86 protein-coding genes and 1 pseudogene are annotated in these 89,410 nt (G+C 58.8%); 54 read left to right on the forward strand and 33 right to left on the reverse strand.

Annotated elements, in window-relative coordinates; translation table 11 throughout:
* Window positions 1–69: 69 nt before the first annotated feature.
* From ACH2ED_RS00075 to recO, 5 genes are all read left to right on the forward strand, one after another.
* Complete coding sequence (locus ACH2ED_RS00075) at window positions 70–1,443, forward strand: hypothetical protein (protein WP_395088018.1); 1,374 nt, start codon at window positions 70–72, stop codon at window positions 1,441–1,443.
* Between the two features lie 68 nt (window positions 1,444–1,511).
* The gene (locus ACH2ED_RS00080; protein ID WP_395088020.1) at window positions 1,512–1,949 is read left to right on the forward strand and encodes an SWIM zinc finger family protein; all 438 of its coding nucleotides are present in this window, start codon (window positions 1,512–1,514) and stop codon (window positions 1,947–1,949) included.
* 32 nt (window positions 1,950–1,981) lie between these two features.
* Entirely contained in the window at window positions 1,982–3,739 is a 1,758-nt protein-coding gene (locus tag ACH2ED_RS00085) for a phosphoenolpyruvate carboxykinase (GTP) (protein WP_395088022.1), read from the forward strand.
* Window positions 3,740–3,745: 6 nt separating this feature from the next.
* Window positions 3,746–4,735: a hypothetical protein gene (locus tag ACH2ED_RS00090; RefSeq protein WP_395088024.1), complete on the forward strand. Its 990-nt coding sequence runs from the start codon at window positions 3,746–3,748 to the stop codon at window positions 4,733–4,735.
* 36 nt (window positions 4,736–4,771) lie between these two features.
* Entirely contained in the window at window positions 4,772–5,533 is a 762-nt protein-coding gene (gene recO / locus ACH2ED_RS00095) for a DNA repair protein RecO (protein WP_395088026.1), read from the forward strand.
* 8 nt (window positions 5,534–5,541) lie between these two features.
* Here recO and ACH2ED_RS00100 read toward each other — a convergent pair whose 3' ends face one another.
* Genes ACH2ED_RS00100 through ACH2ED_RS00110 form a run of 3 tightly spaced genes read right to left on the reverse strand, consistent with a single transcriptional unit; the run spans window position 5,542 to window position 8,733 of the window.
* The gene (locus tag ACH2ED_RS00100) at window positions 5,542–6,786 is read right to left on the reverse strand and encodes a hypothetical protein (RefSeq protein ID WP_395088027.1); all 1,245 of its coding nucleotides are present in this window, start codon (window positions 6,784–6,786) and stop codon (window positions 5,542–5,544) included.
* Window positions 6,787–6,808: 22 nt separating this feature from the next.
* On the reverse strand, window positions 6,809–7,798 hold the full coding sequence (locus tag ACH2ED_RS00105) for a sialidase family protein (protein ID WP_395088029.1): 990 nt from the start codon (window positions 7,796–7,798) through the stop codon (window positions 6,809–6,811).
* Between the two features lie 41 nt (window positions 7,799–7,839).
* Window positions 7,840–8,733: a quinate 5-dehydrogenase gene (locus ACH2ED_RS00110; RefSeq protein ID WP_395088031.1), complete on the reverse strand. Its 894-nt coding sequence runs from the start codon at window positions 8,731–8,733 to the stop codon at window positions 7,840–7,842.
* A gap of 65 nt (window positions 8,734–8,798) precedes the next feature.
* Here ACH2ED_RS00110 and ACH2ED_RS00115 point away from each other — a divergent pair, with 65 nt between their 5' ends.
* The 8 genes from ACH2ED_RS00115 (at window position 8,799) to ACH2ED_RS00150 (ending at window position 13,316) form a co-directional block, all read left to right on the forward strand.
* The gene (locus ACH2ED_RS00115) at window positions 8,799–9,026 is read left to right on the forward strand and encodes a hypothetical protein (RefSeq protein WP_395088032.1); all 228 of its coding nucleotides are present in this window, start codon (window positions 8,799–8,801) and stop codon (window positions 9,024–9,026) included.
* Window positions 9,027–9,087: 61 nt separating this feature from the next.
* A complete protein-coding gene (locus ACH2ED_RS00120; protein ID WP_395088034.1) occupies window positions 9,088–9,390 on the forward strand; it encodes a Dabb family protein in 303 nt (100 codons plus the stop codon).
* The gene (locus ACH2ED_RS00125) at window positions 9,380–10,033 is read left to right on the forward strand and encodes a metallophosphoesterase (protein WP_395088036.1); all 654 of its coding nucleotides are present in this window, start codon (window positions 9,380–9,382) and stop codon (window positions 10,031–10,033) included. The genes ACH2ED_RS00120 and ACH2ED_RS00125 overlap by 11 nt, the downstream gene beginning before the upstream one ends.
* 22 nt (window positions 10,034–10,055) lie before the next feature.
* The gene (gene sucC, locus ACH2ED_RS00130) at window positions 10,056–11,207 is read left to right on the forward strand and encodes an ADP-forming succinate--CoA ligase subunit beta (protein ID WP_394795124.1); all 1,152 of its coding nucleotides are present in this window, start codon (window positions 10,056–10,058) and stop codon (window positions 11,205–11,207) included.
* Window positions 11,208–11,262: 55 nt separating this feature from the next.
* The gene (locus tag ACH2ED_RS00135) at window positions 11,263–11,463 is read left to right on the forward strand and encodes a hypothetical protein (RefSeq protein WP_395088038.1); all 201 of its coding nucleotides are present in this window, start codon (window positions 11,263–11,265) and stop codon (window positions 11,461–11,463) included.
* A gap of 7 nt (window positions 11,464–11,470) precedes the next feature.
* Window positions 11,471–12,361 carry a succinate--CoA ligase subunit alpha gene (sucD, locus tag ACH2ED_RS00140; RefSeq protein ID WP_395088040.1) on the forward strand — a complete coding sequence of 297 codons (891 nt, stop codon included), beginning with the start codon at window positions 11,471–11,473 and terminating at the stop codon, window positions 12,359–12,361.
* 130 nt (window positions 12,362–12,491) lie between these two features.
* Window positions 12,492–13,070, forward strand: coding sequence for a Uma2 family endonuclease (locus tag ACH2ED_RS00145; protein ID WP_395088041.1), 579 nt, complete (start codon window positions 12,492–12,494; stop codon window positions 13,068–13,070).
* Between the two features lie 48 nt (window positions 13,071–13,118).
* Window positions 13,119–13,316 carry a helix-turn-helix domain-containing protein gene (locus ACH2ED_RS00150; protein WP_395088043.1) on the forward strand — a complete coding sequence of 66 codons (198 nt, stop codon included), beginning with the start codon at window positions 13,119–13,121 and terminating at the stop codon, window positions 13,314–13,316.
* A gap of 5 nt (window positions 13,317–13,321) precedes the next feature.
* Here ACH2ED_RS00150 and ACH2ED_RS00155 read toward each other — a convergent pair whose 3' ends face one another.
* Window positions 13,322–14,773, reverse strand: coding sequence for a DUF1501 domain-containing protein (locus ACH2ED_RS00155; RefSeq protein WP_395088045.1), 1,452 nt, complete (start codon window positions 14,771–14,773; stop codon window positions 13,322–13,324).
* 84 nt (window positions 14,774–14,857) lie between these two features.
* On the opposite strand from ACH2ED_RS00155, the gene ACH2ED_RS00160 reads away from it, so the two are divergent.
* Both ACH2ED_RS00160 and der read left to right on the forward strand, forming a co-directional pair.
* Window positions 14,858–15,748, forward strand: a complete 891-nt coding sequence (locus ACH2ED_RS00160; protein WP_395088047.1) for a hypothetical protein — start codon at window positions 14,858–14,860, stop codon at window positions 15,746–15,748.
* A gap of 73 nt (window positions 15,749–15,821) precedes the next feature.
* Window positions 15,822–17,174, forward strand: a complete 1,353-nt coding sequence (der, locus tag ACH2ED_RS00165) for a ribosome biogenesis GTPase Der (RefSeq protein ID WP_395088049.1) — start codon at window positions 15,822–15,824, stop codon at window positions 17,172–17,174.
* 61 nt (window positions 17,175–17,235) lie between these two features.
* On the opposite strand, the gene ACH2ED_RS00170 is transcribed toward der, so the two are convergent.
* The gene (locus tag ACH2ED_RS00170; RefSeq protein ID WP_395088051.1) at window positions 17,236–18,624 is read right to left on the reverse strand and encodes an inorganic phosphate transporter; all 1,389 of its coding nucleotides are present in this window, start codon (window positions 18,622–18,624) and stop codon (window positions 17,236–17,238) included.
* A 183-nt stretch (window positions 18,625–18,807) separates the two neighbouring features.
* On the opposite strand from ACH2ED_RS00170, the gene ACH2ED_RS00175 reads away from it, so the two are divergent.
* The 5 genes from ACH2ED_RS00175 to pstB all read left to right on the forward strand — a co-directional run bounded on the left by ACH2ED_RS00175 (window position 18,808) and on the right by pstB (window position 23,841).
* The gene (locus tag ACH2ED_RS00175; protein ID WP_395088053.1) at window positions 18,808–20,064 is read left to right on the forward strand and encodes a porin; all 1,257 of its coding nucleotides are present in this window, start codon (window positions 18,808–18,810) and stop codon (window positions 20,062–20,064) included.
* An 86-nt stretch (window positions 20,065–20,150) separates the two neighbouring features.
* The gene (pstS, locus tag ACH2ED_RS00180) at window positions 20,151–21,137 is read left to right on the forward strand and encodes a phosphate ABC transporter substrate-binding protein PstS (protein WP_395088055.1); all 987 of its coding nucleotides are present in this window, start codon (window positions 20,151–20,153) and stop codon (window positions 21,135–21,137) included.
* A gap of 6 nt (window positions 21,138–21,143) precedes the next feature.
* Window positions 21,144–22,133, forward strand: coding sequence for a phosphate ABC transporter permease subunit PstC (gene pstC, locus ACH2ED_RS00185; protein ID WP_395088057.1), 990 nt, complete (start codon window positions 21,144–21,146; stop codon window positions 22,131–22,133).
* The gene (gene pstA / locus ACH2ED_RS00190) at window positions 22,130–22,993 is read left to right on the forward strand and encodes a phosphate ABC transporter permease PstA (protein ID WP_395088059.1); all 864 of its coding nucleotides are present in this window, start codon (window positions 22,130–22,132) and stop codon (window positions 22,991–22,993) included. The genes pstC and pstA overlap by 4 nt, the downstream gene beginning before the upstream one ends.
* Window positions 22,994–23,085: 92 nt before the next feature.
* A complete protein-coding gene (gene pstB / locus ACH2ED_RS00195) occupies window positions 23,086–23,841 on the forward strand; it encodes a phosphate ABC transporter ATP-binding protein PstB (protein ID WP_395088163.1) in 756 nt (251 codons plus the stop codon).
* A gap of 907 nt (window positions 23,842–24,748) precedes the next feature.
* On the opposite strand, the gene ACH2ED_RS00200 is transcribed toward pstB, so the two are convergent.
* Window positions 24,749–25,090, reverse strand: coding sequence for an RNA-binding protein (locus tag ACH2ED_RS00200; protein WP_309697925.1), 342 nt, complete (start codon window positions 25,088–25,090; stop codon window positions 24,749–24,751).
* 237 nt (window positions 25,091–25,327) lie between these two features.
* Here ACH2ED_RS00200 and ACH2ED_RS00205 point away from each other — a divergent pair, with 237 nt between their 5' ends.
* Together ACH2ED_RS00205 and ACH2ED_RS00210 are read left to right on the forward strand one after the other, a co-directional pair.
* Window positions 25,328–26,122, forward strand: a complete 795-nt coding sequence (locus ACH2ED_RS00205) for a prepilin-type N-terminal cleavage/methylation domain-containing protein (RefSeq protein ID WP_395088061.1) — start codon at window positions 25,328–25,330, stop codon at window positions 26,120–26,122.
* Window positions 26,119–26,343: a hypothetical protein gene (locus tag ACH2ED_RS00210; protein ID WP_395088063.1), complete on the forward strand. Its 225-nt coding sequence runs from the start codon at window positions 26,119–26,121 to the stop codon at window positions 26,341–26,343. Before ACH2ED_RS00205 ends, ACH2ED_RS00210 begins: the two co-directional genes overlap by 4 nt.
* A 26-nt stretch (window positions 26,344–26,369) precedes the next feature.
* Here ACH2ED_RS00210 and ACH2ED_RS00215 read toward each other — a convergent pair whose 3' ends face one another.
* Window positions 26,370–27,629, reverse strand: coding sequence for an MFS transporter (locus ACH2ED_RS00215; RefSeq protein ID WP_395088064.1), 1,260 nt, complete (start codon window positions 27,627–27,629; stop codon window positions 26,370–26,372).
* A 37-nt stretch (window positions 27,630–27,666) separates the two neighbouring features.
* Here ACH2ED_RS00215 and ACH2ED_RS00220 point away from each other — a divergent pair, with 37 nt between their 5' ends.
* Window positions 27,667–28,344, forward strand: coding sequence for a riboflavin synthase (locus ACH2ED_RS00220; RefSeq protein ID WP_395088066.1), 678 nt, complete (start codon window positions 27,667–27,669; stop codon window positions 28,342–28,344).
* Window positions 28,338–29,558, forward strand: coding sequence for a bifunctional 3,4-dihydroxy-2-butanone-4-phosphate synthase/GTP cyclohydrolase II (locus ACH2ED_RS00225; protein WP_395088067.1), 1,221 nt, complete (start codon window positions 28,338–28,340; stop codon window positions 29,556–29,558). Before ACH2ED_RS00220 ends, ACH2ED_RS00225 begins: the two co-directional genes overlap by 7 nt.
* Here the strand turns inward: ACH2ED_RS00225 and ACH2ED_RS00230 are convergent.
* Window positions 29,555–30,286 carry a hypothetical protein gene (locus ACH2ED_RS00230; RefSeq protein ID WP_395088069.1) on the reverse strand — a complete coding sequence of 244 codons (732 nt, stop codon included), beginning with the start codon at window positions 30,284–30,286 and terminating at the stop codon, window positions 29,555–29,557. The genes ACH2ED_RS00225 and ACH2ED_RS00230 overlap by 4 nt on opposite strands.
* A 363-nt stretch (window positions 30,287–30,649) precedes the next feature.
* On the opposite strand from ACH2ED_RS00230, the gene ACH2ED_RS00235 reads away from it, so the two are divergent.
* From ACH2ED_RS00235 to ACH2ED_RS00275, 9 genes are all read left to right on the forward strand, one after another.
* Window positions 30,650–31,129 carry a hypothetical protein gene (locus tag ACH2ED_RS00235; RefSeq protein WP_395088071.1) on the forward strand — a complete coding sequence of 160 codons (480 nt, stop codon included), beginning with the start codon at window positions 30,650–30,652 and terminating at the stop codon, window positions 31,127–31,129.
* A 28-nt stretch (window positions 31,130–31,157) separates the two neighbouring features.
* A complete protein-coding gene (gene rlmN, locus ACH2ED_RS00240; protein ID WP_395088073.1) occupies window positions 31,158–32,258 on the forward strand; it encodes a 23S rRNA (adenine(2503)-C(2))-methyltransferase RlmN in 1,101 nt (366 codons plus the stop codon).
* The gene (locus tag ACH2ED_RS00245) at window positions 32,255–33,946 is read left to right on the forward strand and encodes a hypothetical protein (protein WP_395088075.1); all 1,692 of its coding nucleotides are present in this window, start codon (window positions 32,255–32,257) and stop codon (window positions 33,944–33,946) included. Before rlmN ends, ACH2ED_RS00245 begins: the two co-directional genes overlap by 4 nt.
* A gap of 69 nt (window positions 33,947–34,015) precedes the next feature.
* Window positions 34,016–35,311 carry a DUF1501 domain-containing protein gene (locus ACH2ED_RS00250; RefSeq protein ID WP_395088077.1) on the forward strand — a complete coding sequence of 432 codons (1,296 nt, stop codon included), beginning with the start codon at window positions 34,016–34,018 and terminating at the stop codon, window positions 35,309–35,311.
* Window positions 35,311–36,921, forward strand: a complete 1,611-nt coding sequence (locus ACH2ED_RS00255) for a hypothetical protein (protein ID WP_395088079.1) — start codon at window positions 35,311–35,313, stop codon at window positions 36,919–36,921. Before ACH2ED_RS00250 ends, ACH2ED_RS00255 begins: the two co-directional genes overlap by 1 nt.
* A 2-nt stretch (window positions 36,922–36,923) precedes the next feature.
* Window positions 36,924–37,607, forward strand: a complete 684-nt coding sequence (locus ACH2ED_RS00260; RefSeq protein WP_395088081.1) for a hypothetical protein — start codon at window positions 36,924–36,926, stop codon at window positions 37,605–37,607.
* Complete coding sequence (locus ACH2ED_RS00265) at window positions 37,604–38,308, forward strand: hypothetical protein (RefSeq protein ID WP_395088082.1); 705 nt, start codon at window positions 37,604–37,606, stop codon at window positions 38,306–38,308. The genes ACH2ED_RS00260 and ACH2ED_RS00265 overlap by 4 nt, the downstream gene beginning before the upstream one ends.
* 9 nt (window positions 38,309–38,317) lie before the next feature.
* Entirely contained in the window at window positions 38,318–38,929 is a 612-nt protein-coding gene (locus ACH2ED_RS00270; RefSeq protein WP_395088084.1) for a hypothetical protein, read from the forward strand.
* A 62-nt stretch (window positions 38,930–38,991) separates the two neighbouring features.
* Window positions 38,992–39,663: a hypothetical protein gene (locus tag ACH2ED_RS00275; RefSeq protein ID WP_395088085.1), complete on the forward strand. Its 672-nt coding sequence runs from the start codon at window positions 38,992–38,994 to the stop codon at window positions 39,661–39,663.
* Here the strand turns inward: ACH2ED_RS00275 and ACH2ED_RS00280 are convergent.
* The gene (locus ACH2ED_RS00280) at window positions 39,660–39,911 is read right to left on the reverse strand and encodes a hypothetical protein (protein ID WP_395088087.1); all 252 of its coding nucleotides are present in this window, start codon (window positions 39,909–39,911) and stop codon (window positions 39,660–39,662) included. The two genes, ACH2ED_RS00275 and ACH2ED_RS00280, sit on opposite strands and share 4 nt — an antisense overlap.
* Before the next feature lie 70 nt (window positions 39,912–39,981).
* On the opposite strand from ACH2ED_RS00280, the gene ACH2ED_RS00285 reads away from it, so the two are divergent.
* The 3 genes from ACH2ED_RS00285 to ACH2ED_RS00295 all read left to right on the forward strand — a co-directional run bounded on the left by ACH2ED_RS00285 (window position 39,982) and on the right by ACH2ED_RS00295 (window position 43,843).
* Window positions 39,982–40,560: a zeta toxin family protein gene (locus ACH2ED_RS00285; RefSeq protein WP_395088089.1), complete on the forward strand. Its 579-nt coding sequence runs from the start codon at window positions 39,982–39,984 to the stop codon at window positions 40,558–40,560.
* Window positions 40,523–40,759, forward strand: a complete 237-nt coding sequence (locus tag ACH2ED_RS00290) for a hypothetical protein (protein ID WP_395088091.1) — start codon at window positions 40,523–40,525, stop codon at window positions 40,757–40,759. Before ACH2ED_RS00285 ends, ACH2ED_RS00290 begins: the two co-directional genes overlap by 38 nt.
* A gap of 114 nt (window positions 40,760–40,873) precedes the next feature.
* Complete coding sequence (locus ACH2ED_RS00295; RefSeq protein ID WP_395088093.1) at window positions 40,874–43,843, forward strand: proline dehydrogenase family protein; 2,970 nt, start codon at window positions 40,874–40,876, stop codon at window positions 43,841–43,843.
* A 216-nt stretch (window positions 43,844–44,059) separates the two neighbouring features.
* On the opposite strand, the pseudogene ACH2ED_RS00300 reads toward ACH2ED_RS00295, so the two are convergent.
* The 5 genes and pseudogenes from ACH2ED_RS00300 to ACH2ED_RS00320 all read right to left on the reverse strand — a co-directional run bounded on the left by ACH2ED_RS00300 (window position 44,060) and on the right by ACH2ED_RS00320 (window position 48,533).
* Window positions 44,060–44,480 (reverse strand): annotated as a pseudogene (locus ACH2ED_RS00300) (TMEM175 family protein).
* A 190-nt stretch (window positions 44,481–44,670) separates the two neighbouring features.
* Window positions 44,671–44,937 (reverse strand): hypothetical protein, encoded by a 267-nt coding sequence (locus tag ACH2ED_RS00305; RefSeq protein WP_395088095.1) that lies wholly within the window; start codon window positions 44,935–44,937, stop codon window positions 44,671–44,673.
* Between the two features lie 26 nt (window positions 44,938–44,963).
* The gene (locus tag ACH2ED_RS00310) at window positions 44,964–47,345 is read right to left on the reverse strand and encodes an endonuclease MutS2 (RefSeq protein ID WP_395088097.1); all 2,382 of its coding nucleotides are present in this window, start codon (window positions 47,343–47,345) and stop codon (window positions 44,964–44,966) included.
* A 177-nt stretch (window positions 47,346–47,522) separates the two neighbouring features.
* Window positions 47,523–47,666: a hypothetical protein gene (locus tag ACH2ED_RS00315; protein ID WP_395088099.1), complete on the reverse strand. Its 144-nt coding sequence runs from the start codon at window positions 47,664–47,666 to the stop codon at window positions 47,523–47,525.
* A gap of 39 nt (window positions 47,667–47,705) precedes the next feature.
* A complete protein-coding gene (locus ACH2ED_RS00320; RefSeq protein ID WP_395088100.1) occupies window positions 47,706–48,533 on the reverse strand; it encodes a DUF899 family protein in 828 nt (275 codons plus the stop codon).
* 101 nt (window positions 48,534–48,634) lie between these two features.
* On the opposite strand from ACH2ED_RS00320, the gene ACH2ED_RS00325 reads away from it, so the two are divergent.
* Window positions 48,635–49,519, forward strand: coding sequence for a pectinesterase family protein (locus ACH2ED_RS00325; RefSeq protein ID WP_395088102.1), 885 nt, complete (start codon window positions 48,635–48,637; stop codon window positions 49,517–49,519).
* Window positions 49,520–49,521: 2 nt separating this feature from the next.
* Here ACH2ED_RS00325 and ACH2ED_RS00330 read toward each other — a convergent pair whose 3' ends face one another.
* Window positions 49,522–50,142, reverse strand: a complete 621-nt coding sequence (locus ACH2ED_RS00330) for a hypothetical protein (protein ID WP_395088104.1) — start codon at window positions 50,140–50,142, stop codon at window positions 49,522–49,524.
* Between the two features lie 141 nt (window positions 50,143–50,283).
* On the opposite strand from ACH2ED_RS00330, the gene ACH2ED_RS00335 reads away from it, so the two are divergent.
* Window positions 50,284–52,818: a sugar phosphate nucleotidyltransferase gene (locus ACH2ED_RS00335; RefSeq protein ID WP_395088106.1), complete on the forward strand. Its 2,535-nt coding sequence runs from the start codon at window positions 50,284–50,286 to the stop codon at window positions 52,816–52,818.
* Window positions 52,819–53,007: 189 nt separating this feature from the next.
* Here the strand turns inward: ACH2ED_RS00335 and ychF are convergent, their stop codons facing one another.
* The gene (ychF, locus tag ACH2ED_RS00340) at window positions 53,008–54,123 is read right to left on the reverse strand and encodes a redox-regulated ATPase YchF (RefSeq protein ID WP_395088108.1); all 1,116 of its coding nucleotides are present in this window, start codon (window positions 54,121–54,123) and stop codon (window positions 53,008–53,010) included.
* A gap of 28 nt (window positions 54,124–54,151) precedes the next feature.
* The gene (locus ACH2ED_RS00345; protein ID WP_395088109.1) at window positions 54,152–55,285 is read right to left on the reverse strand and encodes an aspartyl protease family protein; all 1,134 of its coding nucleotides are present in this window, start codon (window positions 55,283–55,285) and stop codon (window positions 54,152–54,154) included.
* Between the two features lie 118 nt (window positions 55,286–55,403).
* Between ACH2ED_RS00345 and ACH2ED_RS00350 the strand changes: the two genes are divergently transcribed.
* Both ACH2ED_RS00350 and ACH2ED_RS00355 read left to right on the forward strand, forming a co-directional pair.
* A complete protein-coding gene (locus ACH2ED_RS00350) occupies window positions 55,404–56,225 on the forward strand; it encodes a phytanoyl-CoA dioxygenase family protein (RefSeq protein WP_395088111.1) in 822 nt (273 codons plus the stop codon).
* Window positions 56,226–56,511: 286 nt separating this feature from the next.
* Window positions 56,512–56,664, forward strand: a complete 153-nt coding sequence (locus ACH2ED_RS00355; protein ID WP_395088167.1) for a hypothetical protein — start codon at window positions 56,512–56,514, stop codon at window positions 56,662–56,664.
* On the opposite strand, the gene ACH2ED_RS00360 is transcribed toward ACH2ED_RS00355, so the two are convergent.
* Window positions 56,645–58,039 carry a DUF1501 domain-containing protein gene (locus tag ACH2ED_RS00360; RefSeq protein ID WP_395088113.1) on the reverse strand — a complete coding sequence of 465 codons (1,395 nt, stop codon included), beginning with the start codon at window positions 58,037–58,039 and terminating at the stop codon, window positions 56,645–56,647. The two genes, ACH2ED_RS00355 and ACH2ED_RS00360, sit on opposite strands and share 20 nt — an antisense overlap.
* 40 nt (window positions 58,040–58,079) lie before the next feature.
* On the opposite strand from ACH2ED_RS00360, the gene ACH2ED_RS00365 reads away from it, so the two are divergent.
* From ACH2ED_RS00365 to ybeY, 4 genes are all read left to right on the forward strand, one after another.
* Window positions 58,080–59,888 (forward strand): DUF1549 and DUF1553 domain-containing protein, encoded by a 1,809-nt coding sequence (locus tag ACH2ED_RS00365; RefSeq protein WP_395088115.1) that lies wholly within the window; start codon window positions 58,080–58,082, stop codon window positions 59,886–59,888.
* A 91-nt stretch (window positions 59,889–59,979) separates the two neighbouring features.
* Window positions 59,980–60,171, forward strand: a complete 192-nt coding sequence (gene rpsU / locus ACH2ED_RS00370) for a 30S ribosomal protein S21 (RefSeq protein ID WP_309695514.1) — start codon at window positions 59,980–59,982, stop codon at window positions 60,169–60,171.
* 57 nt (window positions 60,172–60,228) lie between these two features.
* Window positions 60,229–62,532 carry an HD family phosphohydrolase gene (locus tag ACH2ED_RS00375; RefSeq protein ID WP_395088117.1) on the forward strand — a complete coding sequence of 768 codons (2,304 nt, stop codon included), beginning with the start codon at window positions 60,229–60,231 and terminating at the stop codon, window positions 62,530–62,532.
* Window position 62,533: 1 nt separating this feature from the next.
* Window positions 62,534–62,857, forward strand: coding sequence for an rRNA maturation RNase YbeY (gene ybeY, locus ACH2ED_RS00380; protein ID WP_395088119.1), 324 nt, complete (start codon window positions 62,534–62,536; stop codon window positions 62,855–62,857).
* A 19-nt stretch (window positions 62,858–62,876) separates the two neighbouring features.
* Here the strand turns inward: ybeY and ACH2ED_RS00385 are convergent, their stop codons facing one another.
* Both ACH2ED_RS00385 and ACH2ED_RS00390 read right to left on the reverse strand, forming a co-directional pair.
* The gene (locus ACH2ED_RS00385; RefSeq protein WP_395088121.1) at window positions 62,877–63,695 is read right to left on the reverse strand and encodes a type II secretion system protein; all 819 of its coding nucleotides are present in this window, start codon (window positions 63,693–63,695) and stop codon (window positions 62,877–62,879) included.
* Window positions 63,696–63,787: 92 nt separating this feature from the next.
* Window positions 63,788–64,609 (reverse strand): DUF1559 domain-containing protein, encoded by an 822-nt coding sequence (locus ACH2ED_RS00390; RefSeq protein ID WP_395088123.1) that lies wholly within the window; start codon window positions 64,607–64,609, stop codon window positions 63,788–63,790.
* A gap of 143 nt (window positions 64,610–64,752) precedes the next feature.
* Between ACH2ED_RS00390 and ACH2ED_RS00395 the strand changes: the two genes are divergently transcribed.
* Genes ACH2ED_RS00395 through ACH2ED_RS00405 form a run of 3 tightly spaced genes read left to right on the forward strand, consistent with a single transcriptional unit; the run spans window position 64,753 to window position 67,690 of the window.
* Complete coding sequence (locus ACH2ED_RS00395; RefSeq protein WP_395088125.1) at window positions 64,753–65,511, forward strand: DUF1559 domain-containing protein; 759 nt, start codon at window positions 64,753–64,755, stop codon at window positions 65,509–65,511.
* Entirely contained in the window at window positions 65,512–66,942 is a 1,431-nt protein-coding gene (locus ACH2ED_RS00400) for an amidohydrolase family protein (RefSeq protein WP_395088127.1), read from the forward strand. It abuts the gene before it with no gap.
* Window positions 66,905–67,690: a CPBP family intramembrane glutamic endopeptidase gene (locus tag ACH2ED_RS00405; RefSeq protein WP_395088129.1), complete on the forward strand. Its 786-nt coding sequence runs from the start codon at window positions 66,905–66,907 to the stop codon at window positions 67,688–67,690. The genes ACH2ED_RS00400 and ACH2ED_RS00405 overlap by 38 nt, the downstream gene beginning before the upstream one ends.
* A gap of 42 nt (window positions 67,691–67,732) precedes the next feature.
* On the opposite strand, the gene ACH2ED_RS00410 is transcribed toward ACH2ED_RS00405, so the two are convergent.
* From ACH2ED_RS00410 to ACH2ED_RS00430, 5 genes are all read right to left on the reverse strand, one after another.
* A complete protein-coding gene (locus ACH2ED_RS00410; protein WP_395088131.1) occupies window positions 67,733–68,617 on the reverse strand; it encodes a hypothetical protein in 885 nt (294 codons plus the stop codon).
* Window positions 68,604–69,494, reverse strand: a complete 891-nt coding sequence (locus ACH2ED_RS00415) for a hypothetical protein (protein ID WP_395088133.1) — start codon at window positions 69,492–69,494, stop codon at window positions 68,604–68,606. The genes ACH2ED_RS00410 and ACH2ED_RS00415 overlap by 14 nt, the downstream gene beginning before the upstream one ends.
* Window positions 69,495–69,499: 5 nt before the next feature.
* A complete protein-coding gene (selD, locus tag ACH2ED_RS00420) occupies window positions 69,500–70,585 on the reverse strand; it encodes a selenide, water dikinase SelD (RefSeq protein WP_395088134.1) in 1,086 nt (361 codons plus the stop codon).
* A gap of 67 nt (window positions 70,586–70,652) precedes the next feature.
* Window positions 70,653–72,425, reverse strand: a complete 1,773-nt coding sequence (locus ACH2ED_RS00425; protein ID WP_395088136.1) for an ABC transporter permease subunit — start codon at window positions 72,423–72,425, stop codon at window positions 70,653–70,655.
* 40 nt (window positions 72,426–72,465) lie between these two features.
* The gene (locus ACH2ED_RS00430; protein WP_395088137.1) at window positions 72,466–72,861 is read right to left on the reverse strand and encodes a hypothetical protein; all 396 of its coding nucleotides are present in this window, start codon (window positions 72,859–72,861) and stop codon (window positions 72,466–72,468) included.
* Window positions 72,862–72,913: 52 nt separating this feature from the next.
* On the opposite strand from ACH2ED_RS00430, the gene ACH2ED_RS00435 reads away from it, so the two are divergent.
* Window positions 72,914–73,117, forward strand: coding sequence for a hypothetical protein (locus ACH2ED_RS00435; protein ID WP_395088139.1), 204 nt, complete (start codon window positions 72,914–72,916; stop codon window positions 73,115–73,117).
* Between the two features lie 12 nt (window positions 73,118–73,129).
* Here the strand turns inward: ACH2ED_RS00435 and ACH2ED_RS00440 are convergent, their stop codons facing one another.
* The 4 genes from ACH2ED_RS00440 to ACH2ED_RS00455 all read right to left on the reverse strand — a co-directional run bounded on the left by ACH2ED_RS00440 (window position 73,130) and on the right by ACH2ED_RS00455 (window position 79,626).
* Window positions 73,130–75,709 carry a glycosyl hydrolase gene (locus ACH2ED_RS00440; protein ID WP_395088141.1) on the reverse strand — a complete coding sequence of 860 codons (2,580 nt, stop codon included), beginning with the start codon at window positions 75,707–75,709 and terminating at the stop codon, window positions 73,130–73,132.
* A gap of 50 nt (window positions 75,710–75,759) precedes the next feature.
* Window positions 75,760–77,472, reverse strand: coding sequence for an alpha/beta hydrolase-fold protein (locus ACH2ED_RS00445; RefSeq protein WP_395088142.1), 1,713 nt, complete (start codon window positions 77,470–77,472; stop codon window positions 75,760–75,762).
* Window positions 77,473–77,534: 62 nt separating this feature from the next.
* Window positions 77,535–78,203: a carbohydrate binding domain-containing protein gene (locus ACH2ED_RS00450; RefSeq protein WP_395088144.1), complete on the reverse strand. Its 669-nt coding sequence runs from the start codon at window positions 78,201–78,203 to the stop codon at window positions 77,535–77,537.
* 34 nt (window positions 78,204–78,237) lie between these two features.
* Window positions 78,238–79,626, reverse strand: coding sequence for a hypothetical protein (locus ACH2ED_RS00455; RefSeq protein WP_395088146.1), 1,389 nt, complete (start codon window positions 79,624–79,626; stop codon window positions 78,238–78,240).
* 71 nt (window positions 79,627–79,697) lie between these two features.
* Between ACH2ED_RS00455 and ACH2ED_RS00460 the strand changes: the two genes are divergently transcribed.
* The 3 genes from ACH2ED_RS00460 (at window position 79,698) to ACH2ED_RS00470 (ending at window position 83,414) form a co-directional block, all read left to right on the forward strand.
* Entirely contained in the window at window positions 79,698–80,957 is a 1,260-nt protein-coding gene (locus tag ACH2ED_RS00460) for an aminopeptidase P N-terminal domain-containing protein (RefSeq protein ID WP_395088147.1), read from the forward strand.
* Window positions 80,958–81,192: 235 nt separating this feature from the next.
* Window positions 81,193–82,509, forward strand: a complete 1,317-nt coding sequence (locus ACH2ED_RS00465; protein ID WP_395088149.1) for an RNA-guided endonuclease TnpB family protein — start codon at window positions 81,193–81,195, stop codon at window positions 82,507–82,509.
* Between the two features lie 182 nt (window positions 82,510–82,691).
* A complete protein-coding gene (locus tag ACH2ED_RS00470) occupies window positions 82,692–83,414 on the forward strand; it encodes a hypothetical protein (protein ID WP_395088151.1) in 723 nt (240 codons plus the stop codon).
* 2 nt (window positions 83,415–83,416) lie between these two features.
* Here the strand turns inward: ACH2ED_RS00470 and ACH2ED_RS00475 are convergent, their stop codons facing one another.
* Window positions 83,417–83,749, reverse strand: coding sequence for a hypothetical protein (locus ACH2ED_RS00475; protein ID WP_395088152.1), 333 nt, complete (start codon window positions 83,747–83,749; stop codon window positions 83,417–83,419).
* 21 nt (window positions 83,750–83,770) lie between these two features.
* Window positions 83,771–84,274 carry a Uma2 family endonuclease gene (locus ACH2ED_RS00480; protein WP_395088154.1) on the reverse strand — a complete coding sequence of 168 codons (504 nt, stop codon included), beginning with the start codon at window positions 84,272–84,274 and terminating at the stop codon, window positions 83,771–83,773.
* A 117-nt stretch (window positions 84,275–84,391) separates the two neighbouring features.
* Here ACH2ED_RS00480 and ACH2ED_RS00485 point away from each other — a divergent pair, with 117 nt between their 5' ends.
* From ACH2ED_RS00485 to ACH2ED_RS00495, 3 genes are read left to right on the forward strand one after another with little or no spacing between them, the layout of a single operon-like run.
* The gene (locus ACH2ED_RS00485) at window positions 84,392–84,736 is read left to right on the forward strand and encodes a histidine triad nucleotide-binding protein (RefSeq protein WP_395088156.1); all 345 of its coding nucleotides are present in this window, start codon (window positions 84,392–84,394) and stop codon (window positions 84,734–84,736) included.
* A gap of 42 nt (window positions 84,737–84,778) precedes the next feature.
* Window positions 84,779–85,042 carry a hypothetical protein gene (locus ACH2ED_RS00490; RefSeq protein WP_395088158.1) on the forward strand — a complete coding sequence of 88 codons (264 nt, stop codon included), beginning with the start codon at window positions 84,779–84,781 and terminating at the stop codon, window positions 85,040–85,042.
* 31 nt (window positions 85,043–85,073) lie between these two features.
* Window positions 85,074–85,796 carry an inositol monophosphatase family protein gene (locus ACH2ED_RS00495; RefSeq protein WP_395088165.1) on the forward strand — a complete coding sequence of 241 codons (723 nt, stop codon included), beginning with the start codon at window positions 85,074–85,076 and terminating at the stop codon, window positions 85,794–85,796.
* A 25-nt stretch (window positions 85,797–85,821) separates the two neighbouring features.
* On the opposite strand, the gene ACH2ED_RS00500 is transcribed toward ACH2ED_RS00495, so the two are convergent.
* Window positions 85,822–88,893, reverse strand: coding sequence for a DUF1553 domain-containing protein (locus tag ACH2ED_RS00500; protein WP_395088159.1), 3,072 nt, complete (start codon window positions 88,891–88,893; stop codon window positions 85,822–85,824).
* A gap of 9 nt (window positions 88,894–88,902) precedes the next feature.
* On the reverse strand, window positions 88,903–89,256 hold the full coding sequence (locus tag ACH2ED_RS00505) for a hypothetical protein (protein WP_395088161.1): 354 nt from the start codon (window positions 89,254–89,256) through the stop codon (window positions 88,903–88,905).
* Window positions 89,257–89,410: the final 154 nt, after the last annotated feature.

Raw genomic sequence — 89,410 nt, forward strand, 5'->3', positions numbered from 1 at the left:
TTACAGCCTTCAATCTGGCTCGTTATTTCAACCTCGTCTTAGGACGTGATCTGGCTGAGGTCGCTCGATATGCCGTCTGAGAAATTAGCACACCCCGTATTACTCATTAATAGTCGGCTCAGCGGCCTTGCAAAATGGCAGACCGAACGCCACCTGAGAGCCTGCCCGCACTGCCAGAAAACGGTCACGGAGCTGACGGGTCTTAGCCAGAGTTTGCTCACTTTGACCACAGACGTTCCCCGTCTCGCACTGGCACAGAACTTTCCGCATCAGCAGAGCCAGAGTGTGATGCCTCCTCGGAAGCCCTACCTCCTTATCGCGCCACTGCTGGGAATGGTTCTTGGGTTGCTGCTCACTCTAAGCTTGAAAATTGCTTCGGGAGCGCACGCAATCGCCGTGGGTGCGACAACAGGGCTGGTTCTGGGCAGTTTTGTCGGGTTGTTCCTCTGGCTCCTAAAACGGGTGCGCTTCACCGTCCTCCTTCCCTTGCTCACCAGCCTACTGGGCCTGTTGAGCGTCCCTCTCTGGATACAGCCCCGTCCGAGCACAACAGCCACTATCGAGCTAGTCCACCCACAAAATGCTTACGCGCTTCTCGATCACGAGACGGTCGGGGCTTTGGTAGAGTTTCTGAGGCCAACGGGAACAGCCAGAGCATTCTCAAACCCCCAGTACACAGGCTGGAGCCTCTCTCCCACGCAGGAAATAACGCACTTTACTCTCACGGGTTATGGCACCGATCCTTCGCAGCAGATTCAACGACTCCAGCAGTGGATAACGACACTGCAAGAAACCCCGCTCCTCGCGAAGGCCGGATGGGCGCTTCGTGTTATCAAGCCCCCCCACGAGAAAATTCTAAAGCCCAGTCGCAATCAAGTACTCTACAATTGCTGCTTGGCGTTTCTCCTCGGCCTAATTTTTGGGCTTGTAATCCTCTTACTGTTATGGCTCGGCAACGTTCTACCAGGGGGGCGAGCCGGGTGCGTCGTTGCGGGAACGTTGATTGGTTTCTTGCCGAGCCTTTCTCCCCAACTGCGCTTCTCCGCCCGGTCGGGCATCCGGCCCACCTTGAGCGCCACGGCATCGTTTCGGATTACCGCTTTGCCAAACCAGCCCACACTAAATTCAACCCAGAGGGTTAATCTTCTCTCCTGCCTAGGGCTACACAGTACTAGACGCATTCAAGACTATACGGACAAGGAAACGGTTACACTCACCCTCGAAGGCTCGGATGCGGCGCTGCTTAGGCAAGAGTTCAAAAATGTCAGTAAGTCCAAGCTAATGCTGGTTCTTGGCCAGCACATTGAGCAAGTAGGGGCAATACAAATCAAGGCATCCACCACGCGACCTTGGAACTTTGTAGCATCTTGGCAGTACCCACTTCAAAGCACTTTTTGGGGACTCATGGCGGGGCTATTTATGGCCTTCACCCGTCGGCGCTAAGTTTCCGGATTGGCATTGCGCGGCAGAGTCTCTGGGCAGAGAATTTTGGAGAGAAGAGAGATCACACAATGCCCACTGTCGCTGTTTTTCAAGATGGACTGCTCGCCCGCCGTCGCCCCGAATTGCTAGAGTCTAAGGAGGCGGAGAAGATGGCGTCGGCGATGAATCGCTTGCCGACGATTTTAGAAGCCTGGGTGCAGACCGTGCCCCGTAGTCGCCGTAAGCTGGTGTGCTGGCTCCCAAGCAGCGAACGGGCACATACCGCAATGGAGAATGCCTTGCTGGCCATGGAGCAGAAAAAAGCGCGGGGCGAAGGCGTGGGATTTATCTGGTCACAGACTGTTTTTGGCCCGGAGGTACGCGCCTGCTACAATCCGAAAAGTGGTCGAGCCTATCTGGTGACCCATGAAGGCGGCCAGCGCTACCGCTGCCAGTGCCCTCGGTTCCAGAGCGCCGGGATCTGTAAACATAGCTGCGCGGCAAAAATCCGACAAATGGCGGATTGATTAGGACTGTCTTAATATGCTAAGATAGGGGTATGGAAACATCCCTGACATCCCACGCCGGGCTTCTTGCCTGGGTGGAGGAGAGCACCCGTCTTTGCAAACCGGAGCGGGTTCACTGGTGCGACGGTTCGCAAGAGGAGGCGCAGTGGTTGATCTCCACGATGGTGGCCGCCAAAGATCTTATTCCCTTCAACCACGACGAGTGGCCCCATTGCTATCTACACCGCTCGAATCCCAACGATGTGGCGCGCGTGGAAGACCGGACTTTTATCTGCTCAACAATGCGTGAGGATGCTGGCCCGACCAACCACTGGATGGCTCCGGACGAAGCGAAGAAGCTTCTCTACGGGATCTTCGACGGTTGCATGGCGGGCAGAACGCTCTATGTGGTGCCCTACCAGATGGGGCCGGTGGGATCGCCGTTCTCCAAAGTGGGTGTCGAGATCACCGACAGCGCCTATGTCGCACTCTCGATGCGCATCATGACACGGATGGGCACTGTGGCGCTAGAAACACTGGGCACCGATGGGGCGTTTGTGCCGGGTCTGCACAGCACCGCCGAGCTTGATCCCGAGAAGCGCTATATCTGCCACTTCCCCGAGGAACGCTTAATTCTCTCGATCAACTCGGGCTACGGTGGCAATGCACTGCTGGGCAAAAAATGCTTTGCTCTACGGATCGCCTCCGCCATGGCGCGCGACGAAGGCTGGCTCGCGGAGCACATGCTGATCCTAGAGCTCGAAGATCCGCAAGGAGAAAAACTCTATTTCACCGGCGCGTTTCCGTCGGCGTGTGGCAAGACAAATCTCGCGATGCTGGAGTCTATCCTGCCGGGCTGGACGGTTCGCACGGTCGGCGATGATATTGCGTGGCTACGCATCGGCGAGGATGGGCGGCTCTGGGCGGTGAACCCGGAGGCGGGCTTCTTTGGGGTGGCGCCCGGCACGAGCGAGAAAACCAACCCATCGGCGATGGAGACCATCCGCTCCAACACGCTCTTTACCAATGTCGCCCGCACCGATGGAGGCCGCCCGTGGTGGGAGGGAATCGGCCAGGCATCCAAGTGGATGACCGACTGGCGCGGCAACCACCGCCCCGGCCAGGACTTAGAGGGTGGCAAGTTCGCCCAGCCCAACTCGCGCTTCACGGCACCCGCGAAACAGTGCCCAACAATCTCGCCAAACTGGGAAGATCCGCAGGGCGTGCCGATTAGCGGGATTCTGTTTGGGGGCCGCCGCAACGACACCATGCCGCTCGTGCTGGAGGCAAACTCCTGGCAGCACGGTGTGTTTCTCGGGGCAACGATGGCAAGCCAGACCACGGCGGCGGCAGGTGGCGCTCAGGGCGTCTTGCGGCGCGACCCGATGGCGATGCTTCCCTTCTGTGGCTACCACATGGGCGACTACTTCGCACACTGGCTGGAGATGGGAAAAAATATCCCGAATCCTCCCAAAATATTTCATGTGAACTGGTTCCAGAAAGACGAAAACGGGACGTTTCTGTGGCCCGGCTACGGCGAGAACCTGCGCCCCCTGCTCTGGATGCGCGAGCGGATTCTAGGCGAAGGCAAAGCCGTCGTGACTCCCATCGGCACCGTGCCCACCCCCGAGGGCCTCAACCTTGAGGGCCTCCCTCTCGCCGACGGTGTGATGGAGCAGCTTCTCACCGTGGATCACGACCTCTGGACTGCCGAGTGCGACGCGATCGCCACCCACTTCGAGACATTTGGCGACAAGCTCCCCCATGCCCTAGCCGATGAGCTAGAGGCGCTACGAAAACGCGTGGGGTAGTCCGTCATGTCGAGCAAGCGGTGGTTGCTTGAGCTAGGCTGCGTCGTGGGGATCCTCTCCCTCGCCGCGGCCCTGCTCTTCCCAAAATATTACGACGCCGTGGTCGTTCCGCATAGCCGCTTGCCCCCGATCCCCCCAGCGAAAGGCACTCCTCTCTACTCCCTCAAGGATATCGGGGAAGGCTATGATGGCTGGCTTGATGCACACGGCAACGTCACGGTGAAGACATTTCGGCGACTTGCATGGCACGAGGGAGGTGCCACCGTCCTTGAAGTCGGTCAGGGGAAGGCAGAACACTGGGAAGTAACCTGGCGCGGCAAGACCTACGATCTGGGCAACCGAACGCAACAAGACCTCCACAATCCCGTGGTCAATGCCAAAGGACAGCTTGCCTTTACCGTTTTCGGGCGGCCCCTTCTCTGGTTTGAGGGCAAGTGGACATCCCTGCTCCCCGGCGATCAACGAGGCACCGTCACGGGGCTCAACGCACAAGGACAGGCAGTGGGCGTTGTCGAACGACAAGCCTATCTCTGGAATGGCACGACAGGAAAGCCACTGCTCAACCACCCCTCTACGGCTGTGGCGATCAACGAGCGTGGCGATATTATCGGGGCTCTCGGGGAAAAAAGCGCAACAGGCTACCTATGGCAAAAAGGCAACTTCAGGGAGTTTGGCAACCCCATCTATGCCGGAGAAATCGCGTACCTAAGCCCCGTCGCGCTCAATGAACTAGCGGAGGTCGTGGGCAATGCGGGGCTGCTTCCCCCAACGGACAACAAACACCAAAGCACCGCGCCTTGGAGCTCGCCGTTTGTTTGGCAACAGGGACGAACCACGCTTCTGGATGGGCGTATCGCGCAACAAGGCAAGTGGGTCCCTGACGAAGCGCTTGGAATCAATGACCGTGGCGAGATTCTTATCCGCAGTCATGAGCAGGGAAAAACCTATCCCTCTCATCTGCTCATCCTGACTCCACGGGATGGGATAGCTCCCTAAAAGCGGCTCAGTCCTGGGACACGGTACACTCAGACCGTGCCGACCTATAAAACCGTTGCCCTCGTGCTCCGCCGCATCCCGCTGGGAGAGAAAGACAAGATCCTCACGCTCTTCTCGCGGGATATGGGCAAGCTACGGGCGGTGGCAAAAGGGGCGCGCAAGCCCACTTCTAAGCTCTCGGGGGCGAGTGAGCCGCTCTTGCTCTTACGGGCATCGCTGGCGGAGGGCAGCAGTCTCGACGTGCTCTCCGAGGCCGAAGTGCGCGAGGCGTTCCCCAAGCTCAAGTCGGACTACGGACGTTTTTTGCGCGCCACCTATGCCTGCGAGCTTTTAGAAAAAGTGATGGAGGAGCGCGACCCACACCCGGAGAGCTTTGACTTGCTGCTCTCGACGCTCTATATTCTCCAGCATGCCGTCCAGCCCGACACCGCGCTCCATGCCTACGAGCTACAGCTTTTAGCACAAATCGGCTACGAGCCTCAGCTTGGCGCCTGCATCCGTTGCGACAACCCCTTTGACACGGACTACCCGCCCGTCGGCTTCTCGCCCTCGCGTGGCGGAGCACTCTGCATCCCCTGCACGGAGTTTCTCCGCGGCGAGGCAATGCCCTGCAACGCCACCACCATCTTGCTGCTAGAGCGCCTCACGCTCCTCACCGATGCCAAAGTCCTTGCCTTGTTAGAGCTTCCCCCCGAGGCACTCGCGGAGATCAACCGACTGCTCCGCGCCCACCTGCGCTACCGGATTGAACGTGAGATAAAGTCCCTCGGAATGCTCGATGCCCACCGGCTGAGCTAGGGAAGGGGTCATTTCGCTGCACGAGTGGGTGCCGGACTTGTCTTCACCAGTTCCAGGCACTTCTCGATGAGAATCTCTCCGGTCAGCTCACCGAGCGATGTTCGGGAGACGTACTCATAACGGGCGAAGCTGTGGAAGTCCACTTTTGTTAAGATATAGCCAAAGGCATCGTTGGTGAGGCCGAAAAGTAGGTTGTGAGCCCCGCGCATCTTGCGCTTCAGGTAGAAGCTGATATTAGGAAGTGCCTCGCCCGGAATGGTGAGGATCTGCGCATCGCCGAGATTTACCAGGTTTACCCGAGACTTTATCGTGTGCTCTTTGCCGTGAGGGTAGTGCAGAGGGGAGTTGGTCACCACGTGCCACAGCTCTGGAGACTCCACGGGAAATGTCACCAGTACGCTCCGGCAAAATAGAGCCGCTTTTGTTTGCACAGGGGCTTTTGCAACAATTCGCAACGCCTCATCGGCCATCGTCTGCCCGATTCTAAGGCACTCCTCCCATGTCCTGGCATCTTCCCAGTAGCCTTTCTGGGGATCCTTAGGCCGATCCAAAAGACGATTATCCGCAGTGACCATGCCACCCTGGGCACCATTCATAAAAAGAGCCATTCCGCCCGCCTGCGCCTCCAGGTGTTCACAGAGCGGGCCACAAAGATCGGGGCTCAGGATCCCCACATCATTGCCCAGCACTTCCGGGTGAATCGCGTAGTTGACGAGTGTCGCGACTGTCTTGCCCTCGGGGGTGAGCGCCTGAATCACGGACATACGACGGTCGTAGAGATCGGGCGCGTAGTAGTTATAGGCGATCTTGCCCTGCGCCTCACCTGTACCGATACGAAGCCGCGCGGGCTGTGCAGCGTCTATCGCGTCGTTGATCGCCTCCGCCGTGAGCACACAAACACGCTCCATAAAGGCGAGATCGCCAGTATGACCGCCCTTGCCGTCTGGAAATCCGTAGCAATCGGGCGCACTGTGGGTGTGCGTCGAGCCGATGAGAATGTTCTCGGCGGCGATACGTGGGACGCGGGCACGTACTCTATCGGCCAGAACCCCAGGAAATCCGAGCAGATCGAGCCCGACAACAACAAGCTTGGTGTTGCCTCGCTGAACGTAGAGTGCCCGTGCCATGAGCTCGCCGCGCTTCTCCCGTGTTGGACGTGTTGGCCCCATCCCACCCGAGACCGGCAGGAGCGGACTTGGCGTGATAATGCGCTTCCCCGCGCCCGCAAACAAACTGTCGTTGTTGTTTTGCATGATTTATTTCTTTAATTTCTCTCTACCAGGACAAAAAGGCAATGCCTGTAGCAGTCAGTTTAAAACGCTTCGCACGCACATGGCTCTCCGCGCCTTCCGTGTAATAAACCACCAGTACCGTGCCATCTCTAAGTTCCAGCGTTGAGGGATAGGCACCAATCACGTTATCTATCTCAGACGGCCCCTCCCAAGTCCTAGCATCGTCGCGGCTGACGTGCAGCGCGGTCTGAGGAAGGCGGTGGGTCAGCAGAATCTCGCCCGTTTTCAGGCGTGTGAAGTGGGGAGCATGGCCCTTGAACCCACTATCGCACGCGGGGCCCCAGCTCTTGCCGTTGTCGTGGCTCGTGGCAAAATGCAGGTTGACCTTGCTGGAGCGCAGCGCCGCCAGAAGTATGCCGTCTTTGAGACGAATCACATCGGTCTCGGCATCGAGTGGAATATGCTGTCCCTCACCAATAGAGATGGGAGCGCTCCAGGTGCGCCCAGAGTCCGTCGAGCGGATCACGCCACCGAACTCTTTGCCCGCACCACCGAAGTAGTAGATACCCAGTACGCAAGTTTTGTCGGGGAGCTGACGCACCGGGGCGGAGCAGTACCAGCCCGTGGGTGCGATAATCTGCGCGGTTTTGTCCCAGGTCTTCCCCCCATCCACAGAACGAATGAGCTGAGTCCCGATACCATCATAGGGCCTGCCCCCCGTGCCCGGCTTGAGTGAGAAAAACGAGCAGACCAGCGAGCCATCCCGAAGCTGAGCGACATGCGGGTCGCGGTTGTCAAGGGCATCGTCAAAAATCGTGGTCGGCGCACTCCACGTCTTGCCTTCGTCCCGGCTCCGCACCGCGCAGAGACGTCCGCCCTGCGCCCACCCCTTACTCATATCGGGCAGCGAGACATGGCCATAGCCGGTGTAGAACACGCCGTATAAATCGCCGTTCTTCAGCCGACAGACATCAGGAAATGCCTGGTAAGGCCCGGCCTCCCCGCCGCGAGAAATTATTTGAAAATCCATCATTGCTTTTCTCCCTGTCCCTGCCGCCGGTTTCCATGGGGCGGTCACAAATTGATGATATTGGGCTTCCAGTCGAGTTTTTTGAGCATTGCCAGATACTCCTCGGGCAGCATCTCTTTGCCACCATTGATGGCAACCAGCATCGCCTCCATCACATTGGTGCCAAACGAGCGGCCCTCAAAGATCGGTGTGGTGGTAATCAGCTGCACCACCCCCCGCTCTTTCAGCTCCTTCTGGTTTTCCTCGGTCGTTGTGTTGGTGAGCACGATCTTGCCCTTCAGATCCTCGGGCATGTGGCGGCGGATGTAGAGAAAGTCGCCCGCAATCACATCCGCCCAGGCGTACCACTTGCCCCACTTGGGGACGATATGGTTTTGCTTCTCCCCCGTGGGGTAGAGCACAGAGAGCGGCAGGTGCACCACAATCGGCAGCAGCATCCGCGCGACCCGTTTAAATGCCTTGGGGTTAGTGATACCGATGGGCAGATCCAGGCCGAACATTAAATCTCCGAAACAGACTTGGCCGCCACAGTCAATCAGCGCCTCGCTCATCCCGAAACGATCGACAGCGGAGACAATCAGGGTTTTCTTGTTCTTGAAATCCACGACGCCATTGCTCTGAAGCCACTGCACGGCAGCGCGCTCCAGCGTATTTTTCAGGCCCGAACCATCGAGCACCGGGGTCTTCTTTGCCCCGGCGAGCAACTTTCTGGAAACCGCAAACTCGTAGCGCTTGCCCTCGCTCCAGAGATACCGATCCATTCCCCCAAAGCCTATTGCGTCCACCGTGCCATCCAGCTCTGCCAGGCGCTCGACGAACTTTTTCTCGTCGCCATCCACGCCCTGGCGGCTAATCTCAAAAGTCTCGCCGAAAAACTCCGCAGTCACGGTCTTATCGCGCTTTGACGAGCCAAGAGAGAGGGAAATCACACGTTTCATGGGGACACTATACCAAAGGTTTTTTGGTACACTGCATCCATGATGAATATTTCCCCCTTACCCTGATGCCCAGTAAGGAAGCTATCGCACTCAAAGCCGTCATCTTATATTTCTGGGCGACGCGGTGCGGCACCTGCCTTGCGTCGTTTCCGCACCTGAAGACCGTCTGGGGAGACCAAGTACGAAGCCTGGCGTTTGAAAAAGAGGGCAAGATCCTCACAGTGATCGTCGGCAACGATGGCCCCACCGACCACCGGCTCGAAGACGCATTGAGGGCGGCGGGAATCGAGTAGAGTTTCTCGATAGCCCGCCCTCGTTCATCGGGGTGGGCTACGGGACGATATAATACGAACCATGTTCTTTCACGCTGTTTATTTTTATCCTCGCGAAGCTGCTCAGCCCGGCGATGCCGAAGCGCTGGCGGCGGGATGTCGTACGCTGGCGGGGATTCCTGGCCTGACTTTTTTCTCTGTCGGACACACAGCGGGGACGCCGCGCGAGGTGGTGGACAACGACTACGCCGTTGCGCTCCTCACCGCCTTTGCGGACGTGGCGGGGCATGATCTCTACCAGGATCACCCGGTTCACCTAGCCTTTATCGCCGCCAACAAGCACCTCTGGAGTGGCGTTAAAGTCTACGACGCGATTGTCGAATAGCGCGTTTCCCAGAGTCTTCGCACTCGCCGACACGCATCTTGGCTTCGGGGTGAATAAGACCATGCACCGCTTCGGGGCGGAGTGGTGGCATCACCCTGAGAAAATCCTCAAACGCGCCTGGCAGACCCTCAGCGACGATGACATTCTCCTGATCCCGGGCGATCTCTCGTGGGCCACAAAGCCGCGCCAAGCGACGCTCGATCTGGAGTTTCTCACCAAGCTTCCCGGCATAAAAATCTGCATCAAGGGCAACCACGACTACTGGTGGGAGTCTGACAAGCGCCTGAAGTTCCCCGGGCTACTGGATCCGCCCCAGCGCTTTGGCGACATCGGCATCGCCGGAACCCGTGGCTGGGATCTCAGCGACGACAGGATTCTGGCACGCGAGCGCAAGCGCCTGGAGAAAAACCTCGCCGCTATCGCTGACGCGCCCGTGAAGATTGCGATGCTCCACTACCCGCCCCAGCCCTTTCTGGACATTCTCAGTGCCGCCGACGTGCAAGTCTGTGTCTACGGGCATGTGCACCTGCGCTCATTCCCGGAGGACGAAGCCCTGGTCTGCCAAGGCGAGGTGCTAGAGGACGTGCGCTGCTACTGCGTCGCCTGTGACCGGATCGCCTTCACCCCACTGCGCTTGCTCTAACATCGGGTACAATACCTCCGCTATGAAGATGCAGGAATATCAGGCTAAAGCGCTCCTGGCTCAATTTGGAGTCCCTACGCCCAAGGGAATCGTCTGTACGACCCAAGACGAGGTTAAAGCTGCCGCCGAGTCACTGGGCGGTGGTGCAGTGGTTAAAGCTCAGGTGCTCGCGGGCGGACGGGGCAAGGCGGGCGCAGTAAAGGTGGCCAAAACCGCCGAGGCGTGTGCGGAGTTCGCCGGTTCGATCCTGGGGAAAAAGCTCTATTTTGAGCAAGCCAAGGAAGAGCTAGCGATCACGACGCTCTTAGTGGAGGAGCTACTCCCAATCGCCAAAGAGTACTACCTCGGTGTGGTTGTGGATCGGGACTCTCAGCGCAATGTGCTGATCCTCAGCTCCCAGGGGGGGATGGATATCGAGGAAGTGGCCCACTCCCACCCTGATGCCATTGGCCGCCATCCCGTGGATCCCGCGATCGGCGTTAAAGATTTTCACATCCGCGAGCTGGCCCGCAAAGGCGGCATCCCGGACTCAGAGCTCTCCAAGCTCGCCCCGTTTATCAAGAATCTCTACCAGGCGTGTTTGAAGTCCGATGCCACTCTGGCCGAGATCAACCCGCTGGTCGTGCTCGCCGACGGTAACTTTATCGCGGGCGATGCGAAGATAGACATTGACGACAACACGCTCTACCGACATCCTGAGCTTGCTGCGCACGGCGAGGACTCCGACGAGCTGAATCACTTTGAGAAAGAAGCACGGCGGCGTGGGATCAATAACTACGTTCACTTAGGCGGCAATGTCGGCATTATCTGCAACGGCGCCGGGCTTGTGATGGGCACGATGGACGAAGTCAAGCGCGCGGGCGGTCAGCCCGCCAACTTCTTAGATATCGGGGGCGGCGCAAAAGCCGAGCTGGTGCGTAGTTCTCTGGAGCTGATCCTGCTCGATAAAGACGTGAAGGCGATTCTGATCAATATCTTTGGCGGAATCACCCGCGGCGACGAGGTGGCGAAGGGCATTATCGAGGCCACCAGCACCATGGACATCAAAGTCCCGCTGGTCGTGCGCCTTGCCGGAACCAACTCCGAGGAGGGCCTCGCGCTCCTCAAGGACGCTAACCTAGTCCCTGCGGCCACCATGCAAGAAGCCGCACAGAAAGTTGTCGCGCTGCTCTAACAGCCCGCCCCCCATCCCCCGTCCAACGGGGGGGATTAAAGGAATAAGAACTACCATGGCCTGGGAATATAAAATTATCACCTCCGCAGAAGATACGGACGACGAGACAATGCTCAACGAGCTGGGCGCGGATAACTGGGAGCTTCTCTCGGTGCAGATCAGCGAAGTGACCTATGCAGAAGAGAACAGTGAGAATGAAGAGGGCGACGAGTACGTCGAGGAAGTCGCGACCTACTACCTGAAGCGACAGAAATAAACGAAAAATGGCGATTCTGATTGATGAAACAACGAAGGTTGTTGTCTCCGGCATCACGGGTCGGGAGGGAACCTTTCACAGCGGGCAGATGCTCGCCTACGGCACGCAGGTCGTCGCAGGGGTAACCCCCGGCAAGGGCGGTCAGACCTGGACCAGCGACGATGGCAAGTACACCGTTCCGGTCTTCAACACGGTCGCGGAAGCGGTCGAGAAGACGGGTGCCAACGCACACTTTGTTGTCGTGCCCCCCAAGTTCGCCGCCGACTCGATCATCGAGGGCGCGGACGCGGGCTGTGCGCTGATCGTCTGCATCACCGATGGCCTGAGCCAGCAGGACATGATCACGGCCACCGACTACGTCAAGCGCGTCAAGAAGACCCGACTGATCGGCACGAACTGTCCGGGCTTGCTCTCGGTAGGCAAGGCGAAGATCGGGATCATTCCCCAGAACATCTTCCTCGAAGGCCCCGTCGGGCTGGTCTCGCGCTCGGGTACCCTCACCTACGAGATCGTGGACATACTGACGCGCGCCGGTCTCGGCCAGACAACGGCCGTCGGTATCGGTGGCGACCCGATTCTCGGGATGCGCTTCGCCGATGTACTGGAGCTCTTTGAGAATGACCCCGAGACCAAAGCCGTCGTGATGGTCGGAGAGATCGGCGGCGCGGACGAAGAGGCCGGTGCGGAGGTCATCAAGCGCATGACCAAGCCCGTGGTCGGTTTTATCGGGGGCCGCAGCGCCCCTCCTGGCAAGCGAATGGGCCACGCGGGAGCCATTGTCTCGGCCACCAGCGGCAGTGCGGACAGCAAGATCGCCGCGCTCAACGCCGCCGGAGCCCCCGTCGCCGACACCACCGCCGACATTCCAGGGCTGGTGAAGAAGGCGCTGGGGTTGTAGTCGCCCAATAGAATTGGGCGTCAGCAATGGCGCTTCGCGCCGCAAAGCCCGTGCCGGGCTCCTGATAGGGAGGATGGCACGGGCTTTTTTGTGCTTGAGGCCGACGGAGACTCAGTGGTAAAATAGCGCTATGTCCACCCTGACTGCTCCTGCACCATCGCCCTCTCCGCGCCGTAAGCGCTGGAGTCGTGACGAGTACCATCGTCTCGCGGAGCAGGGCTGGCTCGGCACGTTGCGCTGGGAGCTGATTCAGGGAGAGATCGTCGAAGTCATGCCACAAAACCCATCCCATTCCACCGGCATCATGCGCCTTCTGCTCGCCCTTGTCCCGATTTTCGGGCTAGAGTTCGTCCGTGCACAGCTCCCCATCGTTCTTGGCCCAGAGAATGAACCAGAGCCCGATGTCACTGTCACCGTAGGCACGGTCGCCAACTACGCTAACCAACAACCTGGTTCAGAAGATATTCGCCTTCTCATAGAAGCGTCGTCTACAACACTCCGCGATGACCTCACCTTGAAAGCCGCGCTCTACGCTCAGTCAGGAATCCAAGAATACTGGGTACTTGATCTAGAGAATCGTCGGCTTCATGTTCACCGCAATCCAACCTCGTCGGGGTGGGGAGCGATCCAGAACCTCGGTGAGACTGAGCAAATTACTCCCCTCTCCGCACCGCAAGCAAGCATCTCTATCGCGCAACTTTTGAGCTAATTCGACGCAATAAAAGAGAAAACCACGTTAGGAAAAGCGGTGTGAATTATGCAAATTATTGAAGTTGATAAACTCTCAGCGGCGAATGAGTATATGACAAGAGAGCAAGCAACAAACTACCTGCAATATACGCAATCAACAATCAATGCCTACATTCGCTCTGGTCGGCTCAAAGCCTATCGGATAATCGGGAAACGCAAACTCTACGTCCACTACGCCGACCTCCACAAGTTGTTCGGCGCATAGCCTGACTACGCTAACAAATCCTTCACGACGTGCCCGTGTACGTCGGTGAGGCGAAAGTCTCGGCCTTGGTAGCGGTAGCTGAGGCGCGTGTGGTCAAAACCGAGTTGGTGCAGGATCGTCGCCTGGAGATCGTGGACATGGACGACACCGGGGGTGAAGTGGTCTTTGCTGGGGGTGAGCGGGTTGCCCTGCGCGTCGGCGATATTGTAGCCGTAGTCGTCGGTGCGGCCGTACGTGAAGCCGGGCTTGACCCCGCCGCCTGCCATCCAGAGCGAAAAACTACGCGGGTGGTGATCACGGCCATAGTCGTTCTTGGCGAGCTTGCCCTGCGAGTAGCTCGTGCGCCCAAACTCCCCGCCCCAGATGACGAGTGTGTCGTCGAGCATCCCGCGCCGCTTGAGGTCGAGAACGAGAGCGGCGGAGGCTTTGTCGGTGAGTTTTGCCTGACCGCGCATCGCACCAGGCAGGCCACCGTGATGATCCCAGCCCTGGTGATAGAGCTGGATAAAACGCACGCCTTTTTCGGCTAATCGCCGTGCGAGCAGGCAGTTGGCCGCAAACGTGCCCGGCTTGCGCGCATCCTCGCCGTAGAGTTGGAAAGTCTCGTCTGGTTCTGTGGACGTGTCAGTGACTTCGGGGACACTGGTCTGCATCCGGTAGGCCAGCTCGTACTGCGCCATGCGGCTCTCAATCGCGGGGTCGAGCGTGGCTTGCGTTTGCAGCTTGCTGAGCTGCCCGAGCGTATCTAAGAGCGCACGGCGGCTTTGATTCGACACGCCCTCGGGGTTGGTGAGGTAGAGCACGGGGTTCTTCCCGGCGCGGAACTGCGTCCCTTGGTAGCGTGCATCCAGAAAGCCACTGCCCCAGAGGCGCGAGTAGAGCGGCTGGTCGCCCTGGTTCGCCGTGACCAACACCACAAAGCTCGGCAGGTTCTCGTTCATGGAGCCCAGGCCGTAGCTCACCCACGCACCCAGGCAGGGCCGGCCCGCGATCTGACTTCCCGTCTGGAAAAACGTAATCGCCGGGTCATGGTTGATAGCTTCCGTCCACATCGAGCGCACCAGGCACATCTCATCGGCGATCTTGGCGGTCTCGGGCATGACTTCGGAGAGCTCCATCCCGCACCTGCCCGCCTTCACAAAATTAAACGCGGATCCAGCCAGTGGCAGCTCTGCCTGGTTGGCACTCATTCCCGTCAGGCGCTGGCCACGCCGCACAAAGTCCGGAAGGGGCTGCCCATGTTTTTCTCTCAGTAGTGGCTTGTTATCAAATAAATCCTGCGCAGCCGGTCCGCCACTTTGAAATAAATAGATCACGCGCTTTGCTTTGGGGGCAAGGGCGTGGACTCCCCCACTACTGAGAGCGAGAGGGGCCTCCAGGCTTCCCAGCCCCAGTGCGCCCAGCCCGAGGGTGGAGTTCTTGAGAAAATGCCGCCGCGTCACTGCCAGGTGATCCATGTGCCTATTGTACCAACGAAAAAACTATTTTCCGCATTTTATAAGATTCGGGGGTTCTCAACCGTTCTATGGCCGGAGAAACCAATGAACCTAAATCGTATCAACTACATCGCTCTTGCCCTGACCGGCGGCCTCGTCTTTTCCCTGCCCGCAACGGCCCAGACAACGACTCTCTTTACCGATGACTTCAACCGCGCCAGCCTCACGACGGGCGCACCGACAACCTACCTGACAAGTGTCACCGCGGGCGACGGCGGTGCGAGCCTCGTCTCCAGCCAGTTTTTGCGACTGACCAACGATGCCACGGCGGCGGCGAATGCCAGTGGGCGGGTCTTTGTCACGGGAGAGACGGCTAGCTTCAGCGGATTTCAAAGCGTACTCAGTACAAACTCCGGCGAGGTGAGCTGGTGCTTCAATGCCAAGAGTAACCGGGCGAGTGATCCAGGAGGTTTTGGGGCAGGAACCTACAGCCTTGCTGTGGTGATTGGGGCAACGGGCAGCGACCTGATGAGTGCCAGTGGTTATGCAATCGCCTACGGCAACCCGGGCAGCCCCGACCCGATCCGACTTGTGCGCTTTTCGGGTGGCCTGGATGCCGACACCAACCTGACCACGCTGATCTCCAGCGGTGCGGCAGATCTGGCAGGTTTTGCGGACTACTTCAGTGTCAAGGTAAGCTACACTGCCAGCAGCAATGAGTGGCGCTTGTTTGTCCGCGATGACGGAGCGAGTGCGTGGAGCGACCCAACGACTGTCGCGACCCAGATCGGGAGCGCTCTGGCCGACACGACCTTTACCAGTACGCCGCTCACCCACTTTGGCTATGCCTGGAACTACAACAGTGCCGCCAGCCAGAGCGCCCAGTTCGATAACTTCACCGTGTCCCGTCTCTCGGGAGCCAGCGCACCGGAGCCCTCAGCACTTGCCCTGCTCCTGCCCGGTTTAGCACTGATGGGGAGACGGCGGCGGGCGTGATATACTGGCAGGATGGGCCGCCGTGGCGTTTTGCCAGGCGGCCCAAATTCTGTCTGAAAGGAGGCGGTTCCTTATGTCAAAGCCTATCGTCGCCATCGTTGGCCGCCCCAACGTCGGCAAGTCTACTCTCTTTAATCGTCTCACCGGCAAGCGAATTGCCATTGTGGAGGACACCCCAGGAATCACACGCGATCGGCTCTATGCTGAGGGCGAGTGGAACGGGCGCAACTACACCCTCATTGATACCGGGGGAATCAGCATGGACGAAGACGATCCCATGCAGGCGCAGGTGCGTATCCAAGCCGAGATCGCGATGGAAGAGGCAGACGTCATTTTGATGCTCTGTGATGCCGCTCAGGGAGTCACGCCCAACGATCAAGAGCTCGCCAACGAGCTACGGGGTGCCGTGGACGTGCCACTCTTCGTGGTGGTCAATAAGTCTGATAATCCGAACCGCGATCAAGAGGCGATGGAGTTCTATAGCCTTGGCCTCGGAGAGATCTACCCGGTATCCGCGATCTCCAGCCGTGGTGTTGGGGATCTGCTAGACCAAGTGGTTGCCGCATTTCCGCCCGAGCAACCCGAAGACGACGACACGGAGACGATCAAGATCGCGCTTGTCGGGCGACCTAACGTGGGCAAATCGTCTATGGTCAATGCGATTCTAGGGGAAGAGCGCACCATTGTCTCCCCCATTGCCGGAACCACGCGCGATGCCATTGATACCTACTTCGAGTTCGAGGGCAAGCGCCTTCTGCTCATTGACACCGCGGGTATTCGGCGCTCGGGCAAGATCCAGGGCACGGTTGAGTACTACTCCGTGCTCCGCGCCCAGCGTGCAGTCGAGCGCTGCGATGTTGCCATTACCGTGATTGATAGTATCGAGGGGCTTCTTGATGGCGATAAACGCGTCTTAGGCATGGCCCATGAGGACGGGAAAGCCAGCGTCATTTGTGTCAATAAGTGGGATGTCGGGCGCAAAGGTATCCTCGAAGAAAACACAGGCAAGAATCCCATGAGAATCTTTACCCAGAAGCTGCGCGATGAGCTGCCTTTTGCTCCCTATGCCCCCGTGGCGTACTGTTCAGCGCTGAAATCTACGGGAATCGGTGCCTTTTTGGAGACGGCGATCTCCGCCGCCAACAACCATGCGATGCGCATTCCCACGGGGGAGCTCAACCGGCTTGTTCGCGACGCGGTGGACTCTCGTCCCTACAACACCAAGGGCCGCTCGCTGAAAGTCAAGTACGCCACGATGGCCGCCGTCAAGCCGCCCACCATCGTGCTGTTCGTCAATGACCCGGAGCTGATGCACTTCTCGTACCAGCGCTACTTAGAGAATCAGATCCGCAAGACCTATAGCCTGGAAGGCACGCCGATCAAGATCATCTGCCGCAAGGCTGGTAAAGATCGCGACGACGAGTAAGCACTCCCCAAAAAAAGCCCCCCGTCGAGGTTGCTCAACGGGGGGCTTTTTTGATTGGAATCTAGTGGATATACCGGCCAGCGGTGAGCCAGAAGAGAACTCCCGAAATGAGCATGGTCACGGGGAGAGTGAGCACCCAGGCGATCAGGATATTTCGGATTGTCTTCGCCTGAATCCCGGATCGGTTTGCGACCATCGTTCCCGCAATCCCCGACGAAAGAATATGCGTCGTCGAGACAGGGGTAGCAAGCCGATCCGCGGCCATGATTGTGAGCATCGCTGTCAGTTCCGCGGCGGCTCCCTGGCCATAGTTCAGGTGGGCCTTACCGATTTTCTCTCCAACCGTCACGACGATGCGCTTCCAGCCAAACATTGTCCCAATTCCTAGTGCAATGGCAACCGCAACGGTTACCCAAGGGGTCACAAACTCAACCGTGGCTTTGATTTCTTTTTGTCCCTTATCAAGCAGCTCTTTATCATCGGTGCTGAGTCCCTTGGTCTTGGCGACTTTCTTGAGTGCGGAGGCGGCCTTCAGGACTTCTTTACGCAGCTCGGCTTGGCTGGCCAGCGGTAGCTCGGTGAGAGTGGTACGGTTGGTAAGAAGTTCCTGAATTTTGTGGAGGCGCTTGTCGGCCTCGGCAGCTTTTTCGTCCTTGGCAAGTTCCGGGCGCTCAACGAGAGTCTCGACCTGTTGAACCACGCTGAGCGTGCTGGCGATCTTCTCAGCGTTAAAGTTCGGGCTGACCGTGAACTGGTTAGGCATCAGTGCGATCAGAACCAACATCATCAGCCCGATGCCTTTCTGGCCATCGTTAGAACCATGCGCATAGCTAACTCCTGTGCAAGTTCCAATCAGAAGCAAGCGAACTGGCCAGGGAGGCGGAGCGTGGTCGTCCATGTTCTCTGGAGACTGGAACAGCTCAGGGCGCTTGATGAGCAGTTTCATTCCCAGAAAGATCAGGGCGGCCACGCAGAAGCCAATCAGCGGGGCGACGGCTAGCCCTTTGAGGGTATCGTAGAATTTTTCGAGGTTGACATCTTTATGAGCAAGTATTCCCCAAGTAATCCCGACGCCCGTGATCGAGCCAATCAGCGTGTGCGAGCTTGAGGCGGGCAGACCCACAAACCAAGTCGCCAGGTTCCAGAGAACGGCAGTGATCAAAATCGAGAGGAGCATCCAGATCCCCATCGCGCCACTTGCCCCCACCAACATATCTGTGGGAATCAGCCCGACGATCTTAAAGGCGACGCCCGCACCGGCACCGAGGACACTTATCACACCCAGAAAGTTGACCATACCCGACCAGAGCACGGCAACGGTCGGCTTGAGGGAGCGCGTGTAGATCACGGTCGCGACAGCATTGGCGGTGTCATGAAACCCATTGACAAACTCAAAGCCCAACGCGATCACCAGGCAGAGCACCAGCAGGCTGATTGTTGTAAAGTCCATAGCTACTTCTATGATCGCACTCTCTCCGTAGTAAAATATTAAGCGTTTGTTAAATATTGACTTAATCTCTCTGATTTGATTAAGAAATCAGTACTTAATCCTTGCTTAACAGAAACAGCTTTACCTCACCTTAAACTAGCACTCAGAATGAAACACACTTTTAATCTCCTGGCAACATCTCTTATGATTCTTACCTTAGTTCCTCTCGTCTTTGCCCAAGTCCCTACGGCCAAGACTCCTCAAACACAGACGCCCACTGTTGATCAGCAGAAAGCACTTGAGGCCCTCGCCAAGTTTAAGGTCAGTGGCTATCTACAGCTTCGCTACGATGCGTTGATCGGGGATGCCTCACTCTTTAAGAATCAAGGCGGCGGCGGAACAGGGTCACGTCCTACCACCGGGGCTCCCCATGTTGGCGGAACCTCGCAGGGCTTTGTCTTGCGACGAGGACGCTTCAAACTAGACGGCGTCTTAAACCCTAAAGATGCCTTCGCTTTTCAGTTTGATTTTGGTACGGCTGGGCCACTTCACCTGCGCGATATGTACGTAGATATTAAGAGTGGCCTGCCTCATCACTGGCAGCTTCGCGTCGGTCAGTTCCCGCCGCAGTTCACCTACATTCTGCCCTCGACTAGCCGTGTTCGTGAAGCCCCTGAGCGAGCACTGGGTTTCTCAGATAGCAGCAATGCCAACTTCATCTTTAAGGACACTATCTCTGCGACCGGGGGAGCCGTTACTCCTGGCACCGTCCTTCCGTTTCTCCTAAACCAGGACCGCGATCAGGGGGCGATGTTCACCTACAAAGCCAAGCGAGCTACGAGTTACTTTGGACTCTTTAACGGCGAGGGCCGCGATAATGCGGGTCAGCGCCCGATCAATGGGAATCTCACGTTCATGGGGCGGGTTGAGCAGCGCATCCCCACTGAGAAAGGCGATGTTTTTGTAGGCGGCTCTCGCTACGATGGGCAGTGGCCCGCACGTGCCACGGCTCCCGTGGGCACGACGGTCGCGGATTTTAAGAACGCCGCACGCCGCATGACGGCTCTTGAAGCCCGTTGGGTTGGCAAGAACGGCACCGAGCTACGCTACGAGCGCCTTGATGGCCGCTACGATGTCACGCCTGACCGCTCGCTCTATCTGGGCAACAATAAAGTCCATGCCTGGTACGCTACTGTCCGCCAACCTATCGCGGCACATACCATCGCATCCCTAACCTACGATGTCTTTGACCCGACCAGCCAGACCGTGGCGGGCCTGACTCCGGAAGAGTACCGGCGCAAAACCATCCAAGGGGGTATCTTGCATCAGCTCGCTCCCGGAACCCGCCTGCGCCTCTGGTATGTCCAAGGCCTCACCCCCTACGATCCGTCGGCAGCGGTAGGCACAGCGGCACGAAAGAAGCTGGGCCAGGTCATCGGTGAGATCCAGGTCGAGTACTAAAGGCAAACTTCTTAAACAAAGCTTAATCGCGTATTAAAGGCGACTTAAATTAAGCCCCCTGAAAAACACCTATGATACATCTAGCTATGCGAAACTTTAAATTTTCACTCACACTTCTGCCGCTTGCATTGGCGGCAACTGCACAGGCCCAAGTATCTGGAGCAGGCGCAACTTTCCCTGAGCTTCTCTACAATAACTGGGCGAAAGAGTACAAAGCCTCCGGTGGAGTCGCCGTAAACTACCAGGGAATCGGCTCGGGAGGTGGCATCAAGGCTATCACCGCAAAGACTGTTGATTTTGGTGCCTCGGATAGTCCGATGAACGCCGAGGAGCGTCAGGGAGCACCGAAAATCCTGCACCTTCCCATGTGCGCGGGTGCCGTTGTGGTTGCCTACAATGCACCGGGAGTTCCCAATGGCCTTAAACTGACAGGGGCCGTTATCGCGGATATCTTTCTACACAAAATCATCACCTGGAACGATGGGCGTATCGCGGGGTTAAACCCGAGCATTAAGCTTCCTGCAAGCCGAATTGTTACCGTAAGCCGCTCCGATAGCTCGGGTACCACGGCGATCTTCACTAACTATTTAGCAAAAGTTAGCCCCGTTTTCAAGACAGGAATCGGTGAAGGAAAGTCCGTCAACTGGACTAAAGGGGGCCTGGCAGGGAAAGGTAACCCCGGTGTCGCGGCATTTATTAAGCAGACTCCAGGGGCGATTGGCTATATCGAACTCGCTTTTGCGGATAAGAATGCCATCACTTATGCTCATGTGCAGAATCTGCAGAAGAACTTCTCCGCGCCCACGCTAGCAAGTACTTCTGCAGCGGTGGCTGGGGTAAAGCTTCCTGCCGATTTTTGCGCCATGGCAACCAATACGAGCGATCCCAATGGCTATCCCATCACAGGCTTCACCTGGATTTTGCTCTACCCAGATGCCAAGCCAGAAGTCAAGAGATTTCTTCACTGGTGTCTGACCACAGGCCAGAAATCGGCAGCAAAGTACGACTATGCCCCACTTCCCGCAGGTGTTCAGAGCCGCGTCCTCAATGCTCTGAAGAAAATCGGAGGCTAGGGCCTCGTGGCCCTGATCTTCTCAAGTGGCTCGAAAGGCACGATGCACTCACCCAGCATACAAAACATCCGTAGCAATAGCCGTCGGGGAGACAAGATCTACCTGGGAGTGCTGGGCTTTGCGGCGCTAGTGCTCTTTGTGCTGATTGTCGGGATTGCTGCAACGCTGGCTTGGCAGTCCCGACTGAGCCTTCAGGCGACGGGCTTGAAGTTCGTCACGCTCTCCGTGTGGGACGATGCGGCGGGTGTCTATGGCATCTGGCCGTTTCTGTTTGGGACGCTCTACTCCTCGCTGCTTGCCTTACTTCTGGCGGTTCCCATCAGCCTCGGTGCGGCGATCTTTCTGGCCGAGCTCTGCCCCAAGTGGCTACGCACCCCGATTACATTTCTCATCGAGCTACTCGCCGCCATTCCCTCAGTGGTCTACGGCCTCTGGGGAATCTTTGTCCTTACCCCGTTTCTGCGCGACAAGCTCATGACACCGCTTGCGGGAAAGAATATTCCGCTTCTCTCAGGCGCGGGCTACGGGCCTTCGATGCTCACCGCAGGGGTGATCCTGGCAATCATGATCCTGCCTTTTATTACCGCAGTGAGTCGCGATATTCTCCAGGCGATCCCCAAAGCCCAGCGCGAAGCGTCCTATGGGCTGGGAGGAACCAAGTGGGAGACGATCTCCAAAGTCGTACTGCCCTACTCGCGCTCGGGAATTATCGGAGCTGTGATGCTCGGTCTGGGCCGAGCGTTTGGGGAGACCATGGCCGTCACCATGGTAATTGGCAATCAACCCGCCCAAACCGACTCGGGGATTAGTTTTAATCTCTTTGAGCCGGGATACACGATGTCCAGTGCGCTTGCTAATAAATTCAATGAAGCACAGCCAGGACTCAGCACCTCAGCGCTGATCGAGATCGGCCTCGTGCTCTTTCTTGTCGCGGTATTTATCAATACGCTTGCCCGTATTCTCGTGCGCTACACCGGAAAGAGCGTGAACAAATGAGCCTCTACGCCACCGATAGCCGGGTAAAACTGCGCCGTGCCCAGAGCCTTCTCATGCTCTCGCTCTGTAGTCTCGCGGCGCTGATGGGCATTATGGTATTGGGGCTTGTGCTCTACTTTCTCGCCCTGCGCGGGCTCAGCCATCTTAACCTCAAGCTCTTCACCGTAGCGTCGGGCGATGGCGATGGCTTTGCGCAGAGCATTCGTGGGACACTACAAATTTTGGGAGTCGCCTGCGCCATTGCGGTGCCCGTTGGCATCCTGGGCGGCATCTACCAGCAGGAATCCAAAGGCACGTTCGCCAGCACAGTTCGTTTTCTCACCGATGTACTCAACGGCATTCCCTCGATTGTGATCGGTATCTTTGTCTATGCCGCGCTGGTGCTGCCCATCTCGCAGGCCTCTCCGGGCAAGGGCTATAGCGGCTGGGCAGGTGGTGTCGCGCTGGCGATCATGATGCTCCCGCTGATCATGCGCACTACTGAGGAGATGCTACGCTTAGTCCCAAGTGCCCTCTCCGAAGCCTCACTCGGCTTGGGGGCAACGCGCTGGCGGACAATGCTCTCGGTGGTGCTTCCGGCGGCTAGGGGCGGTATTCTCACCGGAATCCTGCTTGCCGTCGCGCGCGTGGCGGGTGAGACCGCGCCGCTCATCTTTACCATCTTAGGCAATGAGTTTATGGGGAAGATGGACGGCCAGGTGGACGCGCTTCCTCTGCGCCTCTTTAAGTACGCCACGGATGTGGACGAGAAACACAACAAGATCGCTTGGGCTGCTGCACTAACACTGATCTTGATGGTGCTCTTGATGAGTATTGTCGCTCGCCTCGCGACTCGAAGCCGGATGCAGGAAGATAAATAAAGATGAATTTTAACGTAACAAATAGTAAAGACGAAGAGATTTTCCCAAGTGTTATCGCCTCGATTGATTCTCACGATCTGCCGGATGCTCCTATGGATATCTGTATCGCCGCGCAGAACATTGACTTTCACTACGGCAGCTTTCAGGCACTAAAGGGGATCACACTTCCCATCGCCCGCAAGAGTGTCACGGCGTTTATCGGACCGTCTGGCTGCGGCAAGTCCACGTTTCTACGGACGATCAACCGCATGAATGATCTCATTGATGGCACGCGCCTCACGGGCAAACTGACTTTAGATGGTGAGGATCTCTACGACCCACGCGTGGATGTGGTGCTCCTGCGCAAGAAAGTCGGGATGGTCTTCCAGAAGCCCAACCCGTTTCCGATGAGTATCTACGACAATGTTGCGTATGGCCCAAGGATTCACGGCATACGCAGCCGTAAAGATCTAGAAGGACTGGTAGAGAAATGCCTGCACCAGTCGGCGCTCTGGGACGAAGTGAAGGACAAGCTCAAGCAGTCCGCGCTCGCTCTCTCTGGTGGCCAGCAGCAGCGCCTCTGTATCGCCCGTGCACTCGCGGTGTCTCCCGAAGTCTTGCTGATGGACGAGCCCTGCTCCGCGCTCGATCCTAATTCCACACACCGCATTGAGCTACTCATCAACGAGCTGCGCAAAGACTACACCATTGTGATTGTTACGCACAACATGCAGCAGGCCGCCCGCGTCTCCGAGTACGCGGGATTCTTCCTCAAAGGCGAGCTCAAAGAGTTTACGACAACCCAAAAGATCTTCAGCACCCCGAGCCAGAAAGAGACCGACGACTACATCAATGGTCGTTTTGGTTAGGTGTTCCTATTGGGCTAGGTGCCATCATCGGTGAAACGAAACTCTTCAAAGTAGACCTCACCCGATTTGACCAGTTCTCGAAAGTGCCGCTGATTTTCCGAGAGCTGGCAGGGTTAGGTTCACCCTCCTACTATAACGTTTCGCGGGGGGCGAGTGGTACTCAAATAGGCTCCCCAAACGGTAAAGGGAAGTGTGTAGTTGCCTTCATCGGAAAGTTTATGGATCAGGATCTCGGAGGCCTCTTCGGCATCCGGGGAGTACCATGGGCGCAACGTCCCGAGGCGAGTAGAGGTATCTGGCTTGACAGAAGTCAGAGGGGTGGTGAGCATACCCGTGCGCACTTCAACCCCATGCCGTGCCTCAAGATAGGAGCGGAAGAGATGAAACTCTTCTTCACGGAAAAGCTCATTAACAAGCCGCTCAGCACGCGTACAAGCAATTTCGGTGAGCCCACGATAGCCTAAAATAAGCTTTGTGTAGTCTCCGATTGGTTCGGTACGCTCTGGGATAAACCAATGGAAAGTGATCTTCCCCCGCCCTGGGCCAACCAGGGCGGGTAAGACACTATACGGAAGGTAAAGCTTACGGTCCGATGCACTCGTTCCCGTAGCCGCACCAGGTGGAATTGGAACGGGAGCTGGCATAGTAAACCGGAACTACCGGCGACCTTTCCGTGCGCTCTTGTAGCGCGATGTCCCCTTATCACGGCGTGGCGCAGGGCCACCTTCCGTGGAAGGAGTTTGTGGACGAGAAAGCTGTGACATCAAATCGACTGCCTTCCCACAACGGGAGCAGAAATAGGCGTTGCGACTGATTGCCGACGGCGGAATGCTTGAGCGAAAATCACAAGCCGGACAGACGACTATAATTTCACGTCGCCCACCCAGGAAGGGTGGGTTACTCAAAACTAGTACCGCCCGCCGCGCCCACCACCGCCACCACCGCCGTAACCACCACCGCCGCCGCCACCAGAGCGACCGCCACCGCCACCGCCACCGCTTCGCTCTTCACGAGGACGCGCTTCGTTGACGGTCAGGTTGCGACCACCAAGGGAGTAACCATTGAAACGAGAAATAGCATCGCGTGCCTCAGCATCGTTAGGCATTTCGACAAAGGCAAAGCCCTTGCTCTCATTGGTGAAACGATCCTGAACGACATGAGCGTCGCTGACGGCACCTGCCTGCTCGAAGAGGGAACGCAGGCTATCGCCGGTGGCACTATAGGGGAGCCCCCCCACAAAAATACGCATAACACAGTCTCCTGTTGACCCTGGGAAAAATCGTGCAGCACGGGAGCGAACAGAAGAGCAGAGGGAGCAAGAAGCAGACGATCCACTTGAGCTGTCAGTTCAGATACCAGTGAGAGTAGGTCACCTCCCACTTGGAGCACAGTACCGAGTGTATCAGACAAATTTATTTGCTGCCACACAAGGAATTAGATAGCATTGTGTAGAACTAGCCCTCAACCTTGTTTTGGAGGAACGTTTATGCAACGACCGCATCGTCCCCGAGGGTTTACCCTCATTGAACTTCTAGTGGTTATCGCGATCATCGCGATTCTGGCCGCCATTCTCTTCCCTGTTTTTGCACGTGCACGGGAACAAGCTCGCAAGACAACCTGCCTGTCTAACCTAAAGCAGATCGGTACATCCATGATGATGTATGTCCAAGACTACGACGAAACCTATCCCTGGCTCATGATGGATGGGCGTAATAACAACCGTACCACCGGTCTCAGTCAGAATATGATCAATGTTGCCTCGCCTGCGCTAAACGGGGTTCGCGGACTGTTCCTAGAATACACTCTACAGCCCTACGTCAAGAACCTGGGGCTCTTTGGTTGCCCCACTTTGCGTCCCACGATTCCGGCGCTCGATGGCAGTGGCCTCCCGATGCATACCATGGGCTCGTATGCCTATTCCTACGGTGGAATCGGTGCAACTCCCTCTCCCGGCGGCGGAACTCCTCTGGAGCTCTTCCTGCGCCTCGTCGGCCCGTCTCTGGGAGCTCCCTACAACGATAACAACCCACAAAACCACTTCATTGCCGGACAGTCCATGGCAGTGGTGGGCCAGCCAGCCAAGACCATCATGGCCTTCTGCGACTCCTACGGGGCCCATGCCGCTGTCAGAGATGCCCAGGTGATTCCCGCATCGTTTGGAGGAACGGGTGAAAACGCCGTGGGAGCGACGGTGGGAGTCTTTGCGGATGGACACGCGCTCTTTAAGAACGGAAAGTTCCTGGACCTCGTGCGCATCGTCATGGAGCCTCTGAATCAATGAAACAGTCGCTCCCGACCGGTGTTATTATTGGCGTAATCGCTCTGCTCGTGATCGGGCTGGGCCTGCTGATCTGGAAACAGACCCAGAGTACGGTCGAGCGTGATTCCCAGGGAAATCTTGTCACCGGCATTGATATCAGTAAGATAAAGAGTCCCGCTGAGATCAAGGCGGATATGGACAAGATGGTTCGGGACGAGAAAGCGGCCAAGGGCACTCGCTAAAACCAACACTTGCCCGCCGAGGGATTTTAATCCCCGGCGGGTTTTGGTTCCTCGGGACGCAGGCTCTCCAGCGAGCCAAGCCCTCGAAGGGAGGGCCACTTCGCCGCCACCCCACTCACGACCAGAACGGTTCCAATCCCACCCAGTACCACAGAGGTCACCGCTCCTAGCCAGCGAGCGACGTAGCCCGACTCTGCCGCGCCCAGCTCGTTGGAGATCCCGATAAACACGGAGTTTACCGCCGAGACGCGCCCCTGCATCTCTCTTGGTGTCTTGGCCTGCACCAGGGTATGACGCACCACCACACTGATATTGTCCGTGGCACCGGTGAGAGCCAAGGCAAGTAGCGAGAGATAGAAGTTCGTCGAGAGACCAAAGACAACGGTCGCTATCCCGAAGCCCGCCACAGCCCACAAAAGCGCGACACCAGCGCGCTTTAGTGGGGCACGGTAGGCAATAGTAAGTCCCACGATCAGGGCTCCTACCGCCGGAGCCGCCCGGAGCCAGCCCAGCCCCGCCGGACCAACATGGAGAATATCACGGGCATAGACCGGCAGTAGTGCCGTCGCACCACCAAAGAGCACCGCGAGCATATCCAGTGTCAGCGCCGCAAGAATCAGTGGCTGCCCGCGCACAAACGCCGCGCCCGCCGCGAGCCGGTGCACGATACCTTCTGCCGCCCCCCGGGTGATGAACAGCGGCGTGGGTCGCAGAAAAATCACGCAGAACCAGAATAGCCCCAGAGAGACCGCCGCGATGATATAACTCGGCCACGCGACATGAAACAGCGCCAGAAGTGCGCCCCCCACTGCCGGTCCCCCCAGCGAGGCAAGCTGCCAGCGTGATGTGTTCCAGGCAATGGCATTGGAGAGGGTTTCCTGGGAGACAAGCTGAGGCAAGAGGGCTGCGCGGGCGGGGTTCGCGACAGCCTGAAAGAGTGACTCCACTAGGAGCAATGCGTAAAGGCTCCAGATCGGGGCGCTCTTATAGGAAAGCCAGGCCAGCCCCAGCATACAGAGAAAAACAAACGGCAGTGTCCAGAGAAGAATCCGTCGCCGGTCTTTTCGGTCGGCCAGATCGCCTGCGGGGAGCGCGAGCGCCACGATAGGAATCGCCTGGAGCAGCCCCAGAAAGCCGAGCGCACCAGGGTCGTGGGTGCGCTCGTACAGCTCCCAGCCAAGCGCGACCGAGAAGATCTGCCCTCCAAACGCCGAGGCCAGCCCGCCCAAAGCAAAGAGACGGTAGTTTGCGGAGCGGAGGGCGGCGTAGGGATCACGGGGCATCATCACCCGAGTATACCGGTCAGCGCGGTACAATAAGACCATGTTCACAGGAATCGTTGAGGCAGTTGGGAAAATAGTGACGCTGGACTCAGGGCGTGACTCGGTGCGGCTAAGCGTATCGGCGGCGCGCATTGCTGAGGACGTGGCAATCGGCGACTCGGTGGCGGTAAACGGGGTTTGTCTGACGGTAGTTGAGATCGCTGCACCGCAGCTCACGTTTGAGGCGGTCTACGAGACACTGCGCCGGACGACACTGGGCCAGCGCCGTGTGGGCGATCCGGTAAACCTGGAGCGTGCCCTACAGACGAATGGGCGCTTCGGAGGGCATATTGTGCAAGGCCATATTGATGGTACCGGGCGCATCGCCTCGATCCGGCCCGTTGGGGATTCCTGGTTCGTTTATGTCGAGGCTTCGCAAGATCTACTGCGCTATGTTGTCACTAAAGGCAGTGTCTGTGTGGATGGCATCTCCCTTACGGTAATGGACGCCGATGACAAGGCATTCTCCCTCTCGATCATCCCCCATACTTGGGAGAACACCACGCTGAAAGACCGACGTGCAGGCGACTCGGTCAATATCGAGACCGATATTATTGGTAAGTACGTCGAGAAACTCATGGGCGGCTGGGCACCCGGCGGCGGGCGTGGCGTCACCCTAGACTTACTTGCTCGCAGCGGCTATATCGAGCCCGAGCCGGAGGCATCACGCCGATGGTAGAGCCTGAGTTCCACTTTGATCGGATAGAGGATGCCATTGAGGATCTGCGCGCCGGTAAGCTGATCATCTTGGTGGACGATGAAGACCGCGAGAACGAAGGAGACTTCGTGATGGCGGCACAGTTTGTGACGCCCGAGATCATCACCCTCATGAACCGCCGCGCCAGTGGGATTATTACGGTTCCAATGAGAGCGGAGCGTTTAGAGGAGCTAAGTATCCCGCCACAAGTGCAGGACAACACGGAGGCCATGCGCACCGCGTTCCATGTGGCTGTAGATGCCCGTGACGGCACCACAAGCGGCTCTAGCGCTCAGGACCGGGTGCGGACGATCCAGAAGCTCGCCGACCCGACCTCCGTTCCCGCTGATTTCAACCGCCCGGGCCATGTCAGCCCGCTCATGGCGCGCAACGGGGGAGTTCTGAAGCGCCCAGGTCATACGGAGGCAACAGTGGATCTCATGCGTCTGGCGGGGCTTCAGCCCGTGGGGGTGATCTGCGAGATCATGGGCGATGATGGCGAGATGCTGCGTCTGCCTGGTTTAGCAGCACTCGCCAGGGAGTTGAGGCTAAAGCTCTGCACGATTGCGGACTTGATCCGCTACCGCCGCCGCACCGAAAAACTCGTCAAGAAGCTTGCGGTTGCACAGCTTCCCACCCGGTTTGGGACATTTGCCGCTCACGCCTACATTAGCGAGGTGGATAACAACGAGTACTTAGCGCTGGTTCTGGGAGAGATCACCCCCAACGAGCCGGTTCTGTGCCGCATTCATAGCTCGTGTGTTACGGGGGATCTGCTGGGTTCGCTGCGCTGCGACTGTGGCGATCAGCTCCAGCTCGCGATGGAGAAAATCGCTGCCGAGGGCCGGGGGGTGCTGCTCTATATCGAGCAGGAGGGCCGTGGGATCGGGCTCGTCAATAAGATGCGCGCCTATGCCCTCCAAGATCAAGGCGCGGACACGCTCGATGCCAATACCATGCTGGGCTTCAAAGTGGACTCCCGTGACTACGGGATCGGGGCACAGATTCTCGTGGATCTGGGGCTACGCAAGCTGCGCCTCATGACCAACAACCCCGGAAAGCGCGATGGCCTCCAGGGCTTTGATCTCAATGTCACCGAGCGTGTCCCCTTGCCCATCACGGCAAATCCGCACAACGCTCGCTATTTAGAGACCAAACGCACCCGCATGGGCCACGACCTTCCCCCCGCTCCCTAGCGACGGCGGCGGTGCAGCGCGATGCCTCCCAGCAAAACAAACACTAAGCTGGCAGGCTCAGGGATTAATGCAAAGGGAGCTGGGTTTGACGCAAAGGTGCCTGTGCCATCCGCAGTAAAACTATTGATGTAGCTGTTACCATTCCTCGAAAAATCAGGTGTTGCCGCACTAAATGTCAAGGAATAGTCACGGCGCGTCGTGTTATCAAAGTGGACGAAGTCCGAGCTCATGGTTACCAAGTCACCAAGAACGCCGTTCTGTGAACCAGATAAACTGGGGTTGGTAGACCCATCATCACCTGACAAACGTCCCCCAAGACGCCCTGCATTTCCACCAGAGTTCGCCACCATTCTCAGTAATTCACTTTTACCATTCACCGGCGTATTCGCAGTAAAGACCATTGTGATATTAGTCATGGACTGACGTAGCGTCCCGCCTCCTAGATCCTCACCTGGGGCTCCGACGGAGGAGGTCAGTGTCATCGTAGCCGGGATGACAGTGGCGAAGCCAATGCCATTATATTCATTGTTCACCTGGTAGTAAAAGTTAATTGCCTGAGGGGCTGTCAGGTTGAATGTACTTAAGCTCCCCGCATTTGTAAAAGTATAGGGCCGAGTTCCGCCCGCTTGAGTGAAGTTCGCAAAAGTGGTGAGTTGCGCCTGAGCGGCAGTGGTGAGAAGAGCCATCACGGCTCCCAGAGTCAAATTCTTAACAATAACACGATTCATCTATAAAGACCTCCCGAAACTAATGCACATCACTTGATTCTTGCCAGCGGTGACTTTGCGGAATACGGCCTGATTATCGGCCCTTGAAATAGGAAACTGGAGATTGTTTTCCCCTGGTAACACGACCAGCCTCGGGCACACTAGGTCATGCGCATCACTTCCAAGGCGGGCCGCGCCCTTGTTTTGCTTAGGCACGATGGGAAGTCGTATGTACTGTTTGATCTCCAGACGCGCCCAACTAAACCGGCCAATCGCAACGATAAAACACTGAGCCTTAATGTAAAAGCTCACAACTTGGAACATTGCGTCGGGGTGAAACGTTCAGGAAGTATGCTGGCTGGAAATTTAAATCACTCGCTATCCGTGTTGATTCCCTGCGGGGGCGCACTGGCGATTGCGCTGCTGGGGGGACTCTCCCTGCTCTACCACTCGCGTTTTCGCTGGACAAGGAACCTCATGGTGCTCGGGCTGGGGCGGCAGGGCACCGGTGTCTATCGAGGGCGTGCCATTCAGGTCACGCGTCAGAGTAGCGCGGTGACGATCACGATCCGGATTCGCAACCCCGCCCGGCTCTACGATGAGCTGAGTAGCGAAGGAGTCGTGCCTGGCCTTCCCTGGATCAGCGAGATCGCCGCCATGCAGCTCAACACCCTTGCCTTCGCCCGCCGTGTCTGGGATCGGTGGCATATCCAGCTCAAGGGGGAGACTCTCCAGATCTCCTGCGCCACGGTTCGCCCCGAGCGCCTGCGCTTTCTACTCGATCTGGCGTGCGACTTAGCGGAAGGCATAGATCGGTTTGGCGAGGCACGCCCCGTGCTTCGTCTGCGGCGGCGTGCGGTCTAGAAGCCCAGACGTGATATAAAACCCTATCATGATGCAGACACTGGTAGGCCATACAAGCGCCGAACTGACGGAACTTCTCACTTTAAAAGGCCTTCCCGGCTACCGAGGCAAGCAGCTTGGCAAGGGACTGTACACGCGATTCTTACGCGATTTCGAGGGTTTCACCGATCTTCCCAAAGCCCTGCGCGAGCAGCTTGCCCAGGAATTCACCCTCGCCCCCTGCACGGAGCGTAGCATTCAGAGCGCACCCGACGGTACGGAAAAGTATCTTCTGAACCTCCCCGATGACGAAGTGATCGAGGCTGTTTATCTGCCCTACGACGAGCGGACATCGGTGTGTGTGTCGTCGCAAGTGGGCTGCCCGATGGCCTGCTCGTTTTGTGCTACGGGTACGGAGGGTTTGGCGCGCAATCTAACGGCAGGCGAGATCGTAGACCAGCTTTTGTTTATGCAGGCTAAACACCCCGAGCAGCGCATCTCCCACCTGGTGCTCATGGGCATGGGGGAGCCGCTCCTGAACCTACCCAACGTCCTCAAGGCACTGCGCCTGATCCACGACGAGGTCGGCCTTTCCTACCGCAATATCACGGTCTCCACGATTGGCGTCGTCCCCGCGATGGAGAAACTCGCGGCGGAAAACCTGCCCATTACGCTGGCTGTCTCGCTGCATGCTCCCAATAACGCCCTGCGCTCCGAGCTCGTGCCCCTCAACGAGAAGTACCCCATCAGCCGTCTTCTGGAGGCGTGTCGAGACTATGTGGAGGCCACGAGCCGCCGCATCACGTTCGAGTATGTCTTGATGGCGGGGATCAACGACACGGAAAAAGAAGCCCATGAGCTGGGTGTGCTGCTGCGCCGCCAGCCGCTCTGCGCCGTGAACACGATTCCCTACAACACTACCGATGTCGCTGCCCGCTACCAGCGCCCTACCCCGGAGGCCGCCCGGCTCTTCCGTGAGATCGTCGCCTCGTACGGGGTGAACATTACCCAGCGCTACGAAAAAGGCCACCGAATTGCCGCCGCCTGTGGACAGCTCAAGCGCTCCACTCTGAAGCTCGGCTCAACCATGCGTCCGCTGCCCCTCTTATCCGAAGTCCCGACGGAGGCAGTGCCGGAGCCCGCGGCGTGACCACAGATGAGTGGCGGGAAAAGCTCGCTGCTCTGCCCTCCAAAGAGATTCACCGCCTGCTCAAGAACGAGCCCGATGTCACGGCCAAGATTAGCACGGGGTTTCGTCCGGGTGCGGAGACGCTCAAGAATCCCATCGTCTTGAAGCGCCTCGCCGAGGCTCTGCCAAACAACCCAAAGCTCGCCGAGGCTCTTGAGGGCCTCGAACCCACCCCGGCTCCGCTCGCTCCTCGCTCTGCCGATCTTTCCTTGCCGCTGCCGCAACGCCCAGAGGGCACCCAGGTGGCCGCGAGCGGTGCGGGTGGCCGGGTCGGTTCAGACGAAAAGCTCCACATGAAGCTCAAAGAACTGCGAGCAGCTTTAAAAGACAAAGACACGCAGCTAGCCCAGCAAGCCGTCCGGCTAGCACAGCTAGAGAAAGAGCATGCTGCGACACTAGCCGAGCGAGACTCAGAGCGCCTGGCACGCGAAGCGGTCGCCGCCAAGCTTGAGCGCGAGCGCCGCCGAAAAGCACCCGATCCCGTCCCCGTCGCACCTTCCCGATCTGCCCCCCCTCTAACCGTCGCGCGCGCCCTGGGAGCGCCCCAAGGGGAGCAGGCAGGGTGGGTTCCCGAGGCCCTCACGCGCCTCCTCCTACGCGGCCACGATGTCACCGTCCTAGCCCTCAGCCACGAGCTTCTCACCGATGAGACACTTCCCGTGGCGGCACGCGCGGGAATCCAAGGAGTCTACGCTTTCACACTGGAGAGCCTCGGTGCCCCCGAAGCCCCGGAGCAGTGCCGCGCTGCCACCGACGCGTTTCTGAGTGCGGGACAGCTTCTCGAAGCCGGAGAAGCCCTGCGACGTTCCCTCACAAAGAACACACCGAGTGCCGCAGAGCGTGCCCTGCTCCAGCGGCTTCTGGCGCTCGCGGAGCGGCGGGGCGAGCTGGAAACGCTGGGACAGTGGGTTGCCAGCCAACGAAATACGCACCCTAGCGCTTTCGCCTGCCTCGGTAAAGCGCTAGAGAGTGCCGGCAAGAAATATGCCGGACTCCTGCCCACGGCCAGCAAAGCAAAGCTCGCGCCCGATGCAATGGTCGCACTTCCCACCTCGGCAAAGAGCGTGGCCAGTGTCACGGCGCGGCAACTCGTGACAGCGGTAGATGCGGGCGACGGCGCACGGATCACAAAAGCGCGTGCAGGAATCGCCGCACTGCGCACGGGTAATCCGAGCCTCGCCGAGGCGCTACTAGAGGCAATCGGGGCTCTCTCCGCTCCGGCGCTCATCACACTAACAGCGTTACGGCTCCGGCCCGTAATCGTGGACGCGTCTAATGTGGCACGGCACATCGCCGACCCGCTGGCGGCGCTCGTGGCGAAAAAACAAACGGCCTCGCTCGCGCAGCTTCTCCAGCTCCGTGAGTTTCTCCTGAGCCACGGGTTCTTTCCTGTACTTTGCATCGCCGATGCCAATCTGCGACATCTGGTGAGCGAGAAAGCGCTTTATGTCTCGCTGGTCGAGCGGCATATTATCCGTGAGACGCTCCCGGGAACCAGTGCCGACGAGCTGCTTCTGACCGAGGCCCACGCCCACAATGCGCCGCTGATCACCAACGATCGCCTAGCCGACTGGGGCAAGCAGGCGGAAGGCATCGAGCGGCTGGGCTTCACCGTTCATAAAAACGGTATCTGCCTTCTACCCTCGTGAGTTTGCACTTTGTGAGTTTGCACTTTGCGGTACAATCAGCTCAGACTGCGCTGCAAGGAAGACGCCATCATGGGTTGCTGGAAACAACATAGCCGTCGCGATTTCGTGAGAGTCGGCTCACTAGGGATGCTGGGGCTCTCGCTGGGGCTCTCCGATCTCTTTCGGTTAGAGAAAGCCTACGCGGCGGCTCCCAAAGCCAAGCACGTGATTCTGGTATGGCTCGACGGTGGCCCGCCGCAGCACGAGACTTTTGATCCCAAACCAAACGCGCCCTTGGGGATAAAAACGGAGATTGGGGCAATTAAAACCAATGTGCCCGGCCTGGAGATCTCCGAGCTGATGCCCCAGCTCGCCAAGCAGATGGACAAAGTGACACTGCTACGAACGCTGGCGCACGGCGAGGGTGCCCACGAGCGCGCCTGTCACTTACTGCTCACCGGCTGGACTCCCAACCCGTCGCTGGTCTACCCGGCCTTGGGCTCCGTGGTGGGAAAAGAGCTGGGCGGCGTGGGGCCGATGCCACCGTATGTCTCGATTCCCGGCAATAACTTCGCCTTTGGCTACGGGCAGTCCGGCTACTTAGAGGCGGCGTTCGGGCCATTCTCCGTGGGCGGCGATCCCAACGAGACAAACTTCTCCGTGCGCGATGTTGCGCTCCCAGGTGGCATAACCTTAGAGCGCCTTGAGGGACGACGCTCCCTGCTTGAGGCCGTGGATGGTGCGTTTCGGCGCTTCGAGAACACGCCCGAGAGCCACAGCCGCGATGAGTTCTACCACCGCGCCTACGACATGATCTCGTCGCCCGCCGCCAAGAAAGCCTTTGCCCTTCAGGAGGAGCCCAAGGAAGTGAGGGATCGCTACGGGCGTCATAGCATCGGGCAGGGCTGCCTCTTGGCGCGGCGGCTCGTGCAGGCGGGCGTGCGCTTCGTCACGGTCAGCCACGGCGGCTGGGACACGCACTCGGACCACGTGAAAGCCTGCAAGGGCTGGCTGGTTCCGCCTCTGGATCAAGGGCTCTCCGCACTGATCGAGGATCTGCACAAGACCGGCCTGCTCTCCGAGACTCTCGTGATCTGCATGGGAGAGTTCGGGCGGACGCCGCAGGTGAACGCGCTGGCGGGCCGCGACCACTGGCCGCAGACAGGCTGTGCGCTCTTCGCGGGTGCGGGTGTCCCCGGTGGGCAGGTGATCGGAAAGACCGATGACAAAGGCGGCGAGCCCAAAGAGCGCCCTGTCCATCCCAACGAGATCGCGGCGACGATCTTCGCCAAGCTCGGCATAGATGGTGAGAAAATCTACGACACACCCCAAGGCCGCCCGACGCGACTTTTGGACACGGGAGTGCCCCTCAAGGAACTCGGCTAATGCGGTGGTGCGCAGGGCTGCTAGCGACACTCCTTTCCCTGCCTGCCTTCGCCGCGCCCCGTGTGCTGGCGCTCTACCCCACGGGTGGTCAGCGCGGGCAGACCGTGAGCGTGACACTCTCTGGCGAGGCGCTCAAAGAGGTCAGTGGAGCCTGGGTGGCATCGCCGGGGCTTACCGTCACACTCCAGCCAGGCGGCGACGGGGCAACCCGCACGGCGCAGATCGCAATCGCACCCGATGCCGCGCCAGGCGTCTATGAGCTGCGCTTTCTGGATGCGACGGGGCTCTCTAACGTGCGCTATTTCCAGGTGGGGACGCTGCCCGAGGCGCTGGAGAAAGAGCCCAACGACGAAACCATGCCGCAGGCCGTCACGTTACCGCTCACGATCAATGGACGTATCTCACAGAACCCGGATCGGGACAGCTTCAAGTTCGCGGCAAAGGCGGGCGAAAAACTCGTCTGTGAGGTGAGTGGTCTGCGCGTGCTTGGCTCCGTCGGTGACTCCTGGCTGAAGGGCTACCTGGAGATTCGCGAGAGCAGCGGAAAGCTCGTGGCCGCCTCGGAGGGCACGAGTGATGATTACTACCGCTGGGACCCGCTGATTATCTTCACGCCCGAGAAAGACGGTGAGTACACCGCGACATTTCGCGATCTCAACTGGCGCGGCGATGTGCGCTCGGTTTATCGGCTCAGCCTTGGCGCGGTTCCCCACGCCACCGGAATCTTCCCGCTCGGTGGTCAGCGCGGCACCCGTGTGCTTGTCGCGGCGACGGGAGCGAATTTGAGTGCTCCTCAGATGATCGCGCTGCCCCTAGACGCCCCCGAGACGCAGCAGCTCACAGTAGGCACTGCGCTGAACGCCCGCCCGTTTCAGGCGAGCAACTGGCCCGAGGTGCTCGCTAAAGAGAGCTGCGACAGCCTCACTTCTGCCCAGAGTGTCCCTTGGCCCTGCGTGGTGAACGGTAAGTTCCGCGCGGGCAAGACCGACTTCTTCACGTTCAAGATCGAGCAGAAGCTCTATGCACCACTTGAAGTGTTCTCCCGACGTCTCGGCACTCCCGCCGACCCCGAGCTCGCGCTCTACGATGCCAAGGGAACCCTGCTCCAGGCCGACGACGACGGACGCGGCCAGGACGGCTGGATTCCGCGCGTTCTGGAACCCGGCCAGTACACGATTGCCGTCCGTGATCTGCATGGCCGGGGCGGCGATGCCTTCGGCTATCGTCTGCACCTCACGCCTGCCGTTCTCACCCTCGTTGCCACCGTCACGCCGGACACCAGCGCCCTCGCCCGTGGCAAGAGCCTCCCTCTCAGTATCAAGATCACCCGCGACCACTGGGACGACGACGTGAGCGTGACTCTCGCCCCCACGCCTGGCCTCAGCGCCGACACGCTCACGATCCCCAAGGGCAAGACCGAGGGCACCCTCACCGTCAAAGTCACCCCCGACGCCCCCCTCGGCCCCGTTCGTCTCTCTTTAATCGCTGCTGCCAAGCCCAATAACACCCCGCTGCGCACCGTCGCCCGAGGCCAGGAGACCTACAATATCCAGGGAACCGCCTTCCCCCGCGACACCCTCGGCCCCGTCCTGCTCCTGACCGAGAAGTAACCATGCCTCTCCAACAGCGCGCACCCGAAGAAGCCCTGGAGACAATCCACCGCTCCGTCCAGCCCCGAGCCCACCACCTGAAAACGATCCAAATACCCTGGAAGAGACTGGGAAAGTTCGGGGGCCGATTGACTCTCTTTTTGCTGACACTGCTGTTTCTGTCTGGCTTCTTTAATGGCAATCCGCCCACAGCGTTTATGTTCCTAGCAGGAGTCGCATTGATCTTGTGGCTCGCCTTCGCTTTCCTCGTTCCTCTCGTCTTTGTTTGCACCCTAGTTTTCAATCTGCCACGGGAGCGCGCCATTGCACAAACAACGGAGGCACTGAGCCCGATTCTCGGACTCTGCTGCCTGACAGAATCCATCCCCCCACTCCTTGATTTTCTCGTCTGGTTGGAACCGTCGGCGCCACCAGAACGCCTGCGCTCCCTTCATGCGGCGCTGGTGCGGATCTTGCCACGTGTTGGAGAGGATCAGTTACAGCAGATCCTGACTCCTGAGCGGCGACAGGCCCTACGGCTGGTCTGTGATCGGCTTGAGAACACGGAGCTCGCGACAGTGGCACTACTCGTTCTCGGCAGTGTTCAAGATAAGGCCACGGTTCCCCTCGCCCAGCGCCTCCGCAAAAGCCCGCTCACCTCCGATGCCGCCGAGGCTTTTTTAGACGCCATGCAGGCTACACGATGATGCAGCAGCGCACACAAGATCAGGAGCGCCTCTGGAAGCAGCTCCTTGAGCCGCAACAGACAAGCCTGAACCATGACGCACAGCTCCAAGCGCTGGGGTCGGAAGAGGCTGTCCGACTCCTCTACAATGCCGTCGCCCCTCGGCGAGAGGAGCTTCACCCTCCTACTACCACAAGCCTTGGCGTTCTGGGAATCATTCCGATGCTACTCCAGCTAGTTCCAAGTAAAGCTCTTCAGGTGATATTCATGGCACTTTTCCTGCTGAGCTTTCTTGGCACTCTCGTTTTTTTTCTCGTCGAATGCCAGAAGCGGCGGCGGCGCTCAGAGCGTCTCCTCAACACCCTCGGGGCTCTTGCGCCTAACTGCCGCAGCACCACACTGGTTCCAGAACTAATGGACTTTCTTCATTGGCTGGAGAACACGCCTGACTCCCTACCGAAAAGCGCTCTCCAACAAGCACTGGCACGGCTTCTGATTCGTGTCAGCGAGAACGAGCTAGAGGCGCTACTCACGAAGGAGCGACGGCAATTCCTACGCGCACTCTGCCGCCGCTCAAGTACACCGTCAACACTGGTTACGGCAGCTCTGCTGGTGCTGGGTTCGGTGAAGGATAGGGAAACCCTGCCCCTTGTGCACCGGCTCGTACAGAAGCGCCCTGATCTAGAAGACGCCGCTGAGGCGTTTTTAGACGCAGTGCGCTAAAATAAGCCAATGATCTCGACACAGGAAGAGTGCGTGGACTTTGTGAACACCGTCGGGCTGTGCGCCTGGAGTGCGGGAACGCCCCTGCCTTCCGTGGCGGAGCAGACACCATGGGGGGATCAGACGATGCTGCACACCTGGTTCTGGAAAGACGATCTGCATATCGCGAAGCGCCTCTACTACGGCCAGCTCTGGGGCGCGGGCACTCCCATCTTTGTCTCGCTCCGCCTCTTGCCCACTCTCATCGCCGCGCAAGGCGACTGTGATCCACGCGATCTCTACGAGAAAAACCGGCTGACGCGGGTGGCGCTCTCACTCTACGAACATATCGAGCGCCACGGCCCGACACCCAAGAAGGAGCTTCCCTACCCGCCTCACACCAGCCAGACTCCACCGCTCGTGCAGCTTCAGCAGCACTTTCTAATCACCAAAGTGGGGCTAACCGGGCGGACACGGGGAACCTACGGCTACCTCTGGGGCACGTGCGAGAGCTTCTTCCCCGAGGCATTCAAGGCGGCCAGCAAGCTTGCCGTCAGCGACGCGCGCCAGGCGCTTGCAGCGCATCTGGGCATGCCCGAAGCACGCGCGGGAAAGCTCCTGCGCTGGCAGGCAGTGGGCTAGCCATGCTCAACCAGCAAAACACCTCAAAAGTATATCCAGCGATAAAAGAGAAGCTCAGGCCCGTGCACCTCCCCCCGCCCGAGATTACTAAAGCTCTCGCGGGCCTGAGCGCGGACACCGCCGCGACCTACCTGTGTCGGTGCGCCATGGAAGAGGACTTCACTCGGCGCGGGCGCGAGAAAGTGACACTGATCTGGCTGGCAATGGGCCTGCTGGTCTGGACGGCGCTCAATGTCTCTTGGGGATCGGTTAGCACCATGGGCTGGCCGTTATTTCTGGTCGGCCCCCTCTTGATCAGCCTTGCAGTCTGGCTCACACAGCGGCGGTTTGGCCCCCTGCGCGACAATGCGCTCACGGGGTTAACACAGGTAATCTTAGAGGTGCATGAGCGTGAGACTCTGGAGCCTCTGTGCGAGGCCACGGCACTGCTCAACGGAGGAAAGCGTCTCTGGGAAGTGGAGATTGAGGCCGCACTGCGCACAACCATCGCCCGACTACTGACCCGGCTCTCAGCGGACGATGCAGCACTCCTCACAAATCCGGTTCGGGAGTTTTTACTGACCGCCATCACGGATAACCGCCACACGGAGCTGACGGTCGCCGCTCTCTTGACACTGGGCTCAGCGAGAGACGAGATTGCGCTCCCCCACGCCGAAATCCTACGCGCGAGCCTGATTGAGAATGTCCGGGAAGCGGCACTGGAGTACATTCAAGAGCTACAGGGCAGTTCCTAACGACAGATCAACACGAGTCCCTCGTCGTCGAGGTCTTCGAGCAGACGACCCGCCGCAAACGTGGCAAACTGGGGGCCGATCTCCCACTGGTAGCGTGCGATACGGTCACACTCCAACTGCATCAACATGCTTGCCCGCTCGCCACCCACAGCAGCTCCAACCAGGACACGCGTTCGCGCACCAAGCTGAGCGACCAGATCCACCGGGTCACCCGTCAGAAAAATTCCATCCTCTGTTACGACTCTCATCACACTATTAGTCGGCACCTCACTAATAATTCTTCAGATCCCCTTCGAACTATCCAGTACAATACGTAGTATGCCGCGACTGATCATTTTAGCGGGACCGAACGGGTCGGGGAAATCAACAATTGCACGGACATTTTTACCGGGGGGCATGCCCTATCTCAATGCGGATGAGATCGCCAAGGAGCTGCGTAAGTCTGACTCTCAGGGGGTGGAAGTGCGTGCGGGGCGCTTGCTCCTGGAGCACCTCGATGCGCTCGCAAACGAGGGGCAGGACTTTGCGCTAGAGACGACCCTCTCAGGGCGTGCACTGGCGGTGCGCGTTTCCCAACTGCGGGAGCGCGGCTACCAGGTACACCTCTATTTCCTCTATCTACCCAGCCCGGATATGGCCGTCGCCCGTGTCCGGCAGCGCGTCCGCACGGGAGGGCACTCGATTCCCGAACCCACGATCCGGCGGCGCTGGGAGAGTGGTCTGCGCTGTTTCTACGATCTCTACCAGCCGCTGGCCGATGAGTGGCTGGTGCTGGATAATTCAACCATCGAGGAACCGGACGTCATTGCGTACGGCACAACGCCACAACCTAAAGCGTGGCAGCAGATGAGAGCAAACTATGTCGAGCGACGAGTCAAAACCCAAGAAGCCCTTTGAGCTAAGCCATCTTCCGGTTGTCTTAAAAGCATTCAAAGCGGGCGTTGAGGCAGCCCTTGCGGAGCATAAACGCCACGATCAGTCCGTGGTGGTCTGGCGCGACGGCAAAGTGGTCGAGGTTCCTCCTGAGGAGATCCCCGACTTTCACGAAGAAAAACACGAAGAAAAACAAGATAAAGAAACAGAGAAAAAGGCGTAAGAGAGCAAAAGAGATGCAGACGCCCCTCCAGCCTATCTACGAGAAGATTATTCAGAGCTTTGCCCCCTGCCCTGAAAATTAAGACAGTCTGAATTCATGTGGTAGAATGCCCTCATGAGTACGACTAGTGGGGTTGAGCTAGCAACACTGTCCCGGGGAAAGCGCCTGCTCTCGGAGGTGCGACGTCAAGAGAAAAAAGGCAGTTTTACGGAGATTTTCTACAGCAGGCTGATGGCGCTCTCTACGCGCGACGAGAAGCTAAAGATCGAGCTGTTTCGCTTTGTGGATGCGCTCCCCGCGCTAAAATCGCCCGAGTCGGTAGCGCGGCACTTGTTGGAGTACTTGGTCCGTCCCGATGTCTCACTGCCGCCGGGCGGGGCACAGCTTCTGATGGGGCTCGCCAGTACGGGGCCCTCACGCTCGCTCCTGCACTTTGCCTCGCACACGGGGGCAAGACTCATGGCCGGGCGCTTCATCGCAGGGCGTGACGGGGTTGAGGCAGTCAAAGAGATCGAGCGCCTACGCCGCGTCCCAATGACCTTCACGATGGACTTGCTTGGTGAGGCCGTGACCAGCGAGGTTGAGGCACTGGCCTACCAGAAGAAGTATCTGGATCTGATTGAGGATCTTGCCCGCCTCTCGCAGGCGTGGCCGGGGATTGATCAGCTTGAAAAGGCTAGCTACGGCCCCCTTCCCAAAGTCAATGTCTCGGTCAAGCTCAGCTCACTCTACTCGCGCTTCGATCCGATGGCCGCCGATGCCACTGTCAAAGCCGTCAAAGAGCGCCTCCACCCGATTCTCTCGGCGGCAAAAAATCACGGGCTCTTTGTGAACTTCGATATGGAGCAGCACGACTTCTGCACGGTCACCAATCGCATCTTCCGTGAAATCTTCACCCAGCCCGAGTTCGCCGACTGGGCCGATGTGGGAATTGTGGTGCAGGCGTATCTCAAGCGCGCGGAGGCCGATCTCATCGAGCTGCGCAACTGGGTGATAGCGCGTGGTGTTCCGGTGCACGTGCGCCTCGTAAAGGGCGCGTACTGGGACTTTGAGACCATTATCGCCGCTCAGCGCCATCATCCCGTGCCCGTCTGGGAGAAAAAAACTCTCACCGATGCGTGCTTTGAGCGCTGCACGGAGTTTCTTTTAGACAACTGGCAGCACCTGCGGCCTGCGATTGCGAGTCACAACGTGCGCTCTTCCTCAAAAGCCCAAGCGCTCGCCGAGGCAAAAGGTGTCCCGCCGCGCACGGTTGAGTACCAGGTGCTCTTTGGGATGGGTGAGCCGATAGGCCGTGCCCTCGCCGCACAAGGTGAGCGCGTCCGAACCTATGTCCCCTTTGGCGAGCTGCTCCCCGGCATGGCCTATCTTGTGCGGCGACTCCTAGAGAACTCGTCCAACGATAGCTTCATTCGCAAGTCCGGCGACCAGAGTGCCGATGATGCGCTTTTGGCGGAGCCCAACTCCAGCGCCCTCCCGCCCCCCGCCGAGCGGGGGAGTGATGCGGTTTTTGTTAACAACCCCGAAGTAGACTTTGCGATCCCCGAGAACCAAGAAAAAATGCAAGACGCGTTAGATCAGATTCAGAGTGCCCTAGGCTTTACCGTTCCTATTGTGATTAATGGCAAGCGGGAAGAAAGTGCAAAAGTTATTGAGCGGCGCGACCCGTCGGCGACGGCAGTGATTGTCTCGAAGGCGCATTTTGCCAGCGTCGCTCAGGCGGACGCCGCACTTGCGGCTGCCAGCGCGGCGTTCCCGAGCTGGCGCGACACCAGCACAAAAGAGCGGGCGGAGCTGCTACGCCGCACTGCGGAGCAGTTTGAAAAACGCCGCTTTGAGATCTCCGCCTGGATGGTGCGCGAAGTGGGCAAACCCTGGCGCGAGGCCGACGGCGATGTGGCGGAGGCGATTGATTTTTGCAACTTCTACGCTGCTGAGATGGAAAGACTCTCGGAGCCGCGCAAGCGCAATCTTCCCGGCGAGTGGAATGAGTATTTCTACGATGCCCGGGGCCCGGCGGTAATTATCGCGCCCTGGAACTTCCCTCTGGCCATTCTCTGTGGCATGGCCGTGGCCGCGATTGTGGCGGGGAACCCGGTTATTCTTAAGCCCAGCGAGCAGGCCTGCCGTGTGGGCTACTTTCTGCAAGAGGCACTCGAAGCCGCAGGCTGCCCGGCGGGTGTGAGTAACTTCCTGCCCGGCGACGGCGAAGAGATCGGACCGACTCTGGTGAACGACCCGCGCGTGGCGGTGATCGCGTTCACCGGAAGCAAAGCCGTCGGGCTGAGCATTATTCGTAGCGCCTCAGAAGTGCGAGCCGGGCAGCGCGAGATCAAGCGCGTGATCGCGGAGCTGGGCGGCAAGAACGCGATTATTGTGGATGAGGATGCCGACCTCGACGAGGCCGTTGCCGGTGCGCTGGCGTCGGTGGCGGGTTTTGCCGGACAAAAATGCTCGGCGTGCTCCCGGATTATCGTGATCGGAGATGCCTACGAGCCGTTCTGCCACCGGCTTGGCGAGGCGATGGCGAGCCTGATCGTCGGTAACGCCGCCGATCCCGCGACCAATGTGCCGCCGGTAGTGGATGCGGACTCACAGGCCCGGATCGAGCGCTACATCGAGATTGGAAAGCAAGAGGGCACGCTAATCGGCCAGAAAGCCGTTCCTCCGGAGCTTATTGGCACCGGCTACTACGTCGCGCCCAGTGCGTTTATAGACTGTCCCGCCGATGGTAAGCTCTGCCAGGAGGAAGTCTTCGGCCCCGTGGTGGCTATTCTCAAGGCCGCCACGCTCGACGAAGCCCTCGCCATTGCCGATGGCACCATCTATGCGCTCACCGGCGGACTCTACTCGCGCTCCCCGAAGAACATCGAACGCGTCCGTCGGGAGTTTCGTGTGGGCAATCTCTACATCAATCGCAAGATCACCGGCGCGGTCGTGGATCGGCAGCCGTTTGGCGGTGCACGGATGTCGGGGGTTGGCAGTAAGGCAGGCGGGCCAGACTACCTCCAGCAGTTCCTTGTCCCCCGCACCATCACCGAGTCGGTGATGCGCCGTGGGTTCGCCCCCACCGAGGAAGGTTAGCTAACGCGAGGAGCGCTCTGTTGCCGGAAGGAAGCAGAGCGTCAGCCCAATCAGAACGAGATCAACGACGAGCGCTAAGCTGTTCCGAAAAGAGAAAGTTGGTGGTGTTATCGTTTGCATCGAATTAGATTGAATCATGGTACTGCGTTCTTGTATGCAAGTTCAGTGCCATCCGTTTCCATTTTATTCTTGGCTACAGTGCGGCTGATTTTCAGACTAAGAACCCACTGTTTTTTCGATGCGACGATCCGGGATGAGCCACATCACCGCCACAGCGTAGATCACCACCGAGATAATCCCCTTGATGTCTTTGCCAATTGCCTTCGCTAGGTGTGAATCGTTGCCCTGCGCCACGGGCCGCGCTGCAAAGTGGTTCTCCCCCATCCAGCCCGTCGCAAACGAGACCAGTGAGAGCCAGAAGAGCAAGTGGAGATTGGCCCAGAGCACACGCCCGTCTACGTGCCGCGTTGCTTGCAGCAGATGATGGTGGTTGTTTCAGTAGATTCCCAGAAACACAAAGCTCAGCGCATAGCTGAGAAACTTGTCTTTGAGTGCAAAAAGCGTCGCCCAGTCCGCCCCGTGCGGCACTTTCAGCTCCAGCACCATCACTAAACGCTTCCAGTCGGCCCTTGGTCATGGGGAGAGTTTACCGCACAGAGTCCTCATACCGTCCCAAGGAAGCGCTGTGACATGCCGGTCTTCGGCATAGTGCTCATCGCTAGAGAAGCATGATCTTGCTAAGCTCCGCTTGGACGAGTTTTAACCAGAAGGAACGCTCGACATGAAAGGAGATTACTTGACAGACTCGTTCAGCGTACCAACAAGCCTCATCCTGCACTGCCCACGTAACCTGCTACCGGGGAACCAATACGAAGTGTATAAAAACGTCCTTGTGGATGCCGTTGACGCAACTTAAAAAGAGTTTCGCTATGCTTATCGCCCACTTCCCAGTCCTTTGAAAAGATGTCAATGCTAAGGTACTTGCCATTAGACTGTGGCTCTAGCAGGCTCTGAATCTGTTCCGCATAGATTTGTTGCCCTCTTTGACTCACTTCCGTAGCGGTGAGCGATTTGGTTTCAAGTGTCGTGCTCATGGTGAGGCTATTCTACCGGAAAATCCCTACTGCCTCAACGTCAGCTCGGTGGCACCCGCGCCGCCGAAGTCGGGGTGGGCCAGGGCGACGGATTGCACACGGTTGTCGGTTTTGAGGGTCTCCCAGATGGCTTTTCGGAGTGCGCCCGTGCCCTTGCCGTGAACAATACGCACGTTGAGCAGCCCGGCGGCGTAGGCATCATCGAGCCATTTATCCACCCGGGGCAGAGCGGCGTTGGCGCGCAGCCCAATCACGGTGAGCTCGTGGGAAACGTCCATGGCCTTGCTCATCGCGAGTGCGCTGGCATTACTGGTGCTCTTGATCTCTGGCGTGGTTACGGCGGCGATCTCGGTGCCATTGAGTGTGCGAAGGGCGGAGAGAGGAACGGTGACTCGCATCGCCCCGACCTGAACCTGCACTTCTTTGCCAACGGAGTCGGCCAAGACGTTGCCGATAGCGTTGCCCAGTGAGGTCACACGGACACGCTCACCGCGTTTCAGAACCGTCGGGATCGGGGCCTCATCGAAGGGAAGCGGATCTTTCTCGTAGCCGATCTCCCCGATCAGCTCGTCGGTGGTGTCCTTCATTTTCTTGCGCGTGGACTGGGTTTTCCGGCCCTCTTTTCCCATCCGCCGCAGCTCCCCGATCAGATTATCCATCTTCTCGGTCTTCTGGCGGATCACGGCGCGGGCCTCTTCAGTGGCGCGCTCTTTGGCCTCACGGCGCAGGCTCTCTAAGTCGCGGAGGCGCTCCTCGTACTTGAGCTTCATCACATCGAGCTCTTTACGAAGCTTCTGGGCGTTCTGGCGCTCGTTATCGGCGCTGCGCTTGGCACTCTCTAGGCGAGACATAATCGTGGCGGCATCGGCACCCGCACGCGATTGGTTCTCGATTGCCGCGTCCACCACACGCGGCGGCATCCCGAGGCGTCGGGCGATGTGAAATGCATTCGACGAGCCCGGGACGCCCTGTAAGATACGATACGTGGGCCGGAGGGTCTCTAAATCAAACTCCACGGCGGCGTTGTCTATTCCATCACGGCTGTAGGCAAACTCTTTAAGCTCGCCGTAGTGTGTGGTGGCGATCACCCGTGCATTGTGCGCCAGTAAGTCGCCCAGAATCGCCTTGGCAAGTGCAGCCCCCTCGCCGGGATCGGTTCCAGACCCCACTTCATCCAGTAGAACCAGCGCTTGTGTCCCCAGTGACTTTAAGATCGTGACAATATTGCGAATGTGTGCGGAGAAAGTTGAGAGGCTATGCGTGATAGACTGCTCATCACCAATATCGGCAAAGATTTGAGTGAAGTGTGCGAGCTCGGCGTGGCTAGCGGGAACGTGTAGCCCCGACTGCGCCATGAGCGTGAACAAACCAACGGTTTTGAGCGTGACGGTTTTACCACCCGTGTTGGGCCCGGTAATCAAGAGCGCTTTCGTGTGCTCATCACCCAGATGGACATTGATCGGGACGGCGATTTCGGGATCAAGCAGAGGGTGGCGGGCCTCTTCGAGCACGACTCTGCCCACCTGATTGAGCTTCGGAGCAACACACTGAAAGTCATCGGCGAGCTTCGCTTTTGCGCTCGCGAGATCCAGCCCCGCGACGATCTCCACGGAGCTGTGGAGCTTGTCCCCAAGGCGCTTGACGCTCTCGGTGAGCTTTTGAAGGACTTTCTCGATCTCACGTTGCTCCAGCGCTTCGAGCTGCCGCAGCTCATTATTGAGTTCCACCACGATCAACGGCTCGATAAATACCGTCGCGCCCGTGCCAGATTGGTCGTGGACGATGCCGGGAACATGGCGCTTGAACTCGGATTTCACGGGAAGGCAGCGTCGGCCATCGCGCAGAACTACGGTCGGGTCCATGAGCATCCCACGCGTCACCGAGGAGTTGAGCACGGCATTGAGCTTCTCCTCGACGCGTCTGTGGGTCACGCGCACTTTTGCCCGCGCCGATGCCAGCGCGGGCGATGCGGAGTCTAAGACATCGCCGCTTCTTCCAATACACAGCTCGATCTGCGCCAGAAGCGGGGGGAACTCCTGAATCCCCTGCGCTCGGTCCGAGAGTAGCGGTGCTTTCTCGGCGTGGCGCACTAAAAAGTTCTTGAGTTTGGTCGCTCCCATTAGTGTAGAGACGAGCGTGAGAAACTCATGGGGCGTAAGACTCTGCCCCACATCGGCGTGGGCGAGCGAGCGGCGGATATCGTGAATACCACCCAGAGGAAACGGCCCGTGCGCCTCAGTGACTTTGCGCGCCTCGGTGGTCTCTTGCTGCCACTCTAAAATAAACGCAAACAGCGGCGTCGGGGCCAGCTCCCGCGCCCGCTCGCCGCCCAGCGAACACGCCGTCCGCTCTGCCAGAAGCTTTCGCACCGCGTCAAACTCTAAAACCCGTAGGGAATGGTCATCCATAACAAACTCGTATCGCTCCAGTGAGTGGTGCCGCTAAAGAGGCTCTAGGTTAACGACTTCAAAATGGCGCTCTTTGTCTTCCCAGAGGCCGCGTGCTAGGTAGAGTTCGTACTCTTCCACGGCTCCATCGGCAAGGCGAAAGCGATCCTGCCCGATCAAGCTGGTGGAGGGTGAGCATCAAAATGTGGGGTGCAGCTCTTCGTAGAGACGATCTGCTTTGTAAGTATCCAGGCTCGGGGCGAGGGCAGGCGTGAGTAGGATCATGGCATTATTGTATCGTTTATCTCCTTTGTTGTGAACGGAAGCGCTATTTGTCGTCACAGACGCGCTATTTTTCCTGCCTGCAACCTCAAACAGAGCCTAGTGGCAGGGGCGCTCGCTGGCCGCAGCAGTGCTCCCGAGTTCGTCGTTGGTGCTGCCAAGGTCATCGCTACGACCGGCAGTGAGGCGGGACCACTGCGGCGTCGGACGACCCTCCTTACCGGATAGAGGCGCACTCCCATCCTCCATGAGCCGGTACGAGTTGCTGTGGGGGCCGTAGATTACCGGCCAGCCCTCGGGCGAGTCCTCCCAATGTTCCTGTCGGCCATAGACAGTCATGTCGAGCATCCCGAAGCTGCCGTTCATCACCTCGCACCCCCGGGCAGTCGTCCAGTACGTCTCAAACACGCGCTCCCCCTCACGCAGGTAGCACACCTTCATACCGAAATGGCGCCCAGCGATCAGGCGCTCCTGAGACTCCTCGGGCACGGAGTACCACGGCATATCCCAGTCCATGAACGCACGGTAGCGGTTGCTCTCATTAAAAGGCCCCTCGCAGAAGACAGCGTAGGTGACATCACGCGCGTGCAGGTACGCCAGCTCCCGTACCTGGCCGGAGTTGAAGGTGCAGCCTTCGCACTGCTTGGCGGCGGGTTGGTTCGTGTGCCACATGTGGTACGACGCGAACAGCTGGGAGCGGCCCTCGAACGCGTCGAGCAGTGACAGGGTGCCCGTCGCTCCTACGAGCAGTGTGGTGGGATCTACCTCGACCATCGGGAGCCGACGGCGCGTGGCGGCGATAGCATCTCCCTCACGGGTATGGGCCTTCTCTCGGATTCGTAGCGGGGCGAGCTGGGCGTTCCAGGTCTCCCGATCAACAATAACGGGCGTTGCATTAAAGGGGGAAATGATTTGTGTTTTAGACATGTTGGTTCCTTGTTTTGAGGGTACTCAGACCAATGTTTTATACCCGGAAAAATGAAGAGTCCTGACTTGCAGAGGCGGGGTACGGTGGGCATAATGGCCGCATGCCAAAGACATGGATCGTAGCCGCCGAGGGAAAGGCGGATTTTAAGACAGTGCAGGCGGCGCTGGAGGCAGTGCCCGAGGGAAACGCGGAGCCGATACTGATTCGGATTCGCCCTGGCATTTATAAAGAGCTTCTGACGCTACACAAGAGCAAGCGCCATGTTACGCTTCGGGGCGAGTCGGCGGAGAAGACAATTCTCACGTTTGACCGGAGCGCACGGACGCTAGACCCGAGTGGCAAGCCCTACGGCACGGGCAACTCGGCCAGCACGACACTCTCCGGCGACGACTTCCGCGCCGAGAATCTCACGTTTGCAAACTCCGCAGGCCGAGGCCGCGATGTCGGGCAGGCGGTGGCGGTCAAGACCCAAGGCGACCGGATGATCTTTGAGAGGTGCCGCTTTCTGGGCTGGCAGGACACGCTCTACGCCAATGGTAGCGGGCACCAGCGTTTCACCGACTGCATGATCGAGGGCGATGTGGACTTTATCTTCGGCCACGCGGCCGCCCTTTTCGAGCGATGCAAGATCGTCAGCAAGGGCGAGGGCTATATCACGGCGCAGGCACGCGACACGCAGACAGAGCCGGGCGGCTATCTTTTTTGGCGCTGCGAGCTGACGTCAACGCCCGACGTCCCACCCGGAAAAGTGTACCTAGGCCGCCCGTGGCGCGACTTTGCCCGCGTGCTCTTCTGGGAGTGCAGGCTCGGCCCGCAGATTAGGCCCGTCGGTTGGCACAACTGGGACAAGCCCGATCGCGAAAAAACGACACTCTTCGCCGAGTGTAATAACGTGGGGCCGGGCGCAGAAAAGAAAGAGCGGGTGGCGTGGAGCAAGCAGCTCACGCTCAAAGAGGCACAAGCGCTTCGCCGCGAGCTCCACTAGCTTTATTTTCCTGAGAGTCGGCGGCGCTCAAAGAGCAGGTAGCCGATCAGAGCCGGATCGGAGCCGGTCATGGCACCGAGGCGCTCTAGTGTCCGGGAAAAAGAGCGCTCGTTTTGTTCGCCCCCTGTGCCGCCTAGCTTGTCCATAGCCTCCTCGACAATCGTGAGCGCCTCTCGCATGTAGCGCCCCTTGCCCGAGGCCATGGTTCGGTACTCAAAACCGCTCCAGAGCCGGTTGAGCTGATCGTAGACATCGTCCCAGGTTGCGGTATCGGCGGCGTGGGTCGGGTTTGCCGCAAGGCGATCTTGCTGCTGCTGCTGCATTTTGAGAAGTGCGACTTCCCCTAGCTTAATCGCATTCCATGCTTCAATAGACGGTGAGTCGAGAACGCGCAGCTTCAGCTCCCGGTTGCCACTGACATGGCGCAATGCTTGCTCGATCTTGAGCTGCGATTCATTCGACTTAAGCGTCCCCGAGAGGAGGCCATCGGTGCTGTTCAGCCCAATCGCAAAGCTATTGTCTTCCCAGGCAATGGGCACGCTCGCATCCAGTGCACGGTACATTCCAGGGGCCACCGCCGCCTGTTTCGCCAGTTCGACGACTTTAGTCCAAACGGACCTCATTTCAGCTTGATCTGCCATAGCACCTTTACGATACCACAAAAATAGATTTCCCTGCACATGCACTCAAAGTGTGCTCAGTAAAGCCTGAGCGAGAGGAATTTGTTGCCTCGTTCTCACACCAAAACGCGGTACAATATGCCCATGAAAGCCGTTGTCATGGCAGGCGGCGAGGGAACACGGCTACGACCGCTTACCTCCAACCGGCCCAAACCCCTTGTCCCTATTCTCAATAAGCCCATCGCGCAACATATTTTCGAACACCTGAAGCGCGCGGGCATCAATGACATTGTTGTCACGCTCTATTACCTGGGTGAGGAGATCCAGCGCTACTTTGGCGATGGCTCCGACATGGATGTCAACCTCATCTACTCTGTCGAGGAGACCCCTCTGGGAACAGCGGGATCGGTCAAGCAGGCAGAGGAGCACCTCAACGACGGCACCTTTGTCATTGTCTCGGGCGATGCTCTCACGGACCTGGATATTGAGAAGGCGCTTGCCTTTCACAGAGCCAAGGGTGCAGAGGCCACTCTCGTACTAAAGCCCGTTCCCAACCCCGTTGAGTTTGGGGTGGTGATGACCGAGCCTGATGGCCGTATTATCCGCTTCCTGGAAAAACCCGACAAGGCGCAGGTCTTTTCTGACTCCGCCAATACCGGTATGTATATCCTGGAGCCTTCGGTCTTTGAGCTGATGGAGCACGGGAAAAACTACGACTGGTCGCAGGATATCTTCCCCCGTATGCTGGAAGAGGGCCGCCCCCTTTTTGGCTACAATATGGAGGAGTACTGGTGCGATGTGGGCTCGCTTGAGCAATACCGCCAGGCACAGTACGAGATGCTCGACGGCCAAACGGCGCTGCCCATTCCCGGTGCAAGCCACCCTAACCGTGTCTTTATCGGAGGCGGCACCGAGATTCACCACACGGCCAAGATCATCGGCCCCGTCGCCATCGGTGCGGACTGTCGTGTGGGGCCGGGCGCGGTCATCGGACCCGATGCCGTTCTGGGCGATGGCGCGATCATCGAAGCCAATGCCAAGATCGAGAAAGCGATCCTCTGGCGCTCCGCCTACGTGGGAACGGGCGCACAGCTCACGGCCTGCACCATCTGCAACCATGTCCATATCGGCGATGGTGTCAAGATCGAAGAGAGTGCCGTGGTCGGGGACAAGTGCTCCATCGAGGCAGGGGCGACGATCCGAGCGCGTGTCAAGCTCTGGCCCGACAAGCTCATTGAGGAGCGCTCCGTTGTCACGGAGAGCCTTGTCTGGGGCGCGAAAGCCTACTCCAATCTCTTCCGTGGCCTGGGTGTGCCGGGCATTACCAACATCGAGCTAACCCCAGACTTCGCTGCCAAGCTAGGAGCCTCGTTTGGTGGCTTTTTGAAAAAAGGCGCGACGGTTGTGGTGAGCCGCGATGGGCACCCCGCGAGTCGTATGCTCAAGCGCGCTCTCATGGCGGGGCTTTCCTCGGTAGGTGTCAGTATGCTCGATGTTGAGGAGATGGCCCTGCCCGTTCTGCGCAATACGGTCCGCAGCAACCGTGCCAAGGGCGGTGTCCATGTGCGCCAGGATCCGGATCACGCCGGGCGTACGCTTGTGGAGTTCTTCGACGAGCGGGGAATCTATCTCACCAAGAACAATGAGCGCAAGGTCGAGACGATCTTTTTTCGTGAAGACTACGGGCGCGTTCTCATGGACGAAGTCGGGACAATTAACCCGGCGACCCGTCCCTTGGAGCAGTACACCCAGCTATTTCTGAAACAAATCGCCGCGAAAGATATCGAACGCCAGGAGTTTACCGTCGTCATTGACTACGCCTACGGTTCGTCGCTTGCCCGTGTCCTCCCCCCGATCCTGGGCCAGCTCGGCTGCAAAGTCTTTGTCCTCAACCCCTATCCGGACTGGAAGCGCTTCCCCAAGAGCGCCAAAGATCGGGAGGCGCTTGTGGGGGCTCTGGCGCAAGTGGTTCACCAGCAAAAGGCTGATCTCGGGGTGATGATGCACTCCGATGGGGAGCGCTTGGAGCTGGTAGACGAGAAAGGCAACGCGCTCAACCGAGCACGTCTCCTCGCGACAATGGCCTCTATGGTAGCGCAGACAACGCGTGCGGGTGAGTGCAAGATAGCAGTTCCGATCAATGCCCCCTCGGCTCTGGAGCGTATTTTGTCTCACAGCGGCGGCACGGTCGTGCGTACCAAGACCGACCCGCGTTTCTTGATGAATGTCGCCTCCGCCTCGGCAGAAAAAATCGTCATGGCGGGTGATCTGACGGGCGGCTTTATCTTCCCCGGCACCGAGGAGGCGTTCCATCCCACGTTTGATGGCCTGCTCGCCTTTGTAAAAACACTGGAGATGATGGCGCTGCACCAGCGCCGCCCGCTCAGCTCCTTTGTGGCCGAGCTTCCTGCAATGCACCTAGCGAGCCAGACACTTCCCTGCCCCCAGTCCGACAATGGACGCGTGATGCGGATTCTCACGGAAGAAGCACAAAACGCATCGGGTGAGCTAGAGCTACTGGATGGGATTCGTGTGGTGGAAGCGCCCAATGCCTGGAGCCTGGTTCTCCCCGACCCCGCCGAACCGCTGATCCATATCCATAGCGAAGGCATCTCCGCCGCCGATGCCAACGCACGAACACAGCGCTACTCGGATCGAATCGCGGAGCTGGTGAGCTAGGGCACTCCCCCGGCGGGCACTCCCCTGGCGGGCACTCCCCCGGCGCTTCGCACCACCCCCTCTCGCTTGAAACCCGACTTCATCGGGACGAGAGGGGGTAAAGCCTCTTGCTCCCCCTTCCTTCCCGCCGACGGAGTCGGAAAAACGGGGAAGGAAGGGGGCAGGGGGGATGGATGCCGGGGGTAAGCTCTAGCCGCTACACAGAAACTCGACGACGTCGCCCTCTTGCATGACATAGTCCTTGCCCTCGGTACGCAGCCAGCCGTGCTCGCGTGCGGCGGCGATACTCCCGGCTTCGACAAGCTTGGTCCAGTCAATGACCAAAGCGCGGACGAACGTGCGTTCCAGATCCGTGTGAATCACGCCCGCCGCTGTCGGAGCCTTATCGCCCTGCCGGATGGTCCAGGCACGCACTTCTTTCTCTCCCGCAGTCAGATAGGTCTGGAGCCCCAGCATCCGGTAAGCGACGCGAACCAGCCGGTTCAGCCCCGGCTCGGTTAAGCCCAGATCACTCAGAAAGGCGGCCGCTTCTTCAGGGTCTAGCTCCGAGAGTTCCGCCTCGATCTGTGCGGAGATGGAGACGACGTCCATTCCCTCCGCCGCCGCCATTGCCTTGAGCGCCGCCACATGCGGGTTGCTCCCGCCGTCTGGCAGATCGCCCTCGGGGACATTGGCGACATAGATCATCGGCTTTGCCGTGAGCAAGCCGGACTCTTTGTTGAACTTAACGAGCAGCTCCCCGTCGCCGTAGGTAAACGTCCGAACAGGTTCCCCCTCGCTCAAGTGCTCCAGCAACTTCTCCACCAGCGGCAGCAGCGCTGCATCCTCTTTGCTTGCCCGCGCTGACTTCTTAAGCCGATCCTGGCGCTTCTCCAGTATCTGAAGATCGGCGAGAGCCAGCTCTAAGTTAATGGTGACGGCATCGCCCACGGGATCCACACGTCCCTCGACATGGATAATCTCGTCGCTCTCGAAGCAGCGCACCACATGGGCAACAGCAGCGACTTCGCGAATATTGGCGAGAAACTGGTTGCCCAGCCCCTCCCCTTTGTGTGCACCCTTCACCAGCCCGGCAATATCCACAAACTCGACGTAGGTAGGAACCAGTGAGGGGGTGCGATTGCCTTTGATGTAGAGCTTCGAGAGCGCCGCCAGCCGGTCATCCGGTAGAGGAACCACCCCGACATTCTTATCAATGGTCGCAAACGGATAGTTCGCCACGACCGCGCCCGCCTTGGTGATTGCGTTAAAGAGAGTGGACTTGCCCACGTTGGGCAGCCCGACAATTCCGACTCCTAGTGCCATAACGCCACAGAGTACCGCACAATGCCGCCTATAGCACGTCTTTTAAGATCAAGACGACCTCACGCACCGTTCCGTCGCTCCCTCGGACACGGGCCTTGACCCGGGTTCCCGCATCCTGACGAAAAATCTCGCGGCTCTTGCTGAGGCCCAACCCTTTGGTAGGCAGGTCATCGAGCATCAGAATAATATTATCTTTGACAATGCCCTGCGCACTCGCCGGGCCACCGGCCACGACCGTCAGCACCTTGTAGCCATCCCCCTCAAAGACCCCGGAAAAACCCGCACGCGAGAAGATAAAGGGCTTTCCAAAATCAGCATTCTTGGCGAGGAAAAAACGGCTACCTGGGTAGTCCAGAGTCACCGTGAAGCGCGAGAGCACCTCGCCCCCGAGCAGCGCAATGGTTCCTGTGTCGGCGAGCGCTCCAGTCTTGTCGCTGGAGAGGCCCGTGACGATGTCAGTAACTAAGAAACCCCCAAGCTCCAGCGCCTTGATGCGTGTCACCTCACCAATTGTCACGCCGCCCACGCCCTGGCCCAAGACGGTCTCGATGCGTTTTTGGTACTTCTTACTCAGTTCGTTTTTCTGCACCGTCGGCGACGTAAACGTGAGTGTCCCCGAGTAGCCCGTGTCCACTCGAAGGCTTCCTGCGATTCCATCAATCCTGCCAGGGATCTCAGGGATATTCACACGCAACGTCATCGGAAGCTGCGTGGCTTTCGGGTCGGGTGAGAAGCGCTTGGGATCTAAAAAACGCACTCTCTTTGCCGCGTAGTCTATCTGCACCACGTAGTTTTTCAGAAACGGGTAGCCCACAATGCCATCAAAATCTGCCTTTGCCCCCGAGGGAAGCTCTAAGATCACCCCGAGCTGCTTCTCCTGCACCGCCCCACCCAGCTCGATCCGTGCATTGGTAAACTTTGCGGGCACCATTTTCTCTCCGCCGCCCCCCACCATCGCCTGCCCAAGAATTGGCAGACCCAGCTTTTCCGCGGATTTAGGCGTGTAGAGCCCGACTCCAGCACCCGTGTCGAGAATGAGCTTTGCAGCCTTCCCATTCACCTTGCCCTCGACGACAATCAGATAGCCCTCCATCGTAAAGGGCACATCCCAGACGGGGGCGGGCATAACTTGCGTGGGTGGTGTCTGTAGCAAAAAGAACATGGATAAAATCCTCCCAAGCTAAAGACGATACAAATAATGAAAAGTCACGAACTACGGAAAAAAATATTTCGATATCCGCCCACTGAAAGAGGGCGGTGGGGGAGGGTACAATTTCTCCATGACACCCAACCTACTCACGGCGGAGCAGAAAGCGCAGTTTGACCGCGACGGCTTTCTAGTTCTCCGTAATCTTATTGACCCGGAACTCGTGACACGACTGGTTGCCGCCGCCGACCGCCTCTCATCGGAGGGCATCGCACACGATGGGCTCTCGGAGCGCAAGCACTGGCAGAAGCGTGGCTGCCTACCCGACGACCCCGCATTTCTGGAGCTGATTGATCATCCGCAGGTGCTACCGCTCGTGGCCGGGATTCTGGGTTGGGATATTCACCTGATGACCAGCCACTTAATTGTCCGCCCTCCGACGCCTGGTGCGGATGCCAACTTTAAGGGCGAGGGCTGGCACCGCGACGGCGGCCAATCATCGTGGGAGATGACCGAGCCGCACCCACGGATTTTACTCAAGATCGCGTTTTTCCTGTCGGATCAGAGCGAGCCGGGGCGAGGCAATACACAAGTGGTGCCCGGAAGCAACCGCCTGACCGGGCCACTGGCAAAAGCCACTGATGCTGCCCACCCGTACGGTGCCATCGAGATCTGCGGCAAGCCCGGCGATGCGTTTATCTTTGAGCAGCGCACCTACCACGCGGTCGGGGCGAACTTCTCGGACATCACACGCAAGACGCTCTTTATCGGCTACGGCTTCCGCTGGGTATTCCCGATGGATTTCTCGCCCCAGCACGACTACCGCGAGCTTTATGAAAGAGCGAACCCGATCCAGCGCCAGCTCATGGGAGATATCAAGACCATTACGGGCGTGCACCTACCCACCGATGCCGATGTGCCTCTGCGGGCTAAATGGCGCGAGTGGTATGGGTAGTGCACTCCGACGAAGTCTTCACGGATGCCGCACTTGTGACCCGCTTGCTGACCAGACAGATTGGGTGACGAGCTTGTGGTGCGGCTCCCGCGCATCCACTGGGCGGTTGAGCAGGTGGCGAAAGAGCAGGAGTGGCTCCCTAAACTGGCACCGCACCTTCCCCTAGCGGTTCCCACGCCGGTGGCAATGGGCGTGCCTGGGTGTCGGCGATCCCGCCTGCGAGCTTATCGTCGCCTGGAATCTCTTCGATGCAACAGCTCGGGATGCATTCCGCGAATCGCTCCCTGTGGACGATGCCCTGTGGGAGCGCGGGCGCGGCTGGGCGCTGTCCATGGCGCTCATCGCCCTGCCTTACTACTGGGACACCAACCCAGCTATCGTCCAAGTGTCGCTTCGCACTCTCACGGAGCTTCTAGGAACTACGCCAACAGCTCCTTAACCACCCTCGCTGTTCCCGCGACTCCCGTGAGGCGCTCCGGGCGACCGGCACGCTCGTAGTAGAGCTTCTCGTTGTCGAGGCCAAGAGCAGTGAGAATCGTGGCATGGAGGTCTTTGAAGGTCATCGGCTTGTCCGTAGCCATCAACCCCAACTCATCGGTGGCCCCGTAGCGCTGGGGCCGTACCGCACCGCCACCTAACCAGATCGTGAAGCCCGCCGCGTTGTGCTGCCGCCCATTGTTTCCCTGCATCATGGGCGTGCGACCAAACTCACTCGCCCAGATAATCAGTGTTTCGTCCCAGAGACCGCGCTGCTTTAAGTCCGTGAGGAGCGCCGCCGTCGGTTGGTCAATCCAGCGGGCACGGGGCGTGTGGTTTTTCTCTAACTCCCCGTGAGCATCCCAGCCGTCTTTGTCGGGCATGTCGTAGACCTCGACAAAGCGAACGCCGCGCTCGATCAAGCGCCGCGCGAGTAGCAATTTCCGGGCATAGGCGACGGTACGAGGGTCTTTGTGCTCGAGGCCGTAGGCGCGCCGCAGGTGCGCGGGCTCTTTCTCAACATCCCCCACTTCCAGTGCCGCGCTCTGCATCCGATAGGCCAGCTCGTAGCTCGCGATCCGGGCATCCAGTTCGGTTGGCTGCACTTTCCCCTGCTTGTGCATAAGGTTCATCTGGCGCAAAAATGCAAATGTGTCTTTTTGGCTTGCCTCAAACTCTTTGGGCGGTGAGAGGTCCAGCACGGGCAGCCCCTGATCGCGTAGCTTGGTGGGCTGGAAGGCGGGCGGCAGAAACCCATTCTGGTAGTTCGCCGCGCCCCCGAGCGGCCCGGCATCGAACAGCACGACATAACCGGGCAGGCTCTGGTTCTCCGTCCCGAGGCCGTAAGTAATCCAGCTTCCCAGGCTCGCTTTTCCTGCATTCAGATCGCCCGTGTGAAAAAGATAGCTCGACGGCGCGTGATTATTGGACTCGGACTGGAGCGAGTGGACAAAGCACAGCTCATCCACGTGTTTCGAGAGTTCGGGGAACAGCTCGCTCACCCAGAGACCACTCTGCCCCTGCTGGGTAAACTTATACGGTGAGGCCATCAGCTCATCTTTGCAGCCCTCGAAGACATTGGCATGGCGCGTGGCCTTGAGCGCCTCCCGAAAGCTCTTGGGCACGGGCTTTTTGTGGAGTTTCTGAAGCGCGGGCTTGTAGTCAAACGTATCCATCTGCCCCGGCCCGCCGACCTGGTAGAGTACAATCACATTCTTGGCGTGCGCCTTGAAGTGCGGCTTGCGCGGTGCTAGAGGATTGATCGGGTCTATTTTCACGGCGGGCGGGCGTGCCTGCGCCTCCAAAAGCGCCACTGCCAGCTCGCCAAAGAGTCTCATGTGCGTATTGTACCGCCCAATCGGGCGGTATAATCCCTCCATGCGCTCCGCACCACTGTTGCTACTTCTGGCCCTGACTCCTCCATTACTGAGGGCGCCAGAAGGCAATCAAACACGCATCGGCCCCGCGTGGAGCGATAGCCGAAACCCAATCGTGACAACATTTAGCGGCAAGCGGCTCGATCTCTGGAGTCTGCGCCCCCTCACTAAAGCCCCTCCCAAACGTAGCATTGATGCTTTTCTTGGCACGACAAACGCACGCACGACAGACAAGCGCAGCTTAGCACGGCGGCTCTCGTTTGATCTCACTGGCCTGCCGCCCACACAAAGCGACTTGGCAAGCTTCACGACGGCAGCAGCGTACGGGGACAAACTCCTGGGGCGACGGAGCTATGGGGAGCACCAGGCGCGGCTCTGGCTGGACGTGGTGCGCTACTCGGACAGTAATGGCTTCGACTGGGACGAGTTCCGGCCCCTAGCGTGGCGCTTCCGAGATTATGTGGTGCGGAGCTTCAACGCCGACAAGCCCTACGACAGATTTATCACCGAGCAGCTCGCGGGCGATGAGCTGGTGGCGGGCAAGCCGAAAACCGCCGCCGATCAAGATGCGCTTCTGGCGACGAGCTATCTTAGGCTCGGGCCCTGGGACAACAGCGCCGGGCTCTTTGGCGAAGCGAACCGGGTACGCAATGCCCTGATGAACGATCTGGTGGAGACCACGGGCACGGCGTTTCTCGGGCTCACGATGGCCTGCGCCCGCTGCCATGACCACAAGACAGAGCCCCTCGCTCAGAAGGACTTCTACCGATTCCGGGCGTTCTTCGAGGGCGTTACCTTTCGCGACGATCTCTCCCTCGCGCTGGCCTCGGATCAGGAGCCACTCAAAGGGTTGCTCGTGACGGATGGGGACAAGCCGCCCGCCACGACACATGTTCTCGCGGGCGGCGATCTCAACCAGCCCAAGGAGGAAGTGAGTTTTGGGTTTCCGACGGTGCTCGACCCAAACCCGGTGGCACTCTGCAAGCCCGTCCGAGAGAAATCCACGGGGCGGCGGCTGACCCTAGCACGCTGGATCGTCGCCAAGGAGAATCCGCTCACAGCGCGCGTCCTGGTGAACCGGATCTGGCAGCAGCACTTTGGCGAGGGCTTGGTCGCCACACCAGGTGATTTTGGCTATGCGGGAGCGCGGCCTAAGAACCAGGCGCTACTGGATTTCCTGGCCCGGTATTTTAGGGACAGTGGCTGGTCGGTGAAGAAGCTCCACAGGTTGATTGTCTCCAGTCGCGCCTACCAGAGCACACAGTCCCCGCGCCGCCTCTCGGCAGAGCAGCTACGTGATGCGGTCCTGCAGACCAGCGGCCAGCTCACCGAGCGCCACGGAGGGCCACCGATCTGGCCGCCCCTACCCGACGAGGTTCTCAAGGCAAATCCCGCGTTTCTGGACGACAACAAAGAGAAAACCAAGAGCTGGTACCCGTCGCCTCCGGAGCGTCTGGGTGTGCGCAGCCTCTATCTTGTCCAAAAGCGTACGGTTGCCATCCCGCTCATGGCCACGTTTGATCTTCCTGATAATGCCGTCTCGTGCTCACGCCGCACGACCTCCACCGTGGCTCCGCAGGCGCTGACACTGCTCAATAATCCGTTTCTCACCGACGCCTCCCTCGTTTTTGCAAAGCGTGTGGAGAAGAGCCCTGAGGCAGATAAAGTCGCAGTCGCATTTGTTCTGGCCCTCCAGAGAGTGCCCCGCCTAGACGAGCGGCGGCTCTGCGAAGACCTCCTCAAAAAGCACGGCATTCCCGCACTCTGCCGCGCTCTGTTCAACCTCAACGAGTTTGTCTATCTTGACTGAGCGAGAGAAAGCGGATATAATTGCCCCCGGCACGGTGTGCGTCGCACACAATAATACGCAATCTTTGATTTTTGGGAGGGGGTGAAATAATATGGCACAAGTAAATCTGAAACCCGGTGAGCAGCTAGAATCGGCCCTGAAGCGCTTCAAGAAAGTCCTTCAACAGGACGGCGTTCTGAAGACTGCCCGCGCTCATGAGTTCTACGAGAAGCCCAGCGATAAGCGCCGTAAGGCCGAAGCTGCTCGTAAACGTAAGATCCGACAGGCGAACGAAGAAAAGTAATCTCTCCCATGGCGTACACCTTGCCCCTCTGCCCGCCTCTCTCCCGCTGAACTGCCTATGAAGCTGCGTTGGCGTCTGCCTTTTGAGCTCCAAATACACTCTACCAACGCTCGCCGCCGCACCGAGCCGCGACGAAAACCTTCTCCTGCGCCACGCATTACCCCGCTTCGTCTTTTTCTTGCTCTGGGAACTGCCGGAGTTCTCTCTGTGCTTCTTTGCATCCACCTGCTGCCGAACCGTGTCCGTGTTGCCCTAGACGAACTCGCTCCAGAAGATGTTACGGCGCAGCGAACCGCACGCTACGAGGACACAGATGCGACCGAGCGCCTTCGTCAAGAAGCGAAGGCAGCCATCGAAAAACGCTATCAGCTTATCCCAGATGCGAAGCGTAACGCGGAAGAAGCCGTCAAGACTGTCTTCGAGGCAATCGCCACCCCGATCCGTGAAAAGCCCGAGCGGGAAGATATCCGTCGCCAGTCCGGCCTGACTCTCACTCAGCCAACTCTAGACGCGCTCACGGGCACCACGGCGGAGAACTTCCAGAAGGCCAAAGACGTTGCCCAGAAGCTAATCAGCCACACGATGGGGGGGACGATCCGGGACAATGAACCCGGCGATCTACAACAGGCAAGACGTGGGACTCTTGCGGATCCGCTCCTGCTGGATCTCCCTGAGAACCTACGGGCTCCCGTTGCCGCCCTCAGCAGCGCCGCGATCACGAGCAACCGCCACTTCGACCAGCGTGCGACCCAGCTCGCCCTAGATGAAGCCGAGTCCCATGCGCCACGACAGACCCGTCGGATCGCGGCAGGTGAGCGGGTTCTGCGCCAAGGCGAGCGGGTGACACAAGGACATCTGGATGCACTGACGGCTCTAGGACTCCGAAATGAAGCTCTCGATACCATGGCAGTCCTCGTCATTGTGGTCATGGTCAACCTAATTATCGGTTTTGTCACAGTCTATCTGCGCCTCTTCCACAACGCGCTCTACAACGACACTCCACGGCTTTTTTTGCTGGCGATCCTGGCGGTGGTCTCGGTGATGGGGATCAAGATTGGCTCAACACTGCTGGGCCTGCCGTTTACAGGTGTGAATCTGTCGTACTTAGGGATGATGTGTGTCGCCTCTGCTGGCATGGTCATTGCGCTGCTGCTCTCCCCTTCGGTGGCAACCCTGATTGTCGCCCTCCTCGCGGTGACCTCGGGGGTCGTGCTCAACAACGAGCTTCGCTTCACGGTATTCACTCTGGGTTCCTCACTGGCAGGGATCGTCTCCGTGGCCTCCATGCGCAATCGCAGTGATGTCTTCCGCGCCGGGCTCGCTGTCTGTGGTGCCAATGCGATTCTGAGCTTACTGGTCGCACAGATCGAGCACGATCTTCCCCGGGAGATGTGGGCTGGCGTGGTGATGGGGATCGGCTCGGGTCTGGTGGCTCTGGCGCTGTTTTATTTGGGGGTCTGGTGCTTTGAGCGGCCCTTTGGCATCACCACGCACTTGCGCCTTTTAGAGCTCTCCGATCCCGCCACCCCCATTCTTCAGGACTTCCGGATGGCAGTTCCAGGCACCTACGCGCACTCGCTCATGGTGGGCAATCTGGCTCATGCCGCCGCTGAGGCAATCGGTGCCGATGCCATGCTAGTTCGTGTGGCCGCGTACTACCATGATCTGGGCAAGATGAACCGCCCCGAGTTCTTTATCGAGAATCAGTCCAATGCGGAGAATGTCCATGATCGGATCAGCCCCTCGCTCTCGGCGCTGGTGCTGGTCAACCATGTCAAAGAGGGACTGGAGATCGCCGAGCGTGTGGGGCTCCCCCCTGGTGTCCGCGAAGTGATCGCCCAGCACCACGGGACGACTCTGATGAAGTTTTTTTACCACCAGGCCACGGGCGGCGTCCCCGATCCCACGCTGGAGTCGCAGTTCCGCTACCCCGGCCCTAAGCCACAGAGCAAAGAGGCCGCCATTCTCATGCTCGCCGACGGTGTCGAGGCGGCATCGCGCGTGCTTGATAAGCCCACTCCCCAGCGGGTGACGGAGTTTGTGAGCCGAATGATCGAGGACAAGCGCGCCGACGGCCAGCTAGATGAGTGCCCTCTGACACTACGAGATCTGAAGACTGTACAGGATGTGTTTACCCGCACACTCTGCGCCACGCTGCATGCCCGCATCGAGTACCCCAAAGAGACAAAAGAAATCAAAGAAGCGAAAGACACCAAAGAACCTCATGCCAGCGGAGATCCTCGTCCAGAATCACCATCCGAACCCGACCCTGCCGTGGGAACGGGCCGCCGCCGCCGCCCAAAAACTCCTCTGGGAATGCCCCCCCTGCCCCCGTCGGACGGGGGAGCTTTTCGAGGTTAGTGTGGTCATTGTCACCGATGACGAAATCCACGCGCTCAACGCACAGTGGCGTGGCAAGGACAAACCCACGGATGTCCTCTCCTGGCCCCAGTCCGAACCCGATGCCCCACTGAGCACCTACCTGGGCGATGTGGTAATCTCCCGTGACACGGCAGAGCGTCAGGCTGCGGCTCGTGGTTGGACTCTCGACGACGAGCTTGCACTGCTCCTCGTCCACGGCATCCTGCACCTGCTTGGCCATGAAGATGACAGCGAAGTGGGCTCCGAAAAAATGAAGGAGGTCGAGCGGCGCATCCTAGGCAAACCACTCGACCCCCTTCCTTAACTAACTATTGTGAAAGGCTCTAATCTTCCTGAATGCTCCACTCAGCGGCCTTGGAGGAGCCCCACTTCTTGTAGCCCGCATGGCCATCTCCAAATAAGCAGACAAATCCGCCAAAGTGTCGGTTTGCCACTTTCGAGGCGGTGATATTGGGGTAGCGATCCGTACGAAGCTCCTGCTGGATACCACGAATCGAGTTGCCCTGGTCGCAGACAGTCGTCCAGGCATCCATAATATGGATCGTATTAGCGGGCTGGGCAACCGATGCTTCAGAAACGGAAAGAGTCGTACTGGTGGTAACAAAGCCACTCTTGTCCCCTCCTGTAAACCCTGCCGTCGTCCAAGCGTTGGTCGGAATGAGGTTGCGGCCATAGGAGAGCTTGTTAACTTTCCCGTACGGCTGAGTGCTTCCATCGCCGTGTGCCGCAGGGGCAAATCGGGTATTGGCGGTGGTGGTACCACAGTAGTTTCCCGTTGCAGACGTTCCATTAACCGTGAGGGTGACAGACTTGACACTGAGCTCACCGTCAGGGCAGACAAAAATCCCCTCGTTCTTGACATAAGGATAGATGAGGGTCGGCCAGGAGAGCACCGAGTTAGCAGGTGGCGGCGGTATGGCATCCCCTGGCCCCAGAGGAATCTGCGAGGGCGGGTAGGTCTCGTCGTAGTCCTGGACGTACATCATGATGGCGGTGCCAAGCTGACGCAAGTTTGACAGACAGGCGGTCTGACGGGCCTTGGCACGTGCCTGAGCGAAGACGGGAAAGAGAATGGCGGCGAGAATCGCGATAATGGCGATGACCACCAGGAGCTCGATGAGCGTAAATGCGCGACGAATCATAAATTTCATCAACCTTTTGGGTGTGAGGCGAAACGGTCAGCCGTGCAACCTAAGCGCGACCGACCCGGTGAGCCTAGTTACAGCCTTGCTTACTAGTTACAGCCTTGCTTATACGGATCCCAAAGCAAAATATCCGCTGCCTGATTACTCAGGTTCGCGAGCTTGTTGTACGGTGTCGCCTTCGCGTGGCCATCCAGCCAAATGGCATTGAGGAGGCCACTATGACGTGCCTTACCACGGTCAACGGCTTGCTGATCCGTCGGGTTGGGCAGATCCGAAAATCCCCAGTAGGAGTTCCCTAGGTTCTTCCAGTAGTTCGGGTAGCTCGTGCCGGTTGTCACAAACAGCGTGCCCGTTGGATCAGCTCGTAGCGCACAGGCGTAGCGAGGCAGTGCATTGTAGTAGCTGGCATCTACCATCGCAATCGTATCCGCAGGAGCCTCAAACGCAGCCATCGCAAACCCCGCATTCGATTTGAAGACATAGTTGTTCATGGCATAGGAGTTCTGCCCCCCGTAGCTCTGGAAACCACTCCCGGCGTTGCCCATCGCACCGGCGGCATCAATATTGACCCAGCCATTTGGCTTTGAAGGACACTTCCAAACCTGGTCATTTTTGATGTAGGGCTGCAGAATCATATTGGTAAAGATGGCGTTCTTGGCATTGGCTCCTACGCGAGTATCCGCCGAAAAAAGGTTCGGGTAGGCGAAGCGATAGCCGGGGAACATCTCGTCATAGTCCTGCGCATACATCATGAGGGAAGTGCCAATCTGCTTCATGTTTGAGAGGCAAGCGGTCTGGCGGGCTTTCTCGCGTGCTTGCGCGAAAACGGGAAAGAGAATGGCGGCGAGAATCGCAATAATGGCGATAACCACAAGAAGCTCTATCAGAGTAAATGCACGTTTGTGCTGCATAGAAGAAGTCCTTTTGGATAGGTTGTTTGAAGGGAAATCAGGCTCGGGAAGAGTCCTGCACATAAGACAGTATATATCATACCGTTGTTCCACTCAAAATGATAGTGTGCCTAAAAAATAGGCTCGGGTGGTACACTGATTTTATGACGAAGCACCGCGCGTTTACGCTCATTGAACTCCTGGTCGTCATCGCCATTATTGCGATTCTCGCCGCCATTCTCTTCCCCGTCTTCGCACAAGCACGCGGGCAAGCACGCAAGGCAACCTGCCAGAGCAACTTGCGCCAGATCGGGATGGCGGTGCAGATGTATGCACAGGACTACGACGGCCTTTACCCCTACGCCAAAGATGCGTCGGATGCTTATGTCCCGCAGATCTGGGCGGGCTACCCGCAGTGCAAGGCGATCATTGATGCGATGCCCTTTCTCCACGACTCGCCTGTGCTTCCTACCACCAACTGGGTGACTGGCTCGCTGACGCCCTATATTAAGAACCGTCAGGTCTGGCGCTGCGCAAGTGACACGGGCTTTGATATTCTGGATAACAACTTTAACTGCGGCGGCCCCTGCCCTCTTTTCGCTCGCCCGAGCATGTACGAGCGCTACGGGGCATCGTATCTGTTCCGCACCGAGATCGCTTTCCGCCGCCTGAACATAGACACAGCGACGGCGCTGACATCCACCGGCCAGGAAGTGGGTCTGGCACAAGTCAATATTCTCTTTGATGGCAACGGCGGCTGGCACGCCAGCCCGCTACGCTTCGATCCGCTCGGCTGGGATCGCAAGGGGCTACGCTACACCACTCTTTTTGCCGATGGCCATGTCAAGTTCCTCACCAACGACGATTACCAGAAGGCGTGGAGTGTCACTCTCGCGGCCCCCAGCTCGAACCCGTGCCAATAAATGCCTGATCTGACCGATCTCCTGCGCAACACCGACGGCTCTGTGCGGCTGAAGGCACGCTGGGTGCTTCCCATCTCCGGCCCGCTCTTTGAAAACGGTGAGGTGGCATTTGAAAACGGTAAGCTGACCTATGTTGGGCGGGCGCGGCCCGACGACGGGGCGCTGGATCTGGGGTTGGCGGCGATCCTGCCCGGCTTTGTCAATGTCCATGCGCATCTTGAGTACACCGTGCTGCGCGGCCTGCTGGAGGACATGCCCTTCTTCCCCTGGATCCGTGGGCTCACGGCGCTCAAGCAGTTTCTAACCCTCGATGACTGGGTGACCTCGGCAACGCTCGGGGCGGCGGAGATGGCGGCGGCGGGGATCACCACCATTGGAGATGCCTGCGATGCGGGCGCGAGCGTGAGTGCCCTGGCAAGCTCCGGCCTGCGGGGGACGGTCTTTCGCGAGGTCTTTGGGATCGAGAACACACCGCCAGTAAGTCAGACGCTCGATATTCTCAAGCGCCAGCTCGCACAGATGGGCAGCACACTCACCCGAAGCAGTGCTGAGAGCCGCGTCCACCTGGGAATCTCCCCGCACGCCCCCTATACCGTCCGCGCCGAGCTCTTCAAAGCCCTCGCCAACTTCGCCGATCAAAATGGCTACATCCAGACCATCCATCTCGCTGAGTCCCCCGCTGAGGAAGCACTCTTTCAGATCGGTGGCGGACCTTTTAAAGAGATGTTTGACCGGCGTGGTATCCCGTGGGACACCAAAAACATTTCGCCGATTGCTTACGTCAAACAATCCGGCGCTCTGGATGCACGAACGCTCGCGGTGCACTGTGTCCATGCCAGCGACGACGACATCACGCTGCTCGCCAATGCCGGAGCTTCGGTGGCGCACTGCCCCCGCTCCAACGGAAAGCTCGGGGCCGGGCTCGCGCCGCTTCGGCAACTTAGAGACCGCGGACTGGATATTGGCCTGGGCACCGACTCGATGGTCTCGGGCAACTCGGTAGACTTTTTCGAGGAGATGCGCGCCGCCGTCTACGGAGCGCGCGCCCGTGAGCAGGACACCGGGGCACTCACGGCGAAAGAGGCTTTGTTCCTAGCAACTCTGGGCGGCGCACGCGCACTGCACCGGGAGCGCGAGCTGGGGTCGCTGGAAATTGGGAAACAAGCGGATCTCTGCGTCGTGCGATTAGATGGGATTCACCACGCGCCCGTCGGCGATGATAGCCCGGAGGCGGCGCTGGTCTACTCGGCGCGTGCCAGCGATGTCTGTCTCACTGTCGTGGCGGGTCAGCCCATCTTTGACCACGGGCGCTTCCCCACACTCGATGTGGCCCGGCTCCGCCAGAGTGTGGCAACAGCACGACGAAAAGTTCGAACAGAGGGGGAGAAGATTCTTGGCGAGGCGAAGCAGCAGCAGCAACAACGAAAATAGTGGAGGCAGTGGAGGCGGTTCCCACGCAAAAGGCGCGAGTGATGAGCTCGTCGGCTGGAGTACGCTCGCCCTCGGACTCGCGATCAGCACCCTGCTCCTCTGGAAAAACGGCGGCTGGGCCGCCTTCCGCAGCCCCACGCGCTTCCACGGCTTCGATGACTACAGCCTCTTCAATATCGCGGTCTTGCTCCTGCCGACCCTGACCTGGATTCTCGTCGCCCTACGCCGCGAGCTCAGCGACTTCGGCCTGACTCCGGGCAACGCGCGCGGTGCCCTGCTCTTCTCGCTGGTGATTGGCCTGGCCTATATCCCCGTGCTGGCGCTCTTCTCCGGCCAGAAGCAGTTTCAGGCGTACTACATTCCCTGGCTCAGCTCCAGTGGGATTCTCTACGGGATGGAGTGGCACGGCGGGCAGTACACCGGCGGCAAGATAGACTACGGGCGCTTTCTGTACCACGAGACCGTGATGTGTTTCTACATGTTCGCGTGGGAGTGGTTCTTCCGGGGCTACTTGCTCTTTGGCCTCCGCAAGATCATGCCCACCTGGGCCGCCGCCATCGTCCAGGCACTTCCCTTCTTTGTCCTACACCTAGGTAAGCCCCCCGCCGAGTTCTGGTCGTCGCTGCCGGGGGGAATCCTCCTAGCCCCGGTCGCGATTCGCTTCAAATCGTTCCTACCGTGCTTTCTCGTCCACTACATCATCTCGTTGGGCAACGACATCGCGGCGCTTTATTTCCACTTCCGTTGATTTGCCAGGCGGTTAAAACGGCCTGCTGTCGCGGCAAGGAGGCTAAAGCCCCCTCGGGGTTTGGCGTTGGCGGTGCCAGGCTTGGATTCCTTGGCGCAGAGCGGCGATGGCCTGCTCAGAGGTCATGGGTTCGGGGAGTTCATCGGAACTCTGCCAGTGAAAGTGGTTATTTTTCACATAAACTGTGAGAATGGGCGTGTAGTGGTAGATATCACGGGGATAAGCACATACTTCTTGGCTAAAGTAAAAACGCGTCCCCGCAACCTTGCCTTCCACTTTGATGAACTCCCAGGGCTTCAGCCATGCGTCCACAGCAAGCTCGGGGCACAAGACGCGGCGGCGGCGAACACGGTGAAAGTGAACGGTCAGTTTCCAGCCGACTCGATGCTTTTGCTGCCCACGGGAAAGCCATGGCCCGACACGAACAGGCTCAGCGATCCGAACGAGCTGTACCGGATACGTTGTCCGGTGATCGAATAGTCCCTGGGAAAAAGGATCACTAGCCCAGGTCAACCATGCCTGGCATTCCTTTGCACTTCGCGCCACGCAGTTCAATGTTTGCGTTTTCTCGTCCACCCAGACGAGGCGATCCTCAACGGTTGCCTTACTTTGGTAAAGCCGACATCCCAACGGCGTGAAGTCCAGATCGCCTTTTTCGGGCAACTCGTCTTCGGGTGGGGTTAGCCAGCCCGATGCCTGCCAGTGTGCCAGGCGTTTGTTCCGAGGTTCACGGACAACTCTCAACCAGCCGTTAGCAATCATTCCCTCCAAGACCACACGATAGGTATCTGCTGTCTCCACAGTAACAGAGTTGTTAAAGTGCTGTGCTAGCTCCAACTCACCTACGACATAGCGCGCCATCTCGTCGAGGGGGCAGTACATCTGGTAATGCAGGCAGATCAGCGCGTCCTGTTCAAGTTTGGTCATCGGTACGGTACTTTCCACTGAGGCGTAGTGCTTGTATGCCGTCAGTAAGATAGGCGATTGCCTGCTCCGGTGTAATGGGGGCAGGGAGGTTGCTGGGGCCACTCCAGACAAGCTCCTCGCCGCGATGATCCAGGACAACCACAGGCTTATAGAGATACTGCCCCTGAGGGTTCTGGGAGACGCCGAGCCAGAAGCAGACATGCCCCGCCGGCAAATAGCCGTCAATCCGGACATGCTCACGTGGCTCCAGCCAGGCATCAAGGCCCAGCTCGGGAATCTGTACACGGCGACGGCGTAGTTTTCGATAGTGAATGGTGAGTTTCCAGCCCGCCTGGTGGCGCTGTTGCTCTCTTTTAAACCACTTCCCCACCCGCACCGGCTCCGAGATCACGGTTGGTTGCGCGGGGCGTGTCGTCCGGTCGCCCAGAATCCCACCCCCACGCGGTGTGCAGCGCTTCTTAAACCAGGCATGGCAGGCTTTCTTGCTCCCGGCCACGCAGTTGAATGTCTGCTCGTCCTCATCCAGCCAGACCAGGCAATCTTTGAGGCCCTTTGTATTTCGGTAGAGCCGCCAGCCAAGCGTGGTGAAGTCCAGATCACCTCTCTCGGAAAGCTCATCAAGCGGAGGAGTGAGCCAGCCCGCCGCCTGCCAGCGCTCCAGACGCATCGCACGAGGCTCGCGCACGACCTTTACCCAGCCTTTAGCGAGCAGCGCTTCCAGCACCACACGGTATGTTTCCGCCGCCTCTACCACGATCTCCGGCCGTGATCTGCGTGCCCAGCCCAGTTCGTCTACCAGATCAAGCGCCATCGTATCAAGAGGACTGTACGATCTCATGTGCAGGCAGGTCAGCGCATCTTGCTCAAGTTGGGTCATCGTAGCTACTCTACGATGATCTGTGGCTCGCCTTCTTCCACGCGTCCGATCACGGCGCGTGTCTCGACACCGTGTTTCTGCAATGCCGTCAGCAGCGCCGCCAGCTTGGCTGGTGCGACCGCAATGCAGAGCCCACCGGAGGTCTGCGGGTCGAAGAAGACCTCGCGCTGATCGGCGGGGACGGAGGGATCAAAGGTGACGAGCTCGGCCAGGTACTCGGCATTGCTGACACCTCCACCCGTGACAAAACCCGCAGCCGCTAGCTCGCAGGCACGGGGGAAGATGGGAATGGCATCGTTTTCAAGGCGCAGACGTACGCCACTCTGCCGCGCGATGTGGGAGAGATGTCCGAGCAAGCCAAAGCCTGTGATGTCGGTCGCCGACGAGACACAACCCGGGCCAATGCCTATCTCCCGCATCGCCGTTGCCGCTGCGGCATTAAGCGTCGCCATGCTCTCCACAGCAAGCTGCATTGTTGCGTCGTCGAGCTTATCGAACTTGGCTGCCGTCATGAGAATTCCCGTTCCGAGCGGCTTGGTGAGCACGAGAAGATCACCAGGGCGTGCCCCCGCGTTGGTAGTGATCCTGTCCGGGTGCACCGTGCCCGTCACCGAGAGCCCGAACTTGGGTTCGGGATCATCCACGCTGTGCCCACCCGCCAGATGCACACCCGCGAGCTTGAGCTGATCCGCTCCGCCACGAAGAATATCAGCGAGCACCTCACCGGGTAGCTCGTGGATCGGGAAGCACAGAATGTTCATCGCTGTAAGCGGCACACCGCCCATCGCATAAACATCCGAGAGCGCGTTGGCGGCAGCGATCCTCCCGAAGTCGTAGGGGTTATCCACGATGGGGGTAAAGAAGTCCAGGGTCTGGATCAAGGCAAGCGTATCACTGAGGCGGATCACCCCGGCGTCGTCGGACGTGTCCAGCCCGACGAGAACATCGGGATGCTTCTCCTGCGGCAGGCCCGCTAAAATTATCTTCAGAGCCGACGGCCCGATCTTGCTCGCTCAGCCCGCACAGCGCACCCGCGCTGTCAGACGTTGCGCCGCAAGCTCACGACCATTGGGGGGATTCGTACCAGACATCGGTCGTATTGTACCCAATGCCAGGGTGTGAAGACACGGGATTAGCGACGGATCCACCACGAGGTTTCTATTTGAAGGACGGGAGGACGATGCCGCGCAGGATCACTTTCTGCGCAGCGAGGAAGACGATGAGGATTGGGAGCGCTGCCAGTGTTAATGCCGCAAAGATAACGTACTGAGGGGCGTTGGACTGCAAGTTATAGAGCGCCACCATGATCGTCCACATCTTCGGGTCCTGGCAGACGACCAGGGCGAAGAGGAAGGCACCATAGGCACCAGTGAAGGCGTGGAGAGCGATGACGGAGAAGATCGGGAGCGAGAGCGGGAGCGTGATTTTGGCGAACATCATCAGCTCCGACGCGCCGTCGAGAATCCCCGCTTCGTAGAGTTCCTTGGGCAGCGAATCGAAGAAGCCTTTGAGCAAGAAAATCGAGTAGCCGCTGGCAAGGCCCGGCAGGATCAGGGCACCGAACGTGTTGAGTAGCCCGAGGCTCTTGAGCATCAGAAAGTTTGGAATCATCGCCACTTCGGCGGGGAATGCCATGGTCGCCAACAGAAAGAGCAGCACTTTGTAGGTGTAGGGCAGCGGGTAGCGCGAAAGAGCGTAGGCGCAGAGTGGGTTGACGATCAGGGCTCCGAGGATCGAGAGCATACAGAAAACCACCGTATTGAACAGCGTCCGCCCACTCTGCCCGCCGGTCATGAGCTGCCGGTAGACATGGATAAAGTTGCGCGTCGCAAAGTCGCGGCGCAGCTCGGAGCCGTGCGTTTTCACGAAGGCAAAGTCAAGGGCGGCCTGTGGCGGCTGGGCGTTCAGATCCTGGATATGCTCCCGCCAGAGGCTCTCCGGTGTCTCGGCTGTGAAGGCGCTAATCGGCGCGTCGGCCTTGAGGAACTCCATCCAGTCCGTGAGCGAGAGACCATCAGCGGGCGGCACGGCGGGAAGCACGATTTGGGGACGCTTTCGCTTTGCCAGAAATGCCTGCCAGGCGGGCGCGGCACTGCTGTCCATTTTGAGCATGCGGAGCGGGAACTTGGTGCGCATAAACGCCTCCCAGTCCTTGTAGACCGCACCCGTGGGAGCCGTGGCGGGCAGCGTCAGTGTCTCCCAGTCCGTAGTGCGCGTCTTCCAGGCGGCATTTAGATCCGCAAGCTTGCCCTGGTAGATGTCCTCTTTGAGGTACTTGCGCCAGAGCGCATCGCCAAAGGTTGGGACGAGATAGTTCTTGGGAAGGCTCGTGCGAAACTCAAACCAGTCCTTGACTTTCGGACGGTCACTCTGGGGCATCCACGCACGCAGCGACGGCTTCTCAATCGGGGCTGTGATGGTCTCAAACCGGACATTTTCCTCACGCCAGGATTTATTGAGGGTGTCTATATCGTTGCTATATTTTTCCTTGAGCCAGTCGCGAAAACGCATCAAAAGCGGCGCGGGAGCGTTCTCGTGCTCGCCAAAACCCGCGCGTAGGAGGTGGGCCGGCAGTGCCTCGGCAAATCTCTGCCACTCGACCACACGACCAGCGCTCTCTTCTGGTTTTGGGACGGGCACTTCCGCGACTTTCTTGTAGTCCGCATGGTGCGCGGCGTTCAGCTCGTCTAAGTTATTGGCGTAGCGATCCTCTAAATACTTCACGTAGAGCGCGGAATCCTCGCGCCAGTAGGCCGGGATCAGCCGCGCGGGAGCGTAGTCGTTGAAGTCCGACTGGCTCTTCGTGGCGGTCGAGAGCATCAGCAGAAACGGGTAAAGAGTCGTGACCGCGCCCAGGCTGAGCACCAGATACAGTGCCGCCAGCCCGAGCCGCACTTTCAGCGAGTTGCGCCCGATCCGCGAGATGTGCACACCAACCCCCTAGCCCCCGTCCGACGGGGGAATCTGCAGTCTACTTCCGGCTCGCTAGAAAGGCCTCTTCAGCAGCATCCAGCTCGTTTGGTGTCAGGCGCTTTGCCTCACCGGGCGTGAGATCCAGAACAGAAACGAGGATTGCGTAGTTGAGACCAAACTTCTTCTCCGCCCCCGTCAGACGGTTGCGAGCCTCGTCGGAGAGCCCGTCCAGCCACTTGACTTTCATGGCTTTCTCATTCTCTTCGTGGCGCTTACGTAGCTCGACAGGAAGCGTCTCACGGTCTACCAGCACCGAGGCTTCCTCGTTATAAACTTTCAGGATGGTGCCACTGAGACCGCCGTAGTGGGGATAGTACATTCCGCTCTTGATATCAGCGGGCGTTTGCTCACGCTGAACGACAGTAACAGTGTCGCCGGGATTGATCTTGGCCATGGGAATATTATACCGTCCCCACCCCCATAAACGAGGGCGGTACAATAGAGGCGTGACACCCTACGAAAACTTGCGCATCGTCATCTGGGTCTTTGGTATCCCAACCATCATCGCCCTGACGATCCGTGCGACCAAAAAAATGAAGGCGATCCGTCAGCGCCACGAGGAGCTGATCGCGGAAGAGGCGGCAAACCCGAAGAGTTCCTTACAAGCGCTCTCAGAGCTCTACACCGAGCCCAAAAAACAGAAGCGCTAGCGTACCGGATCCCTACCCACCCGCCACGACCTCCAGTTTTTGTGTCGAGACAGGCTTATCGTCCAGCACGAGCTTGATCGTATAGGTGCCCGGGGCGAGTGCTCTGCCACCAACGAAGCGATTCGCTCCGGCCTGGCGCAAGTCCCAACCAATCCGCTGGAGCCCCGCTGCCAGGGGGGCTTCCAGCTCCCGCACGACATTTTCTTTGTCGTCAAGCACCGTGATGGCAAGCTTTCCCTTCACTTCGGCGGGGAGCCAGTACGTGAAGTAAGTCGGCCAGGGATTGGGGGAGGTCGGGTTGCCCTGGGCGGCGCGGATGTAGCCCAGGTCGGGATAGAGCGTTGCCAGACGGCTCGGGAGCAGTGTCGGCGCCGTCGGGAGGCTCTCGGTGGCGAGGGAGCGGAGCGGAGTGAGATCGTCTAGGACGTAACCGCCACGCCCAAACGTCCCGATCACCAGATCGCTCGCCTTGGGATGGATCGCAATATCGCGCACCTCGATCGTCGGGACGCCGTTTTTCAGGGGGTACCAGTGGGTGCCACCGTCAAAAGTGGCATAGAGGCCGAACTCCGTGCCCACAAAGAGCAGCTTCGGATTGATCGGATCCTCGGCGATACTCCAGACAAACTCACGGGCGGGGAGATCACCCGCGATACTGGCCCAGGTCTTGCCTTTATCCAGGCTCTTGAGGAGATAGGGCTTGAAGTCACCGTGCTGGAAGTCGTGCAGCGAGGCGTAGACGGTACTTGCCTCGTGCTGCGACGCACAGATATCGGAGACGGTCGCCATGGCGGGGACGCCCGGGAAGTTTTCCTCTTTTCGCCACGTGGCACCGTCGTCCTCGGTCACCTGAATCAGCCCCTCGTCGGTGCCCAGGTAGACAAGCCCCTTCACTTTACTGGACTCGTCCAGTGCGCTGGCGACTCCGTAGTCCGTCGTGCTCCGGTGCCGATTCACCGCCGTGTCGTTCCAGACTTTCCCCATCACGGGGAGGGTATTTCGATCAATATTGCGCGTGATGTCGCCGGAGACGGGCTTCCATGTCGCGCCTTTATCCCCGCTCTTAAACACCTTATTTCCCGCCATCCAGAGCGTGCTCGGGTTGTGCGGGCTAATTATAAACGGCGTGTCCCAGTTCCAGCGTCCCCGTTCCGCAAGTGGCAGGCGCGGGCTTGCACTGGCGTTGGCTCCGGTCTTTTTATCCAGCCGTGAGAAGCTCCCGTTCTGGCTGCTCGTGTAGACCGTGTCGGGATTGCTGGGATCCGCGCGCGCCTGGAAGCCATCACCGCCGCCCACCGTGAGCCAGTCGCTCATTCGCACTCCCGAGGGTGCCAGCGAGCGCACCGGGCCACTAATTGTCCCATTGTCCTGCATCCCGCCGTAGACATAGTAGAACGGCTGTGTCATGTCCAGCGCGATCCGGTAGAACTGAGAGAGCGGCAGGTTATTGAAGTGCCGCCAGCTCGCTCCCCCATCGTAGCTCTCGTAGAGTCCCCCATCGCAGCCCAGAATTAGATGCTTCGGATCGGTGGGATCGAACTCAATATCATGGTAGTCCACGTGCGTGTTCCAGCGCTGGCCCGTGAAGGTTTTCCCACCATCTACCGTCATCTGAAACAGCGTGTCCACGGCCCACACTTTATCAAAGGTATTCGGGTCAGGGAAGAGCTCGCCGTAGTACTGGGCATCGCTCGGCCCCCACGCGCTCATCTTCTCCCAGTCGTTGCCCTTGTTCTTTGAGCGGAAGAATCCCCCTTCTTTCCCGGATGCCGTCACCATGGCGTAGACCACCTCCGGCTTCTGCGGCGAGACGGCGAGTGCGATACGACCCTTATCCACGGTGGGAAGGCCCTTGTCGAGTTTCTTCCAGCTCTTGCCCGCATTGTCAGTACGGTAGATCATGCCCTCGGGGCCACCGGCGATCAGCACGCCCGTGTGCCGCCGCCGCTGGTACGCCGCCGCGTAGATCGTGTCGGGCCTCTTCGGGTCAAAGACAATATCCGAGATCCCCGTGTTCTCCGAGATCGTCAGAATTGACGCCCATGTCTTGCCACCGTCGGTGGTTTTGTAGAGCCCACGATCCCCACCTGCTGACCAGAGCGGCCCCTGCGCGGCCACATAGACCGTGTCGGGCTTGCGTGGGTCAATTAAAATCTTGCCGATGTGCTCGGACTTCTCCAGCCCCATCTTCTGCCAAGTCTTGCCCGCATCCAGAGATTTATACACCCCATCGCCAAAGCCCACACTCCGCTGCGATGAGTTCTCGCCCGTACCTAGCCAGAGGACGCTCGGGTTCTTCGGGTCAATCACCACAGTCGCCAGCGAGTACGAGCCGTAGCTGTCAAAGATGGGCGTAAAGGTCAGGCCACGGTTCTCAGTCTTCCATAAGCCACCCGAGGCGGCAGCGACATACCAGACACTGCGGTTGGTCGGGTCAATCGCCACATCAGCAATGCGCCCCGTGGTCAGGGTCGGGCCAATGCTACGCAGCGCGAGGCCCTTGAGCGGATCTGCCGGAGCCCTCCCCTGCCCCGGTTCAACGGGAGTGAGCGAGAGCAGAAACGAGAGAGCAAAAATGGCAGGGTTTATCATGCGGGCATTTTACCTGAATCTTTGCCATCTCCCCTCACCATCTCCCTTCCCTATAAACGCGGCGCGGGCGGCTTGATGGGATCTGCGAAAGCCTGAACGCCGGTCGCTTTGGTCTTGCGAGCGTAGACTTTTCCGTCTTTAGTCAGTGCGTAGAGCGTGCTCCCCGACCACGCAAGCTGTGTCGTGGGTTCCGTTGTGGGGTTGACGATGATCCCGTTCACGCGCCCCGCCTGATCGAGCACCTGGATACCGAAGGGGGAAGCAACGTAGAGCCAGCCGTTGGTGTCGGTCACCATTCCGCCCGCGTTGGACTTCGTCTCGCCGTGGTTGACATAGACCTCGTGGTAGGGCTGCTGGTGCGCCAAGCTGCCGTCGGTCTGAATCACAAAGGCGTGGATGTAGCGCTCGGTCGCACTGGAGACCATCAGCAGCGTTTGGTCAGGAACCAGCGTAATCCCCGACGCATCCGGCACATTCCCCACGATCTTCGGCTTGAGCTTTGTGTCAGCAGGAACCAGCCAGATACTTCCATTAGAGCTTGTAAAATAAGCGTTTCTGTTCTTACCGACAACAACACCGCGAGCACCAAATTTGCCAAGAGATATTTTCTTACCGGTCTTCACATCAAGTGCTACAACTTGTTTATTTTGTGCTAAGATCAGGCGTCCATCTGGCGAAAAGATCATCGCATTGCTATCGCCAACGGAAGGATGAAGCTCGCCTTCTTCCGCAGGGAAGTGGGTGATAGCACCAGATAATCCAACATAGACGCGACCATCCGATGCCGTTGAAATAGACTGCGCTTCTGACCCTCGATCAATAGGCGCAAGAAGAATAAGCTTCCACTTCTCATCGGCGGTGACGATCTTGGTGATGGGTTGCGGGGTGTCGGTGGCGACTCCGACGGGAGCGGGCCAGCCTTTCCAGACAAAGCGCAGGGCATCGGGGAAAAGTGCGGTGGATTGGACGCCGTCGTGCTGGCCCTCGCCCCAGGTCATCATCGCTTCGTAGCGCCCGAACTTGAGACCCGCCGCCAGATCCGTGTTGCCAATCGGCCAGCTCCCCGAGTAGATGTCCTGATCGTTCTTGCCATCTTGTTGAAATATGCGAATCGGCTTGGGTTCAAACTTGCGCACTAAAGCGCCGTAGTTGGTCGCGCCGCGCAGATCGGTGTAAGAGCCGATAAAGCTGATGACTCTTCGGAACGCATCGGGCCGAAAAAACGCCGCCGTGAACGCCGCGATCCCCCCCGACGAGCCGCCCGCAATCGCGTGGTCGTTGGGGTCTTTGGAGAGATTATACTTCTTGCCGACCTCGGGAACCACTTCGTCAATCAGGAACTTGGCGTAGCGATCCGTCGGCGAGTCGTACTCGTAGCTGCGGTTGTAGCGGGGAAGCGCGCTGGGGCTGGTCGGGGGGACGACACCAGGTGTAATAAAAATCCCGATTATCACTGGAATTTCGCCCTTGGCGATGAGGTTATCCAGAACGGTCGTGTCGCGGAAGCCGCCGCCGTCCTGCATGACGAGGACACACGCGGGCTTCTTCGAGTCGTACTGGGCGGGAATATAGAGCCGCATGTCCCGAACTGTGCCGGGGAACCACTTGGTACTGGTGAACTTACTGCTCTCCGAGCGGCCCTTAGGCACACCGTCCTGCGGCTGTGAGTCCGGCGTGAGCGGGTAGACATTCTGAGCGAGGGCAACAGCGGGCGTGGTGCAGAGGGCGGCCAGGGTGAGGAGTGAAAAAGCAAGAGTGCGCATGACGGCAGTTTCGCCACGCGCACGTAAATTCCTCCCCCCGTGGCACTCACCAGAGCAGCAGGCTACTCGACGGAGTCTAGCTGAACTCCAGTCAGCTCGATCTCCCCGATCTGGTAGCCAACCTGGAAATCAATGTGTGCCCAACCCGGCTCGGTGTCAGCGGTCTGCTCCCACTCCTCAGAGTACTGCTTCCACGTGGGTGTCAGCTTTGCCACGCGTGATGCCACTTTGGTATAGGGTTCACTCGCCTGCTCCACCACGGCGGCAAGGCTACAGCCATCTTTGCTCCGGCCCCAGTAGGTCAGCCGGACATGACTCTTCTTCTTAAAGGCCACCTCCAGGGGATGTGCAATCTGCAAGTCCCACGGGTTGGCTCCAAGCTCCGAAATCGTAATGTGTCGGGCAAACGGATGTCCTGTAATCGTCGCGGGAACCACTGTATTATCCACTTTGCCTTTTGTGATCAGCGAGTGCCAGTTCGACCCCGTGATATCGGGCTCCAGAATACGCTTCGCTCGTGCCCAGTTTACCTTTGCCAGAGATCGCGTTGACAGCGCGTTGGAGGAGCCTCCTGTCTTGGAAGGCATGGGTGCCACTTCACTACGGCCAGACGCTAGTGGCTGGGACGTTGCTTCGGGCAGCTTTGTCTTTTTGGGCATCGCCAAAAACGCAAGTGCCCCAAAAGTGGCTAAGACAACCAGGATACCTGCGGGTTTCAGTATGACATTCATGATGGTGTTATTCTTGGTTTATTTCCCGCTGATTTTAAGGGGCGTCTTTAGAGAGCACCCATGTCGCCAGTGCATGAGGCGGCAAGACAAGCGACCGTGTCTCATCATCTGAGGCGAGCACTTTGAAGTTTTCCTGACGCTTAAAATCAGTTCGGTAGCGCTCCTGAATGGCAAACCCCGATGCGCCTAGCCCCACTGGGATCGTGCGAAGCGCCGATGTATTGAGTGCCACCACAACGAGTCGCGCACCACCTGGGCTAAGAAAAGCGCTGAGACGAAGCTCAGGTGCTGGTGCCTGGATGCCCACCCGAATAAACCCCGGCTTTAGGAAGCGGGAGTAGTGCTTGAGCGCAAAGAAGCGATCCGTACGCTGAAACCCCTGTGGCGTTTTCCAGGAGCTCGAACTCCAGGGGCTATTGAGCGTTATCAATGCCTCGTGGTCGGGCCAGACAGCCGCCCAGTGCAGGTAGGCACTGACATTCTCTTCAGTCAGGCAGTTGTGGATCAGCCAGGCGGTCAGGAAGCCATCACCGCGCCCGAACTCGGTCTGGAACTTGGGCGTGCGCGGGTAGCGATCCCGAATCGCGTGCAGCTGGGGATTAAAGCTATCCGGGTCCGACTCGTCCCCGCCTTTGTAGAGATGGTGTGCGACCGCATCCACGAGGTGTGTCTGGTTTGGCAATAAGAATGCCTGGGGATTGTCTGCGCCCAGCGTCTCGGGGCCGATGAGTTTTGGCATCGTCGGGAGGGTTTTCAGAGCGCTCGACACCGCAACCAGCGCCTTGCTGTAGCTGGCAAACTGCGCCGTCTCCTGAGGCTGGAAGAGGCAAGTCTCCCACTCAGCTTTCCAGTCGGGTTCGTTTTGAATGCTGACATAGTCTGGTGATATCCCAATTTTTTGATAGGCCACAACCGAGTCGCGCCACCAGTGGGCAAAGCCCGCGTAATCGTAGGAGCCACGACGTCGTGCGAGTGTCCCCCCGTTTCGTGTCTGCCCCGAACTCTTCAGCGCAGCGGGCGGCGACCACGACGAGATCATCACGAGCGGAGGGTGCCCCAGTGCGCGGGTCGCTCCATCGAAGATCTCTTTTTCTACCGTGGCGAAGTGAGGCTTTCTGGCCTCGTAGGTGTTGCGCAGGCGCAGGATATCCAGCCGGAGCTCGCTGTACAGAGCACGATAAATCGCTTCGCGCTGGGGGTGAGCCGCCAGCCAGTCCTGGTAATAGGCGGTTGAGGCACCAAACCCGGCAATGCTCTGGTAGGTCCTCTGAGTGTCCACGATTGCCATAACGACGGGTAGTTGTGGAGGGCGCTCGCTTCGAAGTCGCAGCCCGAGCACCGCCGCAGTGGCCACTCCCAGTGCCGCACAAAACAAAATACCGGATCGGTCGCCAAGCGTTCCAAGCTTCGAGCAGATAAACATATAGCGTAATATTCGGCAAAATTACCCCGCAGCCAGAGGGAATTTGGTGGGATATGGTGAAAAGGCCGGGAATGGAAACGACTCTTGAGATGCGCCGAGTGCGCACTGCCGCCGCCTGGGGCGACACCAACGATGTGATTCTGGTTCATGCGGGCGGGCTGATCGGACGCCCCGGTGGGCAGGACCAGTGCTACCCCTTTCGTGTCCACCCGCACTTCCGCTGGCTGACGGGCCTCTCTGTTCGCGATGCCGTGCTGGCCTTTGACCCGGAGGAAGGGGAGAGCGGCGGCTGGACGGAGTTCTTCCCCAGTGTCACTGCCCTCGACACGGTCTGGGAGGGCCTGCTCCCGCTGGGCCGTGGCCGTGCACTGAGCGAGCTTACCAGCTGGCTGGAGGCGCGGCATGGCAGGACGATTACGCACCTTGGGGCGGGCTACGACACCACACAGAGCCCACTGGAGCAGAAAATCCTGGAGGCACGGCGGCCCAAGGACGAGGCCGAGCTAATTCTCATGCACCGCGCTGTTGTTGCGACGGCGGCGGGTTTTGCGGCAGCACGCACCGCCCTCCGAGCAGGCCTCACTGAGCGTGAGCTCCAAATCGAGATAGAGACCGCGTTTGCACGCAGCGGCGCGACCGGCGTCGCCTACGATACCATTGTCGGCTTTGGCCCCACCTCAGCGATCTTTCATGCGGAGCCGGGTAGCCGCGCCCTTGCCATCGGCGAGCAGGTTCTCATTGATGCAGGAGCGGAAGTGGACGGCTACTGCGCCGATGTGACCCGCACGCTCCCCGGCCCCGGCGGCTTCACCAGCCAACAAGAGGAGCTGCTGGCTTTACTCGACGGAGTTGAGCGGGCGTGCTGCCTGGCGTGCCGCCCAGGGGTCGAGTGGCATGAGATTCATAGAATCGCCGCACGTGGCATCGCACAGGGGCTCCGTGACTTCGGGATTCTGCGCTGTTCCGCCGAGGAAGCCCTGGAAACCGAGGCCATTGCCCTCTTCTTTCCACACGGTGTCGGGCATCTCGTGGGCCTGGGCGTCCGTGATGCCAGCGGCGTCGGACCGGGGCGCGGCCCGAAACGCCGCTACTGCGGGGTCACGCCGCGCTGTGATCTCAAGCTGGAGCCAGGCTTTCTCGTCACGGTCGAGCCGGGAATCTACTTCATTCCCGCGCTCCTCAACGACCCGGCAAATCGCGAAAAATACGCCACGCAGGTAGACTGGGAAACCCTGGGCCGCTGGCTCGTTCCCGGTGGCTTCCGCATTGAGGACGATATTCTCGTCACGGATGGCGAGCCGATCAACCTGACAGCAGAGATTCCTCACTGACGGGTTTCATACCCATTTTTTAGGGGAACACTAGGGGTAATGCCCGTCTGCCAGTGGCGTGTAAGACTTGGTTAAGCAAGGAAGCCTACACTACCATCAAGCGTCCGAGAGTGCCCCTGCCTTTAGGCATGGGGGGGAATCGGCATCCGCATGGAAAAAACGTTGTAAAATAATTGCATGAAATCGTAAGCAGTTCTGGTAGAAATGTTAACTGTGGAGTATAATAGCAGAGTCAATGCTTAAAGCTTACAAATACAGAATCTATCCAACGGAGGAACAAGAGTATACCCTGATTCAACAATTCGGAATCGGTAGGTTCATCTACAACTGGGTATTTGACCAGAAGAAGAAAGAGTACAAAGTCTTAAAAGCATGGCGACAGAGTCCTGTTGGAGATAAGCCAAAATCACTCTCGTCGTTTGATTATTGTAAACTTCTGACAACACTGAAAACCGAAATTGATTGGTTAAGAGATGCCAACGCTCAGGCACTTCAGCAAGAAATAGCACATGTATTCAATGCCTACAGTCGGTTCTACAAAAAACTAAAGGAACGAAAGGCAAGAAAACAGAAACTAACCAACAAGAAGGGCAGGCTTCTTGACTTCCCAAGGTTCAAGTCTAAGAAAGATCGGCAGTCACTTTCTTTCCCGCAATCCGTGAAGGTTAATTTTCAAGCCGCATGGGTTCAGATACCCAAAGTCGGTAAAGTTCCCTGCGTCTTATCACGGCAGTTCACCGGCACAATCAAGACAGCGACCGTTTCCAAAGAGACAACGGGCAAGTATTTTGTCTCCGTCCTCATTGAAGACGGAGCGACTCTCCCCGCCGCTACGGAGCCGATTGAGTCTGATGCAATTGGCATTGATGTAGGACTTACTCACTTTGCAACATTCTCGACCGGAGAGAAGATTAAGAACCCTAGACTTCTGAGGCGGAGCCTAGCACGGCTCAAGAAACTTCAGCGTTCCATGGCAAGGAAGAAAAACCGCGCCAGTAAGAACGGTACGTCGTGCGGCACGACGTACCGTAACTACGGTAAGGCAAAGTTGCGACGTGCCTTGCTTGAAGAGCATGTCGCTAACCAACGGAAGGACTTCCTGCATAAAGCAACGCATCAACTCGTTTGTGAAAGCCAAGCAACGACTATCTGCGTGGAAGAGCTGAGCGTTAGAAACATGATGGCAAACCACAAACTCGCTCGGTCAATCGCCGACGTTTCATGGGGTGAGTTCTTCCGGCAACTGAAGTATAAAACTCTGTGGCGGGGTAAGAATCTGCTTGAAGTAGGTAGGTTTGAACCGAGTTCCAAAACGTGTTGGTGTTGTGGATTTAAGATGTCTGAAATGCCCCTGTGCGTCCGTGTCTGGGAATGTCCCGGTTGCAGGTCGGTGCATGATCGTGACCTAAACGCTGCAAAGAACATCGTGGTGTTTGCTTTTGCGAAGCTTGGTAGCTTCGTGAATGGTTTGAATGAAATACCGGTGGGACAGCCGGAAATTGAAGCCTGTGGACAGGCGACCTCTGTCACTCCCTGCAAGGGGTTTGAGTAAGTTGTCTGACGGAAGCAGGAAAGCCCCTGTGTGAGCATGGGAAGCCCTCGCATTTATGCGTAGGGAGTTGTCACAGATAATCGGGCTCTGATGGACACAACGAACCGTCCATCAAGAAAATATCAAGAGGAATAACAATGATGTGTCAGAGATTTATCTTCCCCCTTTTGGGGCTATTGGCCTTGAGTGGCTGTTCGGGAAGCAATGTCTTTCCTTTGGAGTTTGAGGGAACATCAAAAGTAGTGGGGGCAGGGCGGGCAGTCACCTATGTCAGCCTTGGAGCAGACAATAAACCCAGTGCCGTCGCTGTCCGTCTGACGGACGGCGCACTCAATGGCCTGGCGACGACGGCCCCGTTTGGAGTGGAGTATAAGCTGGATATCGCAGTGGCGGGTAAGGACGCCGGGCTTCCCTTCGACCACGTGAATCTGGACTGGAATCCCCAGGGGCACGAACCCGCAGGAATCTACGATCTTCCCCACTTCGATATTCACTTCTACACCATCAGCGATTCCGAACAAGGAGCGATTGCACCGGGCTCCGTTACGGCGGCAGCAGCACCCCCGGCCAACATGGTTCCGGCAGGCTACTTCCCCCCGCCAGGCGCGCTCGTGAGCTCACTGGTTCCTGGGATGGGAGTACACTACAGCTCACCGTCCACCTCGCCAGAGTTCATGGGAGCAAAATTTACCCGCACCCTGATCTACGGCTTTGCCAACGCCAAACTTGCCTTTGTCGAACCCATGATCACGCGCGCTTTCCTTCAGAGCAAGACCAACGATTCCGGGGCGATCCCCGTTCCCGACAAGGTCGCAAAGCCGGGCTACTATCCATCACGCTGGAGCATCAAGCACGGCACCGATGGCTCGATTGACATCATCCTCGATCAGTTCGTCGTGCGCTAGCCTTAAAACTCCGAGTGCTCCGCTTCCCGCAGCCACCAAAGTTCGGTGCCTGCGGGAAGTGCTTCAGGGGCGAAAGGGTAAGAAATAGTCAGGTGCACGGAGTCTGTCAGGCTCACCAGCGCCGTGCCGTCTTGTAGTCGCCGGGCGGGAATCCCAAAGGCCAGTAGCTCGGAGGTCAGGGTTGTTCCGCTGGGAAACCGTAGCTCCAGAAGCTCGCCCGGCTTGAGCCGCTTCAGCTCAGGCCGGAAGTCCAGTTCCTCCATCGCCAGCCCGGGCCAAAGGTACAGCCCCAGCTCATCTCGCTGGCACACTGCAATGGTCAGCACAAAGATCATTGCCGCTATTTTAGCCCAAACCTAGATCGTCGCTTCGCAACCACAGGCAAACAATAGCGTCACCGGCGAGACATAGGTTTGCTCGGGCTGCTCCGGGCGAAAGTGCGTGACGGTACTAGTCACCATATCAAGTGTGACGACATCGAGAATCCCCTGGCTGAGATAGAACGGCACCCCCACTTTGAGGTCTTTGTCCTCGTAGCGTTTGCTGATAATCTCGATGATTGCCTCGGGGAGAAGTGTCACCGCACCGTCTTGCTCATCTTCGTCAGGCTCGCGGCAGAAGATCGCAATATCCGGGCGCTTGATCGAGTCATCCGGAAACTTAATGTAGATATCCGAGATATGTTTGCAAGCACAGTCATAAATAGCATCAGTGCGCCGCCGGATGGTTTGTCGGATAATATCTATGCGATCCTGGTGCTTGTAGGAAGGAAACGCCTCCCAGGTGGTCAGCCCCCCGGCCATCTCCAATTTGACCCCTGACAGCTCCTCCACTTGTTGTGCCAGTTCAAAAAAGTCCATACCCTATTTTATCGCACTCGCCCACCAGAAGATGCACAACAATGCCTCATGATCCACACCTAAGCAATGTGCCACTGAGTCTTCGGACGGGCTTCGTCGCCTGATAGAATAGAAGCGATGGAAGACACGATTTTTGGCAAGATCGCACGCGGGGAGATCGCCGTGGAGCGCCTCTACGAAGACGAGTGGGTTGTGGCCTTTCCGGATCTGAGCCCCCAAGCGCCGGTGCATGTGCTGGTGATCCCTAAGAAGCCCGTGAAAAATATTTTAGACCTTGGCCCGGAAGACCGCGAGATGGCGGGAAGCCTCTTGCTGGCCTGTGCCGCCGTGGCGCGAAAACTCGGCATAGATGCCAGTGGCGTGCGGGTGGTCTTAAACGCGGGCACCGATGCGGGGCAAACGGTCTGGCATCTGCACGCGCATGTGCTCGGCGGCAGGCCGCTAAGCTGGCCTCCAGGCTAACATCCTGCTCGCTTAGCCAGGAGAAAGTAATAAAATTAGCTCATGAGCGAAGAAACAGAAAAAAACAAAGAACCTCTCTCACGGCGGGATTTCCTGCGCCGGGCGGGAAAAGAAGCGGTTGATACGGGCACCAAGCTCGTGCCGGGCGGGAATTTAGCACGGCAGGCGCTGGGAATGCAGACCACATCCGCCCTTCCCTGGTGGAACGTACTGGCAAAATGGCGTCAAAAAAGAACCGCCGAAGAACCTAAAACCGCCGAAGAACCTAAAACGAAGGAACAAGACACTGGAACCAACAACGGATAACTTACTGCGGGTCGCCAAAGAGGCGGCCTATCTGTGTGGGAAGCGCACGCTCGCCTACTTCAACACGGGCGTTCTTGCGGAGATGAAGGGCGACAATACCCCAGTCACTATTGCGGACAAAGAGGGCGAGCGCGTTCTGCGCGAGTGCATTCTCTCCCACTTCCCGGATCATGCGATTCTGGGAGAAGAAGAAGGCGCTTCGGAGGGAACGGCTCCGTTTCGCTGGGTCTGCGACCCTATTGATGGCACCAAAGCCTTCGTGGCGGGCGTCCCGCTCTATGGCACGCTGATCGGGGTGGAGCGCGAAGGGGAGATTGTCGCGGGGGTGATCTATCTCCCGGCACTCGACGAAATGGTAGCGGCGGGCAAGGGGCTAGGCTGCACCATCAATGGCCGTACCTGTCGGGTCGCCGATAAGCCGCTGGAGCAGGCCGTGGTTGTCTGTTCGTCTATTGTGCGCTCCCAGAAGCGCTCCGAGGCGTTTGCCCAGCTCACGGAGAAGACTTATCTTCAGCGCACCTGGGGCGATGCGTTTGGCTACGCACGTGTGGCAATGGGTCAGCTCGATATCATGCTCGACCCCGTCAAGAGCCCTTGGGATGTGGGCCCGATGCCCGTGATCTTTGCCGAAGCGGGTGGCCGCTGCTCTACCTGGAAGGGCGAGAGTGATATCTACGGGCGAGACTTCTTCGCCACCAGCGCGAGGCTCTACCCCCAGGTGCTAGACATTCTCTCCAGCGCACCTGACTTCTAAGTCTCAGGATTTCAAGACTTCTTGATCAGCGTTTCCAGATTGTCGTGTCCAGATTGAGAATCGCCTGTGCCACTGCGGTGGCGCAGGCGACCTCAATGGGATTGAGTGCGGGGTCGGTTTTCTTCTCCCCCACTGTCAGGAGCTTTGCTGCACTAGCAGGATCGGCGGTGAAGAGCTGGCGCTCAGTGGCGTAGAGCTGCTCCAAAAGACGCGCCTCGGTGGGTGTGGGAAAACGTGTGGCGAGGGTTCGGAAAGCGAAGACAACGCGCTGTGTATCCGTCGTGCCCCCATCGCGGACGATCTTCTCGCCCAGCACGCGGGCGGCCTCAACAAACTGAGGGTCGTTGAGGAGAACCAGTGCTTGAAGCGGCGTACTCGTGTTCTGCCGCCTTGCTGTACACACCTCGCGCCCACTGGCATCGAAGGCCATCATGTTGGGCAGGGGTGCCGTGCGTTTCCAGACCGTGTAGAGGCTACGCCGGTAAAGATCGCCCCCGACACTCTGCCGGTACGCCGGGCTCATGCTGTTGGCCTCGCGCCACAGATCCCCAGGCTGGTACGGGCTCACGGGCGGACCGCCGAGCTTTGTGTCAAGCAGCCCACTTGCCGCCAGTGCCACATCGCGAATGGTCTCCGCCGACAAGCGATAGCTGGAGCCACGAGCAAGCAAAATATTTAGTGGGTCGCGCTTCTGCAAGTCAGGCCGCTGAGCGCTGCTCTGCCGGTAGGTCTGGCTGAGCACGAGCTGCCTGACAAAGCGTTTGACATTCCAGTCGCGCTGGAAGTCTCTCGCAAGAAAGTCTAGTAGCTCAGGGTGGCTCGGCAAGCGTCCCTGAATCCCAAAGTCCTCGCTACTCTCCACAAGGCCGCGCCCGAAGAACTGCTGCCAGAGGCGATTGACCGCCACCCGGGCAGTGAGGGGGTGGTCCGGGCGGGTCAGCCACTTTGCCAGCGCAAGCCTCCCCCCTGGCTCGTTTCTTGCCGTCTCCCCTCCGGCTCCGCGAAGGGGGGCGCTGAGCGGGGGAAGAAAGGCGGGAGTGATACGCCCGACGCGGTTTTTATCGGTCTTGGGCGCGTCGTAGGCACCACGTGCAAGAACATAGCTGGGGCGCGGGGTGGGTAGTTCCTCCATCACCATCACTTCCTGAATGGGATCCTCAGTGCGCCAGACTTTCTCGCGTGCGGTGGTAAGTTTAGTCTGGGCGGTGCGGGTCTCGGGGTCAAGGGCGGAGAAGTAGTACTCGCGCAGTCCTTCAGGGGACTCTGAGGCCGTGATCTCAAGCAGCGTGAGGGCGCGGCCATAAACCGAAAGCTCGTCAATCAGGCCACCTTTGAAGCCTCTATCGCGGAAGCGCTGGCCGAACGCGAGGGCGTGCGTCCCCGTGCCTTTCCAAAGATGATCCCGCAAAATGGTAGTGCGGGCGAGTCCACCGTTCACGTAGAGCCGCATGCCCGCCGCCGTGCTAGAACCATCGTAGGTCAGCGTCACGTGCACCCACTCGTTGGCAGGCACTGTGCTGGTAGCCCGGATTGCGAGGGCATTGCCGGGCCAGTGGCGCATCATCCGCGCTTGCAAGATCCCGTTCTCGATCATCAGGTCGTAGCCGTAGGGCCCCGCATCGGTGCCCGCGCTGGACGTATAAACAACAACCGGGTCTTTGAGTAGCCGTGCATCGCGCATCCAGAACATAATTGTAAACGGGGTGTGGCGGGTGAAGCGTGCCTTATCCCCAAAGTTGATATTGTTCTCGCCATCGAGCTGCGCCGCCAGCCCGATTTTCCCTGGCACCAGCGGGACACTATCCACATGCGGCACACCGTCGAGATTCTCAAAGCCAAAGTGCGCCACCAGATCAGGGATTTCTTTCTGGACAGTCTCAATAAAAGGCCGAACCTTCTGGAAAGCCTCGTACTTTTTGAGCCACGCCTGAAACGCACTCTCCCGCGTGGTCTTGGTCTCCGCCAGCGCTTTCTCGGCCTCGGCCACTCCCAGCTTTGCCTGCTCTAGTGCCTTCTCTTGCTCCGGAGTGGGCAGAAGCACCGAGGGCGTCGGGGTGATACTGCCGGAGTCGTAGAGGCCATGCTCATCTATGGAGTTCAAGAAAGCGGAGAGTGCATAGAAGTCACTCTGCTTGATGGGGTCGTACTTGTGGTCGTGGCAGCGTGCGCACTCTAAAGTTAGACCCAGAAACGCCGTTCCAAATGTCCGTACCCGGTCGGCGACGTACTCCAGCCGCCACTCCTCGGGAACCGAGCCGCCTTCGTTGGTCATCCGGTGCAGGCGATTGAACGCCGTCGCCAGACGCGTCTCGCGGGTAGCGTGGGGCAGCAAGTCCCCCGCGACGAGCTGGGTCACAAACTGATCATAGGGCAGGTTCTTGTTGAACGCTCCCACCAGCCAGTCCCGCCACGGCCAGACCGTCGAGAGCTGGTCGGACTGGTAGCCGTAGCTGTCGCCGTAGCGCGCCACATCCAGCCAGGGCAGTGCCATCTGCTCCCCAAAACCGGGGGAAGCGAGCAGGCGATCTACCACTTTCTCATACGCCGTAAGCGCTCGGTCTGCAAAGAACGCATCGGCCTGGGCGATACTGGGCGGAAGCCCCGTGAGATCCAAACTCACCCGCCGCAACCACTCCGCCCGGTTGGCCTCGGGCGACGGCTTGAGGTTCGCTTTGGCGAGGCGTGCGAGAATATAGCCATCTATCGTCGGCGGCGGGAACGAAGGGGGAGATTGAGGGGCGACGAACGCCCAGTGCTTCTCGTAGACCGCACCCTCAGAGAGCCACTGCTTGACGGTCGCAATCTGCGCGGAGGTGAGGGATTTCTTGCTGTGCACCGGCGGCATATGGAGCGGTGAGCTGGCCTTAGCGGTGATACGCGCCCGCAGTGCGTTTTTTGTCGCCGTGTTGGGCTGGTCGAGCCGCAGGCCCGCCTGCCGCGAGCCCGGATCGGGTCCGTGACACAGAAAGCAGTTCTCGGCGAGAATCGGGCGAATCTCTCGGGTAAAGCTAATTTTCGCCTTTGGCGGCGCCGCCACGGCAAGCAGAGAAAGTGCCAGCGGCAGCGATGCCGCGAAAAAGAGACAGACTCGGTTCACGGCTAGATTCTACCCGAGAAGCTCCAGAAGTGGGGGATTCTCCGCGAGAGCACGGCGGGCGTACTTACGGAGCTTGCCCACCTCACGCCCCAGCTCCGCGAGCGCGTCGCGCTGCTGAGGCGTGGGCTCTTTCGCTACTCCCTGATCCTCTTGCTTCTCACTCGCGAGAAAGAGAGTGCGCGTGCGGGCAAGAAGCGCCGTGAGTGCGCTCAGATCCGCGGGCGAGTAGTCGCAGGTTGCCTTCAGCGCCTTCTGAATCTCGGGGATCTTGCGCACCCCTTCCACGAGGCGCTCGGTGCGCAGAAAAAGGTCGTTGATACTCTGTAGGGTATACCCACGGTCTCGCTTTGGTGATGCTGTCATCTTAAACTTTAGTCCCTTTCGGATAGCATGACTGTTGTATCATTTCTGAGCGAAGCCTCACTACCCGACACTTTTCGCAAGTCCTTTCCTGTGAGCAAAACGGACTCTCCGAGGAGGGGGAAATCGCGTTCGTAGAGGCAAATCTCTGTCGAGG

Origin of the sequence: Armatimonas sp. (genome assembly GCF_043757465.1) — a bacterium.
Lineage (GTDB): Bacteria > Armatimonadota > Armatimonadia > Armatimonadales > Armatimonadaceae > Armatimonas.

Bases quoted from the DNA above. Each gene is read 5' to 3' on its own strand.
- ACH2ED_RS00075 (WP_395088018.1), top strand. From the start codon at position 70: ATGCCGTCTGAGAAATTAGCACACCCCGTATTACTCATTAATAGTCGG.
- ACH2ED_RS00080 (WP_395088020.1), top strand. From the start codon at position 1,512: ATGCCCACTGTCGCTGTTTTTCAAGATGGACTGCTCGCCCGCCGTCGC.
- ACH2ED_RS00085 (WP_395088022.1), top strand. From the start codon at position 1,982: ATGGAAACATCCCTGACATCCCACGCCGGGCTTCTTGCCTGGGTGGAG.
- ACH2ED_RS00090 (WP_395088024.1), top strand. From the start codon at position 3,746: ATGTCGAGCAAGCGGTGGTTGCTTGAGCTAGGCTGCGTCGTGGGGATC.
- ACH2ED_RS00100 (WP_395088027.1), bottom strand. From the start codon at position 6,786: ATGCAAAACAACAACGACAGTTTGTTTGCGGGCGCGGGGAAGCGCATT.
- ACH2ED_RS00105 (WP_395088029.1), bottom strand. From the start codon at position 7,798: ATGATGGATTTTCAAATAATTTCTCGCGGCGGGGAGGCCGGGCCTTAC.
- ACH2ED_RS00110 (WP_395088031.1), bottom strand. From the start codon at position 8,733: ATGAAACGTGTGATTTCCCTCTCTCTTGGCTCGTCAAAGCGCGATAAG.
- ACH2ED_RS00115 (WP_395088032.1), top strand. From the start codon at position 8,799: ATGCCCAGTAAGGAAGCTATCGCACTCAAAGCCGTCATCTTATATTTC.
- ACH2ED_RS00120 (WP_395088034.1), top strand. From the start codon at position 9,088: ATGTTCTTTCACGCTGTTTATTTTTATCCTCGCGAAGCTGCTCAGCCC.
- sucC (WP_394795124.1), top strand. From the start codon at position 10,056: ATGAAGATGCAGGAATATCAGGCTAAAGCGCTCCTGGCTCAATTTGGA.
- ACH2ED_RS00135 (WP_395088038.1), top strand. From the start codon at position 11,263: ATGGCCTGGGAATATAAAATTATCACCTCCGCAGAAGATACGGACGAC.
- sucD (WP_395088040.1), top strand. From the start codon at position 11,471: ATGGCGATTCTGATTGATGAAACAACGAAGGTTGTTGTCTCCGGCATC.
- ACH2ED_RS00145 (WP_395088041.1), top strand. From the start codon at position 12,492: ATGTCCACCCTGACTGCTCCTGCACCATCGCCCTCTCCGCGCCGTAAG.
- ACH2ED_RS00150 (WP_395088043.1), top strand. From the start codon at position 13,119: ATGCAAATTATTGAAGTTGATAAACTCTCAGCGGCGAATGAGTATATG.
- ACH2ED_RS00155 (WP_395088045.1), bottom strand. From the start codon at position 14,773: ATGGATCACCTGGCAGTGACGCGGCGGCATTTTCTCAAGAACTCCACC.
- ACH2ED_RS00160 (WP_395088047.1), top strand. From the start codon at position 14,858: ATGAACCTAAATCGTATCAACTACATCGCTCTTGCCCTGACCGGCGGC.
- der (WP_395088049.1), top strand. From the start codon at position 15,822: ATGTCAAAGCCTATCGTCGCCATCGTTGGCCGCCCCAACGTCGGCAAG.
- ACH2ED_RS00170 (WP_395088051.1), bottom strand. From the start codon at position 18,624: ATGGACTTTACAACAATCAGCCTGCTGGTGCTCTGCCTGGTGATCGCG.
- ACH2ED_RS00175 (WP_395088053.1), top strand. From the start codon at position 18,808: ATGATTCTTACCTTAGTTCCTCTCGTCTTTGCCCAAGTCCCTACGGCC.
- pstS (WP_395088055.1), top strand. From the start codon at position 20,151: ATGCGAAACTTTAAATTTTCACTCACACTTCTGCCGCTTGCATTGGCG.
- pstA (WP_395088059.1), top strand. From the start codon at position 22,130: ATGAGCCTCTACGCCACCGATAGCCGGGTAAAACTGCGCCGTGCCCAG.
- pstB (WP_395088163.1), top strand. From the start codon at position 23,086: ATGGATATCTGTATCGCCGCGCAGAACATTGACTTTCACTACGGCAGC.
- ACH2ED_RS00200 (WP_309697925.1), bottom strand. From the start codon at position 25,090: ATGCGTATTTTTGTGGGGGGGCTCCCCTATAGTGCCACCGGCGATAGC.
- ACH2ED_RS00205 (WP_395088061.1), top strand. From the start codon at position 25,328: ATGCAACGACCGCATCGTCCCCGAGGGTTTACCCTCATTGAACTTCTA.
- ACH2ED_RS00210 (WP_395088063.1), top strand. From the start codon at position 26,119: ATGAAACAGTCGCTCCCGACCGGTGTTATTATTGGCGTAATCGCTCTG.
- ACH2ED_RS00215 (WP_395088064.1), bottom strand. From the start codon at position 27,629: ATGATGCCCCGTGATCCCTACGCCGCCCTCCGCTCCGCAAACTACCGT.
- ACH2ED_RS00220 (WP_395088066.1), top strand. From the start codon at position 27,667: ATGTTCACAGGAATCGTTGAGGCAGTTGGGAAAATAGTGACGCTGGAC.
- ACH2ED_RS00225 (WP_395088067.1), top strand. From the start codon at position 28,338: ATGGTAGAGCCTGAGTTCCACTTTGATCGGATAGAGGATGCCATTGAG.
- ACH2ED_RS00230 (WP_395088069.1), bottom strand. From the start codon at position 30,286: ATGAATCGTGTTATTGTTAAGAATTTGACTCTGGGAGCCGTGATGGCT.
- rlmN (WP_395088073.1), top strand. From the start codon at position 31,158: ATGATGCAGACACTGGTAGGCCATACAAGCGCCGAACTGACGGAACTT.
- ACH2ED_RS00250 (WP_395088077.1), top strand. From the start codon at position 34,016: ATGGGTTGCTGGAAACAACATAGCCGTCGCGATTTCGTGAGAGTCGGC.
- ACH2ED_RS00255 (WP_395088079.1), top strand. From the start codon at position 35,311: ATGCGGTGGTGCGCAGGGCTGCTAGCGACACTCCTTTCCCTGCCTGCC.
- ACH2ED_RS00260 (WP_395088081.1), top strand. From the start codon at position 36,924: ATGCCTCTCCAACAGCGCGCACCCGAAGAAGCCCTGGAGACAATCCAC.
- ACH2ED_RS00265 (WP_395088082.1), top strand. From the start codon at position 37,604: ATGATGCAGCAGCGCACACAAGATCAGGAGCGCCTCTGGAAGCAGCTC.
- ACH2ED_RS00270 (WP_395088084.1), top strand. From the start codon at position 38,318: ATGATCTCGACACAGGAAGAGTGCGTGGACTTTGTGAACACCGTCGGG.
- ACH2ED_RS00280 (WP_395088087.1), bottom strand. From the start codon at position 39,911: ATGAGAGTCGTAACAGAGGATGGAATTTTTCTGACGGGTGACCCGGTG.
- ACH2ED_RS00285 (WP_395088089.1), top strand. From the start codon at position 39,982: ATGCCGCGACTGATCATTTTAGCGGGACCGAACGGGTCGGGGAAATCA.
- ACH2ED_RS00290 (WP_395088091.1), top strand. From the start codon at position 40,523: ATGTCGAGCGACGAGTCAAAACCCAAGAAGCCCTTTGAGCTAAGCCAT.
- ACH2ED_RS00295 (WP_395088093.1), top strand. From the start codon at position 40,874: ATGAGTACGACTAGTGGGGTTGAGCTAGCAACACTGTCCCGGGGAAAG.
- ACH2ED_RS00305 (WP_395088095.1), bottom strand. From the start codon at position 44,937: ATGAGCACGACACTTGAAACCAAATCGCTCACCGCTACGGAAGTGAGT.
- ACH2ED_RS00310 (WP_395088097.1), bottom strand. From the start codon at position 47,345: ATGGATGACCATTCCCTACGGGTTTTAGAGTTTGACGCGGTGCGAAAG.
- ACH2ED_RS00320 (WP_395088100.1), bottom strand. From the start codon at position 48,533: ATGTCTAAAACACAAATCATTTCCCCCTTTAATGCAACGCCCGTTATT.
- ACH2ED_RS00325 (WP_395088102.1), top strand. From the start codon at position 48,635: ATGCCAAAGACATGGATCGTAGCCGCCGAGGGAAAGGCGGATTTTAAG.
- ACH2ED_RS00330 (WP_395088104.1), bottom strand. From the start codon at position 50,142: ATGAGGTCCGTTTGGACTAAAGTCGTCGAACTGGCGAAACAGGCGGCG.
- ACH2ED_RS00335 (WP_395088106.1), top strand. From the start codon at position 50,284: ATGAAAGCCGTTGTCATGGCAGGCGGCGAGGGAACACGGCTACGACCG.
- ychF (WP_395088108.1), bottom strand. From the start codon at position 54,123: ATGGCACTAGGAGTCGGAATTGTCGGGCTGCCCAACGTGGGCAAGTCC.
- ACH2ED_RS00345 (WP_395088109.1), bottom strand. From the start codon at position 55,285: ATGTTCTTTTTGCTACAGACACCACCCACGCAAGTTATGCCCGCCCCC.
- ACH2ED_RS00350 (WP_395088111.1), top strand. From the start codon at position 55,404: ATGACACCCAACCTACTCACGGCGGAGCAGAAAGCGCAGTTTGACCGC.
- ACH2ED_RS00360 (WP_395088113.1), bottom strand. From the start codon at position 58,039: ATGAGACTCTTTGGCGAGCTGGCAGTGGCGCTTTTGGAGGCGCAGGCA.
- ACH2ED_RS00365 (WP_395088115.1), top strand. From the start codon at position 58,080: ATGCGCTCCGCACCACTGTTGCTACTTCTGGCCCTGACTCCTCCATTA.
- rpsU (WP_309695514.1), top strand. From the start codon at position 59,980: ATGGCACAAGTAAATCTGAAACCCGGTGAGCAGCTAGAATCGGCCCTG.
- ACH2ED_RS00375 (WP_395088117.1), top strand. From the start codon at position 60,229: ATGAAGCTGCGTTGGCGTCTGCCTTTTGAGCTCCAAATACACTCTACC.
- ACH2ED_RS00385 (WP_395088121.1), bottom strand. From the start codon at position 63,695: ATGATTCGTCGCGCATTTACGCTCATCGAGCTCCTGGTGGTCATCGCC.
- ACH2ED_RS00390 (WP_395088123.1), bottom strand. From the start codon at position 64,609: ATGCAGCACAAACGTGCATTTACTCTGATAGAGCTTCTTGTGGTTATC.
- ACH2ED_RS00395 (WP_395088125.1), top strand. From the start codon at position 64,753: ATGACGAAGCACCGCGCGTTTACGCTCATTGAACTCCTGGTCGTCATC.
- ACH2ED_RS00400 (WP_395088127.1), top strand. From the start codon at position 65,512: ATGCCTGATCTGACCGATCTCCTGCGCAACACCGACGGCTCTGTGCGG.
- ACH2ED_RS00410 (WP_395088131.1), bottom strand. From the start codon at position 68,617: ATGACCAAACTTGAACAGGACGCGCTGATCTGCCTGCATTACCAGATG.
- ACH2ED_RS00415 (WP_395088133.1), bottom strand. From the start codon at position 69,494: ATGACCCAACTTGAGCAAGATGCGCTGACCTGCCTGCACATGAGATCG.
- ACH2ED_RS00430 (WP_395088137.1), bottom strand. From the start codon at position 72,861: ATGGCCAAGATCAATCCCGGCGACACTGTTACTGTCGTTCAGCGTGAG.
- ACH2ED_RS00440 (WP_395088141.1), bottom strand. From the start codon at position 75,709: ATGATAAACCCTGCCATTTTTGCTCTCTCGTTTCTGCTCTCGCTCACT.
- ACH2ED_RS00445 (WP_395088142.1), bottom strand. From the start codon at position 77,472: ATGCGCACTCTTGCTTTTTCACTCCTCACCCTGGCCGCCCTCTGCACC.
- ACH2ED_RS00450 (WP_395088144.1), bottom strand. From the start codon at position 78,203: ATGAATGTCATACTGAAACCCGCAGGTATCCTGGTTGTCTTAGCCACT.
- ACH2ED_RS00455 (WP_395088146.1), bottom strand. From the start codon at position 79,626: ATGTTTATCTGCTCGAAGCTTGGAACGCTTGGCGACCGATCCGGTATT.
- ACH2ED_RS00460 (WP_395088147.1), top strand. From the start codon at position 79,698: ATGGAAACGACTCTTGAGATGCGCCGAGTGCGCACTGCCGCCGCCTGG.
- ACH2ED_RS00465 (WP_395088149.1), top strand. From the start codon at position 81,193: ATGCTTAAAGCTTACAAATACAGAATCTATCCAACGGAGGAACAAGAG.
- ACH2ED_RS00475 (WP_395088152.1), bottom strand. From the start codon at position 83,749: ATGATCTTTGTGCTGACCATTGCAGTGTGCCAGCGAGATGAGCTGGGG.
- ACH2ED_RS00480 (WP_395088154.1), bottom strand. From the start codon at position 84,274: ATGGACTTTTTTGAACTGGCACAACAAGTGGAGGAGCTGTCAGGGGTC.
- ACH2ED_RS00485 (WP_395088156.1), top strand. From the start codon at position 84,392: ATGGAAGACACGATTTTTGGCAAGATCGCACGCGGGGAGATCGCCGTG.
- ACH2ED_RS00490 (WP_395088158.1), top strand. From the start codon at position 84,779: ATGAGCGAAGAAACAGAAAAAAACAAAGAACCTCTCTCACGGCGGGAT.
- ACH2ED_RS00505 (WP_395088161.1), bottom strand. From the start codon at position 89,256: ATGACAGCATCACCAAAGCGAGACCGTGGGTATACCCTACAGAGTATC.